119 protein-coding genes and 4 pseudogenes (2 of these 123 cut by a window edge) are annotated in these 108,764 nt (G+C 63.4%); 56 read left to right on the forward strand and 67 right to left on the reverse strand.

Annotated elements, in window-relative coordinates; translation table 11 throughout:
* The 4 genes in view from K8374_RS12305 to tssI are tightly spaced (at most 35 nt apart) and all read right to left on the reverse strand, a layout consistent with a single transcriptional unit that may run on beyond the window.
* A protein-coding gene (locus tag K8374_RS12305) for an RHS repeat-associated core domain-containing protein (RefSeq protein WP_224455783.1) crosses the window boundary here: on the reverse strand, positions 1–1,797 show its beginning. It extends 2,412 nt beyond the left edge of the window; 1,797 of the gene's 4,209 nt are visible here — the first part of the coding sequence; its start codon is at positions 1,795–1,797; the stop codon falls past the left edge of the window.
* Between the two features lie 6 nt (positions 1,798–1,803).
* A complete protein-coding gene (locus K8374_RS12310; protein WP_224455784.1) occupies positions 1,804–2,271 on the reverse strand; it encodes a DcrB-related protein in 468 nt (155 codons plus the stop codon).
* 35 nt (positions 2,272–2,306) lie between these two features.
* Entirely contained in the window at positions 2,307–2,891 is a 585-nt protein-coding gene (locus K8374_RS12315) for a hypothetical protein (RefSeq protein ID WP_224455785.1), read from the reverse strand.
* An 11-nt stretch (positions 2,892–2,902) separates the two neighbouring features.
* Positions 2,903–4,756 (reverse strand): type VI secretion system tip protein TssI/VgrG, encoded by a 1,854-nt coding sequence (gene tssI / locus K8374_RS12320; RefSeq protein WP_224455786.1) that lies wholly within the window; start codon positions 4,754–4,756, stop codon positions 2,903–2,905.
* Positions 4,757–5,022: 266 nt separating this feature from the next.
* On the opposite strand from tssI, the gene K8374_RS12325 reads away from it, so the two are divergent.
* The 10 genes from K8374_RS12325 to K8374_RS12370 all read left to right on the forward strand — a co-directional run bounded on the left by K8374_RS12325 (position 5,023) and on the right by K8374_RS12370 (position 13,061).
* Positions 5,023–6,048 (forward strand): hypothetical protein, encoded by a 1,026-nt coding sequence (locus tag K8374_RS12325; RefSeq protein ID WP_084857817.1) that lies wholly within the window; start codon positions 5,023–5,025, stop codon positions 6,046–6,048.
* 50 nt (positions 6,049–6,098) lie between these two features.
* Complete coding sequence (locus tag K8374_RS12330; RefSeq protein WP_224459319.1) at positions 6,099–6,608, forward strand: hypothetical protein; 510 nt, start codon at positions 6,099–6,101, stop codon at positions 6,606–6,608.
* Between the two features lie 731 nt (positions 6,609–7,339).
* Positions 7,340–7,636 carry a hypothetical protein gene (locus K8374_RS12335; RefSeq protein WP_224455787.1) on the forward strand — a complete coding sequence of 99 codons (297 nt, stop codon included), beginning with the start codon at positions 7,340–7,342 and terminating at the stop codon, positions 7,634–7,636.
* A gap of 194 nt (positions 7,637–7,830) precedes the next feature.
* Positions 7,831–8,142: a hypothetical protein gene (locus K8374_RS12340; protein WP_224455788.1), complete on the forward strand. Its 312-nt coding sequence runs from the start codon at positions 7,831–7,833 to the stop codon at positions 8,140–8,142.
* Positions 8,143–8,203: 61 nt separating this feature from the next.
* The gene (locus K8374_RS12345; protein ID WP_224455789.1) at positions 8,204–8,422 is read left to right on the forward strand and encodes a hypothetical protein; all 219 of its coding nucleotides are present in this window, start codon (positions 8,204–8,206) and stop codon (positions 8,420–8,422) included.
* Between the two features lie 132 nt (positions 8,423–8,554).
* On the forward strand, positions 8,555–8,818 hold the full coding sequence (locus K8374_RS12350; protein WP_224455790.1) for a hypothetical protein: 264 nt from the start codon (positions 8,555–8,557) through the stop codon (positions 8,816–8,818).
* Between the two features lie 181 nt (positions 8,819–8,999).
* Positions 9,000–9,554: a hypothetical protein gene (locus K8374_RS12355; protein WP_224455791.1), complete on the forward strand. Its 555-nt coding sequence runs from the start codon at positions 9,000–9,002 to the stop codon at positions 9,552–9,554.
* 71 nt (positions 9,555–9,625) lie between these two features.
* A complete protein-coding gene (locus K8374_RS12360; RefSeq protein ID WP_224455792.1) occupies positions 9,626–9,922 on the forward strand; it encodes an immunity protein Tsi6 family protein in 297 nt (98 codons plus the stop codon).
* 368 nt (positions 9,923–10,290) lie between these two features.
* Positions 10,291–11,937 carry an MFS transporter gene (locus tag K8374_RS12365; protein WP_224455793.1) on the forward strand — a complete coding sequence of 549 codons (1,647 nt, stop codon included), beginning with the start codon at positions 10,291–10,293 and terminating at the stop codon, positions 11,935–11,937.
* Positions 11,934–13,061, forward strand: a complete 1,128-nt coding sequence (locus K8374_RS12370; protein WP_224455794.1) for an HlyD family secretion protein — start codon at positions 11,934–11,936, stop codon at positions 13,059–13,061. The genes K8374_RS12365 and K8374_RS12370 overlap by 4 nt, the downstream gene beginning before the upstream one ends.
* 397 nt (positions 13,062–13,458) lie before the next feature.
* Here the strand turns inward: K8374_RS12370 and K8374_RS12375 are convergent, their stop codons facing one another.
* Both K8374_RS12375 and K8374_RS12380 read right to left on the reverse strand, forming a co-directional pair.
* Positions 13,459–15,225 (reverse strand): SulP family inorganic anion transporter, encoded by a 1,767-nt coding sequence (locus K8374_RS12375; RefSeq protein ID WP_224455795.1) that lies wholly within the window; start codon positions 15,223–15,225, stop codon positions 13,459–13,461.
* A 63-nt stretch (positions 15,226–15,288) separates the two neighbouring features.
* Positions 15,289–16,164 carry an AEC family transporter gene (locus tag K8374_RS12380; protein WP_224455796.1) on the reverse strand — a complete coding sequence of 292 codons (876 nt, stop codon included), beginning with the start codon at positions 16,162–16,164 and terminating at the stop codon, positions 15,289–15,291.
* A 519-nt stretch (positions 16,165–16,683) separates the two neighbouring features.
* Between K8374_RS12380 and K8374_RS12385 the strand changes: the two genes are divergently transcribed.
* A complete protein-coding gene (locus K8374_RS12385; protein WP_224455797.1) occupies positions 16,684–17,985 on the forward strand; it encodes an MFS transporter in 1,302 nt (433 codons plus the stop codon).
* Between the two features lie 104 nt (positions 17,986–18,089).
* Positions 18,090–18,410: a hypothetical protein gene (locus K8374_RS12390; RefSeq protein WP_224455798.1), complete on the forward strand. Its 321-nt coding sequence runs from the start codon at positions 18,090–18,092 to the stop codon at positions 18,408–18,410.
* Positions 18,411–18,481: 71 nt separating this feature from the next.
* Here K8374_RS12390 and K8374_RS12395 read toward each other — a convergent pair whose 3' ends face one another.
* On the reverse strand, positions 18,482–19,411 hold the full coding sequence (locus K8374_RS12395; protein ID WP_224455799.1) for a LysR family transcriptional regulator: 930 nt from the start codon (positions 19,409–19,411) through the stop codon (positions 18,482–18,484).
* 121 nt (positions 19,412–19,532) lie between these two features.
* On the opposite strand from K8374_RS12395, the gene K8374_RS12400 reads away from it, so the two are divergent.
* Positions 19,533–19,802, forward strand: coding sequence for a DUF2790 domain-containing protein (locus tag K8374_RS12400; protein ID WP_224455800.1), 270 nt, complete (start codon positions 19,533–19,535; stop codon positions 19,800–19,802).
* A gap of 7 nt (positions 19,803–19,809) precedes the next feature.
* Here K8374_RS12400 and K8374_RS12405 read toward each other — a convergent pair whose 3' ends face one another.
* Positions 19,810–20,505: a tRNA (adenine(22)-N(1))-methyltransferase gene (locus tag K8374_RS12405; RefSeq protein WP_224455801.1), complete on the reverse strand. Its 696-nt coding sequence runs from the start codon at positions 20,503–20,505 to the stop codon at positions 19,810–19,812.
* 169 nt (positions 20,506–20,674) lie between these two features.
* Here K8374_RS12405 and K8374_RS12410 point away from each other — a divergent pair, with 169 nt between their 5' ends.
* From K8374_RS12410 to K8374_RS12420, 3 genes are all read left to right on the forward strand, one after another.
* Positions 20,675–21,049, forward strand: a complete 375-nt coding sequence (locus K8374_RS12410) for a RidA family protein (RefSeq protein ID WP_084857807.1) — start codon at positions 20,675–20,677, stop codon at positions 21,047–21,049.
* 206 nt (positions 21,050–21,255) lie between these two features.
* Positions 21,256–23,256, forward strand: a complete 2,001-nt coding sequence (locus K8374_RS12415) for a peptidase U32 family protein (RefSeq protein WP_224455802.1) — start codon at positions 21,256–21,258, stop codon at positions 23,254–23,256.
* Between the two features lie 191 nt (positions 23,257–23,447).
* Complete coding sequence (locus K8374_RS12420) at positions 23,448–25,568, forward strand: TonB-dependent siderophore receptor (protein WP_224455803.1); 2,121 nt, start codon at positions 23,448–23,450, stop codon at positions 25,566–25,568.
* 113 nt (positions 25,569–25,681) lie between these two features.
* On the opposite strand, the gene K8374_RS12425 is transcribed toward K8374_RS12420, so the two are convergent.
* The 3 genes from K8374_RS12425 to K8374_RS12435 all read right to left on the reverse strand — a co-directional run bounded on the left by K8374_RS12425 (position 25,682) and on the right by K8374_RS12435 (position 29,497).
* Positions 25,682–27,064 carry an aspartate aminotransferase family protein gene (locus tag K8374_RS12425; protein WP_224455804.1) on the reverse strand — a complete coding sequence of 461 codons (1,383 nt, stop codon included), beginning with the start codon at positions 27,062–27,064 and terminating at the stop codon, positions 25,682–25,684.
* Between the two features lie 22 nt (positions 27,065–27,086).
* Positions 27,087–28,577 carry an aldehyde dehydrogenase gene (locus K8374_RS12430; protein WP_224455805.1) on the reverse strand — a complete coding sequence of 497 codons (1,491 nt, stop codon included), beginning with the start codon at positions 28,575–28,577 and terminating at the stop codon, positions 27,087–27,089.
* Positions 28,578–28,648: 71 nt separating this feature from the next.
* The gene (locus tag K8374_RS12435) at positions 28,649–29,497 is read right to left on the reverse strand and encodes a helix-turn-helix transcriptional regulator (RefSeq protein ID WP_224455806.1); all 849 of its coding nucleotides are present in this window, start codon (positions 29,495–29,497) and stop codon (positions 28,649–28,651) included.
* A gap of 173 nt (positions 29,498–29,670) precedes the next feature.
* Here K8374_RS12435 and K8374_RS12440 point away from each other — a divergent pair, with 173 nt between their 5' ends.
* Both K8374_RS12440 and K8374_RS12445 read left to right on the forward strand, forming a co-directional pair.
* Positions 29,671–29,826, forward strand: coding sequence for a hypothetical protein (locus K8374_RS12440; protein ID WP_224455807.1), 156 nt, complete (start codon positions 29,671–29,673; stop codon positions 29,824–29,826).
* 153 nt (positions 29,827–29,979) lie between these two features.
* A complete protein-coding gene (locus K8374_RS12445) occupies positions 29,980–30,159 on the forward strand; it encodes a hypothetical protein (RefSeq protein ID WP_224455808.1) in 180 nt (59 codons plus the stop codon).
* Positions 30,160–30,222: 63 nt separating this feature from the next.
* Here the strand turns inward: K8374_RS12445 and K8374_RS12450 are convergent, their stop codons facing one another.
* From K8374_RS12450 to K8374_RS12460, 3 genes and pseudogenes are all read right to left on the reverse strand, one after another.
* Complete coding sequence (locus K8374_RS12450; RefSeq protein ID WP_224455809.1) at positions 30,223–30,540, reverse strand: DUF6555 family protein; 318 nt, start codon at positions 30,538–30,540, stop codon at positions 30,223–30,225.
* A gap of 115 nt (positions 30,541–30,655) precedes the next feature.
* The gene (locus K8374_RS12455; protein ID WP_411969641.1) at positions 30,656–31,132 is read right to left on the reverse strand and encodes a hypothetical protein; all 477 of its coding nucleotides are present in this window, start codon (positions 31,130–31,132) and stop codon (positions 30,656–30,658) included.
* 243 nt (positions 31,133–31,375) lie between these two features.
* Positions 31,376–31,531 (reverse strand): annotated as a pseudogene (locus K8374_RS12460) (general stress protein); the annotation flags it as partial.
* A gap of 383 nt (positions 31,532–31,914) precedes the next feature.
* On the opposite strand from K8374_RS12460, the gene K8374_RS12465 reads away from it, so the two are divergent.
* Both K8374_RS12465 and K8374_RS12470 read left to right on the forward strand, forming a co-directional pair.
* Complete coding sequence (locus tag K8374_RS12465) at positions 31,915–36,057, forward strand: CheR family methyltransferase (protein ID WP_224455811.1); 4,143 nt, start codon at positions 31,915–31,917, stop codon at positions 36,055–36,057.
* Positions 36,058–36,150: 93 nt separating this feature from the next.
* The gene (locus K8374_RS12470; protein WP_224455812.1) at positions 36,151–36,549 is read left to right on the forward strand and encodes an NUDIX hydrolase; all 399 of its coding nucleotides are present in this window, start codon (positions 36,151–36,153) and stop codon (positions 36,547–36,549) included.
* A gap of 164 nt (positions 36,550–36,713) precedes the next feature.
* On the opposite strand, the gene K8374_RS12475 is transcribed toward K8374_RS12470, so the two are convergent.
* Entirely contained in the window at positions 36,714–37,676 is a 963-nt protein-coding gene (locus K8374_RS12475; protein WP_224455813.1) for an IS110 family transposase, read from the reverse strand.
* A 497-nt stretch (positions 37,677–38,173) separates the two neighbouring features.
* Here K8374_RS12475 and K8374_RS12480 point away from each other — a divergent pair, with 497 nt between their 5' ends.
* On the forward strand, positions 38,174–39,103 hold the full coding sequence (locus tag K8374_RS12480; RefSeq protein ID WP_224455814.1) for an IS110 family transposase: 930 nt from the start codon (positions 38,174–38,176) through the stop codon (positions 39,101–39,103).
* Positions 39,104–39,378: 275 nt separating this feature from the next.
* Here the strand turns inward: K8374_RS12480 and K8374_RS12485 are convergent, their stop codons facing one another.
* The 4 genes from K8374_RS12485 to K8374_RS26225 all read right to left on the reverse strand — a co-directional run bounded on the left by K8374_RS12485 (position 39,379) and on the right by K8374_RS26225 (position 41,041).
* Positions 39,379–39,801 (reverse strand): hypothetical protein, encoded by a 423-nt coding sequence (locus tag K8374_RS12485; protein WP_224455815.1) that lies wholly within the window; start codon positions 39,799–39,801, stop codon positions 39,379–39,381.
* Between the two features lie 89 nt (positions 39,802–39,890).
* Positions 39,891–40,442 (reverse strand): ATP-dependent Clp protease proteolytic subunit, encoded by a 552-nt coding sequence (locus tag K8374_RS12490; protein WP_196146678.1) that lies wholly within the window; start codon positions 40,440–40,442, stop codon positions 39,891–39,893.
* Between the two features lie 40 nt (positions 40,443–40,482).
* Positions 40,483–40,878 carry a low affinity iron permease family protein gene (locus K8374_RS12495; RefSeq protein ID WP_084857794.1) on the reverse strand — a complete coding sequence of 132 codons (396 nt, stop codon included), beginning with the start codon at positions 40,876–40,878 and terminating at the stop codon, positions 40,483–40,485.
* 28 nt (positions 40,879–40,906) lie between these two features.
* The gene (locus tag K8374_RS26225) at positions 40,907–41,041 is read right to left on the reverse strand and encodes a hypothetical protein (RefSeq protein WP_263498512.1); all 135 of its coding nucleotides are present in this window, start codon (positions 41,039–41,041) and stop codon (positions 40,907–40,909) included.
* A 187-nt stretch (positions 41,042–41,228) separates the two neighbouring features.
* Between K8374_RS26225 and K8374_RS12500 the strand changes: the two genes are divergently transcribed.
* The 6 genes from K8374_RS12500 to K8374_RS12525 all read left to right on the forward strand — a co-directional run bounded on the left by K8374_RS12500 (position 41,229) and on the right by K8374_RS12525 (position 46,010).
* Entirely contained in the window at positions 41,229–42,146 is a 918-nt protein-coding gene (locus tag K8374_RS12500) for a DUF72 domain-containing protein (RefSeq protein ID WP_224455816.1), read from the forward strand.
* Complete coding sequence (locus K8374_RS12505) at positions 42,143–42,928, forward strand: endonuclease/exonuclease/phosphatase family protein (RefSeq protein ID WP_196146675.1); 786 nt, start codon at positions 42,143–42,145, stop codon at positions 42,926–42,928. Before K8374_RS12500 ends, K8374_RS12505 begins: the two co-directional genes overlap by 4 nt.
* Positions 42,925–44,127, forward strand: coding sequence for a cardiolipin synthase ClsB (gene clsB, locus K8374_RS12510; protein WP_224455817.1), 1,203 nt, complete (start codon positions 42,925–42,927; stop codon positions 44,125–44,127). The genes K8374_RS12505 and clsB overlap by 4 nt, the downstream gene beginning before the upstream one ends.
* Positions 44,127–45,086: a lysylphosphatidylglycerol synthase domain-containing protein gene (locus tag K8374_RS12515; protein WP_224455818.1), complete on the forward strand. Its 960-nt coding sequence runs from the start codon at positions 44,127–44,129 to the stop codon at positions 45,084–45,086. The genes clsB and K8374_RS12515 overlap by 1 nt, the downstream gene beginning before the upstream one ends.
* 29 nt (positions 45,087–45,115) lie before the next feature.
* Entirely contained in the window at positions 45,116–45,544 is a 429-nt protein-coding gene (locus K8374_RS12520) for a hypothetical protein (protein ID WP_224455819.1), read from the forward strand.
* An 88-nt stretch (positions 45,545–45,632) separates the two neighbouring features.
* The gene (locus K8374_RS12525; RefSeq protein WP_224455820.1) at positions 45,633–46,010 is read left to right on the forward strand and encodes a Rho termination factor N-terminal domain-containing protein; all 378 of its coding nucleotides are present in this window, start codon (positions 45,633–45,635) and stop codon (positions 46,008–46,010) included.
* Positions 46,011–46,144: 134 nt separating this feature from the next.
* On the opposite strand, the gene K8374_RS12530 is transcribed toward K8374_RS12525, so the two are convergent.
* Positions 46,145–46,375, reverse strand: a complete 231-nt coding sequence (locus tag K8374_RS12530; protein WP_224455821.1) for a metallothionein — start codon at positions 46,373–46,375, stop codon at positions 46,145–46,147.
* Positions 46,376–46,377: 2 nt separating this feature from the next.
* Positions 46,378–46,854 (reverse strand): phosphotransferase system, HPr-related protein, encoded by a 477-nt coding sequence (locus tag K8374_RS12535; protein WP_224455822.1) that lies wholly within the window; start codon positions 46,852–46,854, stop codon positions 46,378–46,380.
* 158 nt (positions 46,855–47,012) lie between these two features.
* Between K8374_RS12535 and ligD the strand changes: the two genes are divergently transcribed.
* Both ligD and K8374_RS12545 read left to right on the forward strand, forming a co-directional pair.
* Positions 47,013–49,514 (forward strand): DNA ligase D, encoded by a 2,502-nt coding sequence (ligD, locus tag K8374_RS12540; RefSeq protein WP_224455823.1) that lies wholly within the window; start codon positions 47,013–47,015, stop codon positions 49,512–49,514.
* On the forward strand, positions 49,514–49,762 hold the full coding sequence (locus K8374_RS12545; protein WP_224455824.1) for a hypothetical protein: 249 nt from the start codon (positions 49,514–49,516) through the stop codon (positions 49,760–49,762). Before ligD ends, K8374_RS12545 begins: the two co-directional genes overlap by 1 nt.
* A 137-nt stretch (positions 49,763–49,899) precedes the next feature.
* On the opposite strand, the gene K8374_RS12550 is transcribed toward K8374_RS12545, so the two are convergent.
* Complete coding sequence (locus tag K8374_RS12550; protein WP_224455825.1) at positions 49,900–50,742, reverse strand: Ku protein; 843 nt, start codon at positions 50,740–50,742, stop codon at positions 49,900–49,902.
* Between the two features lie 40 nt (positions 50,743–50,782).
* Complete coding sequence (locus tag K8374_RS12555) at positions 50,783–51,688, reverse strand: SDR family oxidoreductase (protein WP_224455826.1); 906 nt, start codon at positions 51,686–51,688, stop codon at positions 50,783–50,785.
* 191 nt (positions 51,689–51,879) lie between these two features.
* On the opposite strand from K8374_RS12555, the gene K8374_RS12560 reads away from it, so the two are divergent.
* Genes K8374_RS12560 through K8374_RS12570 form a run of 3 tightly spaced genes read left to right on the forward strand, consistent with a single transcriptional unit; the run spans position 51,880 to position 53,355 of the window.
* The gene (locus K8374_RS12560; protein ID WP_084857778.1) at positions 51,880–52,383 is read left to right on the forward strand and encodes a CinA family protein; all 504 of its coding nucleotides are present in this window, start codon (positions 51,880–51,882) and stop codon (positions 52,381–52,383) included.
* A 13-nt stretch (positions 52,384–52,396) separates the two neighbouring features.
* Positions 52,397–52,903, forward strand: coding sequence for a hypothetical protein (locus K8374_RS12565; RefSeq protein WP_224455827.1), 507 nt, complete (start codon positions 52,397–52,399; stop codon positions 52,901–52,903).
* An 8-nt stretch (positions 52,904–52,911) separates the two neighbouring features.
* On the forward strand, positions 52,912–53,355 hold the full coding sequence (locus K8374_RS12570; RefSeq protein WP_224455828.1) for a DUF421 domain-containing protein: 444 nt from the start codon (positions 52,912–52,914) through the stop codon (positions 53,353–53,355).
* Between the two features lie 19 nt (positions 53,356–53,374).
* On the opposite strand, the gene K8374_RS12575 is transcribed toward K8374_RS12570, so the two are convergent.
* The 8 genes and pseudogenes from K8374_RS12575 to K8374_RS12610 all read right to left on the reverse strand — a co-directional run bounded on the left by K8374_RS12575 (position 53,375) and on the right by K8374_RS12610 (position 59,106).
* Complete coding sequence (locus tag K8374_RS12575) at positions 53,375–53,608, reverse strand: PLD nuclease N-terminal domain-containing protein (RefSeq protein ID WP_224455829.1); 234 nt, start codon at positions 53,606–53,608, stop codon at positions 53,375–53,377.
* A gap of 29 nt (positions 53,609–53,637) precedes the next feature.
* Positions 53,638–54,789 (reverse strand): carboxylate-amine ligase, encoded by a 1,152-nt coding sequence (locus K8374_RS12580; RefSeq protein ID WP_224455830.1) that lies wholly within the window; start codon positions 54,787–54,789, stop codon positions 53,638–53,640.
* Positions 54,790–54,794: 5 nt separating this feature from the next.
* The gene (locus K8374_RS12585) at positions 54,795–55,748 is read right to left on the reverse strand and encodes a methyltransferase (protein ID WP_224455831.1); all 954 of its coding nucleotides are present in this window, start codon (positions 55,746–55,748) and stop codon (positions 54,795–54,797) included.
* Positions 55,748–57,076 (reverse strand): iron-containing redox enzyme family protein, encoded by a 1,329-nt coding sequence (locus K8374_RS12590; RefSeq protein ID WP_224455832.1) that lies wholly within the window; start codon positions 57,074–57,076, stop codon positions 55,748–55,750. The genes K8374_RS12585 and K8374_RS12590 overlap by 1 nt, the downstream gene beginning before the upstream one ends.
* Positions 57,077–57,094: 18 nt before the next feature.
* Positions 57,095–57,283 carry a hypothetical protein gene (locus tag K8374_RS12595; protein WP_084857767.1) on the reverse strand — a complete coding sequence of 63 codons (189 nt, stop codon included), beginning with the start codon at positions 57,281–57,283 and terminating at the stop codon, positions 57,095–57,097.
* Positions 57,284–57,344: 61 nt separating this feature from the next.
* A pseudogene (locus K8374_RS12600) lies at positions 57,345–57,464 on the reverse strand (KGG domain-containing protein); the annotation flags it as partial.
* 199 nt (positions 57,465–57,663) lie between these two features.
* A complete protein-coding gene (locus K8374_RS12605) occupies positions 57,664–58,077 on the reverse strand; it encodes a CBS domain-containing protein (RefSeq protein WP_224455833.1) in 414 nt (137 codons plus the stop codon).
* Positions 58,078–58,224: 147 nt separating this feature from the next.
* Complete coding sequence (locus K8374_RS12610; protein WP_224455834.1) at positions 58,225–59,106, reverse strand: Dyp-type peroxidase; 882 nt, start codon at positions 59,104–59,106, stop codon at positions 58,225–58,227.
* A 417-nt stretch (positions 59,107–59,523) separates the two neighbouring features.
* Here K8374_RS12610 and K8374_RS12615 point away from each other — a divergent pair, with 417 nt between their 5' ends.
* From K8374_RS12615 to K8374_RS12680, 14 genes are all read left to right on the forward strand, one after another.
* Complete coding sequence (locus K8374_RS12615) at positions 59,524–60,588, forward strand: enoyl-CoA hydratase/isomerase family protein (RefSeq protein ID WP_224455835.1); 1,065 nt, start codon at positions 59,524–59,526, stop codon at positions 60,586–60,588.
* Between the two features lie 16 nt (positions 60,589–60,604).
* Positions 60,605–61,756, forward strand: coding sequence for an acyl-CoA dehydrogenase family protein (locus K8374_RS12620; RefSeq protein ID WP_224455836.1), 1,152 nt, complete (start codon positions 60,605–60,607; stop codon positions 61,754–61,756).
* Positions 61,757–61,874: 118 nt separating this feature from the next.
* On the forward strand, positions 61,875–63,863 hold the full coding sequence (locus K8374_RS12625) for a zinc-dependent metalloprotease (protein ID WP_224455837.1): 1,989 nt from the start codon (positions 61,875–61,877) through the stop codon (positions 63,861–63,863).
* Between the two features lie 486 nt (positions 63,864–64,349).
* Positions 64,350–65,411 carry a 3-deoxy-7-phosphoheptulonate synthase gene (locus tag K8374_RS12630; RefSeq protein ID WP_224455838.1) on the forward strand — a complete coding sequence of 354 codons (1,062 nt, stop codon included), beginning with the start codon at positions 64,350–64,352 and terminating at the stop codon, positions 65,409–65,411.
* Between the two features lie 77 nt (positions 65,412–65,488).
* Positions 65,489–65,770 carry a peptidylprolyl isomerase gene (locus K8374_RS12635; RefSeq protein WP_084857752.1) on the forward strand — a complete coding sequence of 94 codons (282 nt, stop codon included), beginning with the start codon at positions 65,489–65,491 and terminating at the stop codon, positions 65,768–65,770.
* Positions 65,771–65,897: 127 nt separating this feature from the next.
* Positions 65,898–67,739 (forward strand): extracellular solute-binding protein, encoded by a 1,842-nt coding sequence (locus K8374_RS12640; RefSeq protein ID WP_224455839.1) that lies wholly within the window; start codon positions 65,898–65,900, stop codon positions 67,737–67,739.
* Positions 67,736–68,794 carry a microcin C ABC transporter permease YejB gene (locus tag K8374_RS12645; RefSeq protein ID WP_224455840.1) on the forward strand — a complete coding sequence of 353 codons (1,059 nt, stop codon included), beginning with the start codon at positions 67,736–67,738 and terminating at the stop codon, positions 68,792–68,794. The genes K8374_RS12640 and K8374_RS12645 overlap by 4 nt, the downstream gene beginning before the upstream one ends.
* Complete coding sequence (locus K8374_RS12650; protein ID WP_224455841.1) at positions 68,794–69,810, forward strand: ABC transporter permease; 1,017 nt, start codon at positions 68,794–68,796, stop codon at positions 69,808–69,810. The genes K8374_RS12645 and K8374_RS12650 overlap by 1 nt, the downstream gene beginning before the upstream one ends.
* Positions 69,811–69,873: 63 nt before the next feature.
* Positions 69,874–71,271, forward strand: a complete 1,398-nt coding sequence (locus K8374_RS12655; protein WP_224455842.1) for a sigma-54 interaction domain-containing protein — start codon at positions 69,874–69,876, stop codon at positions 71,269–71,271.
* Between the two features lie 261 nt (positions 71,272–71,532).
* Entirely contained in the window at positions 71,533–72,924 is a 1,392-nt protein-coding gene (locus tag K8374_RS12660; protein WP_224455843.1) for a GntP family permease, read from the forward strand.
* 10 nt (positions 72,925–72,934) lie between these two features.
* Complete coding sequence (hbdH, locus tag K8374_RS12665) at positions 72,935–73,705, forward strand: 3-hydroxybutyrate dehydrogenase (RefSeq protein WP_224455844.1); 771 nt, start codon at positions 72,935–72,937, stop codon at positions 73,703–73,705.
* Positions 73,706–73,762: 57 nt separating this feature from the next.
* Positions 73,763–74,242 (forward strand): serine protease inhibitor ecotin, encoded by a 480-nt coding sequence (gene eco, locus K8374_RS12670; protein WP_224455845.1) that lies wholly within the window; start codon positions 73,763–73,765, stop codon positions 74,240–74,242.
* Between the two features lie 135 nt (positions 74,243–74,377).
* Positions 74,378–76,336, forward strand: coding sequence for an acetoacetate--CoA ligase (locus K8374_RS12675; protein WP_224455846.1), 1,959 nt, complete (start codon positions 74,378–74,380; stop codon positions 76,334–76,336).
* A gap of 35 nt (positions 76,337–76,371) precedes the next feature.
* Positions 76,372–76,647: a peptidylprolyl isomerase gene (locus tag K8374_RS12680; protein WP_084857735.1), complete on the forward strand. Its 276-nt coding sequence runs from the start codon at positions 76,372–76,374 to the stop codon at positions 76,645–76,647.
* Between the two features lie 3 nt (positions 76,648–76,650).
* Here the strand turns inward: K8374_RS12680 and K8374_RS12685 are convergent, their stop codons facing one another.
* On the reverse strand, positions 76,651–77,274 hold the full coding sequence (locus K8374_RS12685) for a LysE family translocator (protein ID WP_224455847.1): 624 nt from the start codon (positions 77,272–77,274) through the stop codon (positions 76,651–76,653).
* A 134-nt stretch (positions 77,275–77,408) separates the two neighbouring features.
* On the opposite strand from K8374_RS12685, the gene K8374_RS12690 reads away from it, so the two are divergent.
* Together K8374_RS12690 and K8374_RS12695 are read left to right on the forward strand one after the other, a co-directional pair.
* Positions 77,409–78,230 carry a helix-turn-helix transcriptional regulator gene (locus K8374_RS12690; RefSeq protein WP_224455848.1) on the forward strand — a complete coding sequence of 274 codons (822 nt, stop codon included), beginning with the start codon at positions 77,409–77,411 and terminating at the stop codon, positions 78,228–78,230.
* A 212-nt stretch (positions 78,231–78,442) separates the two neighbouring features.
* Positions 78,443–79,063: a LysE family translocator gene (locus K8374_RS12695; protein WP_224455849.1), complete on the forward strand. Its 621-nt coding sequence runs from the start codon at positions 78,443–78,445 to the stop codon at positions 79,061–79,063.
* Here the strand turns inward: K8374_RS12695 and K8374_RS12700 are convergent.
* Positions 79,041–79,736 (reverse strand): metallophosphoesterase, encoded by a 696-nt coding sequence (locus tag K8374_RS12700; RefSeq protein ID WP_224455850.1) that lies wholly within the window; start codon positions 79,734–79,736, stop codon positions 79,041–79,043. The genes K8374_RS12695 and K8374_RS12700 overlap by 23 nt on opposite strands.
* Positions 79,737–79,988: 252 nt before the next feature.
* Here K8374_RS12700 and K8374_RS12705 point away from each other — a divergent pair, with 252 nt between their 5' ends.
* Positions 79,989–80,231 carry a hypothetical protein gene (locus K8374_RS12705; protein WP_224455851.1) on the forward strand — a complete coding sequence of 81 codons (243 nt, stop codon included), beginning with the start codon at positions 79,989–79,991 and terminating at the stop codon, positions 80,229–80,231.
* Between the two features lie 11 nt (positions 80,232–80,242).
* On the opposite strand, the gene K8374_RS12710 is transcribed toward K8374_RS12705, so the two are convergent.
* From K8374_RS12710 to K8374_RS12735, 6 genes are all read right to left on the reverse strand, one after another.
* On the reverse strand, positions 80,243–80,743 hold the full coding sequence (locus K8374_RS12710) for a methylated-DNA--[protein]-cysteine S-methyltransferase (RefSeq protein ID WP_224455852.1): 501 nt from the start codon (positions 80,741–80,743) through the stop codon (positions 80,243–80,245).
* A gap of 92 nt (positions 80,744–80,835) precedes the next feature.
* Positions 80,836–81,162 carry a hypothetical protein gene (locus K8374_RS12715; RefSeq protein WP_084857721.1) on the reverse strand — a complete coding sequence of 109 codons (327 nt, stop codon included), beginning with the start codon at positions 81,160–81,162 and terminating at the stop codon, positions 80,836–80,838.
* A gap of 129 nt (positions 81,163–81,291) precedes the next feature.
* Entirely contained in the window at positions 81,292–81,504 is a 213-nt protein-coding gene (locus tag K8374_RS12720) for a hypothetical protein (RefSeq protein ID WP_224455853.1), read from the reverse strand.
* 128 nt (positions 81,505–81,632) lie between these two features.
* Entirely contained in the window at positions 81,633–82,148 is a 516-nt protein-coding gene (locus K8374_RS12725; protein WP_224455854.1) for an anti-virulence regulator CigR family protein, read from the reverse strand.
* Positions 82,149–82,286: 138 nt separating this feature from the next.
* Complete coding sequence (locus K8374_RS12730; RefSeq protein WP_224459320.1) at positions 82,287–82,583, reverse strand: hypothetical protein; 297 nt, start codon at positions 82,581–82,583, stop codon at positions 82,287–82,289.
* Positions 82,584–82,698: 115 nt separating this feature from the next.
* Positions 82,699–83,193, reverse strand: coding sequence for a hypothetical protein (locus K8374_RS12735; protein WP_224455855.1), 495 nt, complete (start codon positions 83,191–83,193; stop codon positions 82,699–82,701).
* Positions 83,194–83,407: 214 nt separating this feature from the next.
* Between K8374_RS12735 and K8374_RS12740 the strand changes: the two genes are divergently transcribed.
* Positions 83,408–83,665: a hypothetical protein gene (locus K8374_RS12740; protein ID WP_084857913.1), complete on the forward strand. Its 258-nt coding sequence runs from the start codon at positions 83,408–83,410 to the stop codon at positions 83,663–83,665.
* 90 nt (positions 83,666–83,755) lie between these two features.
* A pseudogene (locus tag K8374_RS12745) lies at positions 83,756–83,945 on the forward strand (site-specific integrase); the annotation flags it as partial.
* Positions 83,946–84,170: 225 nt separating this feature from the next.
* Here the strand turns inward: K8374_RS12745 and K8374_RS12750 are convergent.
* Positions 84,171–84,368: pseudogene (locus tag K8374_RS12750) on the reverse strand (hypothetical protein); the annotation flags it as partial.
* Positions 84,361–84,669, reverse strand: a complete 309-nt coding sequence (locus K8374_RS12755; RefSeq protein ID WP_224455856.1) for a hypothetical protein — start codon at positions 84,667–84,669, stop codon at positions 84,361–84,363. The gene K8374_RS12755 and the pseudogene K8374_RS12750, both read right to left, overlap by 8 nt.
* Before the next feature lie 106 nt (positions 84,670–84,775).
* Here K8374_RS12755 and K8374_RS12760 point away from each other — a divergent pair, with 106 nt between their 5' ends.
* On the forward strand, positions 84,776–85,438 hold the full coding sequence (locus K8374_RS12760; RefSeq protein ID WP_224455857.1) for an SOS response-associated peptidase: 663 nt from the start codon (positions 84,776–84,778) through the stop codon (positions 85,436–85,438).
* On the opposite strand, the gene K8374_RS12765 is transcribed toward K8374_RS12760, so the two are convergent.
* From K8374_RS12765 to K8374_RS12795, 7 genes are all read right to left on the reverse strand, one after another.
* The gene (locus tag K8374_RS12765) at positions 85,435–85,680 is read right to left on the reverse strand and encodes a hypothetical protein (RefSeq protein ID WP_318010865.1); all 246 of its coding nucleotides are present in this window, start codon (positions 85,678–85,680) and stop codon (positions 85,435–85,437) included. The two genes, K8374_RS12760 and K8374_RS12765, sit on opposite strands and share 4 nt — an antisense overlap.
* Positions 85,681–85,772: 92 nt before the next feature.
* A complete protein-coding gene (locus tag K8374_RS12770; RefSeq protein ID WP_224455858.1) occupies positions 85,773–86,135 on the reverse strand; it encodes a hypothetical protein in 363 nt (120 codons plus the stop codon).
* Positions 86,132–86,758: a glycoside hydrolase family 19 protein gene (locus K8374_RS12775; protein WP_224455859.1), complete on the reverse strand. Its 627-nt coding sequence runs from the start codon at positions 86,756–86,758 to the stop codon at positions 86,132–86,134. Before K8374_RS12775 ends, K8374_RS12770 begins: the two co-directional genes overlap by 4 nt.
* A gap of 58 nt (positions 86,759–86,816) precedes the next feature.
* Entirely contained in the window at positions 86,817–87,413 is a 597-nt protein-coding gene (locus K8374_RS26325; protein WP_318010846.1) for a tail fiber assembly protein, read from the reverse strand.
* The gene (locus tag K8374_RS12785) at positions 87,413–88,207 is read right to left on the reverse strand and encodes a phage tail protein (protein ID WP_224455860.1); all 795 of its coding nucleotides are present in this window, start codon (positions 88,205–88,207) and stop codon (positions 87,413–87,415) included. Before K8374_RS12785 ends, K8374_RS26325 begins: the two co-directional genes overlap by 1 nt.
* 21 nt (positions 88,208–88,228) lie before the next feature.
* Positions 88,229–89,251 carry a hypothetical protein gene (locus K8374_RS12790; protein WP_224455861.1) on the reverse strand — a complete coding sequence of 341 codons (1,023 nt, stop codon included), beginning with the start codon at positions 89,249–89,251 and terminating at the stop codon, positions 88,229–88,231.
* Positions 89,251–93,315, reverse strand: a complete 4,065-nt coding sequence (locus tag K8374_RS12795) for a phage tail protein (RefSeq protein ID WP_224455862.1) — start codon at positions 93,313–93,315, stop codon at positions 89,251–89,253. The genes K8374_RS12790 and K8374_RS12795 overlap by 1 nt, the downstream gene beginning before the upstream one ends.
* Positions 93,316–93,444: 129 nt before the next feature.
* On the opposite strand from K8374_RS12795, the gene K8374_RS12800 reads away from it, so the two are divergent.
* Positions 93,445–93,675, forward strand: a complete 231-nt coding sequence (locus K8374_RS12800; protein WP_224455863.1) for a hypothetical protein — start codon at positions 93,445–93,447, stop codon at positions 93,673–93,675.
* On the opposite strand, the gene K8374_RS12805 is transcribed toward K8374_RS12800, so the two are convergent.
* From K8374_RS12805 to K8374_RS12815, 3 genes are read right to left on the reverse strand one after another with little or no spacing between them, the layout of a single operon-like run.
* Positions 93,659–93,907: a hypothetical protein gene (locus K8374_RS12805; RefSeq protein ID WP_224455864.1), complete on the reverse strand. Its 249-nt coding sequence runs from the start codon at positions 93,905–93,907 to the stop codon at positions 93,659–93,661. The two genes, K8374_RS12800 and K8374_RS12805, sit on opposite strands and share 17 nt — an antisense overlap.
* A 37-nt stretch (positions 93,908–93,944) precedes the next feature.
* Positions 93,945–94,574 (reverse strand): tail assembly protein, encoded by a 630-nt coding sequence (locus K8374_RS12810; protein ID WP_224455865.1) that lies wholly within the window; start codon positions 94,572–94,574, stop codon positions 93,945–93,947.
* A gap of 41 nt (positions 94,575–94,615) precedes the next feature.
* Positions 94,616–94,966 carry a hypothetical protein gene (locus tag K8374_RS12815; protein ID WP_224455866.1) on the reverse strand — a complete coding sequence of 117 codons (351 nt, stop codon included), beginning with the start codon at positions 94,964–94,966 and terminating at the stop codon, positions 94,616–94,618.
* 221 nt (positions 94,967–95,187) lie between these two features.
* Between K8374_RS12815 and K8374_RS12820 the strand changes: the two genes are divergently transcribed.
* Both K8374_RS12820 and K8374_RS12825 read left to right on the forward strand, forming a co-directional pair.
* Positions 95,188–95,841, forward strand: a complete 654-nt coding sequence (locus K8374_RS12820) for an Arc family DNA-binding protein (RefSeq protein WP_224455867.1) — start codon at positions 95,188–95,190, stop codon at positions 95,839–95,841.
* A gap of 41 nt (positions 95,842–95,882) precedes the next feature.
* The gene (locus K8374_RS12825; RefSeq protein WP_224455868.1) at positions 95,883–96,161 is read left to right on the forward strand and encodes a hypothetical protein; all 279 of its coding nucleotides are present in this window, start codon (positions 95,883–95,885) and stop codon (positions 96,159–96,161) included.
* A gap of 78 nt (positions 96,162–96,239) precedes the next feature.
* On the opposite strand, the gene K8374_RS12830 is transcribed toward K8374_RS12825, so the two are convergent.
* Both K8374_RS12830 and K8374_RS26230 read right to left on the reverse strand, forming a co-directional pair.
* Entirely contained in the window at positions 96,240–96,668 is a 429-nt protein-coding gene (locus K8374_RS12830; protein WP_224455869.1) for a GIY-YIG nuclease family protein, read from the reverse strand.
* A 115-nt stretch (positions 96,669–96,783) separates the two neighbouring features.
* Positions 96,784–96,906, reverse strand: a complete 123-nt coding sequence (locus K8374_RS26230; protein ID WP_263498513.1) for a hypothetical protein — start codon at positions 96,904–96,906, stop codon at positions 96,784–96,786.
* A 480-nt stretch (positions 96,907–97,386) separates the two neighbouring features.
* Between K8374_RS26230 and K8374_RS12835 the strand changes: the two genes are divergently transcribed.
* On the forward strand, positions 97,387–97,977 hold the full coding sequence (locus K8374_RS12835) for a hypothetical protein (protein ID WP_224455870.1): 591 nt from the start codon (positions 97,387–97,389) through the stop codon (positions 97,975–97,977).
* Between the two features lie 152 nt (positions 97,978–98,129).
* On the opposite strand, the gene K8374_RS12840 is transcribed toward K8374_RS12835, so the two are convergent.
* The 14 genes from K8374_RS12840 to K8374_RS12905 all read right to left on the reverse strand — a co-directional run.
* The gene (locus K8374_RS12840) at positions 98,130–98,885 is read right to left on the reverse strand and encodes a C40 family peptidase (RefSeq protein ID WP_224455871.1); all 756 of its coding nucleotides are present in this window, start codon (positions 98,883–98,885) and stop codon (positions 98,130–98,132) included.
* Between the two features lie 2 nt (positions 98,886–98,887).
* Entirely contained in the window at positions 98,888–99,637 is a 750-nt protein-coding gene (locus tag K8374_RS12845) for a phage minor tail protein L (RefSeq protein ID WP_224455872.1), read from the reverse strand.
* A gap of 10 nt (positions 99,638–99,647) precedes the next feature.
* Positions 99,648–99,986, reverse strand: coding sequence for a phage tail protein (locus tag K8374_RS12850; protein WP_224455873.1), 339 nt, complete (start codon positions 99,984–99,986; stop codon positions 99,648–99,650).
* Positions 99,987–100,022: 36 nt separating this feature from the next.
* Complete coding sequence (locus tag K8374_RS12855) at positions 100,023–103,400, reverse strand: phage tail tape measure protein (RefSeq protein WP_224455874.1); 3,378 nt, start codon at positions 103,398–103,400, stop codon at positions 100,023–100,025.
* Between the two features lie 3 nt (positions 103,401–103,403).
* Complete coding sequence (locus K8374_RS12860; RefSeq protein WP_224459322.1) at positions 103,404–103,655, reverse strand: DUF1799 domain-containing protein; 252 nt, start codon at positions 103,653–103,655, stop codon at positions 103,404–103,406.
* A gap of 62 nt (positions 103,656–103,717) precedes the next feature.
* Positions 103,718–104,101 (reverse strand): phage tail assembly chaperone, encoded by a 384-nt coding sequence (locus K8374_RS12865; protein ID WP_224455875.1) that lies wholly within the window; start codon positions 104,099–104,101, stop codon positions 103,718–103,720.
* Between the two features lie 9 nt (positions 104,102–104,110).
* Complete coding sequence (locus K8374_RS12870) at positions 104,111–104,764, reverse strand: phage tail protein (protein ID WP_224455876.1); 654 nt, start codon at positions 104,762–104,764, stop codon at positions 104,111–104,113.
* Positions 104,765–104,802: 38 nt separating this feature from the next.
* Positions 104,803–105,231, reverse strand: coding sequence for a phage tail terminator-like protein (locus K8374_RS12875; RefSeq protein ID WP_224455877.1), 429 nt, complete (start codon positions 105,229–105,231; stop codon positions 104,803–104,805).
* Positions 105,228–105,884: a hypothetical protein gene (locus K8374_RS12880; RefSeq protein ID WP_411969516.1), complete on the reverse strand. Its 657-nt coding sequence runs from the start codon at positions 105,882–105,884 to the stop codon at positions 105,228–105,230. Before K8374_RS12880 ends, K8374_RS12875 begins: the two co-directional genes overlap by 4 nt.
* A gap of 19 nt (positions 105,885–105,903) precedes the next feature.
* A complete protein-coding gene (locus K8374_RS12885; RefSeq protein ID WP_224455879.1) occupies positions 105,904–106,296 on the reverse strand; it encodes a hypothetical protein in 393 nt (130 codons plus the stop codon).
* Between the two features lie 3 nt (positions 106,297–106,299).
* The gene (locus tag K8374_RS12890; protein ID WP_224455880.1) at positions 106,300–106,677 is read right to left on the reverse strand and encodes a hypothetical protein; all 378 of its coding nucleotides are present in this window, start codon (positions 106,675–106,677) and stop codon (positions 106,300–106,302) included.
* A 3-nt stretch (positions 106,678–106,680) separates the two neighbouring features.
* Complete coding sequence (locus tag K8374_RS12895) at positions 106,681–107,118, reverse strand: hypothetical protein (protein WP_224455881.1); 438 nt, start codon at positions 107,116–107,118, stop codon at positions 106,681–106,683.
* Positions 107,119–107,165: 47 nt separating this feature from the next.
* Entirely contained in the window at positions 107,166–108,143 is a 978-nt protein-coding gene (locus tag K8374_RS12900; RefSeq protein WP_224455882.1) for a major capsid protein, read from the reverse strand.
* Positions 108,144–108,146: 3 nt separating this feature from the next.
* Positions 108,147–108,764, reverse strand: the 3' portion of a protein-coding gene (locus tag K8374_RS12905; protein ID WP_224455883.1) for a hypothetical protein. The gene runs 156 nt beyond the window's last position; only the last 618 of its 774 coding nucleotides appear in the window; its start codon lies beyond the right edge, outside the window — the gene reads right to left on this strand; its stop codon occupies positions 108,147–108,149.

Raw genomic sequence — 108,764 nt, forward strand, 5'->3', positions numbered from 1 at the left:
TTCGGCGAGCAGGTTGCCCTTGTCGTCGTAGCGCGCTCGCCAGGTGCTGCCGTCCGGGTAGCTGACCTGCGTCACCAGGGTGGTCAGGTGGTGATACTCATAGGTGGTCTTGCGGCCCAGCGGGTCAATTTCCTCCAGCAGGCGGGCATATTCATCGTACTTGAAGGCGAGTTTGTTGCCGTCCGGCAGGCCTAGCCCGACCATGTTGCCGTGTTCGTCCAGCTCGATGGCATAGCGCTCGCCACCATAGTCCCGGCTGGCAACCACGCGATGGTCGGCGTTGTACTGCACTTCCAGCTCGCGACCAAACACGTCGGTGGCCCAGCTGGTGCGGGCGCTCAGGTCGTAGCGGAAGTGATAGTGCTCACCGTCGCTGGTCCAGTGCTCGACCACGCGCGGCTTGTCGCCAATGGTTTCCCAGCGGTAGTGGCAGCCCAGGCCCAGCGCGTTGCTGTGGCTGGTCATCAGCCCTTCGGCGTAAATGAAGCCGCGCACCGAATCGCCGTTTCGGTTGATCACTTCGCTCAGTTGGCCGTGTTCGTCGTAGCGGTACTGGGTGAGCGTTTCCACCGCTTCGTTGTTCACCACGCGCTTGATGTCGGTCAGGCGGCCCAGCGGGTTGTCGTAGTGCAGGTGCACGCGGATGCCACCGGTGGCGCTGATGTCGGTCAGCCTGCCTTCGGGTGTACGGGTGAAGTGCAGGAAGTGGCCGAGGGCGTTCTCGATGCGTTGCAGCGGGACTTCTGTGTTGGTGTCTGGCACTTCACCGAAGTAGAAGAACAGGTTGTCGAGGGTCTGTAGGAGGTAGTGGCCGCCCTCGGTGCACACCAGGTACACCTGCTCGTGGGGGTTGTAGATGCGCTCGCCCGGTTGCAGGGTGACGAAGGGGACTTCGCGGCCCTGGTTGTCGGTCAGGTAGATGAAGCTACCGCTGCGGCGCAGGCTCTGCTCCCAAGGCAGCACCCAACCACGGCCGAGTACGCTGTCGACGGTCAGGTCGCTGGCGTAGAAGCGCGACCATTCGATCGGCATGAGGCCCGGGAGGTTGAAATCGACTTCGTCGTGAATGACCTTGCGCCCAGTCGTGAGGTCGACCGGGTTGCCCACCAGGCCGCCCACGGCACGCTCGATCGCGGGGCCGACCACATAACGGCTGGCCACCTCGCCGGCCACGAACCCGGCGGTGAACTTGGCCACGCACGGCATGATGGCCTTCATACCGGCCTGGCTACCGGCCTTGATCAACTGCGCGATACCGCCGGCAGCACCCGCGATGGCCATCAGCACATCGACGGTGGTGCGTAGCCATTCAGGTACTTCATCATCTACCGGCAGGTAACGGTAGGTACCGCCGCCGATGATGACGTTGTCCGAGCCGCTGGTAATGGTCGCGCCGCAAGTCAGCTTGTCGCCATTGCGTGCGGCGGCCACGCTGTTGATGAAGACGTTGGTCGAGCCTTCGGCGATCTGCACCGGCCCTGGGTGCTTGTCGCAGGCACCGATGCTTTTTTCGACGCGCGCGGCCTTGCGGCTGTTGATGAAGACGTTGGGGGAGGCAGTGGTTATCGTCCCTGAGGGGGATGAGAACATTTTGCCTATCGCCTCCCCTGCGGCAACCAGCAAGCTGCCCCCTACACCTGCCGCGAGACCGGCCAGCAAGGCCACGCCGAACCCGCATGTGAACGTGGCGATGGCCACCGTGGCCACCAGCGCGATCCCCAGGGCCGCTCCGATCAGGAAGCCCCCCAGCGCGCTGGTGTGCGAAATCTCGTCGCCGAACCTGGCCGCTTCGAACATGAGGGGTTACTCCTGTTCGCCGGGCTCGGCGCTGGTGACGTCGGGGTTACGTGGGGTGAAGCTGGCCAGCAGGTTGTCCCAGTCCTGGTTTTGCTGAGGGCTGAAATCGGCCTGCGCAGTGGTCGAAAAGATCAATGCACGCCCGGGGCTGATGATGAAGGCGGCTTGACGCTGGTACAGCGGGCGCCCTTGGTTCATGTAGTAGGCGTCGATCTGGATGCCGGGAATCGGCGCGGTCGTGGAAAGCGAGACGGGCTTGTTGCCCATGCGGGTATAGCCGCGCAGCTTGGAGGTCAACATCTTGACCTGGCGATCCACATACGCTTGCAGGGCTTCGTCCGGCAGCAGGGTGTCCCGCGAGATGGTGATGCTCAACGGTGCTGGAACACTGGCCCCCAGAACGAACATATTGACCGTACGGTCCTCGAAACCTGCCGGCAGCGTGATGCCGCCTTCCTGCAATTCATAATCCATGTGATGAAAATTCCTGATAACGAAAAACGTTCGGGTCAGCGCAATGCAAGGCCGTCGAGCATACGGTCAAAGTCGGTCAGCCATTGGCTGAGGCTCGGTCGGGTCGGGTCGATCACGCAGGAGATATCCAGCCATTGCAGCGAGTCGCTACCCTCGACCGGCACCAGTGCCCCGACCATCCGCCCATGTCGGGGTTCATGGCCGGCATTGAAGTGAAAATCCACGGCTTTGGCCGGATTGCCGGCCACGTAGCAGTCACGCTGGCGGATCACGCGCAGTTGCGGGTTCAATTCACGCAACGCCTGGATCGCAGCCTCGAACAACTGCTCCAAGGTTTGCCGAGAGCGGACATCGCGGCGGCGGATTTTCAGGGTAACCGGCTCGCCTTCATGTTCGAGGGTGGTCTGGATGTCGCGGAAACGAAAGCCGACTGGAAATTGCAGCGTGAAACCACCAAAGGTGAAACCGCTGGCCACATCCTGCAGCGCGACAGGTACCGGCTCCGGCTCGACCACCGGCTCCGGTACGCTGGCGGCTTGCGCCAGCTCGGCCAGGCGGGCGGCTTCCTGTTGGGCTTCGCGCTTGGCGGAAATGCGGTCGTAGATCGACGTCCTGCTCATCTCTACCCGCCTCAGTCGTTGATCCGTACGGGAGTGCCGGTGATCTGCGTGAGGTCGGTACTGTTGGTGGTGATGACCTTGCCTTTGATCTCGATGCCTTCCGGGGTCAGCTTGATGCTGCTGTCGCCTACCTGCAGGATGATGTGCTGCTTGGCCGCCACCTGAATGAACTGGTTGTCGACCTGAAGGGTGTAGGAGCCCTCGGTGACCTGCACCACGGTATCTTTCTTGACCGTCTCGGTATGCGCCCCACCCACCGTGATCGTCCGGTTGTTCCCCACATCATGGGTCTCGTCCAGTTCGATCTCGGTGTCCATGTTGCGCTCGGCGTGCATGATGATCTGCTCGGCGCCGGCCTTGTCTTCGAAGCGGAAGAAGTTGGCGGTTCCGCCATCGCCTTTCGTCGAGCGGGTCAAGAAGCCGCTCTGGGTCTTGTTCGCCGGCAGCGACCATGGCGGGGTGTTGGAAGTGTTGTACAGGCTGCCCATGATCAGCGGACGGTCCGGGTTGCCGTCGAGGAATACCACCACCACTTCGTCGCCGACGCGTGGGATCTGGATGCTACCGAACCCGCCGCTGGCGCCGGTTTGGGCGACGCGTACCCAGCAGGAGCTCTGGTCGTTGAATTCGCCGTTGCGGTCCCAATGGAACTGCAACTTCACCCGGCCCAGTTCATCGGTATAGATTTCTTCGCCAGGAGGCCCGACGACGATGGCGGTCTGCGGGCCGGTAATGGCCGAGCGCGGGGTATGCAGCTCAGGCCGGAATGGAATCTTGCGACGGATGCAGGTGAACCCGTTGCGGTAACCGGCTTCGCCATCATTGGCGTAGTTGTTCTGCCCCCAGTGGTTGACCGACAGGATCAGGAACTGTCGATCGTCCGGGGCATCGTTGTCATGGTCGTAGTGCTGGGTCAGCTCGAAATAATGCCCAGGCTCCATCGCTCGGCAATTGCTCTCACCGTTGAAGGTCTTGCCGTTGACCTCCATCGCTTCGAGGCGATGACGTGCTTTGCGCATGCCTTCGTCGGCGTTTGCGTACCCATAAAGGCCTTCGTATTCGAACACTTCGTAGTGGCCGATATCGCCCTGCTGGTTGACCGAATTGAGCTGGACCAGATGCGGGTTGCCGGGCTGCTTGTAGTCGAACGACTTGAGCGTCAGGCGTGTCGGCTGGAAGCGGCGTGCCGCGGACCAGGAGGTGATCGAGTCGGCTGTCTCGGTCACCGATGCGCTGTGATAACGGATCACCGGCTGGCGCTCGAGCTGAGGGAGCATGCTGCTGTCATCGCTGATGATCATGCGATGGCCTTCCTGGCTGTGCTGGAAGGTGAAGAACAGCCCTTCCTGCTCCAGCAGGCGCAACACGAAGTTCAGGTCCGATTCCTGGTATTGCGTGCAATAGCTGATCGGCTTGAGCGGCTGGCTTAAGCGGAACTCATGGTCCGCCAGCGTGAGGTAGTAGGCGAAGACTTCCTTGACGATCTGCTCGGTGGTCTTGTCCTGGAAGATGCGCGAGTCGCGACGGCGGCTGAGGATCCAGATCCAGGGCACGAGCTCGGCGGTGTAGTTGGCGATGCCACCATCGGCGCCGGTATGCACGAAGTCCGATACATGTGCGCTGATGTACTTGGTACTGCCGTCGGCCAGTGCGATCCCCAGGGTGACCTTCTTGCCGATCAGTTTCTTGAGTTCGATGCGGGCATCCTGGGAGATGAGCTCTACCTGGAAACTGAACAGTTCGGAGATCGCTTCCCGACCGCTGAAGCTGAGCAGCTGCAGCTCTTGTTCCGGGGGCAAGGGGGAATCGAAGGTGAACAGGCGTTGATGCTGGGTGAGCATCGACTCGAGGGCGTCCGTAATCATACCAGTGCATCCTGCATCAAGCTGGAAATCGACTAATGAAAACGTGCTTGACAGAGGCTGTCAAATGATGGCGATACGCCATACCTCGCTCTGGTGACGCCCGCCCGCAGTCACCAGAGGCGCTGGGGAGGATGTGAAGCGGTATACGCTTTATCGATTTATTGCCACGGATTTTACCCACCGGTTTGATCTGGTGGACTTTCGGGGTGTAGGCTCCTTGCGCTTAGCCATGAGGCAGTACACAGCGAATTTCAGGGAGCGTCGCCATGAGCGTGAGTGAAAGCCAACTCAGCCAACTAGACCGGGAAATGGATCAGAATCACCGGGAAATGGTGATCATGACGCTGGAGGACTTTCACGCACAGGCCCAGTTCGCCCAGCAGAAACACTGTGCCACCCAGCCACCGCTGGCCTGTAACCGCACACAGGGCGAGATGCTGAATGGCACATGGCAAAGTGTGAAGTCCACCTACAATGGCGTGCCTCATTCCTTCGTCAATACGACCTGGGGCGTTCCCACGGCCATGGCGGCCTGGGACGCGAGGAACATCACCGCGTTCATCCGCGACATGAATGGTATCGGCACGAAGGTGCGTTACACGGTGCGCAACGGCAAGCAGTACGTGATCCTCACCGGCTATCCCGGCCTGCGCAAAACACTCAACGCGCCGCGCTATGGCATCCAGAACGCCAAGCTGGTCAGCATGGGCATCGGCAAATACGGCGTGCGCGGCTCGTCCATCAAAGGGTTCAAGCTTTCCTGCTATGTGGCCGTCGCCATCGAGGTAGCCGAATGGGTGTTCGGTGACGAGCACATCATGAGCGACCTGTTCGGCGGCGTCGGCGTGGAGTTGATCAAGGCGGGCATCGCCTCGGCGCTCGGCTACGCCGCGGCGCTGGCCGTTGGCTCGTTGTTCACCGCCGCTGCCGCACCGGTCATTGCCGGAGCGCTCGTCGTATTCGCGGTAGGGCTTGGGCTTAACGCGCTGGACAACCATTTCGGCATCAAGAATGCCGTCAAGGCCGGCTTGCGCTATGCAGTGGATCACATCCAGGCGATCCACAAAACGATCACTGAAATCAAGCCAGCCGACCTGCGCCGCTACGCGGAGCAAACCGCTGCCGACGTCGCGGGTAAAATTGCCGACGAGCTCTACGATGAAGCCAAGTCCTGGATCATTCGCAAATTGCGTCCAGACGGTATTGACCTGCCAACCTGGCCAAGCGCACCTAGGCTGCCATCGATGCCGTCAATGCCTTCGCTGCCAACGTTCAATCTACCCAAGTTCTGACGATGAAAACACACTCTTCACAGATATCCTCCGAACCGACGGCACTGAAGATCAGGTCGTTGGCAGTGATCATGCTCATTGCATTTCTGCTGGTCGGCGCCATCTCGGTGTACGCCTATATCCACTACCTGTTCCCGCTGTACGGCAGGCTCCTGCGCGGCGCCCCCGTCGTGGAAACGCCATACTTGGCGTTCGGGTTGCTCATGGCGCCTCCCGCGCTGGCCATTCTGCTCGTCGGCAGCGCGATCTGCGCCTGGACCGGTAAGAAGTTCGACCCGCCTCCCGCTTCACGGCTGCACCGTTTCCAGACCTTGATGTTCGGGTTGTCATTGAAGACGCTGCTGTATGTGGTACCTGCAGTGATGGTCCTGACTACCCTGGCTCTGCTTGCCAGGGGGTATTCGCCCTGCTCGAAGCTACTGATCTCCGGGTCTGCCTGGCAGCTGTTCTGGGTCAATGACGAACGGGTGTGCTTCAAGCCGGATCACTACATCAATGACAACTGGCCGTGCAAGGTCATCGATGGCAAGGATGTTTGCATCCAGGTAGACGGGCGGTGATTACGTCCGGAGCTTGCTGATCGATGACGACACGCCAACCTTACGAATTTCACGAACGGTCGCCCCACTTATTTCGTCTTGTCACTTTTTTCTTTTGTCTGTTCACCGTGGCGTTAGGCTCGCTTTCAGCCTATTGGCTGGCGAGCGATGTACTCCCATTATTCGGCAGGCTTTTTAGAAACGCGCCCATCGTCGAAACCCCGTATCTGGGCTTTATGCTCATTGCCATGTGCACGGTCACCCCGATACTTGTAATTACCTCGACATACGCATGCTGGCATGCAAAAAAGTTTGACCCACCGTCTAATACCCGACTATTTCGTTTCCAGCACAGCTCTTACAGGCTGACGCTATGGTCAATGATTTACCTAGCACCCGCACTTGCCATATTGGTCACACTGACCTTATGGGTACGCGGATATATACCTTGCCAGAAATTATTGATTTCAGGATCCGCCTGGCAAGTATACTGGGTCAATGACGATCGATATTGTTTTAAACCCGACTCATACTCCAATGAAAAGTGGCCATGCAAGCGCGTAGGGAATAAAAATATGTGCATTCAAGTTGACGGGCGACCGTAATGGTTTCGCCCGCAGCGAACGACACTCCTCCTGACCCAAGGGCGCTCCTAATTGATTCGCTCCTCGTGCAATTTTTTGTACAAGAGCCCTGGGGAATGCCTGGGGTAGAGTTAATTGGACAGCCCACACCAATAAAATGAGGCCACAATGAACAACAGCGAAATCATCAAGCAACTGGAAACGCTAAAGAATATTTATCATAAAGAGCGCTGCTATAACTTCGACAGTGGAATTGAATCAATAATCAATATTCTGCATGACACCTCAAGACAAGACGGAGCTGCTTGGAAACAAGCAGCCTCCATTTATAGAACTTTAGCAATATCTAAATCCGGATTTTCAGACATCTATGTCGACGCTGGAACTGCTGACGAACGGGTAGCGACCAATATCAAGCTCAACGACATCCGACAATTAATATGGGATACGTTTAAAAGAGTTTGAACCATGGTTTCATGGCGCTGCAGCTATGGCACTGTCAATCTGCAACCATACTATGCAACGCTTTGACATGCAAATGCAGCAAAGCTTAGCTTCGACAAGCTGACACTATGGTCAATGATTTACATAGCACCCGCACTTGCCATATTGGTCACACTGACCTTATGGGCACGCGGATATATACCCTAGGGTCGAAAATGAACACGCACACACTAAAGGTTACTGCTAAAGCGCTTCGTGAAAAACTTGAGGCTCTCGAAGATCAAAAACCTGATGCCAAGATCATGCTCAACATCCTACGCGGCCTCTTATTGAAAGCTGAAAACGGAGAAATCCATACCCCCATGGAGGCTAGAGACATACCTGGCTACCGCTACTTACCGGAAACCACCTTACAGGACGACCGTAATCTCAGCGAGTTGTTTGCGAAATGTTACATGGCATTGATTGATGGAGAGGAGTGGAGCTCCTTTAAAAAATTCCAAGCCAAAAACAAAAATCACGATTAGAAAAGGATGAAGCATATACACTTGAAATCATACCAAGTCGAAACATGGTGCCTCACGCTTCATGCCCCAGACCAACCTTGAAAAATACGGCATTGCGCAGAGAGATGGTACGTCTTTCATCATGCCAGACCACGAAGCAACCGAGCTCCTGATCAGGACAGCAGGTGACAAGCGCACCTTGGAGCAAGCCCTTGGTTTGCCTGAGAATTTCCTTGTTACCAATGCACTGGTCCGGGTAGACATCCCTGATCCGAAGCAGTTGAATCTGCGGATTCCATAGGAAATAAAGCCGGTCCTAACGAATTCTGGATCCCTGGTGGCAAGCTACCTGACGGCAACAGTGAGACCGTCATAGACGCGGCGGGTATTGCCGCCGAGATGTTCAATACCGCCCCCTTTTTTGAAGGCCCCTATGAAATTCAAAGATCTTTTCATCAGTCGCCAGCACATGTACTCCATCGGCATCGAAGAAGACGCTGGCCAGTATTACGTTTCGTTCCCCGTCAGCAACGGCATGGTTGACTACGAAGAGTATTACGCCATCGCTCCAGCGATGTTTGATGCCTTCATGGATGACCCTGATGCGGCTCTGGCTTTCGTCATCAAATGCCGTAAAAGACAACTCGATGAATTACTGATCATCAAGCCGGGAAAAAATCGGGGCACGGCCATCTAGCGCCACACAGATAGATGCATTATGGGATACGTTCAGGAGAGCTTGAGCCATGAATGGCGCTATGGCTCAGGTCGATGGTCACTGTTGATGTGGGTTGAACAGGCAATCCTATTAGCTTATGGTGTGTTTATAGCCCTCCCTAAACATCCATACCTACCGACGGCAGCAGCCCAGGCTTTTAATGAAAAAGAAACCCTCAAGACCGAACGACTTAACCCCAACGCAACTGAGAATACTAGCGCTCGGTTTTGTGATTGCACTTATCATGGTCGGTGCTCTGTCCCTCTATTCTTTCTGGAATCACTTGCTACCGATTTACGGTAGGCTTTACCGCAACGCCCCAGTCGTAGAAACCCCTTTTCTGGCGTTCGGCTTGTTGATGGCCCCACCAACAATTCTCATTGGACTTATTGCAATGGCGGCCTGTATCAGGAACGGCACTAAATTTGACCCTTCGCCTGGCAGCAAACTCTATGGCTTCCAAAACATAATGTTCAGTGCATCTTTCAAAACCCTGATTTATGTTGTGCCCATGGCCGTTACCCTAACTACGCTTGCGCTGTTTATGCGCGGCTACTCCCCCTGTCCAAAATTATTGATATCAGGGTCCGCCTGGCAATTATTCTGGGTTAACGATGAACAGGTGTGCTTCAAGCCGGATCACTACATAAACGACAACTGGCCTTGCAAGGTCATCGATGGCAAGGACGCTTGCGTTCAGGTCGATGGGCGTTGACCATCTTGGCGTGTCTAATCTGAGCGCCCCCTAAAGTTAGCCGAGTACGTGCTCTTGTAAGCGAGATTACCATGAAGCTCACCACACCCCTCGCCTATGTGCAGAACGCCATCGATCTTACAATGCAACGGAACGAGGCTTGCCCGAGCCACCCGCTCTATGGCGTGTTGCTTAATCAACTCGACTACGTCAAAGCCGTATTCGGAGGGCATGAGCAGGACAAATCCAAACTTCATCAGCTCAGCATAGGTGCCATTGCATCGAAGGAATTCGAGGAACATGATCCCGAGCTGGCCGTGGCCTTGAAGAACGCTTACTACGTGGCTATTCAGTCAGCCCGTGGTCTAAAAATCCAACTGCCCGATTGATTTGCCAGACCGTTATCGGGCTGCAGCCGTATCCGCACAGAGGTTGATCGTCACTATTCATCCTCTTCCGCGATGATATCCGGTAAAACATCGGCTCCATTGGGGGCGCTGCGCGCCCCATCGCGGGGCAAGCCCGCTCCTACAGAAGAAGGCGGCGCTAGCCACTTGTTCTCTGCGCGACAGCGCAGCCCAAAGGGCTGGGTGATCTCCCACAAGGTAGCGGGTTGCAGGGCCACTGTAGGAGCGGGGCTTGCCCTGCGATGGGCTGCATGGCAACCCTGGAGCTCGTTTGACTCAAGCACAGGTATTCCAACCCCCTCTCCAGTCGCGTAGAGTTTTTTCCACGCGAACCCAGGGCTGTATCAGGAATGGACAAATACGCGCCGCGTCAGTGGCTCCCCCACGAAAAGCCCAGCCTTCCTGGTTCACCCTCCACGCCCCTGCATGCGCCTGCCACACGCCTGGCCTACGGCCTGGTCGGGCTGCTGGTGGCCATCACCGGGGGCTTGGGTAACGCGCTGGTCACCGCCAACCTCACCTTCCTGCAAGGCGCACTGGGCGCCACCAGTGCGGAAATGGCCTGGCTGCCTGCCGCCTTCGTGATGACCAACGTGTCGATGAACCTGCTGCTGGTGAAATTCCGTCAGCAGTTCGGTTTGCGCGCCTTCACCGAAGTGTTCCTGGTGCTCTATGCCCTGGTCACCTTTGCCCACCTGTTCGTCAACGACCTCAATTCGGCCATCGCCGTGCGTGCGGCGCACGGTATGGTCGGGGCGGCGTTGAGCTCGCTGGGCCTTTACTACATGATCCAGACCTTCCCGGCGCAGTGGCGCCTCAAGGCCATGGTGCTGGGCCTGGGCGCCTCGCAGTTGGCCGTGCCGCTGGCCCGGGTGTTCTCCGAAGACCTCCTGCAGATCGCCGAATGGCGCGGCCTGTACATGTTCGAACTGGGCCTGGCATTGGCCGCGCTGGGCTGCGTACTGTTGCTCAAGCTGCCGCCGGGCGATCGTTTCAAGACCTTCGAGCCGCTGGACTTCCTGACTTTCTCGCTGATGGCCAGCGGCACCGCCCTGCTCTGCGCCGTGCTGTCCCTGGGGCGTATCGACTGGTGGCTGGAGGCACCGTGGATCGGGGTCGCGCTGGCGGCTTCCATCGCCCTGGTGTGCTCGGGGCTGGCCATCGAACACAACCGCAGCAACCCCTTGCTGATGACCCGTTGGCTGGGCAGTGGCGCGGTGGTGCGCCTGGCCTTGTGCGTGATCCTCATCCGCATGGTCACTTCCGAGCAATCCACCGGCGCGGTGGGCTTCCTGCAGGCGCTGAACCTGGGTAGCGAACAGATGCGCAGCCTGTACTGGGTCATGCTGCTGGGCGCGGCCACGGGGCTGCTGACCAGCGCCCTGACCATCAACCCCGCGCACCTGGTCACGCCATTGTTCATTTCGCTGGCGGCCATGGCGGCCGGGGCCTTCATGGACAGCAGCTCGAGCAACCTTACCCGCCCGCACCAGATGTACCTCAGCCAGTTCATGCTGGCCTTCGGCAGCACCTTCTTCCTCGGCCCGTCCATGGCCCTGGGCATCAGCCATGTGCGCACCAACCCGCGCAACCTGGTGAGCTTCTCGGTGATGTTCGGGATCTGCAACAACCTGGGCGGCCTGATCGGCGCGGCCCTGCTGGGCACGTTCCAGACGGCGCGGGAGAAGTTCCATTCAAGCCATATCGTCGACCGCCTGAGCTACCTCGAACCGCTGGTCCACGCCCGGGTCCAAAGTGGTGGCGCCGGCTACGCGGGGGTGATCGCCGACCCGGGCCTGCGCAGCGAGGTCGGTACACGCCTGTTGGCCAACGCGGCCACCCGCGAGGCCAACATCCTGGCCTACAACGATGTCTTCATGCTGATCGGCAGCATTGCCGTGGCCACCATGATCTGGATCCTCATTCGCAGCTTCTGGCTCTGGTACACCCGGCCCGCTGCCGCCCCCGACACCTCACGCGATGCTTCGAGCCGATGACCCAACCGACCCAGTCCACGACCACCACCGCCCTTGCCGAAACGCCCGAAGGCACCGCGCCGCCCAGCGAGCCCGGCAGCCAGGTGCGCACCCGGCGGGTGCGTATCCTCTCCTCGATCAGCTTCGCCTGCGTGGCCCTGGCTGGCGTGCTGCTGGTGCTCTATGCCTGGCGCCTGCCACCGTTCGGCAGCGCCATCGAGAGCACCGAGAACGCCCTGGTGCGCGGCCAGGTGACGATCATCGGGCCACAGCTGGCCGGCTATATCGTCGACGTGCCGGTGCATGACTTCCAGTTCGTCAAGCGTGGCGACCTGCTGGTGCAGCTGGACGACCGCATCTACAAGCAGCGCCTGGCCCAGGCCATCGCCCAGTTGAAACAGCAGCAGGCGGCCCTGGCCAACAACCTGCAACAGCGCAAGAGTGCCGAAGCCACCATCGCCCAGCGCCAGGCGGCCATCACCGATGCCAGTGCCCAGGCCGACAAGGCCCGCGCCGACCTGCGTCGCAACCAGGCCCTGGTCAGCGACGGCTCGGTGTCGCGCCGTGAGCTGGACCTGGCCCGGGCCAGCCATGCCGCTGCGGTGGCCAGCCTGGCACAGGCCAAGGCGGCCTTGGAGATCGCTCGCCAGGACCGCGAAACGGTAGTGGTCAACCATGCGTCCCTGGAGGCTTCGGTGGAGAACGCCAAGGCGGCCGTGGAGCTGGCACGCATCGACCTGGACAACACCCGGGTCACGGCACCACGCGACGGCCAGCTGGGGCAGATCGGCACGCGCCTGGGGGCGTACGTCAATTCCGGCGCACAGTTGATGGCGCTGGTGCCCGATACCTTGTGGGTGATCGCCAACATGAAGGAAACCCAGATGGCCAATGTGCGCATCGGCCAGCCGGCGACCTTCACCGTGGATGCACTGAACCACCTCAAGCTGCGCGGGCATGTGCAGCAGATCTCGCCGGCCACCGGCTCGGAGTTCGCCTTGCTGCAGGCGGACAATGCCACCGGCAACTTCGTCAAGATCGCCCAGCGCATCCCGGTGCGCATCACCGTCGACCCCGACCAGCCGCAAGCCAAGCGCTTGCGCCCGGGGATGTCCGTAGTGGTGAGTATCGATACCGCGCAGTAACCCTGCGCCCGCTCCCAGGGATTTCGCAGGCCTCGAGAGCGGCAGCAATCTCGGTGTGAGCTGGCGACAGCCTGCGATGGGCTGCAAAGCAGCCCCTAGCCTTCAGACGGTGGAGCCCTCCAAATTTAAGGGGCCGCTTTGCGGCCCATCGCAGGCTCCGCCAGCTCTCATAGAACAACGCATGACCATTTGATTTGCGGCACCCTGTGGGAGCGGGCTTGTCCCGCGATTAGGCCGGGCCCGATATCACCGTCGCCTGGCAAGGGCTTCGCCCTTGATCGCGGGACAAGCCCGCTCCTACAGAAGAAGGCGGCGCTAGCCGCTTGTTCTCTGCGAAACAGCGCAGCCCGAAGGGCTGGGTGATCTCCCACAGGGTAAGCAGACTGTTTGCGATAGCTCAGGGTGTCCAGTCCACGCCATGGTCCTCCAGGTAGGCTTCCACCGCCGCTCCCACCGTGGGGTGGAAGATGTCGTTGCCGATATGGCGGAGCACCTCCAGGCGCAGCAGCTTGTCCCGCACCGGGTCCTTCACTTCCGCGAAATGCAGCTCCACACCCGCCTCGCGCAAGGCCTGCTGCAGTTCCACCAGCATGTCGGCAGAGGTGACATCCACGCTGGTCACCGGCTCCGCGGCCACGATCACCCGCCGTATGCTGTCGCCCGACCGGGCAACGGCCTCCAGCACGCAGCGCTGGAACAGCTCGGCATTGGCAAAGAACAACGGCGCGTCCCAGCGGAACAGCACCAGCCCCGGCACACGCCGGGCATGGGGGTAGCGCGCCACATCGTGATAGCCGCGCACGCCATCGGCCCGGCCCAGCACGGCATAGTGAGGGCGCCAACCGTCCCACAGAAACTCGATCACAGCGATCACCACCGCCAGGCCGATGCCCGGCACGGCGCCGAACACCGCCACGCCCACGAAACAGGTGATCGACAGCCAGAACTCCCAACGCTGGATACGGTAGATCCGGCCCAGGTCCTTGAACTCGAACAACCCCAGCGCCGCGGCGATCACCACCGCCGCCAAGGCGCTTTGCGGCAGGTGGCGCAACAGGTCAGGCGCCAACAGGAGCAACAGTGCCACGCCCAGCGCGCCGAACACCCCGGCCAGTTGGCTGCGGGCACCTGCAGCCTCGGCGACCGGGGTCCGCGAGGAACTGCTGCTCACCGCGATGCCCTGGAACAATCCGGTCGCCAGGTTGGCAAGGCCCAGGCCGACCATTTCCTGGTTGGGGTCGACCTGGGTGCGCGTCTTGGCGGCATAGGTACGCGACAACACGCTGGTGTCGGCGAACGACACCAGCGCCACCGCCGCGCCGCCGATCACCACCGTGGCCAGGTCGCCAAAGCCGATCAACGGAAACTCGAAGCCCGGCAAGCCCTGGGGCAGCGAGCCGACCACCTTCACCTCGTGTGCCGCTTCAAGGCCCAGTAACCCAGACACCAGCGTGGCGACCACCACCGCGATGAGAATGCCCGGCAAGCGCTCCCAACGCTTGAGCAGCAGGATGATCGCCAGGGTGCCCGCCCCCAGGGCGAAGGCGTGCCAGTTGGCCTTGCCCTCGAGCAGCGCACGTGCCAATTGCAGGGTGTCGCGCAACGGCCCGGTGCTCTGGCCGGAGATCCCGAACAGCTTGGGCGCCTGGCTGACCAGTACCGCCAAGGCGATGCCATTCATGTAGCCATAGCGGATGGGCTTGGACAGCAGCTCGGTGATGAACCCCAGCCGCAACAACCCCGCCCCTACGCAGATCAATCCCGATACCAGGGCCATGGCGGCGGCCAGGGTAACGGCCCGCCCAGGGTCGCCCGCCGCCAATGGCAGCACCACGGCCAGGATGATCGGCACCAGGGCCGAATCGGGGCCCAGCACGAGGATCCGGCTGGGCCCGAACACCGCGTAGGCCAGCAGCGGGACGATGGTGGCATACAGGCCATGGATACCCGGTACGCCCGAGGCCTGCGCGTAGGCGATGCCGACCGGTACCAGCATGGCCGTGAGCACCAGGCCGGCGACCAGGTCCTTGGGCAGCCAGCCCGGTGGGTAGTGACGCAGCACGCGCCAACCCGGCACCCAGCGCTGCCAGCCCGTCAGGGTCGGCTCTGCTGCATATGCCAGGGGCTTCGGGGGCTGCGGCTCGGGTGGGCTGGGTGTGTCCATAGGCGTCTCGGCGACAGGCCAATGGAGTATGGATGAGCGCTGGCCGTTTGCCGCCCCGTTGGCCTACAGCCACCAGGCCAGCACGGCCGGCAGCCAGGCGAACGACAATACCGTCGAGCACATCACCAGGTTCGCCACCTGCTCCGGTTGGCGGTTGGCACGCACCGCCAGCAGGTAGTTGAATACCGCCACCGGCATCGACGACTGCACCACCAGCACCGCCCGCTCCAGCGGCTCCAGGCCCAGCACTGTGCCCACCCCCCAGCCCACCGCAGCGCCCAGCACGATGCGCAGCCCGCCCAGCAGCAGGCCGCTGCCCACGTGGTGCAGACGGATGCTGGCCAGGGACACCCCGAGGGTCAACAGCATCAGCGGAATGGTCATACCGCCCAGCAGATCGGCGGTATTGGCCAGCCAGCGTGGCAGCTCAAGGTCCAGGAAGATGATGGGCAAAGCCCCGGCCAGGCTGATCACGATAGGGTTGCGCAACAGCGCCTTGAACGATGCACTGGCACCGGACATGGCGATGCCCAGGGTGAACTGGAAGATCGACAAGGTCAGGAAAAACGCCACGGCCAGGGCCAGGCCATGCTCGCCGAAGGCATACAGACTGATCGGCAGCCCCATGTTGCCGGTGTTGGGGAACATGAAGGCCGGCATCAGCACCCGCCAATGCTGGCCACTGGCACGGCTGACGATGAAGCCGGCCAGGGCCATGCCAAGCATGCACAGCACGCAAGCCAGGGCCATGCTGGTGAAGGCGGCAGGGTTCAGCTGGGTGCGGCTCAGGGTGGAGAGGACCAGGGACGGTGTACCGACCACCATGACGATGCGGGCGATGAATTCGGTGGGGTAGTCCTGGCCACGACGGGCCCAGGCATAGCCGATGCCGGCGACGATGAACACGGGGGCCAGGACGGCGAACAGCGAAGCCAGCATGGAGGGGTTCCTGAATCCGGGAGTGAGAAAAGCCCGCGTATTATGCGGGTAGCGCCGAGCCTGTGGGAGATAACCTCGCCCTTTGGGCTGCGCTGTCGAGCACAGAACACGTGGCTGGTGCTGCCCTTGTGGGAGCGGGCTTGTCCCGCGATCAGGCCCGCCTCGATATCACCGTCGCCTGGCAAGGGCTTCGCCCTTGATCGCGGGACAAGCCCGCTCCTACAGGAGATCGCGGTTTACGGAGCGGCCTTGTGCTGCGAAAGGGGTGCGTAGCAGCCCCAGGGTCCGCAGAGCTCATACCTCGGCCTGCGGCCTCCGGTCGCAGGGGGCAGCCCCTTGGGTAAAACGCGCCGAGGCCTTAGAATCGCGCCTCCTTTTCGCCCCGTTGCCCAATCCCAAGCCCCAACTGCCCGCCGAGGCGGTAAGCGCGCCTGGGTCGCATTCCTTGCCAGGCACGTCCGCGCAGCCCTTGCGCCGTCGAAAAGGCACACTCGTGGCTTTTCTCAACTAGAGGTAACTATGTCTGCGCGTTTGCTGGCCATGGCGCTGGCACCCCTGCTTGGGCTGTTCATCATTGCCCTGGGCAACGGCTTCCTGTCTTCCCTCACCACCTTGCGTCTGGGCGATGCCGGCGAATCGGCGACCATGATCGGTATCGTCTCGTCGGCCTATTTCATCGGCCTGACCCTCGGTGCGATCTTCAACGACCGGCTGATCCTGCGCATCGGCCATATCCGCGCCTACACCAGCTTCGCCTCGCTGATCGCAGCGACCATCCTGCTGCAGGGGCTGTTCTACGACACCACCTGGTGGTTCGCCCTGCGCCTGATCAACGGCTGGGCCGCGGTGGGCGTGTTCCTGGTGATCGAAAGCTGGCTGCTGCTGGCCGGCGACCCGAAGATCCGCGGCCGCCTGCTGGCGTTGTACATGATCGCCTTCTACGGTGCCGGCGTGCTGGCCCAGGCCACCCTCGGCGAAATCACCGGCTGGGGCGCCACTGCGCCGTTCATGGTCGCAGGCATGCTGGCCACCCTGTCGGTGGTGCCGATCGTGGTACTGCCACGGGTGTCGCCATTGCTCGACCAGGTCGAACCGCTCAAGCCGCGCCAGCTGCTCGGCATCGCCCCCACCGGCCTGGTCGGCTGCTTCGGCTCGGGCGTGGCCATCGCCGGCATCTATGCCCTGCTGCCGCTGTACCTGCAGCGCATCGGCATGGACGTTGGGGAAGTCGGCGAAATGATGGCCTGGGTGATCCTCGGCGCGATGCTGTTGCAGTACCCGGTCGGGCGCTGGTCCGACCGCAAGGACCGCCAACTGGTGCTGATCGCCCTGGCGGCGATGTGCACCGTGCTGTCGGTGCTGATCGTGCTGCTGCCGCCCGATTCGGCGCTGCTGCCGGCCCTGCTGTTCCTGCTCGGTGGCGGTGTGTTCGCGCTGTACCCGGTGGCGGTCAGCAGCGCCGCCGACCGCGCCCCGTCCGATGCCCTGGTGCCGATGATCCAGGGCCTGTTGCTGATCAACTCGCTGGGCTCGTCCATGGCCCCGCTGGCCATTTCGCCGGTGATGAGCGCCTATGGCGAGGCCGGGCTGTTCTGGGCCTTCGCGGTGATCAACCTGGCCATGGTCGGCTTCTTCCTGTGGCGCCGTGGCAAGCGCCCGGCACCGGAGCACCCGGCACCGTTCGCCCCGGCGGCCACCTTCTCGCCGACCGGCGCGGAGCTGCGGGTCACCGAGGAACTGATGCACGCCGCTCAGGAGCACCCGACCATGGCCGATGCGGTAAGCGGCGAAAACCCGGCACACCGGGCCGAGGCCAACTGACCGCCCGGGGCTGCAGCGCAGCCCCTACCACTGGTCGCCTGCCGGGCACCCTGCCCGGCTTGGGCAGACGAACCTAGAACAATCATCCCGACAGGAGATTCGCCATGGTTCGCCTACAGCCCCTGCTCCTGGCCCTGTGCCTGGGCCTTTCCAGCGCCGCCGCCGTTGCCGCCACCGACATGAACGGCGCCGGCAGCCCTCCCCACGACGACCATACTTCGGGCGAGCACCCTCGCGGCAGCACAGCCGGCGAAGGCAGCAGCACCAACAACCCCGGCGGCACCCAGGACAACGACAGCAGCGACACCGGTACCAACTCCGATGCCGCCGACGGCACGACCGGCGGTTCGAACAATACCGGCGAAGCGACCGGCACCGGTGCCGGCAGCTCCGGCGGGACCGCCGAGGACCAGGACAGCCGCTGAGCGCCAGCAGCACCTGTAGGAGCGGGCTTGTCCCGCGAACACCGGCGCAGCCGATGCCATGTCCCGTGCAGTCAGCGCCAGTAGCGCGGGTCATCCGCCACGCGTTCATGGGCCTGGAACAACACCGGCAGCTGCTCCTTGAGAAAATCCAGCCAGGTGCGCACCTTGGCATCGAGGAAATGGCGCGACGGGTAGATCGCGTAGATCTCCCGTTGGCGCAACCGATGCGGCGCCAACAACCGGCACAGGCGCCCTTCCTCGATCGCCTGAGTCGCCGAGTAATACGGCAGCAGGCCGATCCCCATGCCCAGTTCGGTGGCCTTGAGCATGGCGTCGGCGACATTGGTGAGGAAGGTGTCCTGGGGCACGATTACGCAGCTGTCCGGCCCTTCGAACGCCCAGTCCTCCTCGAACAACGGATCGACCGTGCGCAGGCAGACATGCTCGTGCAGATCCTGCGGACGCTTGGGCACGCCATGGCGGGCCAGGTACTCGGGAGAAGCGCAGAGAATGCTGTAGATACTACCCAAACGGATGGCGATCAGCTGCGAGTCCGGCAGGCCCTGGCCGATAGTGATCACCACGTCCTGGCCGTCGGCGACCGCATCCGGGTTGCGCTGGGACAGGGTCATCTCCATCACCACGTCTGGGCAGGCCGCGTTGTAGCGAGCCACCAGCGGCATCATCAGCAAGCCCAGGCCATGGGTGCAATGAAAGCGCAGGCGGCCACGGGGTGTGAGGTGGGCGCCGCGGGCTTCGTCCATGGCTTCCTCGGTGAGCAGCATGATCTGCCGAGAACGCTCCAGGAAACGCTCGCCCGCCTCGCTCATGCGCAACCTACGGGTAGTGCGGTGCAGCAGGCGGGTCTGCAACTGGTTCTCCAGCTCCGCGACAATCCGCGACACCTGCGCGGCGGAAATGTCCAGGGCATTGGCCGCGGCAGCGAAACTGCCGCACTCCACTACCCGGGCGAAGGTTCGCATGGCGTGCAGCATGTCCATATCAACGCGCTCCGGTGATGGCATTCGTGCATCAAAGGCAGGAATCTATCACGAAACAGCCCATTTATTGCTGATCCCTCAGCACTACATCATGGGTCATCACCGATTAAAGGAGACCGCCATGAAAGGCTCGATCGCGTTTCTTGCCCTGTTCACCTCCCTCGCCTCGTTCACCGCCTTCGCCGCCCCAGCCACCCCGCAACCGGTCAATACCACCAGCCAGACGTACGAATACGGCATGCCCCTGGACGTGGCCAAGGTGATTTCCATCACCCCCGCCAGCAATGCGGCCGATTGTGCAGTGGGCACCGCGCACATGGTGTATGTCGACCACCAAGGCCAGGTCCACACAGTGAAATACCAGGAAATGGGCAACTGCTCGCAGCTGTAGCGCCAGGTCAGGCCAACAGCTGTTCGATCCATTGCACCTGCGTCGCCACCTCCTGCACCTTCTGCTCCGGCACCCCCTGGCGGGCCCGAACGAAGTGCGCCATGACCCGACGCTTGCGCTTGAGGTTCAAGTGCCACTTGGCCAGGAAGGCCGGGCTGCGTTCCTCCATCAGCAAAGGGCCGAAGTACAGCTGCTGGGGCGAATAGGCCACCGCCTGGCAGCGTTCGGCGACGATGATCTCGTAGGTGAACGCGTTTTCCTCCAGCAACTCCTCGCACAGGATGCGGTAGTCGTTTTCCATCAGCCACTCACGCAGGGTGCCCTCGCGCACGTTGGGCTGCAGCACCAGGCGCTCCTTGCCGCTCAGGCGGTGCTTGCCACGCTCGAGGATCTCGCGGATCTTCTCGCCGCCCATGCCGCACAGGCTGATGGTGGTGATACCGTCTTGCGGCTCGATGGCATCCAGGCCATCGGCCAGGCGCACGGCGATACGTGCCTCCAGGCCGTTCTTGCGCACCTTGCGCTGGGCCGAGCGGTACGGCGTCGGCGCGGCCTCGCCGGCCACGGCCGCCTCGATGCAGCCGCGCAGCATCAGCGCCACCGGCAGGTAGCCGTGGTCCGAGCCGATATCGGCCAGGCGCGCGCCGGCCGGCACATGCGCCGCCACCCGCTCCAGGCGCATCGACAATGTCTGTTCGTTCAACCCTTGCCCCTTCTTGCAACCCTTGCCCGGCGCCCTCGGCCGGATCGGGCGGCGATTCTGAACGCCCACGCCGCGCTTTTCAAATGCACGCGACCAGGGCCATGGCTCGACCCGGCCAAGCCGCTCGCGTAGGCTTGCGGGTTTCCTTCCGTTGCAAGGCGAAACCACCATGGCAGATATCATCTTCACCCCCGACAGCGACCCGGAATCCATCTCCTCGGACGTGGCCGAGTTCAATGGCCTGCTGGTCACCACCCAGATCCCCACCCGCGCCGACGGCAGCCTGGCGCTGGGCGACATCGTCGAACAGAGCGAATGCACCCTGCAGGCGCTCAAGGACGCCCTGGAGCGCGCCGGCAGCTCAATGGACCGCGTCGTGCACCTGACCATCTACCTGACCGACATGGCCGACCGCCCGGCGTTCAACGAGGTCTACCAGCGCTTCTTCAGCAAGCCGTGGCCGGTGCGCGCCGCGGTGGGCGTGGCGTCGCTGGCCTTCGACGGCATGCGTGTGGAAGTGACCGCGATGGCTGCCAAGGCCTGATCTTCCGGCACCCCGTGGTTGCGGCTGCTGCGCAGCCCAATCGCGGGGCAAGCCTGCTCCCCCAGACCTGCGTCATCTCCCTGTAGGAGCGGCCTCGTGCCGCGAAAGGGCTGCGAAGCAGCCCCCTTTGGGCAGCCAATGGATGCCCCCGGGCCATTTCACCGGTACAATGCGCGCCTTGCCCGTGACAGCCCGACCCTAACGATATGTCCCTCCCAAAGAATCACCTGGAACTGCTCAGCCCCGCCCGTGACGTGGCCATTGCCCGCGAAGCGATCCTGCATGGCGCCGACGCCATCTACATCGGCGGCCCCAGCTTCGGCGCACGCCACAATGCCTGCAACGAAGTCAGCGACATCGCCGGGTTGGTGGAATTCGCCCACCGCTACCACGCGCGGGTCTTCACCACCATCAACACCATCCTCCACGACAACGAGCTCGAACCCGCCCGCCAGCTGATCCACCAGCTGTACGACGCCGGCGTCGACGCCTTGATCGTCCAGGACCTGGGGGTGATGGAGCTGGACATCCCACCGATCGAGCTGCACGCCAGCACCCAGACCGACATCCGCACCCTGGCCCGGGCCAAGTTCCTCGACCAGGCCGGCTTCTCCCAGCTGGTGCTGGCCCGCGAACTGAACCTGCAGCAGATCCGCGCCATCGCCGCCGAGACCGACGCGGCCATCGAGTTCTTCATTCATGGCGCCCTGTGCGTGGCCTTCTCCGGCCAGTGCAACATCTCCCACGCCCAGACCGGCCGCAGCGCCAACCGTGGCGACTGTTCCCAGGCCTGCCGTCTGCCCTACACCCTCAAGGACGATCAGGGCCGCGTGGTGGCGTTCGAGAAGCACCTGCTGTCGATGAAGGACAACAACCAGACCGCCAACCTGAGCGACCTGGTGGACGCCGGCGTGCGCTCGTTCAAGATCGAGGGTCGCTACAAGGACATGGGCTATGTGAAGAACATCACCGCCCACTACCGCAAGGAACTGGACGCCATCCTCGAAGGCCGTCCGGACCTGGCGCGCGCCTCCAGCGGGCGCACCGAGCACTTCTTCGTGCCCGACCCGGACAAGACCTTCCACCGCGGCAGCACCGACTACTTCGTCAGCGACCGCAAGATCGACATCGGCGCCTTCGACTCCCCGACCTTCACCGGCCTGCCGGTGGGCGTGGTGGAGAAGGTCGGCAAGCGCGACCTGCTGGTGGTCACCGACGTACCGCTGACCAACGGCGACGGCCTCAACGTGCTGGTCAAGCGCGAAGTGGTGGGTTTCCGCGCCAACATCGCCGAGCCCAAGGGCGAGTTCGAGGAAGACGGCCAGACGCGCTACCGCTACCGCGTCGAGCCCAACGAAATGCCTGAAGGGCTGTACAAGCTGCGCCCCAACCACCCGCTGTCGCGCAACCTGGACCACAACTGGCAACAGGCCCTGCAGCGCACTTCCGCCGAGCGTCGCGTGGGCGTCGAATGGCACGCCGTGCTGCGTGAGCAACGCCTGGCCCTGACCGTCACCAGCGAGGAAGGCGTCAGCGTGCAGGTGGCTCTCGACGGCCCGTTCGGCGCCGCCAACAAGCCGCAGCAGGCCCTGGACCAGTTGCACGACCTGCTCGGCCAGCTGGGCACCACCCAGTACCACGCCGATGCCATCGAGCTGGACGCGCCGCAGGCGTACTTCATCCCCAACTCGCAGCTCAAGGCCCTGCGCCGCGAGGCCATCGAGGCGCTGACCGAAGAGCGGGTCAAGGCGCACCCGCGTGGCGGGCGCAAGGCCGAGAGCAACCCGCCACCGGTCTACCCCGAGGCGCACCTGTCCTTCCTGGCCAACGTCTACAACCAGAAGGCCCGCGACTTCTACCACCGCCATGGGGTGCAGCTGATCGACGCTGCCTTCGAAGCCCACGAGGAACACGGCGAAGTACCGGTGATGATCACCAAGCACTGCCTGCGCTTCTCCTTCAACCTGTGCCCCAAGCAGGCCAAGGGCGTCACCGGCGTGCGCACCAAGGTCGCACCGATGCAGCTGGTGCATGGCGATGAGGTGCTGACCCTGAAGTTCGATTGCAAGCCCTGCGAAATGCACGTGGTCGGCAAGATCAAGGATCACATCCTCGACCTGCCCACCCCTGGCAGCGCCGTAGCCCAGGTGGTCGGCCACATCAGCCCGGAAGACCTGCTCAAGACCATCCCCCGCGCACCGCACTGAGTGCGCAACCCGCTCCCACAGTCGATTCGCACAAAACCTGTAGGAGCGGGCTTGCCCCGCGATCGGGCCGCAAAGCGGCCCCATTTCCGACGTTCATCAATTGGTACTCTGGTACACCAAATACCACTGTAAACGATAATCCCTATCAGTTATGATCCGCGCCTTCCCGCCCCTCGTAGGATCGTACTGCAATGCGTCGTGCGTTCGTTTCATTCTGTCTCATCAATGCCGTTGCCCCCGTTGCCCTGGCTGAACCCACGGCGCCCCTGGAACTGCAAGCCGTCAATATCGACGCCGCCAGCGAGCTGGAGCGTGCCGACGGCCCTGTGATCGGCTACAGGGCCACCCGCTCGGCCAGCGCCACGCGCACCGACACGGCCCTGCACGAGACGCCGCAGTCGATCAGCGTGGTGCCCAAGGACGTCCTCGAGGACACCGCTGCCACCCGCCTGCAGGACGGCCTGGACTACGCCGGCGGTGTAGGCCGCGCCAACAACTTCGGCGGCCAGGGCCTGACCACCTTCACCGTGCGTGGCTTCACCACCGGCGAGTTCTACCGCAACGGTTTCCCCATCAACCGTGGCTATCCGAACGCGCCTGACGCCAACACCGTCGAACGCCTGGAAGTGCTGCGCGGCCCGGCCACCAGCCTGTATGGCCGCGGCGACCCCGGCGGTACCTTCAACGCGGTCAGCAAGCAGCCCCTGGCCGAGCCCAAGGTCACCCTGGGCAGCCAGTTCGATGACCAGGGCATGCACCGCGCCACCCTCGACGCCACCGGCCCGCTCAGCGAAGACGGCCGCCTGGCCTACCGTCTGAACCTGCTCGGCGAAGGCGGCGAGACCTTCCGCGACAACGTGGAGACCGAGCGTTACGACGTCGCGCCGGTGCTCAGCTGGCAGGTCAACGACACCACGCGCATCGTCTTCGAAGGCGATTTCATGCGTAACAACCACCCCCTGGACCGTGGCCTGACCCGCTACCCGACCCAACGCGGCACCGCCTCGCGCGATACCAATATCTGGGAAAAAGGCAGCGACAACCTGCTGCACAACGACAACGACATGGCCCAGCTGCGTTTCGAGCACCAACTCAACGACGACTGGACCCTGGGCGGCGGCATGCAGTGGCTCGACGGCACCCTCAAGGGCAACGCGGTGGAAGCCAACAAGCTGCAGGCCGATGGCCGTACCCTAGGGCGCAACTTCAACTACCGCAAACTGGAATGGACCGACCGGGATTACCAGCTCAACCTCACCGGCCACTTCGACACCGCAGGCTTCTCCCATACCCTGCTGACCGGCATCGAATACGAAGATTACGATTATCAACAGTTCATCCGGCGCTCGGACGGTAATGAGGACGACTATCCCATCGATCTGTTTGACCCAGTACTGGGCCAGCCTCGCCCGGCGCTTACCCGAACTACCACCGATGACAAGGAAAACCTCAAGACCTGGGCAGCCTTCATCCAGGATCAGGTTGCCCTGACCGAGCGGCTGAAGGTCTTGGCTGGCCTGCGTTTCGAACGCTTCGAGCATAGGTTCGACAACTTCCGTGAAGGCGCCGTTGACTGGACCGCCGCCGACAACGCCGTCACCCCGCGCCTGGGCCTGATCTACGACCTGACCGACACCGTCGCCGTGTATGCCAACACGGCCCGTTCGTTCAAGCCCAACAGCGGCGCCAGCCTTCAAGGCCAGGGCTTCGACCCGGAGAAAGGCAAATCCTACGAGCTGGGCGTGAAATGGGAAGCGCTGGATCGCCAACTGAGCGTCGATGCGGCCGTCTACCACATCGTCAAGGAAAACGTCCTGGCCAACGACCCGCAGGACCCCACCGGAACATACAAGGTGGCCGCCGGCGAAGTGCGCAGCCGCGGCCTGGACATCACCGTGGCCGGCAACATCACCCCCGAATGGCGGATGATCGGTGGCTACGCCTATGTCGACGCCGAAGTGACCAAGGACACCAGCCTGCCGACCGGCACCCGCCTGGCCAACATTCCGCGCAACAGCTTCAGCCTGCTCAACACCTACGAGTTCCAGGACGGGCTGGCCAAGGGACTTGGCCTGGGCATGGGCGTGAAGTACATCGACGACCGCGCCGGGCAGACCGCAGCGAGCACCTATACCATGCAGCAGTACACCGTGGTCGACCTGTTGGCCTTCTACCAGGTCAACGAGCATGTGCGCCTGAACCTGGACCTGAAGAACCTGTTCAACAAGGAATACGACGAAGGTGCCTTCAACAACTACGTCTACCCCGGCGCGCCGCGCACGGTGCAGGCGGGTGTGAGCTACACCTTCTGATCCATGATCAAGGGACTCCTTTCGCGGCACAAGGCCGCTCCTACGTTGCGCGAAACCTGTAGGAGCAGCCTCGTGCCGCGAAAGGGCCGCAAAGCGGCCCCTTTTCGCAAAACCTACAGCAAACCCAGCCCCCGCGCCGTGCGATCCACGGCCACCTTGGTCTTGGCCACCAACTCGTCGATATCCCCCCGGCTGGCCACCAGCGCCGGCGCCATGATCATCCGGCCCAGGGTCGAACGAATGATCACCCCTTCCTCGAACCCATAGGTCCGGCACTGCCAGGCCAGGTCGTTCTCGTTGGCGTAGCGCTTGCGGGCGGCCTTGTCCTCGGCGAACTGCAATGCCGCCACCAGGCCGGCCCCCTGGATCTCGCCGATCAGCGGGTGCTCGCCGAACACCTCGCGCAGGCAGCGCTGCAGGTAAGGGCCGGTGTCGTCCTTGACCTGGCGCACAATGCCTTCGTCACGCAAGGCCTTGAGGTTGGCGATGGCCACGGCCGCAGCCACCGGGTGGCCGGAATAGGTCAGGCCGTGGGCGAACACCCCGCCCCGCTCCACCAGCGCCTCGGCGATGCGCTTGGAAAGCACCAGGCCACCCATGGGCACATAGCCGGAGGTCAGCCCCTTGGCGATGGACAAGGTGTCCGGCTCGAAACCGAAGTGCTGGTGGGCGAACCATTCGCCGGTACGGCCGAAGCCGCCGATCACTTCGTCGGCGCACAGCAGCACGTCGTACTGGCGGCAGATGCGCTGGATCTCTGGCCAGTAGCTCTCTGGCGGGAAGATCATGCCGCCCGCCCCCTGGAACGGCTCGGCGATGAAACCGGCGACGTTCTCGGCCCCCAGCTCGAGGATCTTCTCTTCCAGCTGCAGTGCGCAGCGTCGGCCGAACGCCTCGGGCGTCAGGTCGCCGCCTGCGGCGTACCAGTAGGGCTCGTCGATGTGGGCGACATCCGGGATCAACCCGCCCATCTCGTGCATGAACTTCATGCCGCCCAAGGCCGTGGCCGCCAGGGTCGAACCGTGGTAGCCGTTCCAGCGGCCGATCATGATCTTCTTGCCCGGCTTGCCCATCACTTGCCAATAGCGGCGCACGGTGCGGATCAGCACCTCGTTGGCTTCGGAACCGGAGTTGGTGTAGATCGCGTGGCTGTAGTGCCCCGGCAACAGGCTGAACAACAGCTCGGACAGCTCGATCACCGCCGGGTGGGTGGTGTGGAAGAACATGTTGTAGTAAGCCAGCTGATCCATCTGTGTGGCGGCGGCAGCGGTCAGGTCCTTGCGGCCGTACCCCAGCTGGGTGCACCACAGGCCCGACATACCGTCGAGGTAGCGCTTGCCATCGTTGTCCCACAGGTGCAGGCCCTCACCGCGCACGATCACCCTTGGGCCTTCGGCGTTGAGCGCCTTCTGGTCGAGGAAGGCATGGATGTGGTGCGCGGCATCGGCGCTCTGGTAGTCGCGGGTTTCGCGTTGGGGCTGGAACGGTGCGTTCATGGTTGTTCTCCGTGGGTGGGGATCAGCGCAGCTGGAACCAGGTGGTCTTCAGTTGGGTGTACTTGTCGAACGAATGCAGCGAGAGGTCGCGGCCAAAGCCGGACTGGCGGCCACCGCCGAAGGGCACCACCACGTCCAGGGCATCGACCGTGTTGACCGACACGGTGCCGGCCTTCAGGCGCCGGGCCACACGGTGGGCGCGGTTGAGGTCATCGCTCCACACCGAGGCAGCCAGGCCGTAGACGCTGTCGTTGGCCAGGCGCAGAGCCTCTTCTTCGTCATCGAAGGCGCTCACCGCCAGCACCGGGCCGAAGATTTCCTCCCGGGCCAGGGCCATGTCGGCGCGCACGTCGGTGAACACGGTAGGGGCAATGAAATTGTCCGAGCCGTTGATGTTCAGGCGCTGGCCGCCACACAGCAGGCGCGCCCCGTCGGCCCGGGCCTGTTCGATGGCAGCGCTGATGCGCGCGCTCTGGCTGGCATCGACGATGGCGCCGGCGCGGCTGGCTGGGTCCAGCGGATCGCCAGGGAGCCAGTCGCGGGCCTTTTGCAACAGGCGCTCGACGAACTCATCGTGGATCGTACGTTGCACGTAGAGGCGCGAATTGGCCGAGCACACCTCGCCCTGGTTGAAGAAGATGCCGAAGGCGGCCTTCTCGGCAGCCAGGTCCAGGTCCTGGCAGTCGTCGAACACCAGGTTCGGGCTCTTGCCGCCACACTCCAGCCATACCTGCTTGAGGTTGGACTGCGCCGAGTACTGCATGAAGTACTTGCCCACCTGGGTGGAGCCGGTGAACACCAGGCAGTCCACGTCCGGGTGCAGGCCCAGGGCCCGGCCGGCCTGTTCGCCAAAGCCCGGCACCACGTTCAGCACACCTTCCGGCAAGCCGGCTTCCAAGGCCAGTTCAGCCAGGCGCAGGGCCGAGAACGGCGACTGCTCGGCAGGCTTGAGCACCACGCTGTTGCCGGCGGCCAGGGCCGGGGCGACCTTCCACGCGGCCATGTCCAGCGGGAAGTTCCACGGCACCACCGCACCGACCACACCCAGAGCCTCGCGGGTGACGGTGGCCAGGGCATTGCCGGCGGTGGGCGCGACCTGGTCGTAGAGCTTGTCCAGGGCTTCGCCATACCAGGCGAACACCTGCGCGGCACCGGGCACATCGATGGCATAGGCATCCATCACCGGTTTGCCCATGTTCAGCGAGTCGAGCAGGGCCAGCTCTTCGCGGTGGGCCAGCATCAGCTCGGCCAGGCGCAGCAGCACGCGCTTGCGTGCGCTGGGCGCCATGCGTGCCCAAGGGCCCTGTTCGAAGGCACGGCGCGCCGAACGCACGGCCAGGTCGACCTCCGCCTCGCCGCACGCTGCGACCTGCGCCAGCAACTGGTTGGTCGCCGGGTTGATCGCCTCGAAGGTCGCGCCCGAGCGGGCCGCCAGCGGGCGGCCGTCGATCAGGGCGGTGTCGATGAAGCGTTGCTGTGCAGCACGCTGCTGCCAATCGCTCAATGTATGCACGCAGGACTCCCTCACGGCCGCTGCGGCGGCCGATGGTTATGGTTGGCAATGGGGTGGCGCGGGTCGTTGGGTCAGCGCCTTCGCAGGTAGCTTTCCAGCGGGTCCTTGCTCAGACCTTCCTGGGCCTGGGCCAGGGAGTCGATGAACAAGGAGAACAGCTCGGACTGTTTGGCGATGTCCAGCTTGGTGTAGAGGTTCTTGCGGTGGGTCTTGACCGTGTCCTCGCTGATGCCCAGGCGTTCGGCCAGGGAGCGGGTCGAGTGGCCGCGCAGCAGGTCCTGGGCGATACGGCATTCGCGCTCGGTCAACAGCGACGAGCCGAAATTGTTCAATGCGGCGTTGATCTGCCGCCCCAGGGCACTTTCGAAGCGCCCGCCGAGGCTGCCGGCATCCAGCTGCCCCCAATGCCGGCGGACCACCGCCACCACCCAGGGCGCGACGCGCTTGAGGTCGGCGACCTGCGTAGCATTCAGCCTGCGGGTGCTGCCCAGGGCCACGGCGATGGTCAGCTGGGTATCGAGCGGGACGATGTAGTTGAGTTCGTCTTCCAGGTGCGCGTGCTGGTAGAACGACAGGTAGTACTCGCTGCGCTTGAAATGGTCAGGGGCGACGTCGCTCAACCGGTAGCAGCCAGGGGCGATGCCCTCCATGCAGGCGCGGTAGAACGGGCACAGCAGGTAGTAGCCTTCGAGGTACTTCTGCACGTTGCCCTCGGGCAGCCAGGGCCCCTCTTCGTCGTTTGCGAACAGTGCCGAGGGCAGGCCCTTGCGTGGGTACAGGAACACCGTGATGGCCTGGCTCCGGGCCAGGCAGTTGAGCGCGGCGAACAGCTCCCCGACGAAGCCCGGTGTGCCGATGGCCTCGATGACGCGGGCCATCTGCGCGTACCAGTCGGGCGATTTCAGCCGGTCTTTGCTCATGTCGTGGGTCCCCGCCAGGGTTGTTCTTGTGGTGTCGCTGGGCAGGATTGTTTCATGCGATCGCCAGGGCGACCATCACCCTTCGGGGTGAGGCCGTGGCCCGAACGGGAATGAACGACCGGTCACCCTCACCAGCCTAATGCCAGGCAAGCCAACCCTGGAGGAGACTGGCCATGGCCGACCCCAAGCAGCCCGCGAACCCCGTGCACCCCGACCCCTACGTGGATGAAATCCCCCATGACCCTGGGGAACAGGTACCACAACCGGAGAAACAGGCGCCCGACTGGCCCGAAGGCCAGGTTCCGCCAGAAGAGCAGTCGGACGGCTGAGCGACCGTTGGTCGCCCCTGCCCTCGCGCCGATGGATTTCCCGTCACCGGAGCTGGATCTGAATTCATGAGACGTGGCCAATGGCCCTGCTCTCACTCCTGTGTTCGGCCCGCCGCCGGCGGGCCCTTTTTCCGAACCCGTGGAGGCCACACCATGTACGACTTCCTGCAGATGGGCGGCGGCAACGTCCAGGACGACTGGCCGGAGCTCGACCCGAACGCGCAGCCAGATCAACGCAACGACCGAGCCGATGACCCGGATACCGACCCCAGCATCGAAGATGACGGCAATCGCCCGGGCGTACCGGCCAGCGACCCGGAGTCCGGCGCCTGAACAGCCGCGGGGCAAGCGGCGTCCCCTTCAGCAGGAGAATCCGCTTGCCCCGCAAGGCCCGCGTCAGGCCGTTACCGCTTCGCTGCCGGGTGGGTCCCCCGGCATGGCGGCCTGCGTCACGCCCTCACCGGTAGTCGGCACGAAGGCCGGCCCGCTGCCGGAAAGCCGCCAACTGACGTCGGTCACACCATAGCGCTCGGCCATCGGCCGGCTCACCTTCCTGATCTTCTCCCGTCCGAACTTCGGAATGATCCCGACCCCAGCATCACAGCTGGCCCAATGCCAGGCCTCGGCATTGTCCATGCGTTCCAGACGAATGATGAAACTGCGCGGCTGGCCGTGCAGCCGGTAGTCGATGATGTACAACTGTGGGGTTGGCATCTTGGGGCCTCCTTTTCGCCATGGATGACTTTCTGATTGATTGGAGTTTTCCGTGAAGATTCAAAAGATTGTCGAACAATGTGAATGAATGGCCTGATGCCCATGGGCCACCTGCCTAGGCCCCTGCCGGATCGAGCTGGATGAACAGGCAATAGCCGCCCAGCAGCACCCAGAAAACCAGGAACAACCAGGGCGTTCGCATCGAGAACATCAGCGACTTGCGATGGCCGTGCCGGCTCGACTCGGTTTCGCAGAACAATGGCCAGTCGTCGTAGGCCATGCCCATGCTCGGTTCGCTGCTCAGCAGTTGGCTCTGCTTGAAGTACCAATGGTCGATGATGCCGTAGGCCGCACGGATTCCCGGCCAGGCATTGAGCGAGCTGAGCACCCCGAGCAAGGCCAGGAACGCCGGCACCACCAGGGTGAACGGTGCCCCCCACTTCGGGTTGAGGTTGGCCATGCACGAGGCGAAAGCGATCACCAGGAACGACTGCGCCGACAGGTAGGCATCGGTGCGGTTGGCCAGGATACTGGTTTCGTACTGAATCTCCCGGCGATAGAACTCCAGGCGCTCCCGGGGCGTTGCGAACATCTGCCCTTGCTCCGGCGGGTGCAGGTCCTGGCTGTTGACCGAGGTGAGGATTCTTCGCGTCATGGCCCCTCCAACGCCTGATGCAAACCCGCGCGTCGGGCACCAGGATCACCTTGCGACTCGATGCGCGCATGCTTCGCTCTGCGTGATGAAACAGGAACGACCCCAGACAGGCGGCCGCTGGCCACCTGCCTGGGGTCGGCGCCGGCAGCGTCAGCACCGGGCTTCAGCGAATGCGCACATTCACTGGTTGCGCCCGCCGCCGTGGCTGTGCTGGCCGCCCTTGCGGCCTGCCTCGGAAGCGCGTTCACGGTCGTTGGCGAAGTTACCCCCGGAATTCTGGCCGCCCTTGTGGCCGGCGCGGGAGGCTTTTTCGCGGTCGTTGGCGAAATTGCCTGGGTTGGTTTCCTTGGTGCCGCCACGTTGTCCGGATTGCTCTTGGTCACGAGCCATGTCATTTCTCCTTGCGAGTGGATTGGCTTTGCACGCAATTGCACCGTGCAGTAATTCCGAACAGGTCGCATCGCCAACTGCTCAATCGATCTGGGCCACCGCTGACGAGTGGCGCGAAACACTCCGGCAGGCAAAAGATTGCGCGCCAGCGGCTGGCGTACCACAGCCGCCCGCGCAAGTTTTTTGCACTGTCGCAGGCTGTCGAGGTCATAGCTCGACAGGCTCGTCATCGCTCGCCGCCAGGCATATCGCCTGCCTATAATCGGGCATCACAGATGCCCGGCGATGCTTCGATGGGCCACCTTTAGGTCTGCACAAGGCTGCGTCCCATGAAGTCGTCCTCCAAGCCTACCCTCGCCTCGCCACACAACCCGGCGCTGAGCCCGAGCCACCTGGCATTTCCGGTGGTCGGCATCGGCGCATCCGCCGGCGGGCTGGAAGCCATCTGCACCTTTTTCCGGCAGATGCCTGCCGATTGCGACATGGCCTTCGTGGTGGTCCTGCACCTGTCGCCCGACCACCAGAGCGTGGCCGACCGGATCATCCAGGAAACCACCGCCATGCCGGTGCAACAAGTCAGCGAACCGGTGCCGATCGAGCGCAACCACGTCTACGTGATTTCCCCGGCCAACCGCTTGTCCACCAACGACGGCTACCTGCGGGTCAGCCCGGCCAACCGCCGCCGGGGCGACCATGTGGCCATCGACCTGTTCTTCCGCGACCTGGCCGACGTGCACAAGGACCATGCCTTCTGCGTGGTGCTGTCCGGCACCGGGGCCGATGGCGCCGTGGGCCTTTCGCGGATCAAGGAGCAAGGCGGCGTGACCCTGGTGCAGTCGCCGGACGATGCGTTGTACGACAGCATGCCACGCGCGGCCCTGGAGACAGGCATGGTCGACATGGTGCTGCCGGCCGCCGAAATGCCGCAGAAACTGCTGGAACTCTGGCACAACGCCCGCCAGGTCAAGCTGCCGCAGATCGAGGACGACAGCCTGCCGCCAGCACTCGGTAGCCGCAGGGGCGACCCGCGCCATGCCGAACCCTTGCTGGAGGAAATCCTCCTGCTGCTGCGCACCAACACCGGCCATGATTTCCAGCACTACAAGCGCGCCACCGTGTTGCGCCGCATCGAGCGGCGCCTGCATGTCACCGGCCAGGCAGACCTCGCCGCCTATTACCGCTACCTGGAGCAGCACCGCGAGGAGTCCGCGGCGCTACTGGCCGACATGCTCATCGGCGTGACCAACTTCTTCCGCGACCGGGAGGCGTTCGAGGCACTGGAACGCCATGTGCTGCCGGAGCTGGTCAGCGACGGCGAAAGCGGCGACGGGCCGGGCGAGATCCGTATCTGGTCGGCGGGCTGCTCCACCGGCGAAGAGGCCTACAGCCTGGCCATGCTGGTGTGCGAGCAACTGGCCGTGGAGCGACGCGAGGCCAAGGTGCAGGTATTTGCCACCGACCTGGACGAACGGGCCATCGCCACCGCCCGTACCGGCAGTTATACGGAGGCCATCGTCACCGACGTGCCGCCGGCGCGTCTGCGCCAGTTCTTCGTCAAGGAAGACCAGCACTACCGGGTGCGCAAGGAAATCCGCGAGAAGGTGCTGTTCGCCCGGCACAACCTGCTCTCCGACCCGCCGTTCTCCCAGATCGACCTGATCGTCTGCCGCAACCTGCTGATCTACCTCGATCGCGAGGTGCAGCAGGACATCCTGCAGATGTTCCATTTCGCCCTGCGCCCGGGCGGCCACCTGTTCCTGGGGTCGTCCGAATCGGCCGACCTCGGCAATGAGCTGTTCGCCCCGGTCGACAAGCGCAACCGTATCTTCCGTGCCCGCCCGGCGAGCCCTGCCAACCGCATGCCGGGGCGCCAACTGCCGGGCACGGAGCTGCTCGCCACCCAGCCCGACAACCGCACCAAGGCCCGCCCCGGGCGCAAGCCCTCCTACGCCGAGGTGCACCACCGCGCCCTGGCCCGGCGTACGCCACCGAGCCTGATCGTCGATGGCGATGGCAACATCCTGCACATGAGCGAAGGCGTCGGGCGCTTCCTGCACCTGGTGGGCGGCGAGCCGAGCCGCAACCTGATCAACCTGGTGCTGCCCGCCCTGCGTCTGTCGCTGCGCAGCACCCTGTTCCAGGCACGCCAGGGCGCCCAGGCGGTCACCTCGCGCCCGGTCGACCTCGGCGAAGGCGAGCATAAGGTGCAGGTCGAGATCGTGGTCCAGCCGCACAAGGACGAACCCTGTGGCAGCGAATGCCTGCTGGTGGTGTTCGAGGAGCGCATACCTGACCCTTCCCTGGTGCCTACCGGCGGTATCCGCCAAACCGACAGCATGGTGCTGGCCAACCTCGAACGCGAATTGCAGCGCACCCGCCTGCAACTGCAGGAAACCATCGAGCAGTCAGAGATCTCCAGCGAAGAACTGACCGCCTCCAACGAGGAAATGCAGGCGATCAACGAGGAGCTGCGCTCGGCCAGCGAAGAGCTGGAAACCAGCAAGGAAGAGCTGCAGTCGATCAACGAGGAACTGCTCACGGTCAACTACGAGCTCAAGAACAAGGTGGAGGAAACCGACAAGGTCAACGACTACCTGAGCAACCTGATCGCCTCCACTGCCATCGCCACGGTGTTCGTCGACCGCAACCTGCATATCCGCTGGTTCACCCCACGCGCCACCGACATCTTCAACATGCTGCCGGTCGATACCGGCCGCTCCCTGCTCGACATCACCCACCGCCTGGACTACCCGGAGCTGGCCGACGATGCCCGCGCGGTGGCCCAGGGCGAGACCACCATCGAGCGCGAGGTCGGTGGCGAGAACCAGCGCTGGTACCTGGCCCGCCTGCTGCCATACCGTGCCAGCGAGCAGAAGATCGACGGCACCGTGCTGACTTTCATCGACATCAGCAAGGGCCGCGCCGTGGAGGAGCGCCTGCGCCTGGGCGAGGAGCGCATGCGCCTGGTGGCCGAGAGCACCCACGAGTTCGCCATCATCCTGCTCGACGAACAAGGCCTGGTGACCGACTGGAACACCGGCGCCACACTGATCTTCGGCTACACCAAGGCCGAGGTAATCGGACGCAACTACGAGCTGATCTTCACCGAGGAAGACCGCAAGGACGGCGTGCCCGCTCGCGAACTGCGCGGTGCCCGCCTCAACGGCCGGGGCCAGGACGAGCGCTGGCACGTGCGCAAGGACGGCAGCCGGTTCTATTGCAGCGGCGAGGTGTCGTTGCTCAAGGGCAGCAGCCTGCGCGGCTACGTGAAGATCGCCCGTGACCTGACCGGGCACAAGCGCCTGCATGACGAACAGTCCAAGCAACTGGCCGAGTCCCAGAGCAGCAGCCACATGAAGGACGAGTTCTTCGCCATCATGTCCCATGAGCTCAAGCACCCGCTGAACCTGATCCAGCTCAACGCCGAGATCCTCCGGCGCCTGCCGGTGGTGAAGAACGCCACCGCCGCCAGCAAGGCGGTCGGCACCATCTGCGAGGCCGTGGCCAGCCAGGCACGGATCATCGACGACTTGCTCGATGTGGCGCGCATCCGTACCGGCAAGCTCAAGCTCAAGACCGAGCCCGTAGACCTGTGCGCGATCCTACGCGACATCCACGCCGTGGTGCGCAGCGAGCAGCACCCGTGCGATGTGGTACTGGAGCTGTCTGCTGACAGCCAGCCGCTGTACATCGAGGGCGATATCACCCGCCTGGAACAGATCATCTGGAACCTGCTCAACAATGCACTGAAGTTCAGCCCCGCCGGCAGCCAGATTCGCCTGGTGCTGGGCCGCCAGGGCGAACAGGCCCTGCTGCACGTGATCGACCAGGGCGTGGGCCTGAGCGAGGAAAGTCTGGAAAACATCTTCGACCTGTTCACCCAGGCCGCCCCGCAACTGGCCAGCCACAGCCGTGAAGGGCTGGGGATCGGGCTGTCGCTGGTGCGCCAACTGGTCCAGGCCCATGGCGGTACTGTCCAGGCCAGCTCGCCTGGGCTCGGCAAGGGCTGCACCTTCATCGTTCGCCTGCCGCTGTGCGACCCCTGCCAGCAGTTGCAACGCGACGCCGGCGACCAGGGCAGCGAGGGGCGGCTCGACGGCATCCGCGTGCTGCTGGTCGATGACGCTCCCGACGTGCTGGAGATCATGCAGCAGTTGCTGGAAATGGAAGGTGCCCTGGTGCACGCTTTCAGCGACCCGCAAGCAGCCCTGCAGGCCGCCGCGGGCAGCGAGTACGACATCATCCTCTCGGATATCGGCATGCCGGTCATGGACGGCCATGCCTTGATCAAGGCGCTGCGGGAAAGCCCACACCTGAGCACCATCCCCGCCATCGCCCTGACCGGCTACGGTGCCAGTGCCGACCAGTACAGGTCACGGCAATCGGGCTTCGATCGCCATTTGAACAAACCCGTCGCCTACGATGAACTGGTCGAGGCCATCGAGGCATTGAGCGGCTCCCAGCCCTACTGACCGCTCATCCGGGTCTTGGCGCATCCGACTCAACCTCCAGGCGCTTTTCCGGGCCAAATCCAGCAGGACCACTGGATTTTGCCTGGAGCCTGCATGAAGTCCGTCAAGCACCGCGCCACCGTGATCTGTCGCCACGGCAGGAAGACCCGCAAATGGCTGTGGGTGAGAAAACCCAAGGCACCATGGACCCTGCCGGGCGGCAAGATCGAGCCCGGCGAGACGCCAGCCCAGGCTGCCGAGCGTGAGTTGCTCGAGGAAACCGGGCTCAAGGCCCAGGACCTGACCTTCCTGATGCGCTACGAATCGCCCCAGCGCGTGCATTACGTGTTCGAGGCCCTATTCACCGATGAGCCCCAGCCCGCCGCCAGTCACGAGATCGCCGACTGCTGTTTCGAACACCTCGACCGGGTGCCGACGATCAAGAATGAGATCAAGTTGCTGATCCAGTCGTTGCTCGCCTGCGACCAGACCCTGGCCGCGTCGGTGCGGTGACTTTTTGGGAGGTGCTATGGTGCTAGACAAGCTCAAAGTGCCTTCGGTTGGTTTAATACTCTTCAACCGTGCACGCTCCGCTTGCTTGGTGGGAGATCACCCAGCCCTTTGGGCTGCGCTGTCGCGCAGAGAACAAGCGGCCGATGCTGCCCCTGTGGGAGATTCTATGGTTGTGGGCAAGCATTTTTAGCTGTTCTGGTGACGTATTCGCCCTGACTCTTCAATAGGGCGAATGCGACTCTGGCGAGCTTCCTGGCCAAGATCACCAGGGCCTCGGTAGTAGCCTTACCTTTGCTCCTGTGGTGTGCATACACCTCTTTCCAGGCCACTGATCGACTAGCCGACATTGCCGCATTGTGCAGAAGGCGTCGTATCTCAGAGCAGCCCCGCTTGGTGAGCCGCCGACGGCCGGTTTTTTGCCCGGAGTCAGAGATTTGCAAGTCCATGCCCAAGAAAGCGATGAATGAATCACCATTCTTGAAGTCCCCCCGGATAAACGCTGTCACCAACCCCACAGCGGTCAAAAATCCGATGCCTTCTATCTTTTGGCAGCGGGCGACCTGCTCGCTTAATCCGGCTTCGCGCACCAACTCCTTGAGCTTTTTCTGAAGCAGTACATCGAGTTTCTCCATGTTCTTGGCAAAGGATTTGAACACGGTCTCAAGGCTTCTTTCATTGGACCAGCTTTGCATCAAGGCGGTGCGTGCCGAGACCAGCGAGGCGCGGCGACGCAGAAGGCTCTGGAGCTTGCCGTAGACGGCTGGAGGTGGGCTCCAGGGACGTAGTCCACTGCCTTCGCGGGAAAGATAGCGAGAGAGTAGATAAGCGTCAGAGGCGTCCGTCTTCACCCGACCACCGACGCTCTTTCGATAGTTACTGAGCTGGAAGCCATCGACCACGTAGACTGCAAAGCCTTTTTCATAAGCCATCTCCACCAGGTCGAGATGGTAGGTATTCGTTGCTTCGACGCAGATAGCGGTATTGGCGGGTTGTTGTCCCAGCCATTTTTTGATTTCGGGTTTGGTATTTTTCAGCGAGGACTGTTCATCACGGTCTTCGAAATGGACAACCAATTCGACTTTGGCCACATCCACACCAATGATGAATTGGCTTACCTGCATTGCCATTGGCCACACTCCCACGTATGGTTTTTCTGCTTGGAGGGGTTTTCACCAAGAGGCGCTGGCTTGCTTCTATCGTCGCTTGCAAACGATGCATTCTTTATCGGCGCTTTGGTGAAGGGGTGGGGCGATGTCTCCCACGGTCTGTACTGCGGCTAACAGTCAGAATCGGCTTTTTCGTCCCACCACCCCTTCAAGTATCACCATACAAGCGGGCTTGTCCCGCGATTGGGCCGGGCCCGATATCACCGTCGCCTGGCAAGGGCTTCGCCCTTGATCGCGGGACAAGCCCGCTTGTGTCTTCGCAAGAGGTAAGGTGTTAGGTGAGAGGGGTGGACGGCAAGCTGCTAGCTCGCGGTGCCATGAGCACGGGTAGGAGCCGAGCTGCCGTCCACTCTTCTCGCTCTGGCTCAAGCTCGAACAGTTGACTGAGTCCGACCTCGAACAACAAGCGTGAGCCAGGCCAGAGCGACCTCTCATCTTCAAGACTAGAGGCTTTACTCATGTCTGCCTATGCCGGAATCGATGTTTCCAAAAATACCTTGCAAGTGGCCCTGTATCCCGAGGCCTCCGAGCTTTGCGTGACCAATGATGCTGCAGGGCTCGAAGTTATCGCCCAACATTTCAAAGCCCATGCGGTCGAGCGTGTGCTGGTCGAAGCTACCGGCGGTTACGAAAAGCTGTCGATCCGGTTGCTGGCCAAGGCCGGTTTGAAAGTGCAGCGAATCAATCCTGCCCGGGCACGTCAATTCGCCCTAGCCATGGGCAAGCGAGCCAAGACTGACCCTATCGATGCACGGATGCTAGCCTTATTTGCCTCCGCCTTGGAGGACAAGCATTTCGTTGTACCTGACGAGGCTCGCGAGCACCTGACCGAACTGGTCAATCAGCGCGATAGCCTGGTCCAGCAACGCGATGACAATCGTCGCCGCATCAAGCAGGCCTCGCTGCCTGTTGTGCTGGAGCACTATAAAACGCTCGAATCGACATTACGCGTCTTGATCAAGGCATGCGATGAACAGATCGCTGAGCAGAGTCGCCGTGTCGATGCAGACCTATTCGAACGCTTGAGCGAGATCAAGGGTGTGGGCAACGTCACCATTGCCAGTCTGTTCTGCTATCTGCCGGAACTGGGTGATCTGAACCGTGCGCAAGTAGCTGCCCTGGCGGGTGTGGCGCCCTACAACAACGACAGTGGGACCAAAAACGGAAAGCGCCATGTCTACGGCGGCCGGGCGAAACTGCGTCGTGCGGCCTACATGTGCACCTTGGTGATGGCACGCGTGAATCCAGATTTTAAAGCGCGATGGGCCCGGCTGCGCGCGAGCGGTAAGCCAGCAAAAGTAGCGCTGGTGGCATGCATGCGCGTGCTGCTGGTGAGGCTCAATGCCATGGTGCGTGATGGAACGCCATGGCGTGATCAGCCTGTCTGAAGGCACATCGGGTAGGCAGACTGGTGTCTGCCTACCGCTGATACGTGCATTGGTCGGGTGGAAGTGAAAGACAGTTGGCTCCTACAGAAGAAGGCGGCGCTAGCTGCTTGTTCTCTGCGCGACAGCGCAGCCCTTCGGGCTGGGTAATCTCCCACCGAAGACTTGCGAAATCCCTGTGGCAGGCTTGACCCGCGATTGGCCGGCCCTGGTAGCGCGGTGCCATGCAAGGGCTTGGCTCTTGATCGCGGGGCAAGACCACACCTACAGCTTGGTGATCAGGGCACCAGGGTCCAACGGCCGCTGTTCTGGCGCTGGGCTGGCTCCACCGGGCCATCGTGCTGGGTGTAGAGGAACATCCCCGACTGGTCCGTGAGGCACTTGAGCGTCAGGGTATAGGTGGCATTACCGTCTGGATACCGTTCGGTCATGTTGATCTCACCCAAACCACGCTGGATGTTCCTGTATTCGTACTTGCCTTCCATTTTGATATCGGTACCCAACACCTCCAGCGTATAGCGTTCACGCCCGAAATCGACCTTCACCATACGACCGGCATTGGGATTGCTGGGCTGATACAGCGGGTCGCTCAGGTTGATCATCTGTCGCTGGTTCAGGTCCAAAGGCACGTCACAGCTGGAAGCCATTGCTACGGCCGGAGCGACCAGGGCAAACAACACACACAGACTTTTGCGATACATAGGGACATCTCCTTGAAATGTCCTCCCCATGTTATGGATCCGTATCGCATGGTCTGTAGGAAAAGCTGCAAGTCTCGCCGCCCCTTACCTCACGCATGCACACTGTGCTGGCAAGCATCCGCCTCGATGGGCATCTCGTCGATGGCATGGATCATCCCACTCTCCAGCGCTTCCTTGGCACCGAGGATGCGCGGGTAGGCCATCAAGTAGCGCGGCACGTCCAACACCTCGGTGGCCCCTTCGGTGCGCTCGGCCACTATCTGGGCATACAGGCGCAGGTCGTAGTCCAGGCTCATCGCATATTCGGCCATGCGCGAATGGTCCACCGAGCCGTGCAAGGTCCAGTGGAACGGATGGAACAAGAATTTGCTCAACGCGCAGGCCGTGCGGTGCTCACCCGCCAGGAACAGGATATTGCCCATGGATTCCACCGTGCCCAGGTTATGGGTATGCACCTGTACCGGCAGCGAGCGCAGGAAGTTGTACAGGGTGAACCCGTAGCTGCACTCCCCGCCCATGGTGGCGATATTGATCTGCAAGACCTCGGCACCCTGTTGCAGGGCCCGGGCGCTGGTGCTGATCAGGTTGCCGCAGGTGGACGAGTTGATCGGCCCGGTGAAGTGAATGATGTGTCTGGCCATGCTTGCCTCCAAGGTTGGCGGAAATCATTCCAGTGAAACGTCAATCGGATTGCTCGACGGCGTCCGGTGGCGCGCCGTTGCCGTTCTTGTCCTTTTCGCCCATGCGCTGGTACTGCTTGCGCAAGGCATGCAGCTCGGCCGAATCCATGTCCTCCAGGGCCAACAGTGCTTTGTGTGCCTTGCGCGTGGTGCGCAGCAGCTCGTCGATCTTGATGTGCAACACGTCGTTGTCGCGGTTCTGGGTGTTCTGGATCAGGAACACCATCAGGAAGGTGATGATGGTGGTCGAGGTGTTGATCACCAGTTGCCAGGTGTCGTTGAAGTCGAACAACGGCCCGCTCACGGCCCAGGCCACGATCAGCAACAGGGCGATGGCGAAGGTCAGCGGTCGGCCGGCCCATTTGGCCAGCCAGTGGGCGAAACGGTCGAATTTCATGCCGGCAGTCCTCCTCAGCCACCCGGCATCAGCCCGGCAGCTTGTCCTCGCCAGGCAAGCCTTGCAGGTCAGGGTCGTCGGGCAGGACCTCTGGGTCATCCTCAGGCTTCTCACTGGCCTGCGGTTGCGCGTTCAGTTCTTCGAAATCGGTGTCGGTGTTCATGGTTCGGTTCCTCTGCCAATGCCAGGCGGGCCAAATCCTCCCCTGGCATGCGGTGGAATCGCCGGCGGCGGCAAAGTTCAAAAACGATGCCCCGCTCCACTCGTCAAACTTCCTGAACCCTCACCGCCTGCGTCGAGTCGCAATTCAAGGACAGACCTGCAACCCATCACGAACGAAGGACGGCAACGTGAGTGATATCCGTATAGGCATTTCCGGTTGGCGCTACGGCCCCTGGCGCAAGGATTTCTACCCCAAGGGGCTGCGCCAGGACGACGAACTGGCGTTCGCCTCGCGGGCGGTCAACAGCATCGAGATCAATGGCTCGTTCTATGCCCTGCAGACGCCGCAGCGCTATTGCCAGTGGCGCGACGCAACGCCGGACGACTTCGTGTTCTCGGTCAAGGCGCCGCGCTACATCACCCATGTGAGAAGGCTCAAGGACATCGAGGAGCCCCTGGCCAACTTCTTCGCCTCCGGCCCGTTGCAGCTGGGCCACAAGCTGGGCCCGGTGCTCTGGCAGTTCCCGCCCAGCATGAAGTTCGACGCGGCACGTTTCGCCGACTTCCTCGAACGCCTACCCCATGACCGTGCCGCTGCCCGAGCCTTGGCCGAGCACTGTGCCGAACGCCTACGGGGCAACGGCGGCACCGTTATCGAAGGCAACGCGCCTTTGCGCCATGCCATAGAGATCCGCCATGAAAGTTTCCTATGCACCGAGTTCGTAGAATTGCTACGCAAGCATAAGGTCGCCCTGGTGGTGGCCGACAGCGCCAGCAAGTGGCCCTATGTGGAGGATGTCACCGCCGACTTCATCTACATGCGCCTGCATGGCGACGTCGAGCTCTACAGCAGCGGCTACACCGCCCGCGCCCTGCGCCGTTGGAAGGAACGCATCCTGGCCTGGAGCCAGGGCGGCCAACCCGACGACGCCGAACTGATCGTCCAGCGAGCACCGCACAAGCGCGCCACTCGGGACGTCTACTGCTACTTCGACAATGACCAGAAAGTCCACGCACCCTACGATGCCCGCCGCCTGCTGGAGAAACTGAACCTCGCCGGCGAGCTGGTCACTGAGCCTGGGGTGGAACCGGAGGTCGAATTGTGAACAAGACCATGCCAGCTCCCCGATGCATCATCGACAAGATCACTGCGGTGCACCGTCTGAATGTGCTGACGATCAACGTGCATAAGGGCTTCACCCTGTTCAACCGGCGCTTCATCCTGCCCGAGCTGCGCGAGGCGGTGCGGGCCACCGGCGCGGACCTGGTGTTCCTCCAGGAGGTTCATGGCAGCCACCAGATGCACGCGCAGCGTCATCCGGCCTGGCCACAGACGCCGCAGTACGAGTTTCTCGCCGACACCATGTGGCCACAGTTCGCCTACGGTCGCAACGCGGTCTACCCCCACGGCGACCATGGCAATGCCCTGCTGTCGAAATTCCCTATCGCCGAATACCACAACCTCGATGTCTCGATTGCCGGCAACGAACAACGCGGCCTGCTGCATTGCCGCCTGGAAGTGCCAGGCCACGACCAGTTGCATGCGGTGTGTGTGCACCTGGGCCTGCGTGAAGCGCACCGCCAGGCCCAGGTCCGCCTGCTGCTGGAACTGCTCGACAGCCTGCCGGCCGATGCACCGGTCATTGTCGCCGGCGATTTCAATGACTGGCGGCTCAAGGCCGACGCGGTGCTGTCCGAACGCCTGGTCGAGGCCTTCGGCGAACGCCTGGGCACGCCGGCACGCAGCTTTCCGGCGCGCCTGCCCTTGCTGCGCCTGGACCGCATTTACCTGCGCAACGCCATGCCTGGCAGGGTCCAGGTGCTGTCCAAATACCCGTGGTCGCACCTGTCCGACCATGCGCCGCTGGCGGCGGAGATCAGCCTATGAATCGGCCTTGGGTGGAAGGCAACCATGTGCAGTTGCTGATCAATGGCGAGCAGTACTACCCACGCGTGTTCGAGGCCATGGCCCGGGCACGTGAAGAGATCCTGCTCGAGACCTTCATCATCTACGACGACAAGGTCGGCCAGCAGCTGCAACAGGTACTGATCGATGCCGCCCGGCGTGGCGTGCGGGTCGAAGTGGCCGCCGACGGCTACGGTACCGCCGACCTGCCGGACACCTTCATTTCGGCCATGACCGAAGCCGGTATCCGCTTCCACGCCTTTGACCCGCAGCCACGCCTGGTGGGCATGCGCACCAACCTGTTCCGGCGCCTGCACCGCAAGATCGTAGTGATCGACGGCGAGCTCGCGTTCATTGGCGGCATCAACTACAGCGCTGACCACCTGGGCGACTTTGGCCCCATGGCCAAGCAGGACTATGCCGTGGAGGTACGCGGGCCGGTGGTGGCCCAGGTGCACGCCACCAGCCGCCGGCTGCTGGCGCCGGTGCTGGAGCCGCCCAGCCAGGTGCGCCCGGTGACCGAGCCCAGCGGCTCGGCCTGCGCGGTGCTGGTGGAGCGCGACAACGGCCGCCACCGCAACGACATCGAAGCCTACTACCTGGAAGGTTTTCGCTTGGCCCGCCAACGCATCGTGGTGGCCAACGCCTACTTCTTCCCCGGTTACCGCCTGATGCGCGAACTGCGCAACGCCGCGCGCCGGGGCGTTGAGGTGGTGCTGATCCTCCAGGGCCAGCCGGACATGCGCTGGGTCCGCGCCCTGTCGCGGCTGCTGTACAACTACCTGCTGCGCGACGGCGTGCGCATCCATGAGTACTGCCAACGCCCGCTGCACGGCAAGGTCGCACTGGTGGACGACCAATGGGCCACGGTCGGCTCGAGTAACCTCGACCCCTTGAGCCTGTCGTTCAACCTGGAGGCCAACCTGCTGATCCGTGACCGTGCTTTCAACCAGACGCTGTACCAGCACCTGAACGAACTGGCCAACGAACACTGCAAGGCCGTCACCCTGGAGCGCATGGTGCGGGGCTATTGGTGGCGGGCGCCGCTGATCTTCCTGTGCTTCCACGTGATTCGCCACTTCCCGCGGATCGCCGGCTGGTTTCCCGCCCACCGCCAGGTCCTGCAGTCGCTGTGCCCCGGCGAACAGGAAACCCAGGCCTATCACGAGGGCAAGACCTGATGGAGCACACGCCTTGGCGCACCTGGGGCAAACGCCTGATGACCCTGTTGTTCCTGGTGCTGATCCCGACCTTGCTGTACCTGCTGGCACGCAACCTGGACTGGAACGAGGTGCGCCAGTCGTTGCTGGCCTACAAGCCCGGTACCCTGGCCATCGGCCTGGTGCTGGCGTTCGCCAGCTACCTGACTTTCGCCAGCTACGACCTGCTCGGCCGCGCCTATACCGGCCATCACCTGCCGGCTCGCCAGGTACTGCCGGTTGCGTTCGTGTGCTACGCCTTCAACCTCAATTTCACCACCTGGGTGGGCGGCGTGGCCTTGCGCTACCGGCTGTACGGGCGCCTGGGCCTGGATACACCGACCATCACCCGCATCCTCACCCTGGGCCTTCTGACCAACTGGGTGAGCTATATGCTGCTGGCGGGAACGGTGTTCGCCCTGGGCCTGGTCGAGATGCCCAACAACTGGGCGGTGGGCGCCACTGGCCTGCGCTTGATCGGTGTGCTGCTGCTGGCACTCGCCCTGGGCTACCTGCTGGCCTGCGCCTTCGCCAAGCGTCGCACCTGGAGCCTGCGGGGACACGAGCTCACCCTGCCCTCGCTGCGCCTGGCGCTGTGCCAGGTGGCCCTGGGCGCGGCCAACTGGGCATTGATGGCAGCACTGATCCACTGGCTGCTGCCCCATGAGCTGTTCTACCCGTCGATCCTCGGCATTCTCCTGATCAGTTGCGTGGCCGGTGTGGTGGCGCATATTCCCGCCGGGCTCGGCGTGCTCGAGGCGGTGTTCCTCGCCCTGCTCCACGGCCAGATCGGCCAGGGCAGCCTGGTGGCCGCGCTGTTGGGCTACCGTACCCTGTACTACCTGATTCCCTTGCTGCTGGCGCTGCTGGTGTACCTGGTCCTGGAGAAACGTGCCAGGGCCATGCGCCGGCGTGGCAAGGCCGCAATGCGCAAGACCTGAAGAAGGCCGCCACGGCCGGGAGGTGTCCGATGCGTTTTTCCATCCTGCTGTTGTTGCTCGGCAGCCTGGCCAGTACCCATGCGCTGGCCGAGGCCTGCGAAGTGCTCACCCGCTCCTCCAGCGACGCGGTCAAGCCCGTGGAGCGGCGGACCTGCTACAGCTACGGCAACATGCCCGCCGAGGCCATCGCCTGGTCGTGCAGCAACGAAAGCAAGGACATGATCAACACGCAGAAACACAAGGTAGCCCGCTGCGCCGACGGCAGCGTCGGCAGTTGCATCGCGCCGCTGACCCAGGAATCGCTGGCTAACCCCAATGCCGCCGGCCGCGACGAGCCCTCGACCAAGCCTGCCGTGCCCAAGGACGCGCGGGTGATCACGTATTACTACGACACCCCGAGCCTGGCCCAGGCACGTGCCGACTGCGAACGCAAGGATGGTATCTGGCAGACGCACTGACCGCCGGTCGCAGCTTAGGAACGTCGGCCTCCGGCTGGGCTCCCCCGTAGTAGACGCGTTGTTTTTCACTGCAAAGGAGAGAACCACCATGCCACGTGGAGACAAAGACAAGTACACCGACAAGCAGAAACGCAAGGCCGAGCACATCGAGGAGAGCTACGAGGCCAAGGGCGTGTCCAAGGACGAGGCGGAGTCCCGCGCCTGGGCCACGGTCAATAAACAGTCCGGCGGTGGCGAGCGCAAAGGTGGCTCGGGGCAGAAGAAGAGCCCCCAGGCCAAGGAAAAGGCTCGCGAATCTTCGGCCAAGCGCGCCGCCGCCACCCGCCGCGGCGTGCCCCGGCCAGGGCAACGGCTGGAGGACATGACCAAGAGCGAACTGCTGGACCGCGCGCGCAAGCGCAACATCTCCGGGCGCTCGACCATGCGCAAAAGCGAGCTGATCGAGGCGCTGCGCAAGGCGGCTTGAGCAGTCTATGGATTCAAGCCATACAGGAAGACTGTGGGAGCGGGTTCACCCGCGAACACCGGCGAAGCCGGTGCCAGACGCCGCGTTGCATACTTCGCGGGTAACCCACTCCCACAGGTACTACACCACCTGTTTCAAGGCGAAATCGGATCGCTCGCCGGGAAGGTTTCGTCCAGCGCATTGTCCACAGTGCTCTCCTTGGGCTGCACCATCTCGGCGCAATTGCAGCCGGCCATGCGGCACGGTTCGCCGTTGCGGTGGCCGGTGGCACAGGCTTCGCAGCAGTAGGCCTTGTCATCCTGCAGCACGGCATTGGCGTCGACAGTGCAGGCACAGTGGTTACAGGCACAACGTTGCTCGGTCATGGTCAGCTCCTTCGTTCATCGTCATCAGGGTCCACCGGCGACACCTCGTCGGTCCACGGCTCGCCATCGAGCGGCGCGGAGCGGGCCAGCTCGGCTTCATCGAGGCCGATGCCACCGCCGATCTCATGCTCCTCGACACGGCGCAGGGTCTTGTCCGCCGGGCCGCCCGCGCCACCGGGTTCATGGGGGTCGCGGGCACCGGTCTGGTCATAGAGGGTGTCCGGGCTCAGGTCATCGAGGGTGACGTTGTCTTCGTGCAGGCTGTCGCTCAAGGCTTCGCCGCCACTCATGCCACTTTCTGCCACCCGCCGTGGGGGGTACTCCTGGGCCACTTCCTGGGCTGGGCGTTCATCACCGGCGCGGCCCTCGCGCTCGTCTTGACGCTCGCTGAAGTCCAATTCATGCACGCTGCCCATACGGTCCTCGGTATCGTCGATGTCGACCTGGGGCCTGGTTTTCGGGTCGTCTGGCTGGGGCATCACGGCTCTCCGTCAGGTGGGTTCATGCGGTCGACTCCCAGAGCCGGGCAATGATTCAGAGTTTCTGCCCGGTGGCGCGCGCAGGCGGAAATTTTGAACTCTGCCCGGCGCGGCTCCCTCCCACCTCTAGAGACCCGCGTACCGTCCCGGAGCCCGACATGGCCAAGCCCCTGCAGGAGTACCAGCGCAAGCGCGACTTCAACGCCACGCCCGAACCGTCCGGCACACGCCGGCGTGGCCAGGCCGCCCATGCGCTGCAGTACTGCATCCAGAAACATGACGCCAGCCACCTGCATTACGATTTCCGCCTGGAGCTCGACGGCACCCTCAAGAGCTGGGCGATTCCCAAGGGCCCTTCCCTGGACCCCAAGGTTCGGCGCCTGGCCGTACACGTCGAGGACCATCCGCTGGACTACGCCGACTTCGAAGGCCATATCCCCGAAGGGCATTACGGTGCAGGCGATGTAATCGTCTGGGACCGCGGCGTCTGGGAGCCCGAAGGCGATCCCCATGCCGGTTACGCCAAGGGCAAGCTGCGCTTTCGCCTGCAGGGCGAAAAGCTCTCCGGAACCTGGAACCTGTTCCGCACCCACCTGGCCGGCAAGAAGGAGCAGTGGATGCTGGTCAAGTCCCAGGACAGTGAGGCGCGCAGCGAGGCCGAGTACAGCATCGTCGAGGCTCAGCCCGACAGCGTGCTCAGCGAGCGGACCCTGGTGCCGCGCCGGGCCAAGGCCAGCGCCAAGCCGGCCAAGCGCCCCGCCGCCCGTCCACGTGCCAGCGCCGGGAAGAAAGCCGAACTGCCCGACCACCTGCAGCCACAGCTGGCCACGCTGGTCGACTCGCCCCCGGCCGGGGACTGGCGCTATGAGGTCAAGTTCGACGGCTACCGCATCCTCGCCCGCATCGACGATGACGAGGTACGCCTGTTCACCCGCAACGGCCATGACTGGAGCGAGAAGATGCCCCATCAGGTCCAGGCCCTGCGCGCGCTCAAGCTCGGGGCCGCCTGGCTCGATGGCGAGGTGGTGGTCGCCGGCGAAAACGGCATGGCCGACTTCCAGGCGCTGCAGAACGCCTTCGACACCGCCCACGACGAGCACATCGTCTACTACCTGTTCGACCTGCCCTTCCTCGGCGGGCAGGACCTGCGCCAGGTGCCGCTGCAAGACCGCCGCGAGACATTGCGCCAGTTGCTCGAGGGGCGCGAGTCGGAACAGGTACGGTTTTCCGCCGACTTCGACCAACCCGTCGATTCGCTGCTCGACAGCGCCTGCCAGTTGCAACTCGAAGGCCTGATCGGCAAGCGCGCCGACAGCCCCTACGTGGGCCGGCGCAGCAGTGACTGGATCAAGCTCAAGTGCAAGCAGCGCCAGGAGTTCGTGATCATCGGCTATACCGACCCCAAGGGCAGCCGTAATGGCTTCGGCGCCCTGCTGCTGGCCTTGCACGACAACGACAGCGGCCAGTTGCGCTATGCCGGCAAGGTCGGCACGGGTTTCAGCGCCACTACCCTGGACAGCATCCATGCGCGGTTGAAACCCCTGGAAGTGCCCGAGCCGGCCCTGGCCAAGCCGCCGACCGGGGCCGACGCCCGTGGCGTGCATTGGCTCAAGCCGCAACTGCTGGCCGAGGTCGCCTATGCCCAGATGACCCGCGACGGCGTGGTCCGCCATTCGGTGTTCCATGGCCTGCGTGACGACAAACCGGCCACTGCCATCGACCTGGAGCGCGCCATGCCCAAGACCCGCCTGCCCAAAACCGGCACCAAGGCCCAAGCGGCCGATCTCGGCGAGCTGCGCCTGACCCACCCAGATCGGGTGATCGACGCCACCAGCGGCGTGACCAAGCGCCAGGTGGCCGAGTACTACGCCCAGGTCGCCCGCTGGATTCTGCCGCAGCTCAAGGACCGCCCGGTCGCCCTGGTGCGCGCGCCGGACGGCCTGGGCGGCGAGCTGTTCTTCCAGAAGAACGCCGGGCAACTGCACATCCCCAAGGTGGTCAGCTACAGCAAGGCCGAGGCCGGCCAGGCGGCGATGGTGCTCAACAACGCCGAAAGCCTGCTAGGCGCGGTGCAGATGAACATGCTCGAGCTGCACACCTGGAACGGCACCGACAAGGACTTCGACAAGCCCGACCGCTTCGTCCTGGACCTGGACCCTGACCCGGCGCTGCCGTGGAAGGCCATGCTCGAGGCCACCCAGTTGACCCTCACCCTGCTCGACGAGCTGGGCCTGAAGGTGTTCCTCAAGACCAGCGGCGGCAAGGGCATCCACCTGGTGGTGCCGCTGACCCGGCGGCTCGGGTGGGACGAGGTCAAGGACTTCAGCCATGCCATCGTCAACTACCTGGCCGGGTTGTTCCCCGACCGTCTGAGCGCAGTGTCCGGCCCGAAGAACCGGGTCGGGCGGATCTTCATCGACTACCTGCGCAACGGCAAGGGCGCCACCACGGTCAGTGCCTACTCGTTGCGCGCACGCGAAGGGCTGCCGGTGTCCGTGCCGATCTGGCGTGAAGAACTGAACCAGCTCAAGGGCGCCAACCAATGGCATATCGGCAACCTGGCCGAACGGCTGGCCGAGGTGCAGGACCCGTGGGCCGAGATGACCAAGACCCGCCAGTCGATCACCGCCCGCATGCGCAAGCAGATGGGGATGGACTGATGGGGCCACTGATCGACCTGTTGCAGTGGCCGGCCATGTTGTTGACGGTCCTGGCGGCCTGGTGCATCGGCTCACGTCAGCCACGAAGACGCCGCGCCGGCTTCTGCTGCTTCATCAGCAGCAATGTGCTGTGGGTGATCTGGGGCTGGCAGGTGCAAGCTTGGGCCTTGATCATCCTGCAGTTCTGCCTGTGCGCGATGAACCTGCGTGGTTTCAAGAAAAACACCCCGGCGCAACCGAGCCCATGAGCGATGGCGTGGTTGCAAGATCCGTGTAGGAGCGGCCTTGTGCCGCGAACGGGCCCAGTGATCTTGCTCCGTCACTCAAACCCTGGGGCCGCTTTGCGGCCCTTTCGCGGCGCGAGGCCGCTCCTACCGAGCCGGCGCTAACCGCCCGATGCCTTGCGCGGACGTTTGGTCGGCTTCTTCTGCGGTGCCGCTTTCTTGCCGCCAAGGCTGCGCTTGAGCAGTTCGGTGAGGTCGATGATATCGGCGCCTTTCTCCGTGGCGCCGTCGCCCTTCTCGACCACACTGATCTTGCCCTTGCTGGCCTTTTCCTCGACCAGGTCGAGGATGGTCTGGCGGAAGGCGTCGTGGTAATCCTCCGGCGTCCAGGGCCCGCTCATGTCCTCGACCAGGCGCTTGGCCATGTCCAGCTCGCGCTTGTCTACCTTGGCGTCGGTCACGCTCTTGTCCAGTTCCAGGGTTTCGAGCCCACGCACTTCCTCGGGCCAGCGCAGGGTGATCATCACCAGGGCGTCGTCCAACGGGCGCAGCAGCGCCAGGTGCTGACGGGTATGCAACACCACCGTCGCCAGGGCCACCTTGCCGGTGCTCTGCAGCGTCTCGCGCAGCAACGCATAGACCTTGCCACCGCGCCGGTCCGGGCTGAGGTAGTACGGGGTGTCGAAATGCTGCAAGGGGATGTCGGTGGCCTCGACGAAGGAGAAGATATCGATGGTCTGGGTCGCCTCCGGGCGGGCGTTGCGGATCTCCTCCTCGCTGATGATCACGTAGTGCCCTTTCTCGTATTCCACGCCCTTGACGATGTTTTCCTTGTCGATTTCCTTGCCGGTGACCTTGTTCACCCGCTTGTAGCCCACCGGCTCCATGCTGCGCTTGTCGAGCCAGTCGAAATCCACACGCTCGGTGCGCACGGCCGTGTTGAGGCTCACGGGGATGTGCACCAGACCGAAACTGATCGCGCCTTTCCAGATTGCCCGGGCCATGGCTTGCTCCTAGCATTCGTACATTGAAGGCCCCGCTGCCCTAGGGCAGCGGGTTGCCACCGGTGACACCGAACACCTCGCCGGTGATGTAGCTCGACTCCTGGGAGGCCAGCAACACATACAGCGGCGCACACTCGGCCGGTTGCCCGGGGCGCTTCATCGGCGACTGGGAACCGAATTCGGGAATCTTTTCCGGCGGCTGGCCACCGCTGGGCTGCAGCACCGTCCAGATCGGCCCGGGGGCCACGGCGTTGACCCGGATGCCGCGCTCGACCACCTGCTTGGCCAGGGCCTTGGTGAAGGCGACGATGGCGGCCTTGGTGGTGGCGTAGTCGAGCAGCGTCGCCGAAGGCTGGTAGGACTGGATGGACGCGGTGTTGATAATGGTCGCACCGGCCGGCATCAGCGGCACGGCCGCCTGGCACAGCCAGAATAGCGCATAGACGTTGGTCTTGAGGGTATGGTCGAACTGCTCGTGGCTGATCTGGCCGATGTCCTTGCGCGCCTCTTGCTTGCCGGCCACGTTGACCAGGATATCCAGGCCGCCGAGTTGCTCATGGGCCTGGTCGACCAGCTCCTTGCAGAACACTTCGTCCTTCAGGTCCCCGGGAATGGCGATCGCCTGGCGCCCTTCGGCCTCGATCAACTTGATCACTTCACGGGCATCGGCCTGCTCCATCGGCATGTAGTTGAGCGCGATGTCGGCCCCCTCACGGGCGAAGGCAATGGCCACGGCGCGGCCTATTCCCGAGTCGGCGCCGGTGATCAGCGCCTTGCGCCCGGCCAGGCGGCCAAAGCCCTTGTAGCTGTCTTCGCCATGGTCGGGCTTGGGCTGCATGTTCGCATCGAGGCCCGGTGGCGCCTGGGTCTGGTCGGGAAACGGCGGGTGCGGGTATTGGGTCAGCGGGTTCTGCATGCTGAACTGGTCACGGGGTTTGTTGGGCATGGCGTGCCTCCTTGACTTGGCATTTCTACGAACGGCTCGGCCCACGAGGGGCACCTAAGCGTTCGAGACCGCCTGGCAAACGAAGGTTTGTCCGGCCCGCCGGGCTTGCCGACGGGTGGTCGGTGAAGACCGGCTGAACCATTGGCCTTGGCCGGGCGTCCATCGCAAAAGGCCCGAACGAGGCGCACCCAATGCAAGACGATCCCATCCAGGATGTCCTGGACTACCTCAAAGCCCATGACTTGGTCCTGACCACGGCCGAGTCCTGCACCGCCGGGCGCATGGTCGCCCTGCTGGCCGAGCACCCAGGGCTTGGCGAGACGCTGGAGAGCGGCTACGTGGTGTACTCGCCCAAGGCCAAGCAGCGCTTGCTGGGGGTCAGCTCGGCGACCATCGAGCGCTATGGGCTGACCAGCGAAGCAGTCGCCTGGGAGATGGCCCTCGGCGCGCTCAAGGACAGCACCGCCAATGTGGCCATCGCCACCACCGGCGTGGCCGGCCCGGACGGCACCGACGGCGTCGCCCCGGGCACCTTGTGCTTCGCCTGGGCCTTCGATGGCGAGCCGATCGCGGTCTTCACCCGCAGCCAGCGTTTCTTCGGCGATCGCGCCGAGGTATTGCGCCAGGCCGCGCTGTACGGACTGACCCGCCTGCGTCACTACCACGAGCGCTGGCTGCGTGGCGAGCGGGCCTGAGGGAACGCTACCCATGACCGACGATGAACAGCTGTCGCGAAACCAGCCGGTGCAGGAAGACATGCCCATGCAACGCCGGGTCTGGCGTTTCGAGCGGGTGGGCTGGTACATGCTCGTGCTGCTGGTATTGCTGGCCTTGGCAGGGCTGTTCGGCAATGGCCCGCTCAGCCGTAGCGAGGTGACCAGCGCCGACGGCCGGATCCAGGTCGAGTACCAGCGCTTCAACCGCGCCGGCGCCATGGACAGCATGCGCATCAGCGTGCGTGGCAGCGGCAATGGGCCGGTGACGGTGATGCTCGGCGGCTCGCTGTTCAGCGAGGCCAGCATCGAGACGATGCAGCCCCAGCCGCTGGCGTCGCTGTCCCAGGGCCGGGCCTTGCAGCTGCAGCTGGGCACCGGCGGCGATGGCCAGGCCACGCTCTACCTGACACTGCGAGCCGATGCGCCCGGCCCGCTCGAAGGCGTGGTACGTGCAGGCCCGAACAGCGCAGTGCGTTTTTCCAGCTTCGTCTACCCTTAGGAGCCGACATGGATTCGATCCTTCGCGCCGCTGCCATGTACCTCGCCCTGATGCTGTTGTTCCGCATCGCTGGCCGACGCTCGCTGGGCGATCTGACCACCTTCGACTTCGTGCTGCTGATGATCATCGGCGAAGCGACCCAGCAAGCCTTGCTGGGCGAGGACTTCTCGTTCATCAACGCCATGCTGGTGATCGCCACGCTGATCGTGCTGGACGTGGGGCTGTCGCTGGCCAAACTGAAATCCCGGCGACTGGCCCGAGTGCTGGACGGCCACGCAACCCTGGTGGTGGAGCACGGGCGATTCCTGCATGGGCGCATGCGCAAGGCGCGCCTGACCGAGGACGATATCCTCGAGTCGGCGCGCGACAGCCAGGGGGTCGAGACGGTGGAGCAGATCCGCTATGCGATCGTGGAGCGCAACGGCAAGATCTCGATCATCAAGGAGGCATGATCCCGCGGTGGGGATCGACTCAACCCTTGCTGTGCTCCGGCGATGTAGGCCCGGTGCCGGGCTTGATGCCCCGGGGGCCGAACAGGCCCCAGATGACCAGCCCGACCACCGGGAAGATCACCAGCAGCAAGGCCCAGAGAATCTTGGTGCTGTCACGTTTTTCACTGCGGAACACACTGACGATGGCCCATAGGTCCAGCAACAGAATGATTGCCGCAACCGCTATCCAGAAGTAGATCATCAAGTCGCCCATGGCGGGTACCTCCTCGAATACGAATGGGTTCAGGCTAGCCCTTGGGCCAGGGCAGGCAACGGCTCGCTGCCGCGCCCTTGGGCCAGCACCTGGTCGACCACCGCGCGCAACGCCTGGCGCGCGTCGAGCCCGGCGCCGCGGGCCTGCGCCAGGCAGTCGAGCTGGTGGTCGGCGCTGGTGCCCTCGCGCAGGATGCGCTGGGCCTGGATGAAGGCGCGTTCGGCATCCACCGTGGTGGCCGGGTATCGGCCCTGCAGCTGCGCCAGCCAGCCTTCGGCGGTGACCGGCGCCTGTTCGTGAACACCGATGTAATGCCCATGTCGACCATGGCGCTTGGCACGCCAGTAGTTCTCCTGGGTGATCCAGCGCATCTCCCGGGTGATCGGGTCCGGGGCATGGCGCTGGGCCAGGCAGCTTTCCACCAGGTGGCGGAACAGCCCGGCGATGCACAGCACGTCCTCCAAGCGCGGGCAGGCATCGCAGATGCGCAGTTCCACGGTCGGGTAGCGTCGGGACGGGCGGATCGCCCACCAGAAGTCGCCCTCCTTGGCCAGCGCCCCTGTACGCTCCAGCAATGCCCGGTAACGCTCGTAGGCCCCCCAGTCGGCCAAGGGCTCAGGCAGTTCCATGTGCGGCCATTCGGCACAGATCACCCGCCGGTAGCTCATGTAGCCGGTGCAGTGCCCGCCCCAGAACGGCGACGAGGTGCTCAACAGCAGGAACAACGGCAGCCAGTACAGCACTTGGTTGATCAACTGGATGCGATCGCACCCCGGCGGTACACCGACATGGACATGCAAGCCGGACAACAGGCTGCGCCGGGCCACATGCTGGTAGTCGTCGAACACCTGGCGGTAGTGCGGCGTGGTCCTGGCCCGTTGGCGTAGCCATTGGGCGCTGGGGTGGCTGGCGGCGCAATACAGGCCGACGCCTTCCTGGGCCAGGGCTTCGCCCAGGCGCTGGCGGCTGCCTGCCAGGAACTGGCGCGCCTCGTGCAGGTTGCCGAACACCGGCGAAGCGACTTCGATCTGGCTGCGAAACATCTCCTCGGCGAAATACGGGCCCATGATCTCCCGGCAACGCCGGGCCACCCCCAGGGAAGGCGTGGCCAACACCCGCCCGCTGGCAACGTCCACCAGCAAGTATTCTTCCTCGATGCCGAAGGTGCAGGGCCGGTACATGGCCGTCACGCGTTACGGGTGACGGTCAACGCCACCGCAGCGATGCGCTCGACCCGCTCATAGCCCGGCTCGAGCAGCTGTTCGCCGAACACGTCCGGGTCCACTTCGCGGTACACCCAGCTCCACTGCGGCCCGGCCAGGCGCAGGCGAATGGCCTCGAGCAGCGCGTCCCGGCCCTCGACGATCGCGACGCCCGTGTACAACAGCAGCGAGCCGCCTGGACTGAGGCGTTCACGCGCCTGCTCGACGATGCGCAAGGACAGTTCGGCACCCAGCGCTCCACCTCCATGACGGTAGACCCGCTCGCTGGCATCGAGCATGTACGGCGGGTTGGCGACGATCAGGTCGAAGGTACCGGTGATGCCATCGAGCAGATCGCTCGGCTCCACCGATAGATTGCCCACCCCGGCCAGGGCGGCGTTGATGGCGGTGTAGCGCAAGGCCAGCGGGTTGATGTCCACCGCACTGACCTGGGCATGCTGGGCGGCACGGGCAATCAGCAGTGCGCCGACACCGCTGCCGCACCCGATGTCCACGGCATGCTGGACACGGTTGGGGCTGCGCTGCAGGTGGTCATGGATCACCTGGGCGAAACGGTAGCTGTCCGGGCCGAAGAACACGGCGTCGCTGGCATCGGTGGGGAACGCCGAATGCACCAGCAACAGGTCGTCCAGGCTCGACCAGCGCACCGTGCTGCGCAGCAGCTCGCCCTCTTCGACCAGCACCTGCGCCGCGGCCAGTTGCGCAAGCTCGTCGGCCGAGATCAGCGAAGGTGCGAACGGCCGGCTCCAGCCGAACACATCGCGCAGCGTACGCGCCCGGTCGGTACCCTCGCGGGCGTTGTTGCGGGCATGGGTCGCCGGCGTCACGCAGGTGAAACGATAACCATCGGCGTGCAGGCGCCGGCCCAGTTGCAGCAGGGCCTCATCGGCCTGGATCTGTTCTTCGTCGAGCAGCATCAGCGGGGTTCCTCCTGGGCAAGCCCGGTGGCCTGGATATAGGCGCGGGTTGCGCGCAGGCCTTCCGGTAGAGCGTGGCCGTTGCCAGCCATACGTTCGATCAGCACCGGCAACGGTGCGCGCTCACCGTCTATGTGGTCCAGCTCGACATCCAGTTGCCAGCTACCAGGCGCCACCCGCGGTTGCCGGGGCGCCTCCCAGCCATCGGCGATCCAGTCGTGCCAAAGCTGCTTCTCATAGGCGCTGAACACGCCGAACATGGCGGCGGCCGGGCCCTCGATCAGCTTCCACAGGCGGCTGCGCGCCGGGTCTTGGCCCCGGCGCACCCAGCCCTGGTCCTGCAGGGCCGTGAGAAAGCCCGGCAAGGCGTCCGTCTCGGACAACCAGTCGTTGATGGTGCGCCCCTGCAGGCGGCAGTGGTCCGAATGCATCATCTGGCCGAAGGCACGCTTGCGCTCCAAGGCCGCGAGCAGTTCGCCCTCGAGGTCGAAGCTGGCGATCAGGCTGGGGGTGTCGGTGCCCAGGTCGTTTAGCCGGTAGCCGCGCCGTACCCGCTGGTAGAACCCTTCGCCATCCTCTGCCGGCCAAAGCTGGCGCAGCGCCTGGATGGCCTTGTGAGCATGGCCGCTGGCGGCGTTGTCGATGGTCACATGCAGCTGGAAGTAGTGGCCATCGATGCCCAGTTCGGCCAGCTCATAGGTGGTGATCAGCAGGTGCAGCGGCGGTTGCTCGTAGCCCAGGTTGTAACCGATCACCTCGGGCAGGAACGCCTCGGTGTTCTGCCCAAGGGCCAGCTGCACGGCCCCTTGCAGGTAGCGCTCCGGCGCCAGGGGCAAGGGTTCCAGGCAGCCCAGGCGGCTGAGCAGTCGCTGGTAGATCAGCACATGGTTGCAGCGCGGGTCGCCATCGCCCAGTTCTTCCAGGTAGGTGCGGATCAGCCCGTGGTAGCGCGGGTCGGGCCATTGGGGCAACAAGCCCTGCAGCCAAGCGCCATCCACCGCCTTGGTCGGTGCCACCTGCTGCAGGAACCACAGGGCCTGGGCGCGGTTGGCGAAATAGCGGCGCGGCGCCCCTTTGCGCCGCGCCTGCAGGTAGACCGCGTGGTCACGGGCGACCTTGGCGGCATGCCGCGCGGACCAATCGTCCAGTTGCGCGGGTGAGGTGGGCAGGTCATCGGGCAGCGTGTCAGCCCGGTCCAGTTGTTCGGCGAGCCATAGGGCGCTGTCTTCGCAGCGGCCTTGCAGCAGGGCCTGGTAGCGTCGCTCCAGGCTGTCGTTCGCGGCCAAGGCCGGCGCCACGGGGGCGGCCTTGCGGGTCATGACCGTCATGCCTCACTCCTTGCGCGATCAGTTGTCTTCGGACGGCACCGGTTGCGAATCGGGGGCAGGCGCTGTGGCCGGCGCGTCGGGCTTTTGCATCTGCAGCGAGGGTTTGCTGGGGTCGGCGTCCTTCGCCGGGTGGTCGTCGTCACGGTCGAAACAGCCGCCCAGCAGCGACAGGCTGCCGAGCAGGCAGATCAATGGGGCCATGCGCATGGGATATCCTCCTTGCGAAAGTGATCGCAGTGCCAGGGAGCCTGGCACTGCGTTGCCTCACTTACGAGCGGCCGCCCTTGCGGCTCGACTCGCTGGAACGGCCACCACCGGAGTGCTGCCCGCCTTTGCGGCCGGCTTCGGAGGCCTTCTCGCGGTCGTTGGCGAAATTGCCTGGGTTCTTCGATCCACCCTGGCTGCCGGTCCTGCTGTTTTCTTTGTTGGCCATGGTCTGTTACCTCGTGTGGCTTCGGGATGCACGGCAGCTGCCGTACATAGCTTGGGAGTACGGCGATAAAACGGGATTCGCTTTATTCCGGTACCCGCCGGACCGGTGGCATTAAATAAGCGGCCACGGTTTATTTGGCGCGCAAGCTTTGCGCTCAATGGGCCTTGGCCACGCCCTGGAGCACTTCGCCACAGACGTGGTTCTGCCGCGCGCTGGCCAGGTTGCCCAGCGAAACGATGCCGACCAAGCGCTTCTCGCTATCGACCACCGGCAGGCGGCGCTTCTCGATGTCGGCCATGTTCGCCGCCACGGTTTCCACGTCATCGTTGTCGAAGCAGTAGCAGACCTTGTCGCTCATCAGCGATTGCACGGCGCTGTCCAGCGAGCGGCCGTCAGCCACACCGCGGATGACGATGTCGCGGTCAGTGATGACACCAATCATCCGGTCGTTGTCGCCGACCACCAGCGAGCCGATATCCTGCTCACGCATCAGCTGGGCGGCCTCGCGCAGGCTGGTGCCGGGGCTCACGACCTGGACGTCACGGCTCATGATTTCGGAAACTTTCATGGGGTGTCCTCCTCTGTTCTGGGAAAAGTTCCGTCGGTTGCACAACGGTAGAGGACAGGGTCGAGCGCGGGTTTGAAGGGTGGCGTGGGTTAGCCGATGGATGGTGAGGCAGGCAGCCGCCGGCGCGTGGCCGGCGGCGCTCGAAGGTCAAGCCTGCAACAACAGGCTCAGGTCGACACCGGCCTGGCCCATGGGCGGGCACCAGTAGTAGCCACCGGTCAGCGGGCGGCTGAAGCGGTACAGGCCATCGATGATGCCGTCTTCCAGGCCGCTCATGCGCCGCAGCTGCACCTCGAAGGCGTCCAGCGAATGGCCCAGGGCCACGAACGCCAGGCCCGCGCCACGCTCGTCGGCCCAGGCCACGGAGCGACGCACCACGAATGCCTCCGGGGCGAAGCTTTCCTGGGCGGTACGCTTGACGTGGGCCGATGCGGGGGCGTCGTCCAGCTCTTCGTTGTCGCTCAGGCGGCGGCCGATGATGTTGTCCTGCTCTTGCTGGGGCAGCGACTTGAAGTAGTTCAGGTCGTGCTTCCACAACTGGAAGGCGGCGAAACTGGAGCCGGCCAGGCCGGCCTGGTCACCGGCGACGATGGCAGCCTCTACGGCCGCTGCTTCTACCGGGTTCTCGGTACCGTCTTCGTAGCCGCTCAGGTCATGGCCGCCGCGATGCAGGAAGCCATCGACGCTGTCCACCAGGCGCAGTGCCGGGGCCAGCGCCTGCTCCAGGGCCTGGGCGCGCAGGAACAGGTCGCCCCGTTGCTCGCCGCGCAGCCACAGCCACAGGGCGTGCTGGGTGCTGGGGTTCTCGACCGCTGCATCCAGCTGAGGGAAGGCGCGCAGGCCCGGAACCTCGCGGCCCAGGGCCTTGACCAGGGGCGCGCCGACACAGAGGATCAGGCTCTGCCCATCGACCTGGGGCAACAAGGCATCGAGTGCCGCAGGCAGCGCCTCGGCCGACTGCACGGCGAAGAACAGGTGGCGGGCATGGGCGGGAACGGGTGTGGCAAGCAGACCTTGCTGGAACGGCATGTGTGGCTAATCCTCGGGTGAGAGCGTGATGCTGTTGGGCCTGCTCTGCAGGCCATCGCGGGACAAGCCCGCTCCTACAGGGGTGTAGAAGCGGACTTGCCCCACGATGGGCCGCGCAGCGGCCACAGAAAGCGGGAATGCTAGAGGCGCACGGCGCTGCCTTCAAGCGGCAAATCGACTCGGGGCAGGCGCAGGGTCCACCTCATGTCCTGCGCGCTACCGAGTTGCGTGAACCCGATAAACGCCTCCTACGCGCTAAAGTGGTAGGACGAGCCTGGGGGTACGCCATGCAAAAATGCAGACAGGCACTGCAGATTTGTCGATTGTGCAGGGCATATTCGCATGCCAGGATCCTGCGATCCTCCAGCGCACGCCAAACTTCACTTGGAAAATCAATAACAAAGCAGGGAGACCGCGATGAACGCGCACGCTCATTCCGAGGCCCACGTGCTGGCCGAAATCCGCAACCATATCGGCCACCTGACCCTCAACCGCCCCGCCGGCCTCAATGCCCTGACCCTCGACATGGTGCGCAGCCTGCAATGTCACCTCGACCAGTGGGCCAAAGACCCGCAGGTATACGCGGTGGTCCTGCGTGGCGAAGGCCCCAAGGGCTTCTGCGCCGGCGGTGACATCCGGTCGCTGCACGACAGCTTCAAGGCCGGCACGAGCCTGCACCGGGATTTCTTCGTCGAAGAGTACGCCCTGGACCTGTACATCCATCACTACCGCAAACCGGTGATGGTCCTGATGGACGGCTTCACCCTCGGGGGTGGCATGGGCCTGGCCCAGGGCGCCGACCTGCGGGTGGTCACCGAGCGCAGTCGCCTGGGCATGCCGGAAGTGGCCATCGGCTACTTCCCGGATGTCGGCGGCAGCTACTTCCTGTCGCGCGTTCCCGGTGAGCTGGGCACCTACCTGGGCGTCAGCGGCACACAGATCCAGGCCGCCGATGCACTGTATTGCGGCCTGGCCGACTGGTACCTGGAGAGCGACAAACTCGCCGCCCTGGACGCTGGCCTCGACCGCCTGAACTTCGGCGACCACCCGCTCAAGGACCTGCAAGGCCTGTTGGCCAAGCTCGGCACCCAAGTGCTGGACGATGCCCCCTTGGCCAAGCTGCGCCCGGTGATCGACCACTTCTTCGCCCTGCCCGACCTGCCCAGCATCATCGAACAATTGCGCGCCGTGAGCATCGGCGACAGCCACCCATGGGCCCTGGCCACCGCCGACCAGCTGGAAAGCCGCTCGCCCCTGGCCATGGCGGTTACATTGGAAATGCTGCGCCGTGGCCGCCAGATGAGCCTGGAGGACTGCTTCGCCATGGAGCTGCACCTGGACCGCCAATGGTTCGAGTACGGCGACATCATCGAGGGCGTGCGCGCCCTGATCATCGACAAGGACAAACAGCCACGCTGGAACCCGCCAACCCTCGCCGGCCTCGACCGCCAGCGCGTGGACCAATTCTTCGAAGGCCTGTGAGCCGGGGAGTACACAGATGCAAGACCTGGAACTGAGCGAAGAGCAGATCATGATCCGCGACATGGCCCGGGACTTCGCCCGTGGCGAGATCGCACCCAACGCCCAGGCGTGGGAAAAAGCCGCCTGGATCGACGACGGCATGGTGCGCAAGATGGGCGAGCTGGGCCTGCTCGGCATGGTCGTGCCGGAGGACTTCGGCGGCAGCTACACCGACTATGTGGCCTATGCCCTGGCGGTCGAGGAAATCGCCGCCGGTGACGGCGCCACCGGTGCCTTGATGAGCATCCACAACTCGGTCGGCTGCGGCCCGCTGCTGGCCTACGGCACGCCTGAGCAGCAACAGGCCTGGCTGCCGCGCCTGGCCAGCGGCGAGGTGATCGGCTGCTTCTGCCTGACCGAACCCCAGGCCGGCTCCGAGGCCCACAACCTGCGCACCCGCGCCGAGCTGGTGGATGGCCACTGGGTGATCAACGGCGCCAAGCAGTTCGTCAGCAACGCCCGCCGCGCAGGGCTGGCCATCGTCTTCGCGGTGACCGACCCGGAGCTGGGCAAGAAAGGCCTCTCGGCCTTCCTGGTGCCCACCGACAACCCCGGTTTCAAGGTCGACCGCAGCGAGCACAAGATGGGTATCCGTGCCTCCGACACCTGCGCGGTGACCCTGGACAACTGCCGCATCCCGGCCGCCAACCTGCTGGGCGAACGGGGCAAGGGCCTGGCCATCGCCCTGTCCAACCTCGAAGGCGGGCGTATCGGCATCGCCGCCCAGGCCCTGGGTATCGCCCGCGCCGCGTTCGAGGCGGCATTGGCCTATTCCCGCGACCGCGTGCAGTTCGGCAAGCCGATCAATGAACACCAGAGCATCGCCAATCTGCTGGCCGACATGCAGGTGCAGGTCAATGCCGCACGCCTATTGATCCTCCACGCCGCACGCCTGCGCAGCGCCGGCAAGCCGTGCCTGTCCGAAGCGTCACAGGCCAAGCTGTTCGCCTCGGAGATGGCCGAACGGGTGTGCTCGATGGCGATCCAGGTGCATGGTGGCTATGGCTATCTGGAGGACTACCCGGTGGAGCGCTATTACCGTGACGCGCGCATCACGCAGATCTACGAGGGGTCGAGCGAGATCCAGCGCATGCTGATTGCGCGTGAACTCAAGCAATACCCGTTGTAACGCGGTGCTGAAACACGCATGGATGGATACCCTGTGATCCACCAGAGCTATCAGGTCCGCTAGGCGACCGTCCCGATGCCTGGCCCTACCGTTGGCGCAAACCAACGGAGGGTCAGCCATGAAGCTACCAGCAGTCACCATCGGCATGCTTGCCATGCTTTCGATCACATCCAGCCCAATCGCCCAGACGTTGCCGCCAGGTGCAACCACCAGCGGTGCACTGGGCGACAACGCATTACCACTTACCCCGTCCGTCCCGGTAACGGGCAAGCAACGCGTGTTATTGGTCATCGGTAAATGGGCCGATGGCAGCACCACCGATCCCGATGTGCAATGGAACCAGGTGTTCGGCGCAAACAAGGAATCCCTTCGCAGTTGGACGCTCGCCAGCTCCTATGGGCGATTGCAGCTTGACCCGGTGGAAACCGCCAATGGCAGGAAAATGCTCATTGCTGACTTCGGCCCGCGGCCGGCCGGGAACTGCAACCATGGTGACTTGCAGGCGCGTGGTCGCGACGCGGCAGTCAAGGCCAACCTCAGCGACGACTACGATTACCTGTTCGTGGCAGCAAAATGCCAAGGCGGCGCGGTGGCTACCGTCTCGGGCCGAACGATATCCCTGTTCGGCCAAGGCGGTAGCGCCCATGTCTGGCGTCACGAGTATGGCCATAACCTTGGCACTCACCATCCAGACATGTACATCAATTGCCCCCTGTCGATGGCCGGTCTGAAAGTGCCCGAAGGGTGCGCGGTCAAGCCCACGAAGGACCCAGGCGATCCTACCGGTGGCGGCGCCACGCACTACCCTGGCATTACTCGCGCATTCGCCGGGTGGCTCGCCCCATCCGAATACGGCCTGTTGACGGCGACGGGGCTTTACAGCCTGGCCAATCTCGGCAGCGCCGGCCCACAGCTATACGTATTCCAAAGTCCCCACGACAAACGCTTCATCTCCTTCGAATACCGCAAGGATGTCGCCAGCCCAGCAAACAGCGGTGTATGGGTACGCTATTCGAACGTAAGAAGCAGCGTGAAATCGATACTGGTCAACGCCAACGTGGCGGATACCGTCGGCAACCAGCCTCAATTCAAGGCAGGCCAGACACTGCACGATGCCCAGGCAGGTCTGCGCGTGAACGTCTGCTCCACCGGCAGCGATGCGACCCTTGCCGTAGCCCTGGGCAACGATGCGCTTCCAGCGTGTACCGGCGTCGCGGTCGCTGCCTTGCAAACACCAGGAGCAGGGAGCACTGCTACCCAGTACCCGCTGTTCTCCGGAACCGGGATCCCGGGTGCGCAAGTCCGCATAGCCCAGAGCCACAACCCTGGCAACATCCTCGCGACAACGCGCGTCGATGCGCGCGGAAAATGGCAAGTGCTGTCGGAAAAGGTGCTGCCCACAGGCAGGTATTCGGTCTCGACACAGCAAGTGCTCGATGGCCGAGTATCGAGTTGGGGCCCGAACATCAGCTTCGGTATCGAAAAGGCCAACTTGACCCCGCCACTCATTGAAACGCCGGCAATCAACCAACCTACCGGGCAATATCCGATCCTATCGGGCCAGGCGCTCCCCGGCGCCACGGTGACTATCGCGCGTGCCTATGCCCCCCATGACATACTCGCCACCACGACAGCCGATGGCTATGGCAAATGGGCAGCGTTGCCCAGCAAGCCGCTGCCTGAAGGCAAGTTCGGCATCGGCGTGCGCCAACACTTGGCCGACCAGCGATCATCATGGACCGCAAGCCACTTCTTCCAGGTAACGGCACAATTGGCGCCACCGGTAATAGCCTCGCCTCGTGCCGGTGAACAAACCAGTACGCACCCTTGGGTTTCCGGCACGGCATTACCGGGTGCCCATATCGCGGTACACAAGCGCAACCAGCCGGAAATGTCGTTGGGTGAAACCGTCGTGGACCGCCATGGCAATTGGTCGGTCCAGCTCAATGGACCGCTTCCCGTCGGCAACTTCACGCTGTCTGCCGTGCAATATGTAAAGGGGAAACGCTCCGCCTGGGCGCCGCACCTGACGTTCAGGGTCGTCGAAGCCAGCAATGATCGCGCCGATAGCATTTATCCATTGAACGCCACGGTAAAGGTGCAGTAAGCTCGGGCTCATTCACTGGAGAGCAACATGACCCACAGCATCCGCAACCACGCCAACCACACCGGTCGCACCGCGCGCCCTGTGCTGGCCGTTGCTCGCTGCCAGGCCGTTGCCAGCTTCTATTTTGGGTATTGGTTTAGCCACTAGGCGCCGCTGATACCCACACGGCGCCCACCTTCGAGGGGCCGCCGAACACGAGAATACTCAAACCCCCGGTCGGCTCCCCGCCCCGGGGGTTTTGCTTTTCCAGGCTTTCGAAAAACACCGATTCACGTTGAGGACAGATTCATGAACTACATCACTTATCACTACGCAGACACCTACACCTGGCGATTTAGCCAATCCCGTTCGGGCCAGCCTGCCGCCTCCGTTCGGTCGCTCCTGGGTGGCAACGCCGTACGCAGTACCACACCGAATATCTGTCGAACACCTCGATAGGGCCGACCGCGCGGGCCTGAACCCGCCGTCCGCCCAGGGAAACACGCCATGCACTCGTCGAACCTCGCACTGCCCCTGACCCAGCCCCAGGCTGCCAACACCGCCGTCAGCCAACGCCTGCCAAGCCCTCATCTGCTCAAGCAGCAAATGCCACTGGGCAGCGCCCTCGCCCAGCAAGTCCAGCACCATCGTCACGCCATACGCGCCATTCTCGAAGGCCTCGACCCACGCCTGCTGGTGGTGGTCGGCCCATGCTCGCTGCACGATCCACGCTCGGCGCTCGAATACGCCGACCGCCTGGCGGCCCTCAGCCGCGAAGTGGACGACAAGCTGCTGCTGGTGATGCGTGCCTACGTCGAGAAGCCGCGCACCACGGTAGGCTGGAAAGGCCTGGCCTACGACCCGCACCTGGACGGCAGCGACGACATGCACGGCGGTATCGCCCTGTCCCGCGGGCTGATGCTGGGCATGATCGAGCGTGGCCTGCCGGTCGCCACCGAGCTGTTGCAACCGATGGCCGCCGGCTACTTCGACGACCTGCTGGGCTGGGCCGCCATTGGCGCACGTACCACCGAGTCGCAGATCCACCGCGAGATGGTCAGTGGCCTGGAACTCCCGGTGGGCTTCAAGAACGGCACCGACGGTGGCGTCGGCATCGCCTGCGACGCCATGCGCAGCGCCGCCCACCCGCACCGCCATTTCGGCATGGATGCCCAAGGCCACCCGGCGATCATCGAGACCCTGGGCAACGCCGATACCCACCTGGTCCTGCGGGGCGGGCACCACGGCCCCAACTACGATGCCGCCAGCATCGCCCAGGCCCGCCAGGGGCTGGCCAAGGCCGGCTTGACCGCTCGCATCATGGTCGATTGCAGCCACGCCAACAGCGGCAAGGACCCGGCCCGCCAACCGGCCGTGTTCGAGGACGTGCTTGAGCAACGCCTGCAAGGCGATCGCTCGATCATCGGCATGATGCTCGAGGGCCATTTGTTCGACGGCTGCCAGGCGCTGGGCAAGGGCCCGTTGCAATACGGCGTGTCGATCACCGACGGCTGCCTGGGCTGGGACGCCACCGAAGCATTGCTGCGGCGCGCGGCCGAGCGTTTGTGAAGCAAGGGCAAGCCTGGCGAGACATACCCCGGACAAGTGCGCTAGGCTTGCGTTTTTCACCCAAGGAGTACCTTCCCATGGCACGTGCCACTGCCCGCCACATCCTGGTCAGCACCGAAGAGAAGTGCAACGAACTCAAGGCGCAGATCGAAGCCGGCGCCGACTTCGCCGAAGTCGCCAAGGCCAACTCCACTTGCCCGTCCAGCCGCCAGGGCGGCGATCTGGGCTCGTTCGGCCCGGGCCAGATGGTCAAGGAGTTCGACACCGTGGTGTTCAGCGCCCCGGTCAACACCGTGCAAGGCCCGGTCAAGACCCAGTTCGGCTACCACCTGTTGGAAGTGACCAGCCGCCAGGACTGAGCCTGACTTGGCCCTGCCCGCCCGCCTCCGCTCTGTGGGAGCGGGCTTGCCCCGCGATAGCGCCAGCAGGGGCGACACCATTGCCGCCTCTTTCGCTATCGCGAGGCAAGCCCGCTCCCACAGGGGCATGCGTCGCGCGATAGCGTGGTGCATCGTTTGGGCGCTCGGCCTGCCCTCGACGAGCCACGCCGCGCCTACCCACGCCCTCACCGTCTATGGTGAAGCGCCCCGCTACTCCGCCACCTTCAGCCATTTCGACTACGTCAACCCGAATGCCCCCAAGGGCGGCATCCTGCGTCGCTCGGCCCTGGAGATCGGCCAGTTCGACCACCTCTTGCCATACATCGACAAGGGCATCGGCGTCAGCGAAGTCGATGGTTGGCTCTATGCTCCGCTGGCGGTGCGCTCGTTCGACGAGCCCTATACCGTCTATGGCTTGATCGCCCGACGCATGGAGCGTGGCCGCGACGATGCCTGGCTGCGTCTGGAAATCGACCCGCGCGCGCGCTTCGCCGATGGCAAGCCGGTGCGCGCCGAAGACGTGCGCTTTACCTTCGAGCTGCTGATGAGCAAGGGCAGCCTGCGCTACCGCACCCAGTTCGCCGATGTCACCGGGGTGGTGGTCGAGGGCCCGCGCACGGTGCGCTTCGACTTCAGGCAACCCCACGGCCGCACCCTCCCCCTGGACCTGGCCAGCCTGCCGGTGCTGCCCGAACATGACTGGCGCCAGCGCGACTTCGCCAATGGCGCAGGCTTCGACAAACCGGTGGGCAGTGGCCCCTATCGCATCGGGCGGATCGACAACGGCCGCAGCATCACTTTCGAGCGCGACCCCACCTGGTGGGCCCGGGACCTGCCTGCCAGCCGTGGCCGCTACAATTTCGAGCGCATCCGCATCGAGTACTTCGGCGATACCGAGGTCGCCCGCCAGGTCCTGCGTGGCGGTGGCTACGACTACAACCGTGAATTCTCCGCCACTGCGTTCACCCTCGGCTATAACGGCGACGCCCTGGATGACGGCCGTCTGCAACGGGCGCACCTGGGCCCGGCCAAGCCGCAGACCGCCCAGGGCTTCGTCTTCAACCTGGAGCGGCCTGTGTTCCAGGACCGCCGCGTGCGCCAGGCCCTGGCGATGCTCTGGGACTTCGAGTGGAGCAACCGGCAGATGATGCGCAACCTGTACATCCGCCAGCAGAGCGTGTTTTCCAATACCCCGCTGGCCGCGCGCCGTTTGCCGGATGCCGCCGAGCTGAAGCTGCTCGAGCCGCTGCGCGGCCGGGTGCCGGACGAAGTCTTCACCCAGGTCTTCCAGGCGCCGGTGACCGATGGCTCGGGCATCATCCGCCCCCAGCAGTTGCAGGCCCTGGCCTTGCTGCAAGCGGCCGGCTGGCGGCCACACGAGGACCGCCTGGTGAATGCCATGGGCGAGCCCCTGAGCTTCACCTTCCTCAATGGCCAGTCGGGCCTGGAGCGCCTGCTGTTGCCGTGGAAGCGCAACCTGGCGCAGATCGGCATCACCCTGAACATTCGCAACGTCGACTCGGCCCAGTACGTCAACCGCCTGATGGCCCGTGACTACGACATGATCGTCACCGGCTACCCGGTGACCCTCTCGCCCGGTGCCGAGCTGTACAACTATTTCGGCTCGGCCGCCGCCAAAGACCCCGGTTCGAACAACCTCATGGTACTGCGCGATCCGGCCGTAGACACCTTGCTCGACGGCCTGGTGCGCGCCAAAACCCAGGCTGACATGCTGCACCACGCCCATGCCCTGGACCGAGTGTTGCAATGGAACTACTACTGGATCCCCAACTACTACCCACCGGGCAGCTCCACGGTCTGGTGGAACCGCTTCGGCCTGCCCAAGGTACAGGCAGCCTATGACGAGGGGTTGGACACCTGGTGGGAAATCAGCCCGACGCCGCTGACCAACGCGCAAATGGCCGAACGCCTGAAGGCCACCCCATGACCGCCTACATCCTGCGCCGCCTGCTGCTGATCATCCCCACATTGCTGGCGATCCTGCTGGTCAACTTCGCCATCGTCCAGGCCGCCCCGGGCGGGCCGGTGGAACAGGCCGTAGCGCGCCTGCAGGGCATCGGCGGTGGCGCGCCGGGCGCGCGGGCCGAGACGGTGCAGGGCGAGTCCCGCGCGAGCCGGGGGTTGGACCCTAAGCTGATCGAAGAGATCAAGCGCCAGTATGGCTTCGACAAATCCGCCCCCGAGCGCCTATGGCTGATGCTTGGCCAATATGCCCGGCTGGACTTTGGCCAAAGCTTCTTCCGCGGGGCCAAAGTCACCGACCTGATCCTGGAGAAACTGCCGGTGACCCTGTCGCTGGGTTTCTGGGCCACGCTGATCACCTACCTGGTGTCGATCCCCCTGGGCATACGCAAGGCCGTGCGCCATGGCAGCCGTTTCGATGCCTGGAGCAGCGCCTTGATCGTCGTCGGTTACGCCCTGCCCTCGTTCCTGTTCGCCCTGTTGTTGATCGTGCTGTTCGCCGGGGGCACGTCGCTGAACTGGTTCCCGGTGCGTGGGCTGGTCTCGGAGGATTTCGACCAGCTCAGCGTGCTGGGCAAGGTCGCCGACTATTTCTGGCACCTGGTGCTGCCGGTCGGGGCCCTGGTGATCGGCGGCTTCGCCACCCTGACGCTGCTGACCAAGAACGCCTTCCTCGACGAGATTTCCCGCCAGTACGTGGTCACCGCCCGGGCCAAGGGCCTGAGCGAGCGGCGGGTACTGTACGGTCATGTGCTGCGCAACGCCATGCTGCTGGTGCTGGCCGGGCTGCCCCAGGCGCTGATCACGGTGTTCTTCGCAGGCTCGCTGCTGATCGAAGTGATCTTCTCCCTCGACGGCCTGGGCCGCATGAGCTATGAAGCCGCCGTGTCGCGAGACTACCCGGTGGTGTTCGGCACTCTATTCATCTTCACCTTGGCCGGGCTGTTGATCCGCTTGGCGGGCGACCTCGGCTATACCCTGCTCGACCCACGCATCGATTTCGACGCGAGGGGGCATTGATGTTCTCCCCCATCGCCCGTCGGCGCTTACGGTGCTTCCGGCGCAACCGTCTGGGTTGGGTCTCGTTGTGGCTGTTCGCCGGCATCCTGCTGCTGAGCCTGGGTGCGGAGTTGGTGGCCAACGACAAGCCGCTGCTGCTCTCCTACAAGGGCGAGCTCTACACCCCGGCCCTCAAACGCTATACCGAGCAGCAGTTCGGCGGCCAATTGCCCTTCCAGCCGGACTACCGCAGCGCCTACGTACGCCAACTGATCGAAAGCCAGGGTGGCTGGATGCTGTTCGCGCCGATACCGTTCAGCGCCGACACGCCCAACTACGACCTGCAGGTGCCCACGCCCAGCCCGCCGAGTGCCAACAACTGGCTGGGCACCGATGACCAGGGCCGTGACGTGCTGGCGCGCGTGTTGTACGGCACGCGAGTGTCGCTGCTGTTCGCCTTCGCCTTGACGCTGGTCAGCGTGCTGATCGGCGTCACCGCGGGGGCGCTGCAGGGCTACCACGGCGGTTGGGTGGACCTGCTCGGCCAGCGTTTGCTGGAGGTCTGGTCAGGGTTGCCGGTGCTCTATCTACTGATCATCCTCAGCGGTTTCGTCGAACCGGATTTCTGGTGGTTGCTGGGAATCATGGCGTTGTTCTCCTGGCTGACCCTGGTGGACGTGGTGCGCGCCGAGTTCCTCCGTGGGCGCAACCTGGAGTACGTGAAAGCCGCGCGGGCCCTGGGCTTGCCGGATGGGCAGGTGATGCTGCGGCACATTTTGCCCAATGCTATGAACGCCACTCTGACCTACGTGCCCTTCATGCTCACCGGGGCCATCACCACCCTGACGGCCCTGGATTTTCTCGGCTTCGGCATGCCGGCGGGCAGTGCCTCGCTGGGCGAACTGGTGACCCAGGGCAAGCAGCACCTGGAGGCACCCTGGCTGGGCTTCACGGCATTCTTTGCCTTAGCGCTGATTCTCTCGCTGCTGGTGTTCATCGGCGATGCCCTGCGCGAGGCATTCGACCCACGGGCATAGCCGCCCACAAGGGCGGCACTTATAGCCATAATCCTTGCCACCGCATTCCAAAGGCCCGGCCCCATGCATCAAAGCGACAGCCTCAAGGACTATCCCAAGGTTCGCCAACGGGCGATCCGCTCGTTGTTCGAGATCATCGAGCAATCCAGCGAGGGCACGGTGATCGTCGACCGCCAGGCGCGCATCGTGTGGATGAACGAGCGCTACGCCCGACGCTTTGGCCTGGCCGACGCGGCCAGCGCCATCGGCCAGCCCTGCGAGGCGGTGATCCCCGGTAGCCTGATGCGCGAGGTGGTCAGCAACGGGCGGCCGATCCTGCTGGACATGCTCGACACGCCCAACGAGCCGTTGGTGGTGATGCGCCTGCCAATCCACGATGAGCGCGGCGAGCTGATCGGCGCCATCGGCTTCGCCCTGTTCGATGAGCTGCGCAGCCTCTCGCCCTTGCTCAAGCGCTATTCGAGCATGCAGCAGGAACTGGCTTCGACACGTTCGCAATTGAAGGCACGCCAGGCCAAGTACAGCTTCGCCCAGTTCGTCGGCACCAGTGCCGCCAGCCTCGAGGCCAAGCGCCGGGCACGCCGCGGCGCGGGTAGCGATTCCCCGGTTCTGCTGCTGGGCGAGACCGGTACTGGCAAGGAACTGCTGGCCCACGCGATCCATGCCGCCTCGCCACGGGCGCATAAGGCATTCGTCAGCATCAACAGCGCAGCCATTCCGGAGACCTTGCTGGAAGCCGAGTTCTTCGGCACGGCGCCAGGCGCATTCACCGGTGCCGACCGCAAGGGGCGCAGCGGCAAGCTGCAACTGGCCGAAGGGGGGACCCTGTTCCTCGACGAGATCGGCGACATGCCCCTGGCACTGCAAAGCAAGCTGCTGCGGGTATTGCAGGAGAAGGAATACGAGCCGGTCGGCTCCAACCAGATGCTGCGCAGCGACGTACGCGTCATTGCAGCCACGTCGATCGACCTGCAGGCGGCCATGGCCATCGGCACGTTTCGCGCCGACCTGTATTACCGGCTCAACGTGCTGCCCATCGAAGTACCGCCCCTGCGCGAACGCCTGGGCGATCTGCCGGCGCTGTGCGAGGCAATCCTGGCCGAGCTGGGCAGCCAGTACGAGCTCGAACCCGAGGCTCAGGCGCTGCTGGCCCAGCATGCCTGGCCGGGGAATATCCGTGAGTTGCGCAATGTGCTGGAACGGGCGACCTTGCTGGCGGACCAGGCGCGCTTGGGCATGGAGGATGTCCTGGCGGCGCTAGGGCCGGTGAGCCCGGTGGCATCGACCGCAGTGGCTCGCCAGGGGTATCGGGAGGCGTGCGAGGCGTTCGAGCGCAAATTGATTGTCGATGCGTTGGACGAGAGCGCGGGGAATGTGCCACAAGCCGCGAAGATGCTGGGGTTGGGGCGTTCGACGTTGTACAAGAAGATGGCTGCGCTGGGTATTTCGTCCATAGCTTGAGAGTTGAGTCTATGTTTGTAGACAGCGCGAGGGCTACGCCCTCGATCGCGGCACAAGGCCGCTCCTACAAGGGCTCCGCTACAGCAGGACCTCGTCTGTGGGAGCGGGCGGGGCCCCCGCGATGCAGGCGACTCGGTCTCAAAGGAGAGACCAGAAGCACTTTTTAGCAATTAAATCCTATTGAAATCAGCTAGTTAGGTTTTTGGCACGATTCCCGCTATCTCCCGGTCCATCATAAAAACAAGACGTGGAGACACCCCGATGACCGTGCTCATCGCCCTCGCTGCCCTAGCACTGCTGATGCTGGCCGCCTACCGTGGCTACAGCGTGATCCTCTTCGCCCCCATCGCCGCCCTCGGCGCCGTCCTGCTCACCGACCCCGCCGCCGTGGCGCCTGCCTTCACCGGCGTGTTCATGGAGAAGATGGTCGGCTTCATCAAACTGTATTTTCCCGTGTTCCTGCTCGGCGCCGTGTTCGGCAAGCTCATCGAGCTGTCGGGCTTCTCGCGCTCGATCGTCGCTGCGGCCATTGGCCTGCTCGGCACCCGCCAGGCCATGCTAGTGATCGTGTTGGTATGCGCCTTGCTCACTTACGGCGGCGTGTCGCTGTTCGTGGTGGTGTTCGCGGTGTACCCGTTCGCCGCCGAGATGTTCCGTCAGAGCGACATCCCCAAGCGGCTGATCCCGGCGACTATCGCCCTGGGCGCGTTCTCCTTCACCATGGACTCCCTGCCTGGCACCCCGCAGATCCAGAACATCATCCCCAGCACCTTCTTCAACACCACCGCCTGGGCCGCGCCCTGGCTCGGGCTGATCGGCACCCTGTTCGTGTTCAGCGCCGGCATGCTCTACCTGCGTCGCCAGCGCAACAAGGCCCAGCGCGCGGGCGAAGGCTACGGCAACGACCTGCGCAACGAACCGGAAACCGCAGACGACCTGGCTTTGCCCAACCCATGGCTGGCCCTTTCGCCGCTGGTGCTGGTGGGCGTGATGAACCTGCTGTTCACCCACTGGATCCCCCAGTGGTACGGCGCGAGCCATACCCTGCAACTGCCGGGCATGAGCGCGCCGGTGCAAAGCGACGTGGCCAAGCTGACCGCCATCTGGGCGGTGCAGGCCGCCTTGTTGGTGGGCATCCTGATGGTGCTGGTGTGCGCCTTCGGCGCCATCCGCCAACGCCTGGCCGAGGGCACCAAGAGCGCGGTCGGCGGCGCCCTGCTGGCGGCCATGAATACCGCCTCGGAGTATGGCTTCGGCGCGGTGATCGCCTCGCTGCCAGGCTTTCTGGTACTGGCCGACGCCCTGCGCGCCATCCCCAACCCGCTGGTCAACGAAGCGATCACCGTCACGCTGCTGGCAGGCATCACCGGCTCGGCGTCCGGCGGCATGAGCATTGCGCTTGCAGCCATGAGCGAGAGCTTCATCGCCGCCGCCCACGCCGCCGACATTCCCCTCGATGTGCTGCACCGGGTGGCCGCCATGGCCAGCGGCGGTATGGATACCCTGCCGCACAACGGTGCGGTGATCACCTTGTTGGCCGTCACCGGGCTGACCCACCGCGAAGCCTACAAGGACATTTTCGGTATTACCCTGATCAAGACCCTGGCGGTTTTCGTGGTCATCGCCACGTTCTACGCCACCGGCATCGTCTAAGGAGACTGGCATGACACTCAACGGCAAGACCGCACTGGTCACAGGTTCCACCAGCGGTATCGGCCTGGGGATAGCCCAGGTGCTGGCTGGCGCAGGTGCGAATATCGTGTTGAACGGCTTCGGCGACCCGGCACCGGCACTGGCCGAAATCGCCCGGCTGGGCGTGCCGGTCATTCATCACCCGGCCGACCTGTCCGATGTAGCCCAGATCGAGGCGCTGTTCGCCCTGGCCGAGCGCGAATTCGGTGGCGTCGACATCCTGGTCAATAACGCCGGCATCCAGCACGTGGCGCCGGTGGAGCAGTTCCCCATCGAGACCTGGGACAAGATCATCGCCCTTAACCTCAGCGCCGTGTTCCACGGCACCCGCCTGGCGCTGCCCGGCATGCGCGCGCGCAACTGGGGGCGAATCGTCAACATCGCATCGGTACATGGCCTGGTGGGCTCCACCGGCAAGGCCGCCTATGTGGCAGCCAAGCATGGGGTGGTGGGGTTGACCAAGGTCGTGGGCCTGGAAACCGCCACCAGCAACATCACCTGCAACGCCATCTGCCCAGGGTGGGTGCTCACGCCGCTGGTGCAGAAACAAATCGACGACCGCGCCGCCTCAGGCATTGACCCACAGCAGGCGCAACACGATCTGTTGGCCGAAAAGCAGCCTTCCGTGGCATTTGTAACACCTCAGCACCTCGGAGAGCTGGTATTGTTCCTGTGCAGCGAAGCCGGCAGCCAGGTCCGTGGTGCCGCCTGGAACGTCGATGGCGGTTGGCTGGCCCAGTGAGGGCCTGCCGGGATCTGGCGCGGCTTTGCGTTTGTCTTTAATCAGCAAGGAGGCCTCATGCGCCCATTCCCATTGACCGCGATCCTTTCCCTGACCATGGCCTGCGTAGCACCTGCGATGGCTGCCGGGCTCAAGGATGTCGCGCCCTACCCCGAGGCGGAAAAAGGCTTCACCCGGCAGGTCATCCACCTGCCGGCACAAACCGACGAGTCGGCCCACCAGCTGGAGATCCTCGCCGGCAAGACCCTCCCGGTCGACTGCAACAAGCAGCGTCTGGGCGGCAAGCTCGAAGAGCACAACCTCGAAGGCTGGGGCTACAGCTACTACCGCCTGGAGAAGGTCGCCGGGCCCATGAGCACCCTGATGGCCTGCCCGGATGGCAAGAAGACCGAGGCCTTCGTGCCGGTGGTCGGCGAAGGTTTCATGCTGCGCTACAACAGCAAGCTGCCGGTGGTGCTGTACGTGCCGGAAGGCATCGAGGTGCGCTATCGCGTCTGGTCGGCATCCGACGACGTACAAAAGGCTAAAGTGGAGTAAAAGCCACCCCGCAGTGGTGTAGCGACGCCCCCCTGTGGGAGCGGGCTTGCCCCGCGATTGCGCCCGATCAGGCAACGGCAATCGCGGGGCAAGCCCGCACACAGGGGGCTTTGAACGGGAATGGGAGGTTTCGGCATGAACGATGTGCTCTGGCGCCCCTCCACGGCGCAGGTCCAGGCCAGCCGCATGGACGCCTTCCGCCGCCGGGTCAATTTGCGGTTCAACCTCCAGCTCGACGACTACGCCGCCCTGCACCGCTGGAGCGTCGAACAACGCCCGGCCTTCTGGCAGGCCCTTGCCGAATATTTTCAGGTCCAATGGCACACCCCGCCCTCCCAGGTACTCGACGAGGGCCCGCGCATGCCCGATGCGCACTGGTTCCCCGGTGCCACCCTGAACTACGCCGAACACCTGCTGCAGCGCCGCGACGACCGTCCAGCCGTGATCGCCGTGCGCGAGGATGGCCAGCGCCAGGCCTTGACCCATGCGCAACTGGCGGCCCATGTCGCCGGCATGCAGAAGGCTCTGCAAGGTCTCGGTATCCAGGCAGGTGACCGGGTCGCCTCGGTCATGCCCAACACCTGGGAAACCCTGGTGACCATGCTGGCCTGCGCCAGCCTCGGCGCGATCTGGTCCAGCTCGTCGCCCGAGTTCGGCCTGCACGGCATCATCGACCGTTTCGGCCAGATCACGCCCAAGCTGCTGATCGCCTGCGCAGGCTACCAGTACGCCGGCAAGGCCATCGATCAGGTGGAGAAGATCAACCAGGTCACGGCCCAGTTGCCCAACCTGGAGCACCTGTTGGTCGTGCCCTACACCCGCCCGCATACTCGCGCCGACGAATTCGCCGCGCAACGGGTCAGCCTGTGGGACGACTTCTATCAGCCGGGGGGTGAGCCGCACTTCGCAGGGCTGCCCTTCGACCACCCGCTGTACATCCTCTACTCCAGCGGCACCACGGGCGTGCCCAAGTGCATCGTCCATCGCGCCGGTGGTGTGCTGCTGCAACACATGAAGGAACATGGCCTGCACAACGACTTGAAGGCCAACGACGTGCTGTTCTACTACACCACCTGCGGCTGGATGATGTGGAACTGGCTGGCCAGCGGCCTGGCCGTCGGCGCCACCCTGGTGCTGTACGATGGCTCACCGTTCTACCCTGGGCCCGAGCGTCTGCTCGACCTGATCGACGCCGAAGGTATCCACGCCTTCGGGACCAGCGCCAAGTACCTGGCAGCCCTGGAGCAGGAAGGCATCGTGCCCGCCAGCAGCCATCGCCTCGACCACCTGCGCCTGATCATGTCCACCGGCTCGCCGCTCTCGCCCCACAGCTACGACTACGTCTACGACAAGTTCAAGCCGGACCTGTGCCTGGCCTCGATGTCCGGCGGCACCGATATCGTCTCCTGCTTCGTGCTCGGCAACCCGGTATTGCCGGTGCGTCGCGGCCAGATCCAGTGCAAGGGCCTGGGCATGGCCGTGGAGGTGTGGAACGAGGCCGGTCGACCGGTGATCGGCGAAAAAGGCGAGCTGGTATGTACCCGCAACTTTCCCTGCATGCCGGTGGGCTTCTGGGGCGACGCTGACGGCAGCCGCTACCACGACGCCTATTTCAGCCAGTACCCCGGCGTCTGGGCCCAAGGCGACTACGCCGAGGAGCACGCCGAAGGCGGCCTGGTCATCCACGGCCGTTCCGATGCGGTGCTCAACCCCGGCGGCGTACGCATCGGTACGGTGGAGATCTACCGCCAGGTGGAAAAGGTCGAGGAGGTCGTGGAAAGCGTCGCCATCGGCCAGGACTGGCACAACGACGTGCGGGTGGTGCTGTTCGTGCGCCTGCGCGATGGCCTGCAGTTGGACGATGCCTTGCGCCAGCGTATCCGCCAGGTGATCCGCCAATACACCACGCCGCGCCACGTACCCGCCGTCATCGCCCAGGTCACGGACATTCCCCGCACCATCAGCGGCAAGCTGGTTGAACTGGCCATCCGCAACGTGGTGCACGGCCTGCCGGTGAAGAACACCGATGCCCTGGCCAACCCTGAGGCGCTGGCGCAATTCAGAGACCGCGCGGAGCTGCGCGATCAGGCATAATGGCGCCCTTTTTTGCCCGAAGCACAGGTGGTCCCATGAAAGCCCAAGCCCGTCACATCCTGGTCAAGACCGCTGCCGAAGCCGAACAGCTCAAGCAACGCCTCGCCAAGGGCGAAGCCTTCGATGTACTGGCAAAGAAATTTTCGACCTGCCCCTCGGGCAAGCGCGGCGGTGACTTGGGCGAGGTACGCCCCGGCCAACTGGTGGGCGCCATCGACCAGGTGATCTTCAAGAAGGCCTTGCGCGTGGTGCATGGGCCGATCAAGACCAAGTTCGGTTACCACCTGGTGCAGACCTTCTACCGCGATTGACCCTCAGCGCCGCGCCGCCAGCAGGCCCAGCCCCGCACACCCGAGCAGCGAGGCACTGACGCGGTTGAACAACCGGCGCGGCCCAGGGCGGCTGAACCAGCGCTGCAGATAGGCGCCAAGGCCCGCATAGATGGCGATCGCCGCCCACTCCAGGAGCAGGAACAGCACGCCCAGCCAGAGGAACTGCTCGGCCACGGGCGTAGGGCTGCCCACCGAGACGAACTGCGGCAGGAAGGCTGTGAAGATGAGAATCGCTTTAGGGTTGCCCGCGGCCACCCAGAACTCTTGTCGCGCCAACCGCCAGGTGCCCCGCGGGTGATCGGTGCTCACCACGGCTTCCCCCACCGGCGCACGCCACAACTGCCAGGCGATGTAGAACAGATACGCGGCGCCCACCACCTTGATCGCCAGGAACAGGTATTCGCTCGTGTGCAGCACCACCGCCAGGCCCATGGCCGCCAAGGCGATCATGCCGCTGAAGGCCAGGATGCGCCCGCCACCGGCCACGCAGGCGGTGCGCAGGCCATAACGGCTGGCGTTGTGCAGCGACAACAGGTTGTTAGGGCCCGGCGCCATGTTCAGGGCGAAGCAGGCGGGGATGAACAGCAGCAGGCTCGACAGGTCCATTATTCTTCTCCATCAGGACGCGAAAGCCTCGCGCCGCCGAGCGGGTGGCGTCAAGCACAGTCACAAGGGAAATGGCCGTAACAGTGGCCAGCGTTTAGACTGCGTACCTTGGTATCCGGCAAGGCAGGCTTTGCATGACCCGTCCACACAGCGAAATCTGGCGTGACCCGGCGCTGCCGTTCGTGGAAAGCCGCCGCGCCTGCCATAGCCGGGCCTGCTACAAAGCCCACAGTCACCCAACGTTTTCCATTGGGGCGGTAGATAGCGGCCTGAGCGATTTCACCGGCGCTGGCGAAGGCCATGAACGGCTGACGCCTGGCACCCTGGTGTTGGTTCCGGCGCAGCGGGTGCATGCCTGTAACCCACTGCCGGGCCAAGCCTGGAGCTACCAGATGCTGCATCTGGATGCTCAATGGCTGCAGCAGCTGCGGTTGGAGGCTGGGGTAGCGGCCAGTGAGCCCGGGGCACCGGCGCGAATCAGCCGGTCAGCTTCGGTGTACCGCCGGTTCTGCCAGCTCAATGAACTGTTGTTTTCCGGGGCGGGACCCACGGAAAAGGAAGCGGCACTGGTGGCATTCATCGGCGACCTCGATCTTGCCGCCCATGACACCCTCGATGCGGCGCCGGTGCCGACCCTGGAGGTACCGGCGTTGCGTGAGCTGCTTGAGAGGATCGAGGCGCAGGGTTCGGCTGAAATGAGCCTGGGCCAGCTGGCCGCCCAGGCGGGCCTCGGCCGTTACCAGCTGATCCGGACATTGCGCGCCGCCACTGGGCTCACGCCCCATGCCTACCTGCTCAACGCCCGCGTCAATCGCGCCCGTCGCCTGCTCAGCCAAGGCATGGCGCTGGCGGAGGTCGCCTATGAGCTGGGGTTCGCCGACCAAGCCCATTTCCAGCGGGTGTTCAAGGCCCATGCAGGCGTGACGCCAGGGCGTTATCGCAGCGGGGCCGCGTAACGGGTGGTGCACTGGCCCGGGCGACGGCGATATCACGTCGGGCCCAATCGCGGGACAAGCCCGCTCCCACAATGGGCCGCAAAATCAAGTGGTTATGGGGTGCTCTGTAGGGCTCGTCCCGCGATTGGGCCATGCAGCCTGCAATTTTCTTCAATACATAGGAGCACCCGACGAACAGACTGCGGCTTCCCCCACTGCAGAAGCCCAGCCCCATGGAGCAATTCTTGATGGTCGCCGCCGCCCACTTCCTCGCTCTGCTCTCCCCTGGCCCCGACTTCTTCCTGGTAGCCCGCACCTCGGTCAACGCCGGTTGGCGGGTGGCCAGCGGCGCCTGCCTGGGTATCGCCCTGGCCAATGGACTGTTCATCGTCGTCGCCTTCGCTGGCGTCTCGATCCTGCGCGAGGGCAGCACGTTGTTCGTCACCCTGCAACTGGCCGGCTGTGCCTATCTGTTTTACATCGGTGGCCTGTTCTTGCGTCACGCCGGGCACAGCAGCCTCGCGGCCAGCGACAACGGCCTCGTCCAACCCTCGTGCGGCTGGCTGCACAGCTTTGCCCAAGGTTTCCTCTCCGGCATGCTCAACCCGAAGAACGCCCTGTTCTATGCCAGCCTGGCGAGCATGGTCGCCGCCACCAGCAGTGCCTGGAAGATCGCCTATGGCGCGTGGATGTTCACCGTCGTGGCAGCCTGGGACTTGCTGGTGGCCATGGCCATCGGCAACCGCCGTGTGCTGCGTCGGTTCGCCCGCGCTCTGCCCTGGCTGGAGCGCGCCTCGGGCGCCATGCTGATACTCCTGGCCAGCGTTGTGCTCATGCACCTGGCATGGGGCTGACCAATGCCAGGGTATGCAGGTCCATGACGCTGAAGAAGCCCTTGGCCCAGCCGCCGGTATCCAAGTGCCAGACGTTGCCCAAGCGCTTGGCCTGCACCACCGGTGTGTGCCCCACCAGCAAGGCACGCAGGCCGGCGACCGGCGCCGTATCGCCTTCGCGCAGGCGACGCCGTGACCATTGGCAGACCTCCCGTACATCCGGATCGTCCGCTGCCTCCAGCCTCCTGCGCAGGGTCGGCCAGTCAGGAAACGGGCTGTCGGCATGCAGCAGCCCCACCAAGCCGGCAGGGGTCTGTACTTCCATGCCCAGCGGCATCCGGGCGAACCCTTCGACGTAGCGCAGCTGGTCGGCCTCGGGCAGGTCGAGAAACCAGGCCCCGCCCGCGGCACGGTACATCTCCAGCTCGACCCGCCCACCGCGCAGGTGGGCGATGGCCAGGGCCTCATGGTTGCCTTGCACCGCGTGAAACCAAGGCTGTGCCAGCCATTCCAGCGCCTGGGCGCTGTCCGGGCCTCGGTCGACCAGGTCGCCGACACTGAACAGCCGATCGACCGCCGGATCGAAACCCAGGGTGTCCAGGCATTGCTGTAGACGCGCGAAATGCCCATGGATATCGCCCACGGCCAGGTCGCGACCCCGGGTATTGGCGGCTACCCGCCGAAAACGGTTCATTGCATCGATCCTCTGCTGCGGCGCCGACGGCAGGCTTGGAATGGAAGTGCGTCATGCGTACCGCTCTTACCTGTACCGTCACGATGATGCCGGTACTGGACAGCATGGCACACGCCGCCCCGACCCTGCAGGTCGCGGTTCGCTTCGAACATTCGCGACACAACGCCGCTCCCGCGGGGTATGCTCGGGCTTTCGCTTCCCATGGATGGACGACATGCCCCCCTGCACCCTGCAACTGCAAGGCCTGAGGCAATGAAGTACTTGCTCACGGCCCTGGTCAGCTACGCCTGTACCTATTACCTCACCGGCCTGTTGATCCAGGGCCGCCTGGCGGATATCGCCGAAGGCCTGCGGCACCGGCCCGATGCCCCGAGGCCGGGGGAATACCTGCGCAAGGTAGAGCGATACGCCCGGCGCTCACGCCGCCAATACAGCCTTGCGGTGGGCTCGGTGCTGGCGGTGGTGGGTTGCCTGTTGCTGTATTGGCTGGGTTGAGAAGCCTGGCATCAAAAACCGAGCGCCAAGCTCTGGCGGCCCTCGAGGGCGAGCAGGTATTGCTTGGCCTGCAGACCACCGGCAAAGCCGGTCAGGCTGCCCGAAGCACCGATCACCCTGTGACAAGGGGCGATGATCGATATCGGGTTGCGTCCATTGGCGGCCCCTACTGCCCGTACGGCGCTGGGCTTGCCGATCTGCCGGGCGATTTCGCTGTAGCTACGGGTTTCACCGAAGGGAATGGTCAGCAGCGCCGCCCAGACTTGGCGCTGGAAATCGGTGCCGTGAAAATCCAATGGCAATTCGAAACGCTGGCGTTGGCCGGCGAAGTACTCACCCAGTTGGCGCGCCGTTTCCGTCAAGGTCGGGTGGGTGTCGCTGCGGCGCAGCTCACCCAGGCGCACGCGGTTCTCCCGCTCCTGTTCCCACAGCACCGCCGCCAGGCAGTCGCCGCGCGCGACCAGCGTCAAGGTGCCTACAGGTGATTGCATGAGGGTGAAGGCACTGGACATCGATGAGCCTCGAACGAGAAAACGGATGCCGGCACTCTACGCCCGGTAGCCCTTCTGCGCATCCGCTTTCTTGCCCGCGCAGCCGTCGACGCTCAACGCCCCGCGCAAGCCGCCACGACGCTGGGCCTGGCAGTACGGCGGCACGATTGCAGGGCCGGCTCGCCAGCCACCTTCCTGGCCCGCCCGACGCCCCAGGCCAGTGCCCGGGTCATCGACTCGCCAGGGCGGGAGTCGAATGCTTCTTCATGCAAGGCCATGCCCGAGGGTGCGTAGACACCAATGAACATCTGCGTGGCACCGGTACGGGACAACCTCACCTGCACGTCGATGCAGGTACCACAATCGAGGGTCTCGTCGTGCCCGCGATGATGAAGGGTGGGGTCTGCCCACGACCAGAACACGTCTCCACGAATTTTCATGCCGCCTCCTACGACTTTAGTCTTATATGTGTTGGTAGAGGCACCATAGCGGAAGCACACGGGCACGCAACCGCATTGCGCGCAATGGCGGGCACAATCGGACAATCGGCATGAGCCAGCTATGGGGAGTCAGGTATCGGGTGTTTTTTCGCAGCCTGGCTCAAGTAGCGATTCGGCGAAGGTCATCCACTCTTCGAATGCCTTGCGATGGGCCTGGCACATCCCTTTCCATTCGGGGCCGCCAACGCGGCCGTAGGCGACCTGGTTCATGGTCGAGGAGGTCAACGCGTCGAGCTCCCTCAACAGGTGGTAGGCACGGTAACGCTTTTCTCTTTCAGGCATTGGCTTGTCTTCCAATGTTGCACAACAAGGGCAGCAGGAAGCCTGTTGGGTGCACTGTTCCGGGCTTCCTGCTTCTGGACCTGCGATAGCTGCAAAAGGTCCGTCGCCTCTGGAGACTGCGTCTTGGCTTAGCGGAACGCGCCGTCGAGCACCTCGTAGATGATGCCGGTCGCTACCGCGACCAGGAGCAGGTCCGCGCCGGCCTGCATCCACTCGTAGCCGTCGTAGTGAGGGAGATGGCCGAGCAACCTGCCGTCGAGCTTCTTGGCAATGCCCGGAGGGAGCGGCTTGCCACGTGCCAGGTTCTTCTGGATGCCCGGCGGCAGGGCTGGCCCAGGGCTCCAGTAGTTCCGGTAGCCGCTCAATATGCCCAACACATCGCCACGGTCGATGGAGGGGCCACGGTAATGATCGCCGTGGTAATCATCGTCGTAGCCGCCACCCCCTTTGTGACCGCCACCCGGGTTGCCGCCCCCCTTGCTGCCACCGCCGGAGTGGCTGTTGCCCTGGGCGTGCTGGACCTGGTTCTTGCCATGCCCTTGGCCTTGCCCCTTCCCGTTGTCCGGATCGGCAAAGCCTAGGCATGGGCCGACAGCCAAAGCAAACGAAGTCACTGCAATCACGATAGCGCGAGACTTGGCCATAACTGCTTCCTTCCGTGAGGGTGGATCCCCTGCACTGTAGACGATGGCCATGGGAAAAGTTCCCTGGCTTGGCCTGGTTATCTGCAGCTTGAAAAGATCCGTTGTATAAAGTTGGAGCGAGTTCTCAGAAAGCGCCCATTACCGACTACGGATCACTGCACTGATCGCCCAACCTGCGAATACGAAAAAGGCATCGAGGTAGAACAGGCCTTGGTAGTTGGGCAGTGCCTGTCCGGGCGCGACCGGATCAGGACTTGGCGGGAAGATCGCGTAGACACCGTTGGGCACCAGCGCCAACGCCAGCAGTGCGCCATAGGTGGCCATTCGCAGCACGTTCTGCCGTTCGAGCGACGCGTCCGCCATCTTCAAGCCAAAGAAGGCGATCACCGCCGCCAACGGTAATACCCAGATGTGCAGGGGCAGGCTGAAGAACACCTCAGCCATCACGCTTTTCGTTTCCACAATTGCAATACCTTGCCGATGAAGGCCGGGATTATCCATGGCCCGCCAGGGTACTGACTACCCTGGCATCATCGGCATGGGCGAGGCGTCACTCGGTGGCCTTGCAGGTGTCGAAATTGACGAACGAGAAACTGACCAAGGCGGCACGCGGCTCTCGTCCGGTGAATTCGCTGCTGATCTCGGCAATGTCGTCGCTCAACTTGAACGCACTGGACGACCAGACCACACCTCGGGCGACCCGGTCATCCTGGTCCGGCATGCCATACCGGGTCTTCAAGTCGTCCAGCAGCGCCCCACTGGCACGATTCGACCGGTCGAAGCGCATCTGTACCAGGCACAGCTCGTCATCCTTGCTGAACACGTAGTTGTAGCCATCGGCCTGGGCGTCGAGCTTCGGCGCCTGTTTGGACGTATAGATCAAGGCCCCTACATTGTTGGTGCCGACCTTCTGCAAGATGGCATGCCGCTCGACCTGCTCGCGCTTGAGGCCCATCTTCGTGCCTGCGGGGCCTTCCCACGGGCCTTCGTCGGAGCAGCCGTAGATCATCGCCGTCGCCAGGGCCAACACTGCAAAACGCTTCATGCCTGTCCTCCTCGTTGATGGGCGGAATCTACCACAGGACAAAGGGCTGGCTGATGCCCTGTCGACGAGTCATGCCCCCCTGTCCGCCCATCCAGCGTGGATGCAAAGCCAGTACCGATCCGCGGCAGGCCATAGTACGGTGCGCCTCGAACGTACTGCCTGGTGCCTTGCCTGCAAGCCCACGGACCCGGCCATTCACGACCTGGGAGGTCAAATGCAACGTGTTCAAGCAACAAGTCAGGAAGCGCTGGATCTGGCTTTGATTGCGTTCTACCGCTTCAAGATCGGCGAGATAAAAGTGTTCGACCTGGAGCGCGCAATGAGCTTCGAAGTGGGCCAGGCCCTGGCTCAAAGTGGACTGGTAAGGTTCTCGATAACGCAAATGGCATCCGGGCGTTATCGGATCAGCGACCAGGGAGAACATTCGATCACAGAGGCTGGACGTGCTCGGCTGGAGCACCTTCGCGGCTAGAACCGCCGCCAGCCCGAACCCAGCACCGTGGCGACTCGCGGTGCTGAATGCCGGCCCCGCTCATCAGGGGCCTTGGCATCGGATTTAGCGCCCCCGTACAACTGCCGCCGCACCTATGCGACAATACGCGCAATGTCCGGCCTCAACCCCCGCATTCATCGCCCAACAGCTGGGTCACAGCATGCACATGCTGCTGTCGACGCACGCCTGTTGGCTCAACTCAAGCTCCGACTGGAGCGCGCTGGAAACGCTCAGGATCGCTGACCCTCCAGCCGCGTAAGTTACTGACTAGGTAAGCGCTTTGATCTCCACCGCCAATATCACCATGCGATTATTTTCGCGGTTTTGAGCGGCGTAGAGTGCAGTGTTTTCGGGGGTTTCAACCTCTCCTCGACGCTCCAAAACGCAGGCATTGGCCCAAGAATTGGCCCAAGCGTAACTCCCCCCATCCGGCGTTCTGCCGGCCCGCCTCCAGCCCTGGTAGGCGTCACTCTCCCCCTTCGTTTTCATGCTCGACCAACGCCCACAACCGAGCCGCTTCGGCGAGCTCCAGCATGTCGATCAGCTCACCCTCACATACTTCCCGACGACGATGTGCCGCCTTGGCCATTTCGGACAACACGGCGGCGCGCCCGTCCGGATCGCAAACCAGAGCGAACTGATCGTTGAGCTCGTCGAGCCAGGCGCGCGGCAGGTCAGTCATCGTAAATTCCCGCTGCACGGCACCACCAGGATTGCGCGTAGAGCACGCCGTCGACTTCCTCTAATCCGGTGATGTTCATCCCGAGTGTGGCCATTCCATTCACGCAAGCATCGTGCAGAGGCGGGATGATGTCGCCGCTCGGCGTAGGATTGAAGACACAGGCCTCGATGCACGGGCGACCCAGCACTTTGCTATGACCGTACTCTATGTGCACGTCAGCACGCAGAGGCTTGGTCTTTGCAAGCTTTTCATTGGGGATGGCGATGCCGCGCTCACGGCGGCGAACGAGCAGAAAGTACATGTGGCACCAATACTGTATATCGATACAGTATTTGAACACCCAAACGGATGCGCAGGCCAGTACCGCTTGGCGGGCTATTCTTTCTGCTCGAGCAGGAGGGATGGGAATGTGCGGAAGATTGAGTCAGTACCGAGGCATACACGACTTCGTCGAGACGCTCAGCCTGCCAGAGGCCTGGAGGAACAACGTGGGCGACCAGGCCCTGGATCGCTACAACGTCGCGCCGACAACACAGGTCGCCGTGTTCCGGGTAGATGACGCAGGCCCGAGGGCGGACCTGGTGAGGTGGGGATGGCGGCCGCATTGGGCGACCGATCGAGCGGCGCCGATCAACGCCCGTGTCGAGAAAGTGGCGCACGGGCCGTTCTTCCGGGCGATCTGGCCGAGTCGAGCAATCACGCCCGTGGACGGGTGGTACGAGTGGGTCGATGAAGGCGGGCCGAAGAAGCAGCCGTACTACATTCGGCGCCGGGACGGTCGCCCTGCCCTGTGCGCGTCGATCGGCCAGTTTTCAGGCAACGAGCACGACGGCTTCGTCATTATCACCGCAGATGCTCTGGGCGGGCTGGTCGATGTGCACGACCGCCGGCCTGTTGTGCTGTCGCCAGAGCTGTCCAGAGAATGGATGTCTCTAGACACGTCGAAGGAACATGCCGAACAGATGGCGCTGAACCTGGGCGAACCGGCGGAGGCATTCGAGTGGTACCGGGTGGGCACAGCCGTGGGTAACGTCCGGAACCAAGGGCGAGAGCTGATACTGCCTATTTAGCGACACGCTCTCACTGCGGCCTTCAGCTGCTTCTCGTACCCGATCCGCTGCCGCCGCTCAGCGAGCAGCGCCCGCACTTTCACTTCCAGGCTGTCGCTCTTGCGCAGGTCGGCGGCAGCCCAGGATGGCGTCGCCACTTCAGGCGCACGGCACGGCACCTGCACCGGGACCTCGACGCGCACGTACTGGATCTGCGGCTCTACCTTGCCGGCGCACCCGGCTAGGCCCAGGGTCAGCACCAGCCCGCTCCCACAGGCAACGCCACGGATTACGTGGCTTGCAGATCGAAACCACCCTATTCCGCTCCTGCAGGAACGCGAGTTCAGCCCCAGGCTCATAGCCCCAGCTCCTTGTCGATGATGGCCGTGGCAGCGGCGCACTGTTCGCCACCGGTGCGCTCCTGCTGCAAGCGATTTGCCGCGGCGTAGTCGCCCTGGGCGCTGGCCTTCGCCTCGGCTACCGCTTGCTCTGCCCTGGCCTGGCGAGCGTTCGCGGCCAGGGTCAGGTCGCCAAGGGCCTTGCCCTGCTCCTGCGCTAGCCCGGCGAGGTTGTCCCGGGCGGCTTTGCAGGTTGCGGCCTGATCCTGCTGGTCATCGAGCAGCGGGCGGAAATGGCCAGTCGTGGCCCAGGTGCCAACAGCCATGCCCAGCAGGACCAGCAGGCCGGCACCGATGGCTCGCAATGCCCAAGCGCTCACGCCAGCACCCGCAAGGCCAGGTCATACAGCGCCAGGCGATCGGCGGCACCGTGCGGCGTCTTTCCGGGCTGCCCGGTGTTGATGATGCTGCCGATGTCGCGTATCCGGCCGGCGTCGGCCATCTCGTTCAGCCCGCGCTTCGCCCACCACCAGGCGGCGGACTGGGCAGCCTGCTCGGCTTGCTCGAGCAGTTCCGGCTCAGCCTCCAGCGGCAGGCCCAGGCCGGCGCCGACCTCGCGGTAGTTGTCGCGCCCGGTGACCTGCAGCAGGCCGCGTCCACGGAACCGCCAACCATCACCGGAGGCCTCCGAACCGTTGCCCATGCGCCCGCCGTACACCTTGTTGGCGATCTTCTCCGGCTGTCGGGCGTAACCGGGGGCGGTCTGACTGGTGAACCTCGAGGGCCAGGTCCGCACCAGCGACTCGGCGCTGTAGTTGAGGTTCTCCACCAGGCTGCGCAACTGGCCAGACTCGTGCCCGATCTGGGCCAGGAAGGCGGCCTGACGGACCAGAGTGTTGATGCGCCAGCGCGTCATAGCCCGATTCAGCGCGGGCAGGAAGGCTCCGACCACTGGCCGGGCCTTGGGCATGATCTGCAGCAACTGCTGCTCGGTTATCGGCATGGGTTTTCTCCAGGCAAAAAAATACCGGCTCTGGGCCGGTCGGTTTCGTTCAGTTGGATCAGGCAGGCGGTGCAGGCCAGGTGATCTCGTCGGGGTAGCCCGGTTGGTCTGGCAGGCGGATCAGCGCCACGCGGTAGCGCTTCCAGGCAGTCAACAAGGCGGTATCGGCTTCAGTGGCTTCGCCAAGGTCTACGGCGTCCTGCAGCGGAGCGATCGCGCTGTCAGCCATAGCGCGGCGGCTTGCGGCCTCAGCCACGACCTGGGCGAGATGCTGCTCAGCGGCCACCTCGGCCTTGACCTCTGCTGTGATCTCCTGGGACCAGTCGATGACTCCCGCCGTCGATACAAGCGGATCAACCCATTCCAGCCCAGGCAAAGGCACACGACCATCGGCTGGGTCGCGGATATCGATCGGGAAACGTGCGCTCTCCGGAGCGTCGGCAGCGTGCGGAAGCATCAAGGTTACGACCAGGCCTCCATTCACACGCTCAACAGGCGCAACAATGAATGAGCTGCTGATCGCTTCGGCTGGCAACGTCGAGCCGTCGGCAAGGCGCGAGAAGTCCAGCGAAACGCCGTTGATTTCGAGTCGATCACCTGCCTTAACTACGGTAAGAGACATGTCGGATCGAACTGGGGATAGCTTGATGATCATTAGTACCACCTTCCAATTGCAATGGCTTCTACTTTAAGACTTGCGCCGCTAAGCGCCACCGTTGAAAACGCCACAAATCCCGCCTGGGTATTAGTGGGTACGGGATTGGTAGACGCCGTCGTTGTCCAAACACCCTGCGCTAGCCCCATAAACATGACTTGCGGGCGAACGATAAAGGCAACAGGGAATGTCCAAGTTCCGCCAACTGGCGCCAGATCTCGATAAATCGAGCCGGTGGCAGTGCAAGTGATCGTAGCGTCTATGTTCGCCCAGCAGATGAGAGTTCCGTTGGCGTACTTGGCGGCGTTGCCGTTGGCATTGCTTATCTGCTCCAGGATGGCCCCGGTCGGCACCCCACCGCTTTGGCTTACCGTGCCGACAATATCGGCCACTGCGGCCGATTTCAGGCCCAGACCGTTTCGCGCTGTCGATTGCGTCGTGCCGCCGGTGCCGCCCTTGGCAACCGGGACGACGTTCTCGGTCGACACCGAGCCAAGGCCGGCCAGGGTCGAGCCCCACTGGTTCGCGATATCGTTGAACTTGTCAGCCAAGGTCTTGGTGTAGCCCTGGACCGGCGTGATGGCGTAGGTGCCTCCGCTGATTGTGGTGCCCTTGTAGGCGGGCAAGATGCTCAGCACCGTGGTGCTGGCAATGTTGGTCACCTCATACCAGTTTCCATCCGGGCCTAGCAGTGCATCGCCCACCCGGGCATTCGCTGAGAAGTTGGTGCCGGTACCGGTCACCGTCGTTTGGCCAGCCGTGATCGCGACCGTGCCTGCTCTATACCAGGGCATGGCTGTTTCCTTTGGATAAATTTAGAGAGGGCGCATAGGGCGGCCGGCGAAAACCGTTCTGCCGTTTACACCAGCTGCGCCTGTGCTTGAGTTATAGGAGCCTGAATAAGCTTGCAAAACGCTTCTATTCCCAACCAAAAAACCTGCCGGGTTATCGTAGACATTCAAACCATCGTCAAAAGTTGGAAGAAGAGTGGAGGCAAGAAAGTAGTCATCTACGCTCCCTGTCCACGGCATCTGGAAACTTGACCAGTAGACTGTTGGGGTCTCTATCGGCGTACCTGCACGAACAAACCTATCTGAAGATGGCGCACCGCCGCTCAACAGAATTAGGTTGTCGTTGCTGTTGAACGTCCGTTCCGAAGACTCATTCCTAATCCGGATTCCATAATCACTGTCAGTCGAACTTGGGGTTGATGATCCAACCATCCAATGCACGGTGTAGAGCAAGTTGGAAAATGGTCCTCCAAACCAGGCATCCACTGTAAATCCGGTCCAGGCACCAGGAGAACCAAGTACTCGATATCTGCATACCATCATCCCTGTATCAGATCGGAGAAAAACATACGGCTCTTCCGTTGTAGTTATTGCCACCGGAAAATTCCCGCGCCCCGTGAAGATGTAGTCGCGAGGGCCTCGGTAACCAAGCAGAAAGGAACCAAACCCCGCCACGCTCATGACTTTGTTAACGTTATCGATCTGCACCAGGTTGTTGTCGCTTCGAGCTCTTATCCCGTACTTGGTCGTTGCGTCCGGCGCATCGCCGTAGGAGAGCACCTTCACAATCCATCGACCGCTATACGCCCGCCGCAAATGGAGCTGGCCCGGCGACCACCAGGCCTCAACTCCGCTCGCTACGTTCGGTGTCGGCGATTGCACGACGACGAATGAATCGGCCTTTATTTGCGGTATCGAGAAGTATTGGTCCCAAGCTCCATTCCCTTGCACCTGCGTCGTGTAGATCGACCGCAGCGCGGTCACCGACGTATCCAGCGTGACAACACCGGACGCGTTGCGCGTCCGGCCACCGTACTGCACAGCCATCAGGTCAGCCTCCCCACTGCCGTACGCTCTACCCCGTTGTTGTCGTAGACGTACAGGCCGTTGTTATTCAACAGGATCGATCCATCGACCGACTGCCCACGGATCGAAACGGCACCGGTGACCATGTTCAGCTCGATCAGCGGACGGCCAGCAGAGTCGACGGCCTGGGACCTCAAGGTCATACCGAGAACGATGTTCTGGATGAACGCCTGGTTGATGAATGCCTGGTTGATGTACACCTGGCCTCCCTGGACAACGAACGGAGCAGACAGCGTGCCGTTGATGCCGTTGACCACCGCGAACCGGTCCGCCGATACGAGGAATTGGCTTTGCAGGCCCGCCGGGCCGTTCTCGATGCCGAGACCAATACCGGCGGCCACATACTGGCCTTGGGCGTTGATCTGCATCTTGACCGACCACATCGTGCTGGCCTTGCCGTCCAGCGCGGCCAGGGCCTGGCTGGTGACCTGCACCGCGGCGTTGGTCTTTTGGAGTTCGCCGTTGGTCTTGTCCAGGCCGGAGTTGAACGACACTTCTAGCGTCTCGGTCTTCTTCGCCTGGGCGTCGATTTCGGTTGCCCGCACCTTCGACTCTTCGGCAATCTTGGCGGTGTTTTCCCAGCCCTTCAGGGCACCAGCCAGCGCTCCCTCGCCGCTGTCATCACGCTCGCTCTGCGGCACCGTGAACGACGCTTCCATGTAACCGATACGGGTGCCGAGCGCCTGGTCAGCATCCGCGCGAGTGGCGGCCTCATCGCTGATGGATGCCTCACGCAGCGCACGCTCCCCGGCAACAGCATCAGCACGGTCGGCCTTTTCCTGGTCGAGCGCCGAATTCGTCGCGTCCACCCGGGAATTAACGGTCTCCAGGCGCGATGCGGTCGACGACTCGTTGTCGGTGACAGTCTTCTCCAGCGCCGAGATGCTGGCCGAGTTGGCGCCGACCTTGGTGTTCACATCCAAGAATCGGCTAGCTGTGGCCTGCTCATTCGTGACGACGGTCTGCTCGAGGCTGCGAATGCTGCCCTTGTTCTCGCCGACACTGGCCTCAACCGTTGTCATCCGGCTGGCCATGGCCTCGTTCTGCGTGGCGCGGGTGCGCGACTCTTCCGAGACCTTGGCCAGGGTATCCCAACCCCGCAACGCATCGTTCAGGGCGCCCTCCCCGTCATCATCGCGGTAGGCGGACTGCACGGCCTGCAGCATTGCGGCATTGGCCGTTACCTTGCCGTCGATGGTACTGATGTCGGCGGTGTTCTTTGACACGGCCTGGGCTAGGCCATTTGCCGTCTCGGCGATGCTGCCGATATCGACCCAGTAGGTCGGGTTCGGCGGCGCATTGGCTCCATCAGCTGCTGCCGGCACATCTGCGATCGCCATGTACAAGCGCTGGCCTTTGCGCACTGCGTCGTTCTTCAGGTAGGCATTGGTGGGCACGTACTCAAGCGGGTCGGTCAGCTCGGTGATCAGGCCCTCCAACTCCTGCTTGGCTGCCTCGATTCGGCCATTCACCGAGTCCGGCCCCTCGCCGGAAATTTTCTCAATCTCCGTCAGCAGGCCCTGCCCGAGCTCGGTCTCGGTGATCTTGCCGGTGATGTAGTCGAGGATTTCCGATGCGTCTGCGTTCGACTGACCATAGGTCCAGTCCGACCAAGGGCCGACGTTACCTGAACGGTCGACCAGACGAGCGCGGAAGTACCGCACCACGCCGGCGGCCATGCCGCTGTGCAGGTAGGTCGTCGTCGGATAGGCGAAGCGGCCGAGGTCCACTGGGTTCTGGCCGGTCTCCTCGGAGGCCATCTGCAGCTCGGTGTACTCGGTGTCACTTGCCCCTTCCGGGAAGCCCCAGGCCACACGGATGCCGAAGATTTCCGGTGCCGTGGAAAGGAACGCCACCGCCGGCGGCTCGCCCTCCTTCCCCTTGAGCTGGGTCAGGTCCGAGCTCTTCCAGATGGAAGTGATCTCGAACGCGCTAACCGCCCGCACCCGGGCCACGTAGGCGCCGGCGTAGATGCCCACCACATCAACCGAGGTGGTACCGACGCGCTGCAGGCGCACCCAGTTGCCATCGTCCTTGCGCCACTCCACGTCATAGGCCACGGCCCCTTCAACGGCTGGCCAGGCAATGGTCATGGTGCTGACCGCTATACCCTGGTTGACCACGTAGGCCGAGGACAGGGTGACGCTGGCCGGCGGGGCCACGGTGGTGACTGGGATAATGCTGATCGGTCGGCTTTCCAGCTTGGCCCCGGTATCGATCGCCGCGAACTTGCTCGGGTTGAACTCGAGCGCAGTGATCTCCCAGTGCCCTTCCTGGGTACGCGAGGTCTTCAGCACCCGGAACAGCTGGACGGCCAGGTCCTCGTAGTCGATTGCCCACTGCAACTGCGGTTCTGGCTGCACGCTGTAGGCCGTGGTCACGGTCACCGCGCGGCCTGCTACCGACTGCACGGTGCGGGCCTGGGCGGTACCGTTCGGTAGGTTAACGATCAACCGGTCGCCGGCCTTGATCGGCGTGTCGCGGTCCAGCGTCACCACCCTGCCGGCAGCTGCCGAGATCCGACCGCCGTTCGGGCGCCCGGCCACCAGCTCGTCAGCCACGGGAATGACGTAGCCAGGCAGCGGGATGCGGCCCTCGATGCCGGTGCGGAAGGTAACGGTGCGGTCCTGGTCGTTGCTCAGCAGCACCCACTTGCCGCGGCGCTGGGCCTCGGAGGCGCGGGTGCAGCCAATGGCTGAGATCTCGATTGGGCGGTCCCGGTAGCGGCGCTGCAGGGCAGCGTCGGTGACCGGGATCACGTCGGTATCGTAGTTGTTCGCCGGGTTGTCGTAGCTGACCAGGGCACGGCTGTAGTGCGTGTCCCGCCCGGCGCCGCCGTAGACGAAGTCGCCATCGATGACGTTCGACCGCGTGAAAACGTAGTCGATGTCCCGCTCACGCGGCATGTCGGCCTGCATGAACAGCGAGCCCTGGGCCCAATACACCATGCCCCGGTAGATCGCCGACAGGTCGCGCAGCAGGGCCCAGGCCTCGGCCCTGCCCTGCAGGTTGAGGTCGCACAGGTAGCGCGGCTCCTGCCCGCCCAGACCGTCCGGCACCAGCTGGTCACAGTACTGGGCGATGCGGTACATCTCCCACTTGTCGACCATCCACGGCTTGATGCGCTTCCCCAGGCCGAACCGGTCCTCGACACACAGGCCGTAGGTCACGAAGGCCGGGTTGTTGGTCCAGGCCTGCTTGAAGGTGCCATCCCACACGCCGGTGTAGGTCCGGGTGATCGGGTCGTAGTTGCTCGGCACCGGCCAGCGGCGCGCCTTGCACCGCACCGTGACCTCGGGGATGTTCTGGAACTGCTGGGCATCGAACTCGATGTAAAGCAGCGCGGTGTTTGGGCAGCTCAGCTTCTCGTCGATGATCTCGGTGTAACCGGCGATGGTCATCATGTCGCCGATGGTGCCCTTGTTGGCGTTCGGCGTGATCCGGCGGACGCGGAACATCCAGCCCGAGGTCGCCGTCGGCAGGTCAACGCTGACAGAGCGCTGGTAGCCGTTCATGGATTTGCCATCCACGGCCCCGCGGTGCGCCTCGGCGTAAGCGCCACCATCGGTGGCCACGTCGATTGCGTACTCGATCCGGTAGCCGTTGGTGTTGCCGTTGTCGTCTTGGCGGAACAAGCGTGGCCAGGTGAAACGCAGGCGCAGGCGGGACAGCTGAGTGTTTGTCAGCGCACGAGAGAACGGCGCATCGCTGCGCAGCTCGACGTTAACAGTCGTCTCGTTCTCGACCGCCGGGATGCCCTTGATGTACTCCTGGTCAATGCTGCCTGGGCGCCACTCCCACTTCACACCTGGGAAGTTCACGTTGCCGCTGGCATCCATAATTGGCGTGTTGTCGAGGTAGATATCCCGGTCGGTCGGGGTGCCGTCGAACTCGCCTTCGCCCACGGCCAGGAGAATGCTGGCGATGTTGGTGGACTGCAGGGTGTCCGGCGACTCCACCGGCGTCTTTGGCTTGCTGCTGCCGCCTTTCGCGCCAGCAATGTCGAGCTGCTGTGCTGCGCCCATGCTTTCCTCCGGGCATGAAAAAACCCGCACTAGACGGGCTGGAATGTTGTACAGCGTGGATGAATTGCCAGTAGCAGTTGACCCGACGGGGTAGTAGCGTCGTGCCGTCACTCAATCAAGGAGAGATTCATGACCATCCGAAGCTTGGCAAAAAACCTTCCCCCAGATCCTGACAATGCTGGCTGGGTGCTTGGCTGGGGGGTGATTAACAAAACCACCTGGCACTTTGTCGACATCTACCCGAGCAAAGAGGCAGCAGAGGCAGAGGCCGAAGCGCGTGGCACCAACTACACCATCGACTATGGTTCACACCGGCTCGGCACAGATGATTTCATAGGCGGCCTTACGCCTCCGAAGTGATCGCCTCGAAGGTAATGCGCCCTGGCCCAGAAACCAGTTGTGCAGTGAGCCCTGGCTTGCCGACATAGCTGCGGCGATGCCCGGCAGCGCCGGGGCTCGTTCTTCCCGCGAATCTCAATCGGTCGATTTCCACGTCTGCATCCAGGATCGCAACGAACGTCTCGCCACCGCAATGCACTCCATCGCACACAGTGAACAGGTCGTGAATAGTAATCATGTAACGCTGCTGCATGACCATCTCCCGCGGTATAACCGCCTATGGTTGGTTGCTACTTCTTGTCTTCGGCCCGGATCGAGGCCGAGATGATCGCCCCGCCCCACCGGCGCTCGCCGATGCAGATCGGTACCGGGTTGCCGCTGGCCGTGGTGTTCTTGGCGCTGCCGAAGGCGTAGGACGGTAGGTTCTCTGGGGCTGCGCTTTGGGATAGGCCTTTGGCCTGGGGGCTGAGCATCTGGATGACGCCGCCGGCGATCATCGATACACCGGCTGCTGCTGCGAGTCCCCATCCCCCGGCGCCAGCAGCGAACGCAGCTCCCAAGCCACCCGTAGCGATCGATGCTGCAACTATCAGCGCAACCCCTAAGACGGTCTGCATAAGGCCGCCACGCTTACTGCCAGCGACCACGGGAATCACGCGCACCTCTCGAGTGCCGCTGCGTGCGAAGTCATCCTCACCAACATTTTTCCGATTACGGAAAATAGCGAATCGGAGCCCCAGAGCATCTAGCCGTTTAATCTCTGCCTCGAATCCCTCCAGGGTCGCTTTCAACGCCTGAAACACTTCCCAAGTTGAGCCAGAATCGATCTGTCTCCGATGTAAGCGGCCAAACTTTGCAGCAAGCGAACCGGAGAGTTTGATCGTGGTCATGGGCGAGTAATTAATGGATGCAACGGTCATGCTTTCCTCCGGGAATAAAAAACCGCCCGAAGGCGGCTTTGCTAAAGGCAGGTCGTCACCGCCTCAATTCTTCTGTTCTTTCGCCAGTCCATCAGCCCTGTTTGGAAATAGAGTTCAACCCTGCTTCCATTTTCGGTCGATTTGAAGTCGGCAAACTCGATTTGGCCGGCGCTTACTACTGTCTTTCCGCCGCCTGGCAACGGCTGCAGCGATACATCGTAGTGCGCACCAGCAAGGGATTGGTTTTGCCATGCAACTAGCACGCATTCGGCAACTTCATCGGCAGCCTGTTTGCTGGAAAAAGTGCGCGCCGGGCCGTCAGCACGCTTTTCATTCATCGAAGCGCACCCCACCAGCAACGCAAGCCCCACCGCTCCGATCAGAATTCGCATGTAACCCTCCCTTGAAAAGGCGGAATGTATCACTTGGCGTCCCGATGGCGCAGCACCTGGCTCTGCTCCCCCGGTAGTTGCCCGGCCAAGCGCCGGGCTTTTTGTGCCCTACGTAAACCATGGGCCGATCTCACCAAACTGCCACATGCGGATATTGATTCACGAGTGCACCACCGGTATATAGTAGTGATACATAGGACCATGCCTTTGAGAATATCCGAATGAGTCGCAGCGACCCACAGTTCAATCTCCGCCTTCCCGAAGCCCTAAAGGACAAAATTGTTGCGGCAGCTAACGACAACAAGCGTTCCGCTACGGCTGAAATCCTTGCTCGTCTGGAAGCCAGCCCGAAACCTCTGGCCAGCAAAGGCCTTTCGCTGAGCACAGCTCTGCCCATCCTGGGCATCGAGAGCCCTCACCGTATCCGCGATGAAAGCAGCACTTACGGAGCACTCAAGGACCTCCTCTGTCTTATTCGAAATGCTGGCCGGATCTCTGAGGTTTGGCTTGCGGTGCGAAACGGCGAATACAACCGCTCGGCTCTGACTGTGGTCCTGCACATAGATGGATTTATGCTGCTTGCAGACCACACTCTCCTCACTATTGAGCGTCGTGCGCGCGAAGTCGAAGTCGAGGACCTCATTGAGAATCTTGATAGGATCGGGCTTCTCGAAGGAGCCACATCCTTCATCACTCAGAAGGTAAAGAAAACATCGAAGTGGGCGCCAAATGAGGCCATGTCGTATCTCGCAGATCAACCACGCGAGGTACTGACTCGGACCACGATTACGCGCTTCCTGAACCTTTTCCTTGAGAAGCCTTTTGATTTCACCGATGAACAGCTCGATGAATATTTCAGCAAGCAAGGTCGTTGAATGGAAGGTAGCCAGTGCCGCATCTATCCTCGGAGCATAAAGTGCCAGAGCCCACCCTCACCTTCAAATGCCTCAGCCACACTAAGCGGGAAGACGGCGGGGTCGAGAGCTACACCATCGAGGTGACAAGCTCGCGTAACGATCAGGTCGAGGTACTTGTTGTCGAGCCGCGACACCTTCTTTCAGCCAAGTCGATGAAAACGCTGCTCCTGAACCGGTGCATGTTCTACTCCACCACCCAGAAGAAGCACACCGAGACCATCGCTGCGATGTTCGATGTGCAGGACGCTGAAGCGGAGCGAGAGAACAGCCTCGACTAAGCCATCTCGTGGCGCGACGACAGCTAGGCGCAGGCCGGAGCTCGACGCAAAAAGCCCAGCACGGACTGGGCTTGCAGATCACTGCTCCTGGGGAGACCAGTTGAATTTGTAGTTCAGCGGAGGTAGCTCGTAGTGCTCTGCCAGATACAGGCCCAGCATCTCGCCCTCCTTCGCATAGGCTGCAGCCTTGTCGGTGGTGGGGTACCAGCTCACCCAAAGCGTATCCAGCGGGAACATTTTTTCGAACGAGGCGAAGCTAAACCGCCAACCAGCCATGTGACCCCTAGCGCCTTTCGAGCCAGCGCATCGGACAAATGCGGCCAGGCGACGCCTCAGGTTATCCGACTCACCGACCGTGAGAATCCCATTCTCATCAATACCGACTGCACGTGTGATCGCGCGGTCAGCGCAGATGATGTACACACCCGGCATTGCCGGCGCGCTCTGATAATGGTCTACAAGCTTCAGCCACTCCGGCTCCCAGCCATCCCAATTCTTGACCTTCATCGAGCGCCTCCATTGCTAAAGGCAAAACGATATCACGAGTTAGCGCTAGCCGGCACCAAACGCAAAAAGCCCAGCGCAGGGCTGGGCTCTAGTCAGGAATTGTTACCAGCGGCGCCTATTGCTGCGGACGTTGCTCCGCCCAGAGCGGCCCCTGTACCAGCCACAACTGCACTTCCAACAGCCATTCCACCACCTCCGGCGGCAACTGCACCACCGCCAAGCGCGGCAAGCGATGCATTAGTCAGGGCTGCACCATGAAGGGTGCTAATCGCAGTGCCTGTGCTAGCAGCGCCGAGCAGACCAGCAGATCCAGCTGCTGCTGCAATGGCCGGGGCGGCAACAAAGGCTACTCCACCGGTAACAGCTGCGGCGATGGCTGCAGAGGCAACAGGATTTTCCTTTACCGTCTCCTCCACGGCCTGAGCCGCGCCTCCAACACGCTCCACGACTGTGTCACCAGTCGAAAGCACGGTGCGCAGCCCCGAATCTAGAGCATTACCTATAGAGCCGAAAACGTCCCAAATGCTCATGATGGCTGTCCCAAAATCCAAAATGCCATCATCGCTCACATGGAGCTTGTGGGCCAGCCTGTCCACCCATCCACCCTGGACGGAAAGCCAGTACGCGGGCTGGGTCGGGGCGTAGTAGCGTTGCGCCTTCAATCAGTCGCGCCGGCCAATTCCAGCCGGATTGTGCAAGCAATCACCAAGGAGCAGTCTTGGATAGGGAAAAAGAGTTTCAGCCCCGCCCTCCATTCACGATCGACTGGGAGCGCGTGTACGATGTCGGCCCATCGGATCACCATCTGCATGCCATAGGCCAGTTCATTGCAAACTACTCGATGGTTGAGTGGAAGATCGCTGAACTATTTGCCATCTCTTTGGGCAAGCCAGTAGCGGAGGCACAGCGTATCTGCGTCGAAACGAATATGACGATTGCTGGGATGGTTCGCTACACGAAATCGAAGCTATCGGACGTGACAGGACATGGCGAAACGCCCGCCAAGGACCTTGTCTACACGATTGAAGCCTTTGAAAAGCTCTCTCCGACGAGAAACAAGATTGTGCATTGGCAGTGGGGTTTAAACGAAGGTGATGACGCCACGCTAACTGACCTAATCAAGCCAAAATCCCCAGATAAATCCAATGCAGTCATGTCTTTGGCTGATATTCGCGACAACTGCATGTTGCTGATGCGCATCTATCAGGCTCTTGTGTTTGGCATTGAGGTGGTGACAGGGCGGATGACCAGAGAGCAGATTCTTGCATTCCGCGAAGGCACATCTCCCGAAAGGCTCTTTCGACCGTAAGTCGTGAAAGGGGTCGGTCATCCGTTTCCTCTAAAACGGCGAGACCGACCTCAATCATCGCTTTCGAGACGACAATGTCCTCAGGCTCAAACCCGACCCGTGCCGCAGTGAGAAAAACCTGCTTCATGTCCATCTCCTGCGGCCAAGCCGCTTCACTTCGCGTCCCGATGACGCAACACAAGGCGCGTACGGTCGAGCCAGGGCCCGCCGAACACGATGATCTCCGATGGTCTGCCGTACAGGTGGTGCAGCAGGAAAGGCCCAGGGCCGAACACCTGGCCCTGCTCCCCTGATAGGTGCGCATCACCGCCTAGGTAGATGCCAGCATGATTGGGATGCACAGTACGGCCCACGGCCATGACAATCATGTCGCCGCGCTCCGGCTGGCTGACCTGGTAGAAGCCAGCTGCCTCATAGGCCTGCTCGTAGAGGCTCGGGCCGTCGGCCTGCTCCCACCACCCGTCCTCCCGGGCATAGGCTGGAAACTCAAGCCCCCACTCCCGACGGTACCAGTCCGCGCAAACCTGCCAGCAGTCCCAAGCCCCATGCACGAATGGGCGCCCAAGTAGCGGCGTCTCACCCTTGGGCGTAATGGTGCGCAGGTCACCCTCAGGCCACGACAGGATGTGCCAGGGTAAGCCCGTGGCCTCGCACATGGCCAGGTCGCGCGGGGACGGCCGACTGGTCGCATCCGGGTGCGAGTGGACAATGCCGATGACTTCGCCCTGGTCCTCCGCCGCAGCGTACTGCTCCGGCGATATCCGGAATTCCTCTGCCGGGTCGCTGGCCGTGTTGTCGCATGGGACGTACCGCTGGGTCCGCCCCGCCGCGACGATCAGCCCGCAACACTCGCGCGGGTACTCCGCCGCGGCGTGCTGCTGCACGACGGTGAGAATGTGTTTGCGCATGGTCAGCTCCGCGCGATGATGGATACAGCCGGGAAGCCGCCGAAGGGCAGTTGGTTGCCTTCGCCGAAGCGCGGGGTGCATCCGGTACCCAGGCACCCGTCGCATTCATCCAGTTCAGGGTTGTCGGTGAGGTTGCCGTCCTTGTCCCGGTACGGCCCGGTGTATCCGCAGTTCGGCCCCCGGTAGCCCCCGGTCATGGCCCAGTGGCACAGCTGGGTCATCTGCCGGCCAATCGTCTCGCCGCCCACGTCGCCAGGGCTGGCCAGCTCCCAGGCCACCGTTGTGCCGTTTTCTGAGATCTTCTGGTCGATGTACCAGACCTCGATGCTTTCCTCGTTCGGGTCGGCCTCGGGGTTTCCGCCCGGGTAGTTGACCGCGTCGAGGTACTGCCCCAGCGTGTGCCGAATTGTCAGCTTGAACTCAAGCAGGTTGTCGAAGGCCAGGCATAGCGCCGTGATGCGCCCATTGACGTTACCGACCGTGACCGTAGGCCGAACCGCCGTGCCGTCCGAGTTGGCCTCGATGCCTTCGATCTGCATGGGCCAGGCGCCATATTCCTCGCCCTGCCACCAGATCGACTTGGCCGGGAGTTGGTCGGCATCGGCGCCGGCCGCGGCCAGCTCCTCAGGCGTGTGCGGGATGGCATGACCATGGAACCGCAGGATATCGGCGCCGAACTCACTGCCGTCCAGTTCGAACAGCAACACTTCACTACCAGGCTCTAAGGTCTGGATGTCCTTGATGAATGACATTGGTTGGTCCTTACGGGTGGAAAGCCCGCTGGAAGGTGGCGGTGACCCTGAATTGATCACCTCCCAATGGCGTGGGTTTTGGATCTACGCAGGTGAACAGCCCAAGGTCGCCAAGCGGCGTGGTCCAGAGGAAGGCTTTCGAGCCAGAGTGGCGATCAAGGAAATCCATCACCTGATGAATGCGCGCCCTTCGTCCTGTTACCGTGATCGGGTAGGAGTCTTCCTTGTTGTTTGGGCCGTCGCCCACCGTTTGGCGAAAGCCGTCGCCGAAGCGAGCCTCACGTACTCGGTACCGGATGTCTGGCGTCTCACCGCGCTCGGTGGGCCAGCGAAAGGTTTCTATCGCCATGATGATCTCGGTATGGTGTTAATAATGACGTGGCGCTCAGCGCCGCTGCATGGTCCTGCCGATTGCGCCGTCAGGGCGTAGGTCCATGCTCAACAGCTTTCGGTACTTGGCCTCTACAAAAGCCCCAATCTCTTTACCGAACTGCCCGAGCATCGGGCTGCTCGACTCCATCTGACTGGAGCCATCGCTATTGATTGTGATGCTCACGCTCACTGTCGATCCAGAGCCTAGCCCGCCTCCTGCGCTCGCCAGCGCTGCCGGAGTGGAAGCCGGGCCAAGAGGCGTAATGCTTCCTCCCTCACTACCCATCATCAGATAGGTTTTGCCGCCTTGGTTGAGCAATTCAGGGCCTAGCTCGTTGACTTGGTAGAGCGACCTTGCCGCCACTGGGCCGCCGGCCGCGCGCTGACCAGAAACGAAGTTATCCATGATCCCTGGGCTATATCCGGCCTGAGTCGAACCAGCCGAGGATGGACCACCACCAAAGTACGCAGCCGCCGCAGTGCTCCCCCAACTGACCAGGCTGCCGAGCAAGCCCGACGCCGCACGCTGGGTCTCGATGCGCACCATGTCGGCCAGAATCGACTTGGTAAGGTCTGCGAACGAAAACTTCCCGGTCATGGCGAAGTTGACGATCGAATCCTCCATGCTGGAGAAAGCATTGGTGAACAGGCTTTTCGTCTGCCCGGCCACATCCCGCGCCTGCTCCAAGTAATTCTGGAATGCCGAGGACGCACCCTTGCGCCAATCGCCCTGCGCGGCCGTCATCTGGTCGTAGTTGGCGATGGTCGTTTCCTGAAGGTCCCTTTCGGTCTTGTTCAGAGCTGCCAGCTTCTGGTTGTACTCCTCGAGGCTCATACCTCGGGAGCCGTCACCATACTGGTTGGCCAGCTCCAATCGCTGCTGGTTCATGCGATCGGTAATGCCGTTCTGCTGATCCTGCAGCCCGCGTTGACGGTCACCAAGACCCAGGCCGTCGACCGCGCGCAGTCCTTGCAACCTAAGCGCTGCGACCTGCTGGTCGAGAGCGTCGGTATAGGTCTGCACTGCCCTGGCCTGCTTGGCCAGCCTGCCCTGTTCATTGGTCGCCAGCACCGCAAGCTCGCTGTCGGCGTCCTTCTGCGCCTTTACCATGGCTGCCCGTGCATCGGCGATCTTCTGGTCCAGCTGGATGCGCTGCTGGGCACTGGTGCTGCTGAGCCCTTTGGCATCCTCCAGGGCCTTGATCTCAGCCTCATAGGCGTTGGTGATCTCGGCCTTCTGCTGTTCGATGATTGCAGCGCGCTGGGCGGCATACGACTCCTGGGAGATCAGGCCCGCCTTCTGTGCAGCGTCCAGTTCCTTCTGGTGGTTCTTGTACTCAGCCAGAATGGCATCCAGTGCGTTCTTCCGGTCGTTGAACCCAGAAAGGTCAACCGATCCAGTCCGACCAGGAGTGTCCTTGAACTGCTTGGCGATGTCGGCCTGCACCCGTGCGATGTTTTCCGGCTTCAGCCGCTCATCATTCGGGTTGACCTTGCGGATCGCATCCAAGGAGTTTTTGTATTCCTTCAGCGCATCGGCACGTTTTTCGGCGTTGGTCCTAGCGGATTTTTCCAGGGCGTCGATCTTGCCGATGGCAACAATGGCCGCCTGTTGCTGCTGAGCGTCCCGCTCGCGCGCCTTGGCAATTTTCTCCTGCGTATCTCGCTGCTGAATCAGAGCTTTCAGCTGGAGTTCATATGGTTCCGTTGTCCATCCTTGAGCGCGCCGCTTGCTGATATTCTCGGTTAGATCTGCGATCTGCTGCTGAAGCGTATCCTCGCGCCCGATGTCAGCAACCGCATCCCACGCCTCTTTAGCCCCTGATGCTACAGCTTTCCAGCCTCGCTCCCAGATCGACAGGTTCTCTGTAACTTCTTTGCTGCGGTTCTTGATGGTATCGACGTAGGTATCGGTGAGTAGCTTGGCGGCCCCGATGGTGTCGCCCTGCTCCTTCAATGCGACGATCTGCGAGTAGGTCGCCGCCGTGAGGAAGTTGTACTGCTCATTGAGGTCTTTTGCCGCTGCCACCGGGTCCTTGCCGATCTTCACGAATTCGGCGACGGTCTCCTCTACTGCCCGGCCAGTCGCCGAACGCCACTCAAGAGTGGCCTCCGTGATCCCAACGAAGCTATCGGAGGCAATCTTTCCGCTGTCCGCCAGTTGAGTGAGCACCTCGGACGCCGCACTAGTGGTTCCGATGGTGGCGGCAACCTCGCGCGCCATTCCGGAAAGCCGATCGGAGGTTGTCCCGGCGGCGTTGCCAGTCATGATCAGCGCTTTTTGGAACCTGACAGCCTCCTCGCTCCCCGAGTAATAGGCATATCCCAGAACGGCAGCCGCTGCTGCAGCAACGGTGAACGGGTTGACCAGGCCGAGGATGTAGCCGCCCAGCGCCTTGGCCGCCGGCCCAATCCCGCCGAACATGTCCTTGAGTTGGCCGCCTTGCTGCAACGCAACCATCATGATTGGCTGCCCAGCCGCAATGGATGTGAAGATGTCAGTAAACTGCGCAGGGACACCACGCAGCGCGGCCGCCGTGGCCTTAGCCGTCATGCCGGTTTTGCTAAGTGCGGTATCGGCGCCACCCAGAGCAGTGCGCGCCTGGTCGATTTTCGCCTGGTACTCGCCAAAGGTTTCGGCATCAAGCGCGCCACTGGTGCGGAAGCTCTTCAGCTTCTGCTCCATTGCATCGAGGCGACTCATTGCCGCGACGGTCGGGTCAATCTTGCCCAGCAACTCCTCGAGCGCCTGACCTTGCTCTCTATGCGCGCCGGCGGCTTTCTTCGCTGCCTCCGCCTGGCGCTCCTCCGTGGCGATGAGAGCCTGAGCCCGGCTGTTGATGGCCGCCTGACGGCTTGCACTGTCTGACAGCACAGCATTCGCCCGGGCGGAGACCTCGGCGCTCTGCTCGGTCGCCCTGTTCAGCGACTGCACGTACTGACTAGCCTCCAGAGAGGCCTTGGCCACGGCAAGAATCCTGGCCTGTTGCTCTTCGGCAGACTCCGCGGCGCGCAGGCCGGCCTGGGCGCCGGAATCCGTGGCGCTGGTGAGTGCCTCCTGAACCTTGCTCGCCTGCGCGGCCTCAGTCCGGAACGCCCCCATATTGGCTGCGGCGCTGCTGAAGGCCGTGGAAGCGCTGGTAACAGCGCGCCCAACGGTGGCCATCTGCTGCGCCAACTCGGCCTGCTTGGCGTTGAGCGCCTGCAGCTCCTGAACGATCTGCCGCGTGTCACCCTGCAGGCTGCCCAAGGCAGTCTCCCAGGCGCGCCCAGTTCGTCCAGCCGACTCCTCGCTGCGCTTGCCGGCGTCCGTCAGCTGATCAAGGTTGTCCTTGGCTTCGACGGCATCCCCAGACTCGATCTGGATACCGAGAGAGGCAATGGTAGTCATGATCTACTCCATCATTTCGGCCATGACGGCCAAGGCCTCAACCTCCATAACGCGGAGATCGGGGAAAATGTCGGTGAGGTCGCGGCGCTTGATGCCGAGCATTGAGGCGGTTGCAGGGATGGCGGTGTAGTCCAGGCCTGACGGGCCGCCCGAAGCCACCCGCCACTGCGTGCCCAGCGCATCGAACAGGCGGAAGGCAGGCCATGAATCTGGCCAGACCTCCACTACCTCCTCCTCGATGTCATCAAGGGTCAGCCCCAGCGCCGCCAGTTGCTCGGCGGATGGGCCTCGTTCATAGCAGGCCCGGGCCGCCGCCTTCAGTTTCCCAAGCGGGCCGGGCTGTAGGCGGCTTGGTAGGCGTCGATTACTGCCTTCGGCGCGCCGGTACAGGTGCGCACCAGGTCTACGATGGCCTCGGTGCTGAACTCGTCCTCCAAGTCCCAGCCTGTGACGATCTCGCCCAGTTGCTCGGCCTGCAGGGCGATTTCACCGGTAGTGACCTCCTCCCAAGTCGCGCCGTCCTTCTGGGCCTTTTCCGCCCAGGCGTCGCGCGCCTTGTTCCAGCGGTCGAACATTGCGGACAGGGCCACGCGGTCCATATAGCGGAACTGAAATTCCACCGGCACCGGCTCGGCACCAATACGCGGAACCTGCACCACAGCAGCGAAAGTGGGGTTCTGCGCGATCTTGATCTTCGCCATGAGGGCTCCTTACGCGCTGTAACGGGTTGGACGACCGGACAGGCCAACGCTGATGGTGCGGGTCATCAACTGGTTGCGCTCCATCGTCGGTGTGCTGGTGATGCTGACATAGCCAGGCATCAGGATCTGGCCGCCACCGGGCAGTTTCAGCCGAATCACGGTCAGCTCCTTGGAGTCGTCATAGCCTTCAACGACCGGTACGTAGAGGGCCGATGGTTGGTCCTCGACCGTCACCGATACGCTGATTGGGTTGCGGTTGGTTGGGAACTGCAGGTCGTCGTCGTTCTCGAGGTAGCCGACGGTGAGGAACTGCTGCTCACCACCGGAAACGGTGAAGCCGGTCACCTTCGAGATCTGGGTCCAGCCCGACACAGGGATCACGGAACCGGCACCGGCGCCAGCGGTGTAACGGTCGGTATTGGTGGTATCCAGGCCGGCGAGCGAGAACGCATCCGTGGTGACGTTGGTAGCCTTCGCGGCGCGGTCATTGATGAGGGCCCAGCCGGAGCTGATCAGCAGAATATCGTCGGCATCGAGGCCATGACCCACCGAGCTCGCCACTGGTGGCTTTGCATTGGTCAGGGCAGTGACAGGCACGGCAGTGCCCAGAGTGCTGGCGATCTCCAGCACAGAACCGTTTGGCAGCGGGATGCGTGCGGCCATGTGTATTTCCTCTTGGTAGCCCGCCGGGCGGCGGTTGGTTATGCCCCAGCGGGCGGTTGGTCCGCGACGCCGCGGTAGGTGAAGCTGGCCGGGACCGTGTAGGTCGCCGACTCGGTGATGGTTGGGCCCTGGTCGACTGGCTCGGTGACTAGGCCCTCGAATCCGTTGCGGCTGAGTTCCGAATCCACCCGGAAGAGGCTCGAAAGCTCTCCTACCAGCGTCTCGGCGATTACCAGAGGCTGGCCCGCTGGGCAAACGATGCTGACCTGATAGACGCCGCTATATTCGTAAGCCTCGCCGCCTAGGTAGCGACAGGTCGTGCTCGCCGGTAGCTGGAAGGCACGAAGGTAAGTCTCGCCAGCCACGGCCTCGAACTCCTCTTCGAAGTTGGCCACGCGAATCGGGCGCTCCGCTGCCCAAGTTACGAGCTTGGCCTCGATGGCCTGCCGGGCTCGTGCTTGGCTCATACTCTGTTGTTCCTTATTGCTTCTTCGACAATGCCTTGAAAGCGATCCAGCGTGACCCGGACCATGCCCCTAGGCGCCTGCGTTGAGTGACCGTACTCCAACGGAATCGCATACGGCAGGTTGTTCACGATGTACGCCGTTTGGCCGATGGTCAGCGCCTGGACCTGGGCCATCAGCTCGGCAATTGTCTCGCTGCCAGACGGATCGATGCGGTCGAGTTCCTCGGTCGCCGGAGAGTCAATGGAGAACTGCCAGTTTCCCCGGAACCGCCCGCCAACATAGCCCTGGCCCGCAACCAGGCCGTTCACAGCGAAGTTCTGCTCGCGCTCGGTCTTGGTCAGGGGTTTGGCGTACTTCACGCCTTTACGCAGCCTGCCGGCCTTGGTGAAGTTGTCCTGGTTCAGGTTGATCAGGGTGTTGCGTACCGCAACTTTGAAGTCGTAATCGTCGGCGGCCCTGGTCGCCTTCGCCCGGTGAGCCACGTTGACTGCCCACAGCTCCGGGTTGCCTACCGGCGACATGCGGATAACGCTGCTGCCGATCTCGATCACGATCTCGCGGAAGGTAGCGTCAAGGGCTTGCTCTGCCTGTTCGGCGAACGCCCGGATAGCCTCCGCGAAGCCGCCCTGCAAGCCGCCATAGCGCTGGGTCATGTGTGAGCCGCGTGGCATGTCACTTCCTCAGCTGGATTGTCCATGTGGCTTTGGCCGGGTCCTCGGAGACATTGAGCGCGCGATAGCCGCTCACTTGGTCGCCGATTTTGGGCGCCGCCGGGGTATCGGTGACAGCACCGCCCTCCTCCTCGAACAGCTCGTTCTGGAGCACCAGCAGCCTCACATCCTCGGATTGGATGCGTGTGCCGTCGATTTCCTTCGCCAGATAGCTGCCGAACACCCCGCGACCGGAGTAAAGGATCGTTGTGGCAGGCACTGTGCCGCCGATTTCCGGGTCATAGCCACCCTTGATAGTGCGAATCCCGGCTACCGGCTTGACTGTGTCGGCCAGGCCGTCTGGATCATCGAACGCCTCCGCCAGCTCGGCCTGCAGTTCTTCGCGCATGCCCATGGGTCAGATCCTCTTGAGCATTACGGTGCCCGCGCGGCGGGTCCAGGGCGCGATGAGGTCGAGGGCGAAGTTCTCACCGGTCGACCGATCGACAGAGCCCGCGACGTAGGTCTTGCTGGTCGAGGTGCCAGCCTGGGCCGACACCGTCTTGCTCTGCACCTCGCGCTGGGTGTCCTTGTAGAGCTTGCCTTCGGCGGCGAGCTTGGCGACCTGCGCGCCAGCGGTCACGATGGCATCCGGCACCGGAATGGGTACCGCCCGCTTGATCTTGGCCGTGAGCCAGGCATTGGCCATGTTCACGGCAAGGACTGCATCACCGGCACCAGCCCACCCCTGGCCAAGCTTTTCGTCAACGTCAGCGACAGTGATGAAGTCGGTCATGGCTTAGTCCTTCGGAATCAGGGCCTGCAGCTCGGGCTTGTTGAGGGCTGGATCGAAGGTGATGCCCTGGTCCGTCAACCACTCTTTGAGTTCCGGCACCTTCATCTTGTGAGGGTCAGTCTCGGGAGCGCCGTCGCCCTCCTCCTCCAGCGCTTTGGCGATCTCTGCCGCAGTACTGGTGGCGGCATATCCAGCAGGTGGGTACGCCGACGCCTTGTAACCCTCCGCTACCCACTGGGCGATGGTCGGGCCGTCCAGGCGCAGGCCTTCTTCGATCTCGCTTACGCTGATGCCCTGTCGCTGGTAAGCCTCACTGATGTGCGGGGCATCGCCCTGCACGGAAACCGAGGTAGCTCCGTCGATAACGCCGAAGAACTGGTCCAGGCGGCGATAGCAGGTGCCGCGCTCGCTGCCTGGAGTATTGGTGTAAATGACTTTCATGGTGAGCTCCTGCGCAGGGCTCCTGGTCGGCGCCCTGCATCATGGGATCAAGGGGTGGCGGTGCCGCTGATGACCGCGGCGAACGGAACCTGCTTGCGGTCGAACACGCGCTTCCAGTTGGCCGCAGCGGCGTACTGGGTGGCGGTCGGGCTCAAGTTGCGGTTGTCGCTGCCCTGCCAGCTGAAGCCGGCCGGCTGCAGGATGTAAGTCTTGCGCTCCCACAACACCTCGGCGCCGCCGCCATTACCGCCATCCGGCTTGCGCTGCATCTCGACCGGCATGTGCGGGCTGCCCTCGCCGTAGCCGAATGCGCCCTGACCGAAGAACAGCGACAGGTACTGTCCAGGGGCGTAGATCAGGCCGTCATCCATGAAGACCGGCTTGCCCAGGTAGGTCGCCAGGATGATCTTGCCCTGCGAGTCGCGCAGATACTCGATCATGTCCTGCTTCACCATTTGGTTCATCACGACCGAGTGCACACCGATTGCGGCGAACATGTCGGCGGCGTCACCAGCGGTGAAGGCAGCGTCTTGGAAGGCGTTTGCGCTGATCGATGCGCCCGCATCCTTCACCATGTCGCCGCCGTTGTTGGCGATGTTAGATGCAATCACGCCGCGGGCTGCGCCCATCAGGTAACGCTGCCACTGGCGGGTCCAGTAGGTACCGAAGCGGTTGCGGATGTGCTGCATCGGCTCGGAGTTGGCCAGCTCAGCGGTCAGATCGGATACGCCGTAGCCTTTGTTGAGATACAGGGTCCGGGCACGCATGCTGCCCTGCTCGGCCTTGCCAACCTCACCCAGGTCGTCTGGATCGTCATTGGAGATGTTCGGCGCCTCATCGGCGTCGAGATCCTGCCAGTAGCTGATCTCGGAAGTGCCTTGGCCGTTCTTGGCGATGTCGTCCAGAGTCGCGGATCGGGTGATGATGCCGGACTCGTAGACGGCGGTCTTCTCTGGGGAGTTCACCGGCTCAAGAGTGCCGTAGTAGTCGGAAACGAAGATGTCCGACAGTTGGGTAGATGCCATGGGTTAGGTTCCTCGGGTGGCTTGGAGTTTTTTGTACGCGTCGGGGTTGTCACGGGCGATCGCAGCGCGCTCGGCCTCGGTGTACTCGCCCCATTTCTTCGTGGCCTTGCCACCGTTGTCGCCGGTCTGCCCGGCACCCTGGGCCCTTGGCCACAGGTGGGAAGCGGTCTCGCGCAGCGATTCCGCCCATTCGAGGGGAGACAGTGGGGACTTGCCGTCCTTGCCGTAGATGACTTCGCCATTACGGTCAAAGGCGACAGGCTCGCCGTCTTCGCTCAGTTTGAAGGTGCCACGGGCGCGGAGGATGATGTCTTCAGCAGCCTCGGGCAGCGCGCCGGCCTTGATGGCGGCTGCGCGGATGGAGTCAGCCAGCACCTTGTCGCTGTACTTGGCAGCGAAGGCTTCGGCCTTGTCGGCGCGCTCGTTAGCGGCCTTGACTTGCTTGTCCAGGTCAGTGCGCAGGCGCTCGGTGCGCCGGCTGATTACCTCGTCCAGCTTGCCCTCGGCGATCAGCCTGGTCTCTTCGTCCTGACCGGCCTTGGCCAGCAGGCCCTTGACAGCCTCGATGTCCAGGCCGTCGAACTGACCTTTCAGTTTGTCCAGCTCGGCCTTGATGGTCTT

This window comes from Pseudomonas sp. p1(2021b), assembly GCF_020151015.1.
GTDB classification, from domain to species: Bacteria; Pseudomonadota; Gammaproteobacteria; order Pseudomonadales; family Pseudomonadaceae; genus Aquipseudomonas; species Aquipseudomonas putida_K.

What these genes read in the sequence shown, in the direction of transcription:
- K8374_RS12310 (WP_224455784.1), bottom strand. Translation starts at nt 2,271, where the DNA reads ATGGATTATGAATTGCAGGAAGGCGGCATCACGCTGCCGGCAGGTTTC.
- K8374_RS12315 (WP_224455785.1), bottom strand. Translation starts at nt 2,891, where the DNA reads ATGAGCAGGACGTCGATCTACGACCGCATTTCCGCCAAGCGCGAAGCC.
- tssI (WP_224455786.1), bottom strand. Translation starts at nt 4,756, where the DNA reads ATGATTACGGACGCCCTCGAGTCGATGCTCACCCAGCATCAACGCCTG.
- K8374_RS12325 (WP_084857817.1), top strand. Translation starts at nt 5,023, where the DNA reads ATGAGCGTGAGTGAAAGCCAACTCAGCCAACTAGACCGGGAAATGGAT.
- K8374_RS12335 (WP_224455787.1), top strand. Translation starts at nt 7,340, where the DNA reads ATGAACAACAGCGAAATCATCAAGCAACTGGAAACGCTAAAGAATATT.
- K8374_RS12340 (WP_224455788.1), top strand. Translation starts at nt 7,831, where the DNA reads ATGAACACGCACACACTAAAGGTTACTGCTAAAGCGCTTCGTGAAAAA.
- K8374_RS12345 (WP_224455789.1), top strand. Translation starts at nt 8,204, where the DNA reads ATGCCCCAGACCAACCTTGAAAAATACGGCATTGCGCAGAGAGATGGT.
- K8374_RS12350 (WP_224455790.1), top strand. Translation starts at nt 8,555, where the DNA reads ATGAAATTCAAAGATCTTTTCATCAGTCGCCAGCACATGTACTCCATC.
- K8374_RS12355 (WP_224455791.1), top strand. Translation starts at nt 9,000, where the DNA reads ATGAAAAAGAAACCCTCAAGACCGAACGACTTAACCCCAACGCAACTG.
- K8374_RS12360 (WP_224455792.1), top strand. Translation starts at nt 9,626, where the DNA reads ATGAAGCTCACCACACCCCTCGCCTATGTGCAGAACGCCATCGATCTT.
- K8374_RS12365 (WP_224455793.1), top strand. Translation starts at nt 10,291, where the DNA reads ATGGACAAATACGCGCCGCGTCAGTGGCTCCCCCACGAAAAGCCCAGC.
- K8374_RS12370 (WP_224455794.1), top strand. Translation starts at nt 11,934, where the DNA reads ATGACCCAACCGACCCAGTCCACGACCACCACCGCCCTTGCCGAAACG.
- K8374_RS12375 (WP_224455795.1), bottom strand. Translation starts at nt 15,225, where the DNA reads ATGGACACACCCAGCCCACCCGAGCCGCAGCCCCCGAAGCCCCTGGCA.
- K8374_RS12380 (WP_224455796.1), bottom strand. Translation starts at nt 16,164, where the DNA reads ATGCTGGCTTCGCTGTTCGCCGTCCTGGCCCCCGTGTTCATCGTCGCC.
- K8374_RS12385 (WP_224455797.1), top strand. Translation starts at nt 16,684, where the DNA reads ATGTCTGCGCGTTTGCTGGCCATGGCGCTGGCACCCCTGCTTGGGCTG.
- K8374_RS12390 (WP_224455798.1), top strand. Translation starts at nt 18,090, where the DNA reads ATGGTTCGCCTACAGCCCCTGCTCCTGGCCCTGTGCCTGGGCCTTTCC.
- K8374_RS12395 (WP_224455799.1), bottom strand. Translation starts at nt 19,411, where the DNA reads ATGGACATGCTGCACGCCATGCGAACCTTCGCCCGGGTAGTGGAGTGC.
- K8374_RS12400 (WP_224455800.1), top strand. Translation starts at nt 19,533, where the DNA reads ATGAAAGGCTCGATCGCGTTTCTTGCCCTGTTCACCTCCCTCGCCTCG.
- K8374_RS12410 (WP_084857807.1), top strand. Translation starts at nt 20,675, where the DNA reads ATGGCAGATATCATCTTCACCCCCGACAGCGACCCGGAATCCATCTCC.
- K8374_RS12415 (WP_224455802.1), top strand. Translation starts at nt 21,256, where the DNA reads ATGTCCCTCCCAAAGAATCACCTGGAACTGCTCAGCCCCGCCCGTGAC.
- K8374_RS12420 (WP_224455803.1), top strand. Translation starts at nt 23,448, where the DNA reads ATGCGTCGTGCGTTCGTTTCATTCTGTCTCATCAATGCCGTTGCCCCC.
- K8374_RS12425 (WP_224455804.1), bottom strand. Translation starts at nt 27,064, where the DNA reads ATGAACGCACCGTTCCAGCCCCAACGCGAAACCCGCGACTACCAGAGC.
- K8374_RS12435 (WP_224455806.1), bottom strand. Translation starts at nt 29,497, where the DNA reads ATGAGCAAAGACCGGCTGAAATCGCCCGACTGGTACGCGCAGATGGCC.
- K8374_RS12440 (WP_224455807.1), top strand. Translation starts at nt 29,671, where the DNA reads ATGGCCGACCCCAAGCAGCCCGCGAACCCCGTGCACCCCGACCCCTAC.
- K8374_RS12445 (WP_224455808.1), top strand. Translation starts at nt 29,980, where the DNA reads ATGTACGACTTCCTGCAGATGGGCGGCGGCAACGTCCAGGACGACTGG.
- K8374_RS12450 (WP_224455809.1), bottom strand. Translation starts at nt 30,540, where the DNA reads ATGCCAACCCCACAGTTGTACATCATCGACTACCGGCTGCACGGCCAG.
- K8374_RS12455 (WP_411969641.1), bottom strand. Translation starts at nt 31,132, where the DNA reads ATGTTCGCAACGCCCCGGGAGCGCCTGGAGTTCTATCGCCGGGAGATT.
- K8374_RS12465 (WP_224455811.1), top strand. Translation starts at nt 31,915, where the DNA reads ATGAAGTCGTCCTCCAAGCCTACCCTCGCCTCGCCACACAACCCGGCG.
- K8374_RS12470 (WP_224455812.1), top strand. Translation starts at nt 36,151, where the DNA reads ATGAAGTCCGTCAAGCACCGCGCCACCGTGATCTGTCGCCACGGCAGG.
- K8374_RS12475 (WP_224455813.1), bottom strand. Translation starts at nt 37,676, where the DNA reads ATGGCAATGCAGGTAAGCCAATTCATCATTGGTGTGGATGTGGCCAAA.
- K8374_RS12480 (WP_224455814.1), top strand. Translation starts at nt 38,174, where the DNA reads ATGTCTGCCTATGCCGGAATCGATGTTTCCAAAAATACCTTGCAAGTG.
- K8374_RS12485 (WP_224455815.1), bottom strand. Translation starts at nt 39,801, where the DNA reads ATGTATCGCAAAAGTCTGTGTGTGTTGTTTGCCCTGGTCGCTCCGGCC.
- K8374_RS12490 (WP_196146678.1), bottom strand. Translation starts at nt 40,442, where the DNA reads ATGGCCAGACACATCATTCACTTCACCGGGCCGATCAACTCGTCCACC.
- K8374_RS12495 (WP_084857794.1), bottom strand. Translation starts at nt 40,878, where the DNA reads ATGAAATTCGACCGTTTCGCCCACTGGCTGGCCAAATGGGCCGGCCGA.
- K8374_RS26225 (WP_263498512.1), bottom strand. Translation starts at nt 41,041, where the DNA reads ATGAACACCGACACCGATTTCGAAGAACTGAACGCGCAACCGCAGGCC.
- clsB (WP_224455817.1), top strand. Translation starts at nt 42,925, where the DNA reads ATGAATCGGCCTTGGGTGGAAGGCAACCATGTGCAGTTGCTGATCAAT.
- K8374_RS12515 (WP_224455818.1), top strand. Translation starts at nt 44,127, where the DNA reads ATGGAGCACACGCCTTGGCGCACCTGGGGCAAACGCCTGATGACCCTG.
- K8374_RS12520 (WP_224455819.1), top strand. Translation starts at nt 45,116, where the DNA reads ATGCGTTTTTCCATCCTGCTGTTGTTGCTCGGCAGCCTGGCCAGTACC.
- K8374_RS12525 (WP_224455820.1), top strand. Translation starts at nt 45,633, where the DNA reads ATGCCACGTGGAGACAAAGACAAGTACACCGACAAGCAGAAACGCAAG.
- K8374_RS12530 (WP_224455821.1), bottom strand. Translation starts at nt 46,375, where the DNA reads ATGACCGAGCAACGTTGTGCCTGTAACCACTGTGCCTGCACTGTCGAC.
- K8374_RS12535 (WP_224455822.1), bottom strand. Translation starts at nt 46,854, where the DNA reads ATGCCCCAGCCAGACGACCCGAAAACCAGGCCCCAGGTCGACATCGAC.
- ligD (WP_224455823.1), top strand. Translation starts at nt 47,013, where the DNA reads ATGGCCAAGCCCCTGCAGGAGTACCAGCGCAAGCGCGACTTCAACGCC.
- K8374_RS12545 (WP_224455824.1), top strand. Translation starts at nt 49,514, where the DNA reads ATGGGGCCACTGATCGACCTGTTGCAGTGGCCGGCCATGTTGTTGACG.
- K8374_RS12550 (WP_224455825.1), bottom strand. Translation starts at nt 50,742, where the DNA reads ATGGCCCGGGCAATCTGGAAAGGCGCGATCAGTTTCGGTCTGGTGCAC.
- K8374_RS12555 (WP_224455826.1), bottom strand. Translation starts at nt 51,688, where the DNA reads ATGCCCAACAAACCCCGTGACCAGTTCAGCATGCAGAACCCGCTGACC.
- K8374_RS12560 (WP_084857778.1), top strand. Translation starts at nt 51,880, where the DNA reads ATGCAAGACGATCCCATCCAGGATGTCCTGGACTACCTCAAAGCCCAT.
- K8374_RS12565 (WP_224455827.1), top strand. Translation starts at nt 52,397, where the DNA reads ATGACCGACGATGAACAGCTGTCGCGAAACCAGCCGGTGCAGGAAGAC.
- K8374_RS12570 (WP_224455828.1), top strand. Translation starts at nt 52,912, where the DNA reads ATGGATTCGATCCTTCGCGCCGCTGCCATGTACCTCGCCCTGATGCTG.
- K8374_RS12575 (WP_224455829.1), bottom strand. Translation starts at nt 53,608, where the DNA reads ATGGGCGACTTGATGATCTACTTCTGGATAGCGGTTGCGGCAATCATT.
- K8374_RS12580 (WP_224455830.1), bottom strand. Translation starts at nt 54,789, where the DNA reads ATGTACCGGCCCTGCACCTTCGGCATCGAGGAAGAATACTTGCTGGTG.
- K8374_RS12585 (WP_224455831.1), bottom strand. Translation starts at nt 55,748, where the DNA reads ATGCTGCTCGACGAAGAACAGATCCAGGCCGATGAGGCCCTGCTGCAA.
- K8374_RS12590 (WP_224455832.1), bottom strand. Translation starts at nt 57,076, where the DNA reads ATGACGGTCATGACCCGCAAGGCCGCCCCCGTGGCGCCGGCCTTGGCC.
- K8374_RS12595 (WP_084857767.1), bottom strand. Translation starts at nt 57,283, where the DNA reads ATGCGCATGGCCCCATTGATCTGCCTGCTCGGCAGCCTGTCGCTGCTG.
- K8374_RS12605 (WP_224455833.1), bottom strand. Translation starts at nt 58,077, where the DNA reads ATGAAAGTTTCCGAAATCATGAGCCGTGACGTCCAGGTCGTGAGCCCC.
- K8374_RS12610 (WP_224455834.1), bottom strand. Translation starts at nt 59,106, where the DNA reads ATGCCGTTCCAGCAAGGTCTGCTTGCCACACCCGTTCCCGCCCATGCC.
- K8374_RS12615 (WP_224455835.1), top strand. Translation starts at nt 59,524, where the DNA reads ATGAACGCGCACGCTCATTCCGAGGCCCACGTGCTGGCCGAAATCCGC.
- K8374_RS12620 (WP_224455836.1), top strand. Translation starts at nt 60,605, where the DNA reads ATGCAAGACCTGGAACTGAGCGAAGAGCAGATCATGATCCGCGACATG.
- K8374_RS12625 (WP_224455837.1), top strand. Translation starts at nt 61,875, where the DNA reads ATGAAGCTACCAGCAGTCACCATCGGCATGCTTGCCATGCTTTCGATC.
- K8374_RS12630 (WP_224455838.1), top strand. Translation starts at nt 64,350, where the DNA reads ATGCACTCGTCGAACCTCGCACTGCCCCTGACCCAGCCCCAGGCTGCC.
- K8374_RS12635 (WP_084857752.1), top strand. Translation starts at nt 65,489, where the DNA reads ATGGCACGTGCCACTGCCCGCCACATCCTGGTCAGCACCGAAGAGAAG.
- K8374_RS12640 (WP_224455839.1), top strand. Translation starts at nt 65,898, where the DNA reads ATGCGTCGCGCGATAGCGTGGTGCATCGTTTGGGCGCTCGGCCTGCCC.
- K8374_RS12645 (WP_224455840.1), top strand. Translation starts at nt 67,736, where the DNA reads ATGACCGCCTACATCCTGCGCCGCCTGCTGCTGATCATCCCCACATTG.
- K8374_RS12650 (WP_224455841.1), top strand. Translation starts at nt 68,794, where the DNA reads ATGTTCTCCCCCATCGCCCGTCGGCGCTTACGGTGCTTCCGGCGCAAC.
- K8374_RS12655 (WP_224455842.1), top strand. Translation starts at nt 69,874, where the DNA reads ATGCATCAAAGCGACAGCCTCAAGGACTATCCCAAGGTTCGCCAACGG.
- K8374_RS12660 (WP_224455843.1), top strand. Translation starts at nt 71,533, where the DNA reads ATGACCGTGCTCATCGCCCTCGCTGCCCTAGCACTGCTGATGCTGGCC.
- hbdH (WP_224455844.1), top strand. Translation starts at nt 72,935, where the DNA reads ATGACACTCAACGGCAAGACCGCACTGGTCACAGGTTCCACCAGCGGT.
- eco (WP_224455845.1), top strand. Translation starts at nt 73,763, where the DNA reads ATGCGCCCATTCCCATTGACCGCGATCCTTTCCCTGACCATGGCCTGC.
- K8374_RS12675 (WP_224455846.1), top strand. Translation starts at nt 74,378, where the DNA reads ATGAACGATGTGCTCTGGCGCCCCTCCACGGCGCAGGTCCAGGCCAGC.
- K8374_RS12680 (WP_084857735.1), top strand. Translation starts at nt 76,372, where the DNA reads ATGAAAGCCCAAGCCCGTCACATCCTGGTCAAGACCGCTGCCGAAGCC.
- K8374_RS12685 (WP_224455847.1), bottom strand. Translation starts at nt 77,274, where the DNA reads ATGGACCTGTCGAGCCTGCTGCTGTTCATCCCCGCCTGCTTCGCCCTG.
- K8374_RS12690 (WP_224455848.1), top strand. Translation starts at nt 77,409, where the DNA reads ATGACCCGTCCACACAGCGAAATCTGGCGTGACCCGGCGCTGCCGTTC.
- K8374_RS12695 (WP_224455849.1), top strand. Translation starts at nt 78,443, where the DNA reads ATGGAGCAATTCTTGATGGTCGCCGCCGCCCACTTCCTCGCTCTGCTC.
- K8374_RS12700 (WP_224455850.1), bottom strand. Translation starts at nt 79,736, where the DNA reads ATGAACCGTTTTCGGCGGGTAGCCGCCAATACCCGGGGTCGCGACCTG.
- K8374_RS12705 (WP_224455851.1), top strand. Translation starts at nt 79,989, where the DNA reads ATGAAGTACTTGCTCACGGCCCTGGTCAGCTACGCCTGTACCTATTAC.
- K8374_RS12710 (WP_224455852.1), bottom strand. Translation starts at nt 80,743, where the DNA reads ATGTCCAGTGCCTTCACCCTCATGCAATCACCTGTAGGCACCTTGACG.
- K8374_RS12715 (WP_084857721.1), bottom strand. Translation starts at nt 81,162, where the DNA reads ATGAAAATTCGTGGAGACGTGTTCTGGTCGTGGGCAGACCCCACCCTT.
- K8374_RS12720 (WP_224455853.1), bottom strand. Translation starts at nt 81,504, where the DNA reads ATGCCTGAAAGAGAAAAGCGTTACCGTGCCTACCACCTGTTGAGGGAG.
- K8374_RS12725 (WP_224455854.1), bottom strand. Translation starts at nt 82,148, where the DNA reads ATGGCCAAGTCTCGCGCTATCGTGATTGCAGTGACTTCGTTTGCTTTG.
- K8374_RS12735 (WP_224455855.1), bottom strand. Translation starts at nt 83,193, where the DNA reads ATGAAGCGTTTTGCAGTGTTGGCCCTGGCGACGGCGATGATCTACGGC.
- K8374_RS12740 (WP_084857913.1), top strand. Translation starts at nt 83,408, where the DNA reads ATGCAACGTGTTCAAGCAACAAGTCAGGAAGCGCTGGATCTGGCTTTG.
- K8374_RS12755 (WP_224455856.1), bottom strand. Translation starts at nt 84,669, where the DNA reads ATGTACTTTCTGCTCGTTCGCCGCCGTGAGCGCGGCATCGCCATCCCC.
- K8374_RS12760 (WP_224455857.1), top strand. Translation starts at nt 84,776, where the DNA reads ATGTGCGGAAGATTGAGTCAGTACCGAGGCATACACGACTTCGTCGAG.
- K8374_RS12775 (WP_224455859.1), bottom strand. Translation starts at nt 86,758, where the DNA reads ATGCCGATAACCGAGCAGCAGTTGCTGCAGATCATGCCCAAGGCCCGG.
- K8374_RS26325 (WP_318010846.1), bottom strand. Translation starts at nt 87,413, where the DNA reads ATGATCATCAAGCTATCCCCAGTTCGATCCGACATGTCTCTTACCGTA.
- K8374_RS12785 (WP_224455860.1), bottom strand. Translation starts at nt 88,207, where the DNA reads ATGCCCTGGTATAGAGCAGGCACGGTCGCGATCACGGCTGGCCAAACG.
- K8374_RS12790 (WP_224455861.1), bottom strand. Translation starts at nt 89,251, where the DNA reads ATGGCTGTGCAGTACGGTGGCCGGACGCGCAACGCGTCCGGTGTTGTC.
- K8374_RS12795 (WP_224455862.1), bottom strand. Translation starts at nt 93,315, where the DNA reads ATGGGCGCAGCACAGCAGCTCGACATTGCTGGCGCGAAAGGCGGCAGC.
- K8374_RS12800 (WP_224455863.1), top strand. Translation starts at nt 93,445, where the DNA reads ATGACCATCCGAAGCTTGGCAAAAAACCTTCCCCCAGATCCTGACAAT.
- K8374_RS12805 (WP_224455864.1), bottom strand. Translation starts at nt 93,907, where the DNA reads ATGCAGCAGCGTTACATGATTACTATTCACGACCTGTTCACTGTGTGC.
- K8374_RS12810 (WP_224455865.1), bottom strand. Translation starts at nt 94,574, where the DNA reads ATGACCGTTGCATCCATTAATTACTCGCCCATGACCACGATCAAACTC.
- K8374_RS12815 (WP_224455866.1), bottom strand. Translation starts at nt 94,966, where the DNA reads ATGCGAATTCTGATCGGAGCGGTGGGGCTTGCGTTGCTGGTGGGGTGC.
- K8374_RS12820 (WP_224455867.1), top strand. Translation starts at nt 95,188, where the DNA reads ATGAGTCGCAGCGACCCACAGTTCAATCTCCGCCTTCCCGAAGCCCTA.
- K8374_RS12830 (WP_224455869.1), bottom strand. Translation starts at nt 96,668, where the DNA reads ATGAAGGTCAAGAATTGGGATGGCTGGGAGCCGGAGTGGCTGAAGCTT.
- K8374_RS26230 (WP_263498513.1), bottom strand. Translation starts at nt 96,906, where the DNA reads ATGCATCGCTTGCCGCGCTTGGCGGTGGTGCAGTTGCCGCCGGAGGTG.
- K8374_RS12840 (WP_224455871.1), bottom strand. Translation starts at nt 98,885, where the DNA reads ATGCGCAAACACATTCTCACCGTCGTGCAGCAGCACGCCGCGGCGGAG.
- K8374_RS12845 (WP_224455872.1), bottom strand. Translation starts at nt 99,637, where the DNA reads ATGTCATTCATCAAGGACATCCAGACCTTAGAGCCTGGTAGTGAAGTG.
- K8374_RS12850 (WP_224455873.1), bottom strand. Translation starts at nt 99,986, where the DNA reads ATGGCGATAGAAACCTTTCGCTGGCCCACCGAGCGCGGTGAGACGCCA.
- K8374_RS12855 (WP_224455874.1), bottom strand. Translation starts at nt 103,400, where the DNA reads ATGACTACCATTGCCTCTCTCGGTATCCAGATCGAGTCTGGGGATGCC.
- K8374_RS12865 (WP_224455875.1), bottom strand. Translation starts at nt 104,101, where the DNA reads ATGGCGAAGATCAAGATCGCGCAGAACCCCACTTTCGCTGCTGTGGTG.
- K8374_RS12870 (WP_224455876.1), bottom strand. Translation starts at nt 104,764, where the DNA reads ATGGCCGCACGCATCCCGCTGCCAAACGGTTCTGTGCTGGAGATCGCC.
- K8374_RS12875 (WP_224455877.1), bottom strand. Translation starts at nt 105,231, where the DNA reads ATGAGCCAAGCACGAGCCCGGCAGGCCATCGAGGCCAAGCTCGTAACT.
- K8374_RS12880 (WP_411969516.1), bottom strand. Translation starts at nt 105,884, where the DNA reads ATGACCCAGCGCTATGGCGGCTTGCAGGGCGGCTTCGCGGAGGCTATC.
- K8374_RS12885 (WP_224455879.1), bottom strand. Translation starts at nt 106,296, where the DNA reads ATGGGCATGCGCGAAGAACTGCAGGCCGAGCTGGCGGAGGCGTTCGAT.
- K8374_RS12890 (WP_224455880.1), bottom strand. Translation starts at nt 106,677, where the DNA reads ATGACCGACTTCATCACTGTCGCTGACGTTGACGAAAAGCTTGGCCAG.
- K8374_RS12895 (WP_224455881.1), bottom strand. Translation starts at nt 107,118, where the DNA reads ATGAAAGTCATTTACACCAATACTCCAGGCAGCGAGCGCGGCACCTGC.
- K8374_RS12900 (WP_224455882.1), bottom strand. Translation starts at nt 108,143, where the DNA reads ATGGCATCTACCCAACTGTCGGACATCTTCGTTTCCGACTACTACGGC.